The 115,343-nt window shown below is 72.0% G+C and carries 98 protein-coding genes, 2 tRNA genes and 1 pseudogene (2 of these 101 cut by a window edge); 71 read left to right on the top strand and 30 right to left on the bottom strand.

What is annotated here, in order from left to right:
* The 5 genes from J4557_RS10950 to J4557_RS10970 form a co-directional block, all read left to right on the top strand.
* Positions 1 to 534, top strand: partial view of an ABC transporter permease gene (locus tag J4557_RS10950; RefSeq protein ID WP_208266372.1) — the 3' portion only. Its footprint begins 357 nt before the window's first position; only the last 534 of its 891 coding nucleotides appear in the window; its start codon lies beyond the left edge, outside the window; it ends in the stop codon at positions 532 to 534.
* Complete coding sequence (locus tag J4557_RS51625) at positions 528 to 2,012, top strand: ABC transporter ATP-binding protein (protein WP_208266373.1); 1,485 nt, start codon at positions 528 to 530, stop codon at positions 2,010 to 2,012. The genes J4557_RS10950 and J4557_RS51625 overlap by 7 nt, the downstream gene beginning before the upstream one ends.
* Before the next feature lie 116 nt (positions 2,013 to 2,128).
* Entirely contained in the window at positions 2,129 to 4,945 is a 2,817-nt protein-coding gene (locus tag J4557_RS10960) for a glycoside hydrolase family 2 protein (protein WP_208266374.1), read from the top strand.
* A gap of 86 nt (positions 4,946 to 5,031) precedes the next feature.
* On the top strand, positions 5,032 to 5,637 hold the full coding sequence (locus J4557_RS10965) for a TetR/AcrR family transcriptional regulator (protein WP_208266375.1): 606 nt from the start codon (positions 5,032 to 5,034) through the stop codon (positions 5,635 to 5,637).
* A gap of 89 nt (positions 5,638 to 5,726) precedes the next feature.
* The gene (locus tag J4557_RS10970) at positions 5,727 to 6,494 is read left to right on the top strand and encodes an SDR family NAD(P)-dependent oxidoreductase (protein WP_208266376.1); all 768 of its coding nucleotides are present in this window, start codon (positions 5,727 to 5,729) and stop codon (positions 6,492 to 6,494) included.
* Positions 6,495 to 6,503: 9 nt separating this feature from the next.
* Here J4557_RS10970 and J4557_RS10975 read toward each other — a convergent pair whose 3' ends face one another.
* The 3 genes from J4557_RS10975 to J4557_RS10985 all read right to left on the bottom strand — a co-directional run bounded on the left by J4557_RS10975 (position 6,504) and on the right by J4557_RS10985 (position 8,530).
* The gene (locus J4557_RS10975; RefSeq protein ID WP_243775566.1) at positions 6,504 to 7,409 is read right to left on the bottom strand and encodes an aldo/keto reductase; all 906 of its coding nucleotides are present in this window, start codon (positions 7,407 to 7,409) and stop codon (positions 6,504 to 6,506) included.
* Positions 7,410 to 7,475: 66 nt separating this feature from the next.
* Complete coding sequence (gene lepB, locus J4557_RS10980) at positions 7,476 to 7,988, bottom strand: signal peptidase I (protein WP_208266377.1); 513 nt, start codon at positions 7,986 to 7,988, stop codon at positions 7,476 to 7,478.
* 128 nt (positions 7,989 to 8,116) lie between these two features.
* Entirely contained in the window at positions 8,117 to 8,530 is a 414-nt protein-coding gene (locus J4557_RS10985; protein ID WP_208266378.1) for a VOC family protein, read from the bottom strand.
* A gap of 128 nt (positions 8,531 to 8,658) precedes the next feature.
* On the opposite strand from J4557_RS10985, the gene J4557_RS10990 reads away from it, so the two are divergent.
* The 3 genes from J4557_RS10990 (at position 8,659) to J4557_RS11000 (ending at position 11,563) form a co-directional block, all read left to right on the top strand.
* Positions 8,659 to 9,531 (top strand): sigma-70 family RNA polymerase sigma factor, encoded by an 873-nt coding sequence (locus J4557_RS10990; protein ID WP_208266379.1) that lies wholly within the window; start codon positions 8,659 to 8,661, stop codon positions 9,529 to 9,531.
* Positions 9,532 to 9,693: 162 nt separating this feature from the next.
* The gene (locus tag J4557_RS10995; RefSeq protein ID WP_208266380.1) at positions 9,694 to 9,897 is read left to right on the top strand and encodes a DUF7489 domain-containing protein; all 204 of its coding nucleotides are present in this window, start codon (positions 9,694 to 9,696) and stop codon (positions 9,895 to 9,897) included.
* Positions 9,898 to 10,114: 217 nt separating this feature from the next.
* Positions 10,115 to 11,563 (top strand): beta-N-acetylhexosaminidase, encoded by a 1,449-nt coding sequence (locus J4557_RS11000; RefSeq protein ID WP_307799638.1) that lies wholly within the window; start codon positions 10,115 to 10,117, stop codon positions 11,561 to 11,563.
* Between the two features lie 4 nt (positions 11,564 to 11,567).
* On the opposite strand, the gene J4557_RS11005 is transcribed toward J4557_RS11000, so the two are convergent.
* On the bottom strand, positions 11,568 to 12,542 hold the full coding sequence (locus J4557_RS11005) for an MBL fold metallo-hydrolase (RefSeq protein ID WP_208266382.1): 975 nt from the start codon (positions 12,540 to 12,542) through the stop codon (positions 11,568 to 11,570).
* A gap of 68 nt (positions 12,543 to 12,610) precedes the next feature.
* Between J4557_RS11005 and J4557_RS11010 the strand changes: the two genes are divergently transcribed.
* Complete coding sequence (locus tag J4557_RS11010; RefSeq protein WP_208266383.1) at positions 12,611 to 12,871, top strand: hypothetical protein; 261 nt, start codon at positions 12,611 to 12,613, stop codon at positions 12,869 to 12,871.
* A gap of 202 nt (positions 12,872 to 13,073) precedes the next feature.
* On the opposite strand, the gene J4557_RS11015 is transcribed toward J4557_RS11010, so the two are convergent.
* From J4557_RS11015 to J4557_RS11025, 3 genes are all read right to left on the bottom strand, one after another.
* Positions 13,074 to 13,988, bottom strand: a complete 915-nt coding sequence (locus tag J4557_RS11015; RefSeq protein WP_208266384.1) for a hypothetical protein — start codon at positions 13,986 to 13,988, stop codon at positions 13,074 to 13,076.
* Positions 13,989 to 14,613: 625 nt separating this feature from the next.
* On the bottom strand, positions 14,614 to 15,036 hold the full coding sequence (locus J4557_RS11020; RefSeq protein WP_208266385.1) for a nuclear transport factor 2 family protein: 423 nt from the start codon (positions 15,034 to 15,036) through the stop codon (positions 14,614 to 14,616).
* The gene (locus J4557_RS11025; RefSeq protein WP_208266386.1) at positions 15,033 to 15,866 is read right to left on the bottom strand and encodes an alpha/beta fold hydrolase; all 834 of its coding nucleotides are present in this window, start codon (positions 15,864 to 15,866) and stop codon (positions 15,033 to 15,035) included. The genes J4557_RS11020 and J4557_RS11025 overlap by 4 nt, the downstream gene beginning before the upstream one ends.
* A gap of 55 nt (positions 15,867 to 15,921) precedes the next feature.
* Here J4557_RS11025 and J4557_RS11030 point away from each other — a divergent pair, with 55 nt between their 5' ends.
* Together J4557_RS11030 and J4557_RS11035 are read left to right on the top strand one after the other, a co-directional pair.
* The gene (locus J4557_RS11030; protein ID WP_208266387.1) at positions 15,922 to 16,539 is read left to right on the top strand and encodes a TetR/AcrR family transcriptional regulator; all 618 of its coding nucleotides are present in this window, start codon (positions 15,922 to 15,924) and stop codon (positions 16,537 to 16,539) included.
* Positions 16,511 to 16,942: a helix-turn-helix domain-containing protein gene (locus J4557_RS11035; protein ID WP_307799640.1), complete on the top strand. Its 432-nt coding sequence runs from the start codon at positions 16,511 to 16,513 to the stop codon at positions 16,940 to 16,942. The genes J4557_RS11030 and J4557_RS11035 overlap by 29 nt, the downstream gene beginning before the upstream one ends.
* On the opposite strand, the gene J4557_RS11040 is transcribed toward J4557_RS11035, so the two are convergent.
* Positions 16,917 to 17,783, bottom strand: a complete 867-nt coding sequence (locus J4557_RS11040) for a polysaccharide deacetylase family protein (protein ID WP_208266388.1) — start codon at positions 17,781 to 17,783, stop codon at positions 16,917 to 16,919. The two genes, J4557_RS11035 and J4557_RS11040, sit on opposite strands and share 26 nt — an antisense overlap.
* A gap of 117 nt (positions 17,784 to 17,900) precedes the next feature.
* Here J4557_RS11040 and J4557_RS11045 point away from each other — a divergent pair, with 117 nt between their 5' ends.
* Positions 17,901 to 21,062, top strand: a complete 3,162-nt coding sequence (locus J4557_RS11045) for an AfsR/SARP family transcriptional regulator (RefSeq protein ID WP_208266389.1) — start codon at positions 17,901 to 17,903, stop codon at positions 21,060 to 21,062.
* A gap of 88 nt (positions 21,063 to 21,150) precedes the next feature.
* On the opposite strand, the gene J4557_RS11050 is transcribed toward J4557_RS11045, so the two are convergent.
* The gene (locus J4557_RS11050) at positions 21,151 to 21,324 is read right to left on the bottom strand and encodes a hypothetical protein (protein WP_208266390.1); all 174 of its coding nucleotides are present in this window, start codon (positions 21,322 to 21,324) and stop codon (positions 21,151 to 21,153) included.
* Between the two features lie 372 nt (positions 21,325 to 21,696).
* On the bottom strand, positions 21,697 to 23,322 hold the full coding sequence (locus J4557_RS11055; RefSeq protein WP_208266391.1) for an alkaline phosphatase PhoX: 1,626 nt from the start codon (positions 23,320 to 23,322) through the stop codon (positions 21,697 to 21,699).
* Between the two features lie 963 nt (positions 23,323 to 24,285).
* Between J4557_RS11055 and J4557_RS52165 the strand changes: the two are divergent.
* The 3 genes and pseudogenes from J4557_RS52165 to J4557_RS11065 all read left to right on the top strand — a co-directional run.
* Positions 24,286 to 24,639, top strand: a pseudogene (locus J4557_RS52165) (recombinase family protein); the annotation flags it as partial.
* 133 nt (positions 24,640 to 24,772) lie between these two features.
* On the top strand, positions 24,773 to 25,639 hold the full coding sequence (locus tag J4557_RS52170) for a recombinase zinc ribbon domain-containing protein (protein ID WP_372442463.1): 867 nt from the start codon (positions 24,773 to 24,775) through the stop codon (positions 25,637 to 25,639).
* 448 nt (positions 25,640 to 26,087) lie between these two features.
* Positions 26,088 to 27,236, top strand: coding sequence for a lactonase family protein (locus tag J4557_RS11065; protein ID WP_208266393.1), 1,149 nt, complete (start codon positions 26,088 to 26,090; stop codon positions 27,234 to 27,236).
* A 558-nt stretch (positions 27,237 to 27,794) separates the two neighbouring features.
* Here J4557_RS11065 and J4557_RS11070 read toward each other — a convergent pair.
* Positions 27,795 to 27,883: transfer RNA gene (locus tag J4557_RS11070), tRNA-Leu, on the bottom strand.
* A gap of 122 nt (positions 27,884 to 28,005) precedes the next feature.
* On the opposite strand from J4557_RS11070, the gene J4557_RS11075 reads away from it, so the two are divergent.
* From J4557_RS11075 to J4557_RS11085, 3 genes are all read left to right on the top strand, one after another.
* Entirely contained in the window at positions 28,006 to 29,316 is a 1,311-nt protein-coding gene (locus J4557_RS11075) for a M20/M25/M40 family metallo-hydrolase (protein WP_307799642.1), read from the top strand.
* 100 nt (positions 29,317 to 29,416) lie between these two features.
* On the top strand, positions 29,417 to 30,178 hold the full coding sequence (locus J4557_RS11080) for a hypothetical protein (protein WP_208266395.1): 762 nt from the start codon (positions 29,417 to 29,419) through the stop codon (positions 30,176 to 30,178).
* Positions 30,179 to 30,310: 132 nt separating this feature from the next.
* Complete coding sequence (locus J4557_RS11085; protein ID WP_208266396.1) at positions 30,311 to 32,608, top strand: chaplin family protein; 2,298 nt, start codon at positions 30,311 to 30,313, stop codon at positions 32,606 to 32,608.
* Positions 32,609 to 32,988: 380 nt separating this feature from the next.
* On the opposite strand, the gene J4557_RS11090 is transcribed toward J4557_RS11085, so the two are convergent.
* Positions 32,989 to 33,174 (bottom strand): DUF5703 family protein, encoded by a 186-nt coding sequence (locus J4557_RS11090; RefSeq protein WP_151540728.1) that lies wholly within the window; start codon positions 33,172 to 33,174, stop codon positions 32,989 to 32,991.
* 252 nt (positions 33,175 to 33,426) lie between these two features.
* Between J4557_RS11090 and topA the strand changes: the two genes are divergently transcribed.
* From topA to J4557_RS11135, 9 genes are all read left to right on the top strand, one after another.
* The gene (topA, locus tag J4557_RS11095; protein WP_307799644.1) at positions 33,427 to 36,123 is read left to right on the top strand and encodes a type I DNA topoisomerase; all 2,697 of its coding nucleotides are present in this window, start codon (positions 33,427 to 33,429) and stop codon (positions 36,121 to 36,123) included.
* Positions 36,124 to 36,151: 28 nt separating this feature from the next.
* Complete coding sequence (tmk, locus tag J4557_RS11100; protein WP_208266397.1) at positions 36,152 to 38,281, top strand: dTMP kinase; 2,130 nt, start codon at positions 36,152 to 36,154, stop codon at positions 38,279 to 38,281.
* Between the two features lie 83 nt (positions 38,282 to 38,364).
* Positions 38,365 to 39,507 (top strand): DNA polymerase III subunit delta', encoded by a 1,143-nt coding sequence (locus tag J4557_RS11105; RefSeq protein ID WP_208266398.1) that lies wholly within the window; start codon positions 38,365 to 38,367, stop codon positions 39,505 to 39,507.
* Positions 39,508 to 39,725: 218 nt separating this feature from the next.
* Positions 39,726 to 41,429 (top strand): S8 family peptidase, encoded by a 1,704-nt coding sequence (locus J4557_RS11110; RefSeq protein WP_208266399.1) that lies wholly within the window; start codon positions 39,726 to 39,728, stop codon positions 41,427 to 41,429.
* 105 nt (positions 41,430 to 41,534) lie between these two features.
* On the top strand, positions 41,535 to 42,014 hold the full coding sequence (locus J4557_RS11115; protein ID WP_208266400.1) for a low molecular weight protein-tyrosine-phosphatase: 480 nt from the start codon (positions 41,535 to 41,537) through the stop codon (positions 42,012 to 42,014).
* A 1-nt stretch (position 42,015) separates the two neighbouring features.
* Positions 42,016 to 42,876 (top strand): fructosamine kinase family protein, encoded by an 861-nt coding sequence (locus tag J4557_RS11120; RefSeq protein ID WP_208266401.1) that lies wholly within the window; start codon positions 42,016 to 42,018, stop codon positions 42,874 to 42,876.
* Positions 42,877 to 42,986: 110 nt separating this feature from the next.
* On the top strand, positions 42,987 to 44,042 hold the full coding sequence (locus J4557_RS11125) for a TolB-like translocation protein (RefSeq protein WP_243775567.1): 1,056 nt from the start codon (positions 42,987 to 42,989) through the stop codon (positions 44,040 to 44,042).
* Between the two features lie 63 nt (positions 44,043 to 44,105).
* Positions 44,106 to 44,936: a PSP1 domain-containing protein gene (locus tag J4557_RS11130; RefSeq protein WP_208266503.1), complete on the top strand. Its 831-nt coding sequence runs from the start codon at positions 44,106 to 44,108 to the stop codon at positions 44,934 to 44,936.
* 55 nt (positions 44,937 to 44,991) lie between these two features.
* Positions 44,992 to 45,345: a hypothetical protein gene (locus tag J4557_RS11135; RefSeq protein ID WP_208266402.1), complete on the top strand. Its 354-nt coding sequence runs from the start codon at positions 44,992 to 44,994 to the stop codon at positions 45,343 to 45,345.
* A 79-nt stretch (positions 45,346 to 45,424) separates the two neighbouring features.
* Here the strand turns inward: J4557_RS11135 and J4557_RS11140 are convergent, their stop codons facing one another.
* A complete protein-coding gene (locus J4557_RS11140) occupies positions 45,425 to 46,855 on the bottom strand; it encodes an MFS transporter (protein ID WP_208266403.1) in 1,431 nt (476 codons plus the stop codon).
* Between the two features lie 152 nt (positions 46,856 to 47,007).
* Between J4557_RS11140 and J4557_RS11145 the strand changes: the two genes are divergently transcribed.
* Positions 47,008 to 47,829: a GNAT family N-acetyltransferase gene (locus J4557_RS11145; RefSeq protein ID WP_208266404.1), complete on the top strand. Its 822-nt coding sequence runs from the start codon at positions 47,008 to 47,010 to the stop codon at positions 47,827 to 47,829.
* Between the two features lie 17 nt (positions 47,830 to 47,846).
* On the opposite strand, the gene J4557_RS11150 is transcribed toward J4557_RS11145, so the two are convergent.
* From J4557_RS11150 to J4557_RS11160, 3 genes are all read right to left on the bottom strand, one after another.
* Positions 47,847 to 48,965, bottom strand: coding sequence for a fatty acid desaturase family protein (locus J4557_RS11150; protein WP_208266405.1), 1,119 nt, complete (start codon positions 48,963 to 48,965; stop codon positions 47,847 to 47,849).
* A gap of 12 nt (positions 48,966 to 48,977) precedes the next feature.
* Positions 48,978 to 50,117 (bottom strand): ferredoxin reductase, encoded by a 1,140-nt coding sequence (locus J4557_RS11155; RefSeq protein ID WP_208266406.1) that lies wholly within the window; start codon positions 50,115 to 50,117, stop codon positions 48,978 to 48,980.
* A 215-nt stretch (positions 50,118 to 50,332) separates the two neighbouring features.
* Positions 50,333 to 51,085, bottom strand: coding sequence for a DUF427 domain-containing protein (locus J4557_RS11160; protein ID WP_208266407.1), 753 nt, complete (start codon positions 51,083 to 51,085; stop codon positions 50,333 to 50,335).
* Between the two features lie 232 nt (positions 51,086 to 51,317).
* Between J4557_RS11160 and J4557_RS11165 the strand changes: the two genes are divergently transcribed.
* The 5 genes from J4557_RS11165 (at position 51,318) to J4557_RS11185 (ending at position 56,296) form a co-directional block, all read left to right on the top strand.
* Positions 51,318 to 52,520, top strand: a complete 1,203-nt coding sequence (locus tag J4557_RS11165) for an efflux RND transporter periplasmic adaptor subunit (RefSeq protein ID WP_208266408.1) — start codon at positions 51,318 to 51,320, stop codon at positions 52,518 to 52,520.
* Positions 52,517 to 53,323: an ABC transporter ATP-binding protein gene (locus tag J4557_RS11170; protein ID WP_307799645.1), complete on the top strand. Its 807-nt coding sequence runs from the start codon at positions 52,517 to 52,519 to the stop codon at positions 53,321 to 53,323. Before J4557_RS11165 ends, J4557_RS11170 begins: the two co-directional genes overlap by 4 nt.
* Positions 53,320 to 54,636, top strand: a complete 1,317-nt coding sequence (locus tag J4557_RS11175) for an ABC transporter permease (RefSeq protein ID WP_208266409.1) — start codon at positions 53,320 to 53,322, stop codon at positions 54,634 to 54,636. The genes J4557_RS11170 and J4557_RS11175 overlap by 4 nt, the downstream gene beginning before the upstream one ends.
* Positions 54,637 to 55,212: 576 nt before the next feature.
* Positions 55,213 to 55,815 carry a single stranded DNA-binding domain-containing protein gene (locus tag J4557_RS11180; protein WP_208266410.1) on the top strand — a complete coding sequence of 201 codons (603 nt, stop codon included), beginning with the start codon at positions 55,213 to 55,215 and terminating at the stop codon, positions 55,813 to 55,815.
* A 22-nt stretch (positions 55,816 to 55,837) separates the two neighbouring features.
* Positions 55,838 to 56,296 carry a hypothetical protein gene (locus tag J4557_RS11185; RefSeq protein ID WP_208266411.1) on the top strand — a complete coding sequence of 153 codons (459 nt, stop codon included), beginning with the start codon at positions 55,838 to 55,840 and terminating at the stop codon, positions 56,294 to 56,296.
* A 274-nt stretch (positions 56,297 to 56,570) separates the two neighbouring features.
* Here the strand turns inward: J4557_RS11185 and J4557_RS11190 are convergent, their stop codons facing one another.
* Positions 56,571 to 58,052, bottom strand: a complete 1,482-nt coding sequence (locus J4557_RS11190) for an MDR family MFS transporter (protein ID WP_208266412.1) — start codon at positions 58,050 to 58,052, stop codon at positions 56,571 to 56,573.
* A gap of 102 nt (positions 58,053 to 58,154) precedes the next feature.
* Between J4557_RS11190 and J4557_RS11195 the strand changes: the two genes are divergently transcribed.
* The 5 genes from J4557_RS11195 (at position 58,155) to J4557_RS11215 (ending at position 62,266) form a co-directional block, all read left to right on the top strand.
* Complete coding sequence (locus tag J4557_RS11195; RefSeq protein WP_208266413.1) at positions 58,155 to 58,952, top strand: TetR/AcrR family transcriptional regulator C-terminal domain-containing protein; 798 nt, start codon at positions 58,155 to 58,157, stop codon at positions 58,950 to 58,952.
* A gap of 44 nt (positions 58,953 to 58,996) precedes the next feature.
* The gene (locus J4557_RS11200; protein WP_307799647.1) at positions 58,997 to 60,523 is read left to right on the top strand and encodes an alpha/beta hydrolase; all 1,527 of its coding nucleotides are present in this window, start codon (positions 58,997 to 58,999) and stop codon (positions 60,521 to 60,523) included.
* A gap of 82 nt (positions 60,524 to 60,605) precedes the next feature.
* Positions 60,606 to 60,681 (top strand) — tRNA-Thr (locus J4557_RS11205).
* Between the two features lie 147 nt (positions 60,682 to 60,828).
* A complete protein-coding gene (locus J4557_RS11210) occupies positions 60,829 to 61,542 on the top strand; it encodes a hypothetical protein (RefSeq protein ID WP_208266414.1) in 714 nt (237 codons plus the stop codon).
* A 127-nt stretch (positions 61,543 to 61,669) separates the two neighbouring features.
* Positions 61,670 to 62,266 (top strand): GNAT family N-acetyltransferase, encoded by a 597-nt coding sequence (locus tag J4557_RS11215; protein WP_307799649.1) that lies wholly within the window; start codon positions 61,670 to 61,672, stop codon positions 62,264 to 62,266.
* A gap of 97 nt (positions 62,267 to 62,363) precedes the next feature.
* Here the strand turns inward: J4557_RS11215 and J4557_RS11220 are convergent, their stop codons facing one another.
* From J4557_RS11220 to J4557_RS11235, 4 genes are all read right to left on the bottom strand, one after another.
* A complete protein-coding gene (locus J4557_RS11220; protein ID WP_208266415.1) occupies positions 62,364 to 64,640 on the bottom strand; it encodes an ATP-binding protein in 2,277 nt (758 codons plus the stop codon).
* Positions 64,641 to 64,979: 339 nt separating this feature from the next.
* A complete protein-coding gene (locus J4557_RS11225; protein WP_208266416.1) occupies positions 64,980 to 65,867 on the bottom strand; it encodes a terpene synthase family protein in 888 nt (295 codons plus the stop codon).
* Positions 65,868 to 66,003: 136 nt separating this feature from the next.
* Complete coding sequence (locus J4557_RS11230; RefSeq protein ID WP_208266417.1) at positions 66,004 to 67,305, bottom strand: cytochrome P450; 1,302 nt, start codon at positions 67,303 to 67,305, stop codon at positions 66,004 to 66,006.
* A gap of 530 nt (positions 67,306 to 67,835) precedes the next feature.
* A complete protein-coding gene (locus tag J4557_RS11235) occupies positions 67,836 to 69,068 on the bottom strand; it encodes a glycosyltransferase 87 family protein (RefSeq protein WP_208266418.1) in 1,233 nt (410 codons plus the stop codon).
* Between the two features lie 133 nt (positions 69,069 to 69,201).
* On the opposite strand from J4557_RS11235, the gene J4557_RS11240 reads away from it, so the two are divergent.
* Entirely contained in the window at positions 69,202 to 70,329 is a 1,128-nt protein-coding gene (locus J4557_RS11240; RefSeq protein WP_208266419.1) for a sensor histidine kinase, read from the top strand.
* Entirely contained in the window at positions 70,326 to 70,973 is a 648-nt protein-coding gene (locus tag J4557_RS11245; protein ID WP_208266420.1) for a response regulator, read from the top strand. The genes J4557_RS11240 and J4557_RS11245 overlap by 4 nt, the downstream gene beginning before the upstream one ends.
* 67 nt (positions 70,974 to 71,040) lie before the next feature.
* Here J4557_RS11245 and J4557_RS11250 read toward each other — a convergent pair whose 3' ends face one another.
* Complete coding sequence (locus J4557_RS11250; protein ID WP_307799651.1) at positions 71,041 to 71,424, bottom strand: MarR family winged helix-turn-helix transcriptional regulator; 384 nt, start codon at positions 71,422 to 71,424, stop codon at positions 71,041 to 71,043.
* 102 nt (positions 71,425 to 71,526) lie between these two features.
* On the opposite strand from J4557_RS11250, the gene J4557_RS11255 reads away from it, so the two are divergent.
* Positions 71,527 to 72,978, top strand: a complete 1,452-nt coding sequence (locus tag J4557_RS11255) for an MFS transporter (protein ID WP_208266421.1) — start codon at positions 71,527 to 71,529, stop codon at positions 72,976 to 72,978.
* An 81-nt stretch (positions 72,979 to 73,059) separates the two neighbouring features.
* Here J4557_RS11255 and J4557_RS11260 read toward each other — a convergent pair whose 3' ends face one another.
* Together J4557_RS11260 and J4557_RS49485 are read right to left on the bottom strand one after the other, a co-directional pair.
* Positions 73,060 to 75,684, bottom strand: a complete 2,625-nt coding sequence (locus tag J4557_RS11260; RefSeq protein ID WP_208266422.1) for a VIT domain-containing protein — start codon at positions 75,682 to 75,684, stop codon at positions 73,060 to 73,062.
* Positions 75,681 to 76,544: a MerR family transcriptional regulator gene (locus tag J4557_RS49485; RefSeq protein WP_243775569.1), complete on the bottom strand. Its 864-nt coding sequence runs from the start codon at positions 76,542 to 76,544 to the stop codon at positions 75,681 to 75,683. Before J4557_RS49485 ends, J4557_RS11260 begins: the two co-directional genes overlap by 4 nt.
* A 234-nt stretch (positions 76,545 to 76,778) precedes the next feature.
* Between J4557_RS49485 and J4557_RS11270 the strand changes: the two genes are divergently transcribed.
* Both J4557_RS11270 and J4557_RS11275 read left to right on the top strand, forming a co-directional pair.
* Positions 76,779 to 78,575 (top strand): RNA polymerase sigma factor, encoded by a 1,797-nt coding sequence (locus tag J4557_RS11270; RefSeq protein WP_208266423.1) that lies wholly within the window; start codon positions 76,779 to 76,781, stop codon positions 78,573 to 78,575.
* A gap of 159 nt (positions 78,576 to 78,734) precedes the next feature.
* On the top strand, positions 78,735 to 79,925 hold the full coding sequence (locus J4557_RS11275; protein ID WP_243775570.1) for a C40 family peptidase: 1,191 nt from the start codon (positions 78,735 to 78,737) through the stop codon (positions 79,923 to 79,925).
* A gap of 211 nt (positions 79,926 to 80,136) precedes the next feature.
* Here the strand turns inward: J4557_RS11275 and J4557_RS11280 are convergent, their stop codons facing one another.
* A complete protein-coding gene (locus J4557_RS11280) occupies positions 80,137 to 80,628 on the bottom strand; it encodes an inorganic diphosphatase (RefSeq protein ID WP_208266425.1) in 492 nt (163 codons plus the stop codon).
* A gap of 140 nt (positions 80,629 to 80,768) precedes the next feature.
* Here J4557_RS11280 and dacB point away from each other — a divergent pair, with 140 nt between their 5' ends.
* From dacB to J4557_RS11335, 11 genes are all read left to right on the top strand, one after another.
* A complete protein-coding gene (dacB, locus tag J4557_RS11285; RefSeq protein WP_307799653.1) occupies positions 80,769 to 82,157 on the top strand; it encodes a D-alanyl-D-alanine carboxypeptidase/D-alanyl-D-alanine endopeptidase in 1,389 nt (462 codons plus the stop codon).
* A gap of 163 nt (positions 82,158 to 82,320) precedes the next feature.
* Positions 82,321 to 83,433 (top strand): Rv3626c family coenzyme F420 biosynthesis-associated protein, encoded by a 1,113-nt coding sequence (locus J4557_RS11290; RefSeq protein ID WP_208266509.1) that lies wholly within the window; start codon positions 82,321 to 82,323, stop codon positions 83,431 to 83,433.
* A gap of 89 nt (positions 83,434 to 83,522) precedes the next feature.
* On the top strand, positions 83,523 to 84,545 hold the full coding sequence (gene tilS / locus J4557_RS11295; protein ID WP_208266426.1) for a tRNA lysidine(34) synthetase TilS: 1,023 nt from the start codon (positions 83,523 to 83,525) through the stop codon (positions 84,543 to 84,545).
* Positions 84,546 to 84,641: 96 nt separating this feature from the next.
* Positions 84,642 to 85,205 carry a hypoxanthine phosphoribosyltransferase gene (gene hpt, locus J4557_RS11300; protein WP_208266427.1) on the top strand — a complete coding sequence of 188 codons (564 nt, stop codon included), beginning with the start codon at positions 84,642 to 84,644 and terminating at the stop codon, positions 85,203 to 85,205.
* A 322-nt stretch (positions 85,206 to 85,527) separates the two neighbouring features.
* Positions 85,528 to 87,534, top strand: a complete 2,007-nt coding sequence (ftsH, locus tag J4557_RS11305; protein ID WP_208266428.1) for an ATP-dependent zinc metalloprotease FtsH — start codon at positions 85,528 to 85,530, stop codon at positions 87,532 to 87,534.
* A gap of 5 nt (positions 87,535 to 87,539) precedes the next feature.
* Positions 87,540 to 88,154 carry a GTP cyclohydrolase I FolE gene (gene folE / locus J4557_RS11310; RefSeq protein ID WP_208266429.1) on the top strand — a complete coding sequence of 205 codons (615 nt, stop codon included), beginning with the start codon at positions 87,540 to 87,542 and terminating at the stop codon, positions 88,152 to 88,154.
* 264 nt (positions 88,155 to 88,418) lie between these two features.
* A complete protein-coding gene (folP, locus tag J4557_RS11315) occupies positions 88,419 to 89,300 on the top strand; it encodes a dihydropteroate synthase (RefSeq protein ID WP_243775571.1) in 882 nt (293 codons plus the stop codon).
* Positions 89,297 to 89,734, top strand: coding sequence for a nuclear transport factor 2 family protein (locus J4557_RS11320; RefSeq protein WP_208266430.1), 438 nt, complete (start codon positions 89,297 to 89,299; stop codon positions 89,732 to 89,734). The genes folP and J4557_RS11320 overlap by 4 nt, the downstream gene beginning before the upstream one ends.
* An 11-nt stretch (positions 89,735 to 89,745) precedes the next feature.
* Positions 89,746 to 90,111 (top strand): dihydroneopterin aldolase, encoded by a 366-nt coding sequence (folB, locus tag J4557_RS11325; protein ID WP_208266431.1) that lies wholly within the window; start codon positions 89,746 to 89,748, stop codon positions 90,109 to 90,111.
* Complete coding sequence (gene folK, locus J4557_RS11330; RefSeq protein ID WP_208266432.1) at positions 90,108 to 90,695, top strand: 2-amino-4-hydroxy-6-hydroxymethyldihydropteridine diphosphokinase; 588 nt, start codon at positions 90,108 to 90,110, stop codon at positions 90,693 to 90,695. Before folB ends, folK begins: the two co-directional genes overlap by 4 nt.
* Complete coding sequence (locus J4557_RS11335) at positions 90,692 to 91,165, top strand: DUF3180 domain-containing protein (protein WP_208266433.1); 474 nt, start codon at positions 90,692 to 90,694, stop codon at positions 91,163 to 91,165. Before folK ends, J4557_RS11335 begins: the two co-directional genes overlap by 4 nt.
* Before the next feature lie 45 nt (positions 91,166 to 91,210).
* Here J4557_RS11335 and J4557_RS11340 read toward each other — a convergent pair whose 3' ends face one another.
* Positions 91,211 to 92,359 carry an NADH-quinone oxidoreductase subunit D gene (locus J4557_RS11340; protein ID WP_208266434.1) on the bottom strand — a complete coding sequence of 383 codons (1,149 nt, stop codon included), beginning with the start codon at positions 92,357 to 92,359 and terminating at the stop codon, positions 91,211 to 91,213.
* Between the two features lie 79 nt (positions 92,360 to 92,438).
* Here J4557_RS11340 and J4557_RS50845 point away from each other — a divergent pair, with 79 nt between their 5' ends.
* Positions 92,439 to 93,170, top strand: a complete 732-nt coding sequence (locus J4557_RS50845; protein WP_208266435.1) for a PH domain-containing protein — start codon at positions 92,439 to 92,441, stop codon at positions 93,168 to 93,170.
* 263 nt (positions 93,171 to 93,433) lie between these two features.
* On the top strand, positions 93,434 to 94,690 hold the full coding sequence (locus J4557_RS11350) for a PH domain-containing protein (RefSeq protein ID WP_307799655.1): 1,257 nt from the start codon (positions 93,434 to 93,436) through the stop codon (positions 94,688 to 94,690).
* A gap of 129 nt (positions 94,691 to 94,819) precedes the next feature.
* Here the strand turns inward: J4557_RS11350 and J4557_RS11355 are convergent, their stop codons facing one another.
* Positions 94,820 to 95,659, bottom strand: a complete 840-nt coding sequence (locus tag J4557_RS11355) for an alpha/beta fold hydrolase (protein WP_208266437.1) — start codon at positions 95,657 to 95,659, stop codon at positions 94,820 to 94,822.
* A gap of 99 nt (positions 95,660 to 95,758) precedes the next feature.
* Between J4557_RS11355 and J4557_RS11360 the strand changes: the two genes are divergently transcribed.
* Complete coding sequence (locus J4557_RS11360; RefSeq protein WP_208266438.1) at positions 95,759 to 96,205, top strand: MarR family transcriptional regulator; 447 nt, start codon at positions 95,759 to 95,761, stop codon at positions 96,203 to 96,205.
* A gap of 748 nt (positions 96,206 to 96,953) precedes the next feature.
* The gene (locus tag J4557_RS11365) at positions 96,954 to 98,162 is read left to right on the top strand and encodes a cytochrome P450 (RefSeq protein WP_208266439.1); all 1,209 of its coding nucleotides are present in this window, start codon (positions 96,954 to 96,956) and stop codon (positions 98,160 to 98,162) included.
* A gap of 109 nt (positions 98,163 to 98,271) precedes the next feature.
* Here the strand turns inward: J4557_RS11365 and J4557_RS11370 are convergent, their stop codons facing one another.
* The gene (locus J4557_RS11370; RefSeq protein ID WP_307799658.1) at positions 98,272 to 99,297 is read right to left on the bottom strand and encodes an SAM-dependent methyltransferase; all 1,026 of its coding nucleotides are present in this window, start codon (positions 99,295 to 99,297) and stop codon (positions 98,272 to 98,274) included.
* A 119-nt stretch (positions 99,298 to 99,416) separates the two neighbouring features.
* Between J4557_RS11370 and J4557_RS11375 the strand changes: the two genes are divergently transcribed.
* From J4557_RS11375 to J4557_RS11400, 6 genes are all read left to right on the top strand, one after another.
* Positions 99,417 to 100,580 carry a sensor histidine kinase gene (locus J4557_RS11375; RefSeq protein WP_208266440.1) on the top strand — a complete coding sequence of 388 codons (1,164 nt, stop codon included), beginning with the start codon at positions 99,417 to 99,419 and terminating at the stop codon, positions 100,578 to 100,580.
* A gap of 170 nt (positions 100,581 to 100,750) precedes the next feature.
* Positions 100,751 to 101,497, top strand: a complete 747-nt coding sequence (locus tag J4557_RS11380; RefSeq protein WP_208266441.1) for a response regulator — start codon at positions 100,751 to 100,753, stop codon at positions 101,495 to 101,497.
* 154 nt (positions 101,498 to 101,651) lie between these two features.
* Positions 101,652 to 101,954 (top strand): chaplin family protein, encoded by a 303-nt coding sequence (locus J4557_RS11385; protein WP_208266442.1) that lies wholly within the window; start codon positions 101,652 to 101,654, stop codon positions 101,952 to 101,954.
* 431 nt (positions 101,955 to 102,385) lie between these two features.
* Complete coding sequence (locus J4557_RS11390) at positions 102,386 to 102,673, top strand: chaplin family protein (protein WP_208266443.1); 288 nt, start codon at positions 102,386 to 102,388, stop codon at positions 102,671 to 102,673.
* 352 nt (positions 102,674 to 103,025) lie between these two features.
* A complete protein-coding gene (locus tag J4557_RS11395; protein ID WP_208266444.1) occupies positions 103,026 to 103,799 on the top strand; it encodes an ABC transporter ATP-binding protein in 774 nt (257 codons plus the stop codon).
* 4 nt (positions 103,800 to 103,803) lie between these two features.
* Positions 103,804 to 106,335 (top strand): ABC transporter permease, encoded by a 2,532-nt coding sequence (locus tag J4557_RS11400; protein ID WP_208266445.1) that lies wholly within the window; start codon positions 103,804 to 103,806, stop codon positions 106,333 to 106,335.
* A 285-nt stretch (positions 106,336 to 106,620) separates the two neighbouring features.
* On the opposite strand, the gene J4557_RS11405 is transcribed toward J4557_RS11400, so the two are convergent.
* Positions 106,621 to 106,884: a hypothetical protein gene (locus J4557_RS11405; RefSeq protein ID WP_208266446.1), complete on the bottom strand. Its 264-nt coding sequence runs from the start codon at positions 106,882 to 106,884 to the stop codon at positions 106,621 to 106,623.
* A 326-nt stretch (positions 106,885 to 107,210) separates the two neighbouring features.
* Here J4557_RS11405 and J4557_RS11410 point away from each other — a divergent pair, with 326 nt between their 5' ends.
* The 6 genes from J4557_RS11410 to J4557_RS11435 all read left to right on the top strand — a co-directional run bounded on the left by J4557_RS11410 (position 107,211) and on the right by J4557_RS11435 (position 113,118).
* Complete coding sequence (locus J4557_RS11410) at positions 107,211 to 108,149, top strand: Rossmann-like and DUF2520 domain-containing protein (RefSeq protein ID WP_208266447.1); 939 nt, start codon at positions 107,211 to 107,213, stop codon at positions 108,147 to 108,149.
* A gap of 158 nt (positions 108,150 to 108,307) precedes the next feature.
* The gene (panC, locus tag J4557_RS11415) at positions 108,308 to 109,174 is read left to right on the top strand and encodes a pantoate--beta-alanine ligase (RefSeq protein WP_307799660.1); all 867 of its coding nucleotides are present in this window, start codon (positions 108,308 to 108,310) and stop codon (positions 109,172 to 109,174) included.
* Positions 109,174 to 109,590, top strand: a complete 417-nt coding sequence (gene panD / locus J4557_RS11420) for an aspartate 1-decarboxylase (RefSeq protein ID WP_173096882.1) — start codon at positions 109,174 to 109,176, stop codon at positions 109,588 to 109,590. Before panC ends, panD begins: the two co-directional genes overlap by 1 nt.
* Positions 109,591 to 109,748: 158 nt before the next feature.
* Positions 109,749 to 111,467, top strand: coding sequence for an L-aspartate oxidase (locus J4557_RS11425; RefSeq protein ID WP_208266449.1), 1,719 nt, complete (start codon positions 109,749 to 109,751; stop codon positions 111,465 to 111,467).
* Entirely contained in the window at positions 111,464 to 112,321 is an 858-nt protein-coding gene (gene nadC / locus J4557_RS52175) for a carboxylating nicotinate-nucleotide diphosphorylase (protein WP_208266450.1), read from the top strand. Before J4557_RS11425 ends, nadC begins: the two co-directional genes overlap by 4 nt.
* Positions 112,322 to 112,335: 14 nt before the next feature.
* Positions 112,336 to 113,118: a type III pantothenate kinase gene (locus tag J4557_RS11435; RefSeq protein ID WP_208266451.1), complete on the top strand. Its 783-nt coding sequence runs from the start codon at positions 112,336 to 112,338 to the stop codon at positions 113,116 to 113,118.
* Here the strand turns inward: J4557_RS11435 and J4557_RS11440 are convergent.
* The gene (locus J4557_RS11440; protein WP_208266452.1) at positions 113,093 to 114,370 is read right to left on the bottom strand and encodes an MFS transporter; all 1,278 of its coding nucleotides are present in this window, start codon (positions 114,368 to 114,370) and stop codon (positions 113,093 to 113,095) included. The two genes, J4557_RS11435 and J4557_RS11440, sit on opposite strands and share 26 nt — an antisense overlap.
* 84 nt (positions 114,371 to 114,454) lie before the next feature.
* On the opposite strand from J4557_RS11440, the gene J4557_RS11445 reads away from it, so the two are divergent.
* Positions 114,455 to 115,343: the 5' portion of a LysR family transcriptional regulator gene (locus J4557_RS11445; RefSeq protein ID WP_208266453.1), read on the top strand. It continues 77 nt past the right edge of the window; 889 of the gene's 966 nt are visible here — the first part of the coding sequence; its start codon is at positions 114,455 to 114,457; its stop codon lies beyond the right edge, outside the window.

The following is a 115,343-nucleotide window of genomic DNA, read 5'->3' on the forward strand; positions in this document are numbered from 1 at the left end:
ATCGCGCCGCGCCGGCTCGACGGCCTCATCGCCCGCACCGCCGACGTGCTGCTCGCCCTGCCGCTGCCGGTCATCGTGCTCGCGCTCGCCGCCGTGGCGGGCCCGTCCCTCGGCCTCGTGGTCGCGGCGATCGCGCTGACGAGCTGGATGCCGGTCGCGCTGATCGTCCGCGCCGAGCTGCGCGGCCGCCGCGAGCGCCTGTACGTCCGCGCCGCCTACGCGCTCGGCCTGTCCCGGTGGCAGGTGATGTGGCGGCACCTGCTGCCCGGCGCGCTGCCGCCCGTCGCGTCCGTCGCCGCGTTCGAGGTCGGTCACGCCGTGCTGACCGAGTCCACGCTCGGCTTCCTCGGCCTCGGCGTCCCGCCGAACCGGCCGAGCTGGGGCACCCTGCTCACCGAGGCGCAGTCGCACCTGCTCACCGGCGAGTGGTACACCGTCGCGATCCCGGCGGCGGCCGTCGTCGCCACCCTCATCGCGGTCAACGTCGTCGCCGGCGCGGTCGCCGGTCCCTCCGGCGAAGGCAGGACGTGGTGACGACCGGCGGCCTCGCCGGCACCGGGCTCACCGTGTCCGGGCTCACCGTGGACGTCCCCGGACGCCGCGTCGTGCACGGCATCGACCTCGCCGTCCCGGCCGGGCGCGTCCTCGCGCTCGTCGGGCCGAGCGGCAGCGGCAAGACCCTCACCGCCCGCGCCGTCGCGGGCCTGCACCCGCACGGCGGGACCGTCCTGGTCAACGGCCGTCCTCCCGTCCGCGGGCGGGACGTCGGGTACGCCTTCCAGGACGCGCTCGCCTCGCTCAACCCGACCGTCACCGTCCGGCGGCACCTCACCGAGACCGTCAAGGCCCACGGCACGGGAGACCCCGCCGCCGCGCCGGCCCGTTTCGGCCTCGATCCGGCGCTCGCCGCCGCGCACCCCTTCGAGCTGTCCGGCGGGCAGGCGCAGCGGGTCGCGCTCGCCCTCGCCACCGTGCACGAACCGCCCGTCCTCATCGCCGACGAGGTCACCACCGCGCTCGACCCGGTCACCCGGGCGGCCGTGCTCGACCTCGTCCGCGCGCAGGCCCGCGACCGCGCCGTCCTCCTCATCACCCACGACCTGACCGCCGCCGCGCGCTGGGCCGACGACATCGCCGTCATGCGCGACGGCCGCATCGTCGAGCACGGGCCCGCCGCGCGGATCCTCGGCGACCCGCGAAGCGACCTCGCGCGGGACCTGGTCGCCGCCGCCACGGCCGCGCCCCCTCCACCCGGCGTTCCACCGGCGGCGGGCGACGGCGAAGCCGTGTCCGTCCGGGGCCTGCGGCGCGTCCTGCGGTCCCGGCGCCGCACGACCGTCGCGCTGGACGGCGCCGGCCTGGCCGTCCGTCCCGGCGAGTCCGTCGCGATCGTCGGGCGCAGCGGCTCCGGCAAGTCGACGCTCGTCGGCGCCCTCGCCGCGCTCGACCGTCCCGACGCCGGCACCGTCCTGCGCGGCGGCCGCGACGTCTGGGCGCTGCGCGACCGCGAGCGGCGCGCCGTCCGCCGCCGGACCGGCCTGGTCTTCCAGGACCCGCTCGCCTCCTTCGACCCCCGGCACACCGTCCGGCAGGCCATCGCGCAGGCCGGTCCCTACGACGACGAGTTGCTGCGCTACGTCGGCCTCGACCCCGCCATGGCGGCGCGGCGCCCCGCCACCCTGTCGGGCGGCGAGTGCCAGCGCGTCGCGATCGCGCGGGCGCTCGCGCAGCGGCCGGACGTGCTGCTCGCCGACGAGCCCACCAGCGGCCTGGACGTCCTCACCGAGGAGCGCGTCCTGCGGCTGCTGGGCCGCCTGCGCCGCGACCACGGCATCACGATCGCGCTGGTCACCCATGACCTGCGCGTCGCCCGCCGCGTCGCCGACCGGGTCGTCGTCCTGCACGCCGGACGGATCGTCGATGACCTGCCCGCGCACGCCCTCGACGACGCGACCCACCCCGAGACCAGGCGTCTCCTGGACGCCACCGCCCTCACCGCGAAGTGGGCCTAGCACTACCCCCATTGGCGTCCTGGCCCTACGGCCCGGCGGGTGCCCCCGGACCGAGCATGAACGCATCGGCCGCCGGGAAGCGCCCGGCTCCCGCCGCACGAAGGAGTGACGGACACATGAGCGGGTCCAGGACTCGAACCACGGCGCTGTGCGCCGCCCTCGCCCTCGCCGGGACGCTGGCCCCCGCGATGCCGGCGCACGCCTTCACCGGGCACCGGCCCGCCGCGCAGCGGATCCGGGCGTCCGGGACGACGGAGCTGACCTCCGGCTGGGCGATCCGGTCGTCCGCCGACACCCGCGACACCGGTGCCGAGATCTCCAAACCGGACTACCGGGCGAAGGGCTGGCTGCCGCTGTCCCGGCCCGAGACGCTGATGGCGGGCCTGCTGGAGAACGGCCGCTACCCGAACATCTTCGACAACGACACCATGAAGAAGGTCCCGGCCGAGCAGTTCGACGCGAACTGGTGGTACCGCGAGCAGCTCACCGTCCACCCCCGCAAGGGCGGCCGCACGTTCCTGGTGATGAACGGCGTCTCCGGGAAGGCCGACCTTTGGATCAACGGGAAGAAGATCGCCGGAGGCGCGCAGCTCCAGGGCTCGTACGCGCGCCTGGAGTACGACATCACGCCGTACGTCCGGGACGGCGCGAACGCCATCGCGCTCGACGTCTCCCGCAACGACGAGGACATCACCAAGTTCGACACGCCCATGCGGTACCTGACCCAGAACCAGGTCGACTGGAACCCCATGGCGCCCGACCAGAACACCGGTCTGCAGTACGCGCCGCAGATCGTCCAGGAGGGCCCGGTCTCGGTCCGCAACGCGCACGTCCTGCAGGACAACGCCTCCGACCTGTCCACTGCCGACCTGACCGTGAAGGCCGACGTGCGCAACAACACCGGGACGCCGCAGCGGGTGACCGTGTCCGGGACGGTGTCGCACGGCTCCACCCGCATCGCCTGCAAGGCCACCGTGACGGTGCCCGCGCACGCGACCCGCACCGTCGCGATCACCAAGGCGGACTGCCCCGGCCTGCACCTGGAGCACCCGGCGGTGTGGTGGCCGTACCAGATGGGCGACCAGCCGATGTACCACCTCGCGCTGGACGCGTCCGTGGGCGGAACCGTCTCCAGCACCGCCGCCGAGGACTTCGGCATCCGGACGGTGACGTCGCGGCTCACCAAGCCCGTCCCCGGCAAGACCCACGGCAAGGACGGCTACCGGCAGTTCATCGTCAACGGCAAGCCGCTGGTCATCCGGGGCGGCGGATGGTCGCCGGACCTCTTCCTGCGCTACTCCCCGTCCAACGTCTCCGACCAGATCTCCTACATCCGGAACATGGGCCTGAACGCGGTCCGGTTCGAGGGCAACTTCCCGCCCGACGACATGTTCGCCCAGCTCGACCGCGCGGGCGTCCTCGCCATGCCGGGCTGGCAGTGCTGCGCGCTGTGGGAGGGCAAGTCGTCCACCTGGTCGGACGACGTCAAGGCCAACGCGTCCAACCAGGCCGGCACGATGGCGGAGCGGCTCCGCGACCACCCGAGCGTCTTCACCTTCTTCCAGGGCAGCGACGACGCGCCCGACGCGGAGAAGGAGGCCCTCTTCCTGAAGGCGTTCGAGCGGGCCGACTTCCGGCTCCCGCAGGTCGCCGCGGCCGAGTACAAGTCGTCGCCCAAGCTCGGGCCCGCCGGCACCAAGGAGGGCGGCTACAACTACTTCCCGCCGAACGCCCTGTGGAACAACCGGCGCGAGACCGTCAACACCGACGACCCGACGCTCAGCATGACCGGCAGCGCCTGGGGGTTCGACACCGAGGTCAGCACCGGGAACACCATCCCGACGCAGGACTCGCTCAACCGCTTCCTCAGCGCCGCCGAGCAGAAGAAGATCTGGGACCCGGCGACCGCGCAGGGCCAGACCGCCGGCCAGGACATGTACCACACGTTCTTCTACTCCGACTACACGCGCCTGTCCCGGATGGGCGTCTACAACACCCCGCTGTGGCACCGGTACGGCCCCTGGAAGGACGCCGGCTCGTACCAGAAGACCGTCCAGCTCGGTGAGTACGAGGTCACCCGCGCGCAGTTCGAGTCGTACATCGGCAACTCCACCGACAAGGCGAACCCCAGCACCGGGATCATCTACTGGATGCTGAACAAGGCGTGGCCGTCGCTCCAGTGGAGCATGTACGGCTCCGACTTCGACCAGCCGGGCGTCTACTTCGGCGCGAAGAAGGCCAACGAGCCCGTCCACGTCATGTACTCCTACGACGACGGCTCCATCAAGGTCGCCAACCTCACCGGCGCCCGCCAGGACGGCCTGCGCGCCACCGCGCAGATCATCGACCTCGACGGCAGGGTCCGCGCCACCGCGAGCGCCCCCGTCGGAGCGCTGGGCAGCCAGGACGTCCGGACCGTCCTGCGCCCGAAGGTCCCCGCCGGGATCTCCAAGACCTACTTCGAGAAGCTCACCCTCACCCGCGGCTCCGAGGTCGTCAGCCGCAACGTGTACTGGCTGTCCACCAAGGCCGACCAGGTCGACTGGCCGAAGACGCACGCGCCCGGCCAGTACACCCCGTCCAACGGGTTCGCGGTCTTCCAGAAGGACGGCTACGCCGACCTGACCGGGCTGCGCGCCCTCAAGCCCGCCGACGTCAGGGTCCAGGCCACCACCCGCCGCGAGGGCGGCGAGATGGTGACGAGCGTGACCGTCCGCAACGTCGGCCACGGCGGCACCCCGGCCCTGTTCACGCGGGCCGACCTGTTCGCCGGGGGGAAGCAGGTGCTGCCGATCCGCTGGAGCGACAACGACGTCACGCTCTGGCCGGGCGAGCAGCAGACGATCACCGCCCGCTACGCCGCCACGTCCGGTAAGCCCGACGTGCGCGTCAACGGCCTCAACGTCCCCGACCAGACCCGCCACACCGGCTGACCTGGGCACGAAGGCCGGACGGGGCCCGTCCCCGCCCGGCCTTCCGCGTTAGATTGGACTTTCCGGTCCACTCCAGGGAGGCGTGCATGGCGGCGAAGCTGACGGCGAAGGGGCGGGCCACCCGGGACCGGATCGTCGAGGGCGCGGCCCAGGTGGTGCGCGAGAGGGGCGTGGCGTTCGCCACCCTCGAAGACATCATGGCGCGCACCCGCGCCAGCAAGAGCCAGCTGTTCCACTACTTCCCCGCGGGCAAGGACGAGCTGCTGCTCGCGATCGCCCAGCACGAAGCCGACCAGGTCCTCGAAGACCAGCAGCCCTACCTCGGACGGCTGGACTCCTGGGACGCGTGGAGCCGGTGGCGCGACGTCGTCGTCCGCCGCTACGAGGAGCAGGGCGACCAGTGCCCCCTCGGCTCGCTGTTCCTGCAGGTCGGCCGCGCCACCCCCGGAGCACGCGCCATCGTGGTGGAGCTCATGGACCAGTGGCAGGCGAGCCTCGCCGCCGGCATCCGCGCCCTGCAGGCCGCGGGCCACCTGCCCGCCGGCGTCGACGCCGGCCAGCGCGCGGCGGCGCTGCTGGCGGGCATCCAGGGCGGCGTCGCGATCCTGCAGTCCACCGGCCGGTCGTCCCACCTCCGCGCCGCCCTCGACCAGGCGATCGGCGACCTGCGGCGGCTGGCGGACCCCCGCTGACTTTTTGGACTTGCGGGTCCATTTTTTCCCTTGCACAGTGGCTGTGCCGCGGAACGGCCGCGACACCGAACGACCTGTTGAGGGGGCACATGATGAACGGACGTTTGCAGGGCAGGCGAGCACTGGTGACCGGCTCGACGAGCAACATCGGCCGGGCCATCGCCGAGGCGTTCGCCGCCGAGGGCGCGCACGTCGTCGTGTCCGGCCGCAGCGCCGACCGCGGCAAGGACGTCGTGGAGGGCATCCGCGCACGCGGCGGCCGGGCCGACTTCGTCCAGGCGGACCTGGACGGCACCGCCGAGGCGTCGCGCGCCCTGGCCCGCGACGCCGTGGCCGTGCTCGGCGGCGGCATCGACGTCCTGGTCAACAACGCCGGCATCTACCCCGGCGACGCCACGGCGGACACCGACGAGCAGACCTTCGACCGGGTCTACGCGGTCAACGTGAAGGCCCCGTTCTTCCTGACCGCGGTGATCGCCCCCGCCATGGCCGAGGCCGGCGGCGGCGCGATCATCAACCTCGGCTCGTGGATCGCGCGCCTGGGCGTCCCCGTCGGCGCGCTCTACAGCTCCACCAAGGGCGCGATGGAGACCCTCACCCGCGCCTCGGCCGCCGAGTTCGGCCCCCGGGGCGTCCGCGTGAACGCGATCTCCCCGGGCGTCATCCTGGAGCCCTCGCCCGGCGAGCCGAGCCCGGGCGAGGTCATGATGAACGGCACCCCCGCCGGCACCCTGGGCGACCCGCGGGCCATCGCCCACGCCGCCGTCTACCTCGCCGCCGAGGAGTCCGCCTTCGTCCACGGCATCACCCTGGACGTCGACGGCGGCCGGACCACCACCGCCGTCATAGCCGCCTGACGCCGCGACTCAACGGGGGCTCGGGCTGGGCGCCAGGGCGGTGAGGTCGTCGGGGGTCAGGCGGATGGCGCCGGCGGCGATGTTCTGCTCCAGGTGGCCGACGTCGCCGGTGCCGGGGATCGCCAGGACGTGCGGGCCCTGGTGCAGCGTCCAAGCCAGGCGGATCTGCGCGGGGGACGCCCCGTGTGCGCGCGCGACGGCGTTGGTCGCCGGGTCGTCGTCGCCGGACAGACCCGCCAGGCGGCGGGTGCCCGCCAGCGAATAGAACGGGACGAACGCGATGCCCTGCTCGCCGCAGAGGCGCAGCATCTCCTCCTGCTCGGGGAAGGCACCGACGCCGTACGGGTTCTGGACGCAGACGACCGGTGCGATGGCCTGCGCCTCCGCCAGGTGGTGCGGCCGGACGTTCGACAGCCCGAGATGCCGGATCAGCCCGGCCCGGCGCAGCTCGGCGAGCGCGCCGAACCGCTCGGCGAACCTGTCGTGGTCGTCGTTCACGCGCAGGTTGACCAGGTCCAGGTGGTCGCGGCCGAGCTGGCGGAGGTTCTCCTCGACCTGGCCGCGCAGCGCGTCCGCCGTCATCGCGTGCGGCGCCCACCGCCCGGACGCGTCCCGCGCCGGCCCGACCTTGGTGGCGATCACGAGGCCGTCCGGGTAGGGCGACAGCGCGCTGTTGATCAGCTCGTTCGCCGACCGCAGCGCCGAGAAGTAGAAGGCGGCGGTGTCGATGTGGTCCACGCCGAGCTCGACCGCCCGCCGCAGCACCGCGACCGCCTGCCCGCGGTCGCGCGGCACGGCGTCCGGGACGAGCGCCGTACCGGTCTGCGGCAGCCGCATCGCACCGAACCCGAGCCGGTTCACCACCAGGTCGCCGAGCCGCCAGGTGCCCGCCGCATCGATCATGTTCGAGTCCATGCCGGGATGATCACGTCCGGCCGAGGGCGACCGCCATTGATTCACGCCTGCGCGAAACCTCGGGCCCTACTTGAGAACGGCCACGCCGACGACGGCCGCCGCCGGAACGGTGCCGTACCCGCCGTCGCCGAGGTGGTACCGCGAGTCCGCCGAGGACTCCCGGTTGTCGCCCATGAGCCAGAGCCGCCCCGCCGGCACGGAGACCGCCCCGAAAGGCGACTCGCGGGTGCCCGCCGCGAGGTACGGCTCGGCCAGCGCGGCGCCGTTGAGCACGACCCGGCCATCCGGCGAGCAGCACGCGATCCGGTCGCCCGGGATCGCCACGACCCGCTTGACCTGGGCCGTGTCGCGCCCCCCGAGCCAGGACGGCATGGAGAAGACGACGACGTCACCGCGCTTCGGCTTGTAGCCGCCGTGGTCCACCGGACGCGCGTCGAAGGTCTGCCCCGCACGGATGGTCGGCTCCATCGCCACACTGGGGTCGCTGTACCGGTGGTACCCGTGCACCGCCGAACTCGCCGCGCCGCATCCCGCCACCAGCCATGGAACCGCCGCCACCGCGACCACCCGCCTCCACATGGCCGCCCATGCTACTGACCCACCTCACCCCAACACCCCCGAATCCACCCACCGCCGCCGGTGGTCGGCCCTCGACGGCTCCGGCGAGCGCGCGCGCCGTGCGCGCCCGCCGGAGCCCTTGCCGGTCGTTACTCCGCGTACGGCTGGTCCTTGCCCTGGGCGCTGTAGGCGAGGCTCCAGACGTAGCCGTCCGGGTCCGCGAAGGTCCCGCCGTACCCGCCCCACGGCAGGGCGCCGGCGGGCTTGAGGACGGTGGCGCCGGCCTTCTCGGCCTCCGACATGACCTCGTCGACCCGCGCCTCGCTGCGGACGACGTAGGTGAGGACCAGCCCGCTGAAGCCGCTGCCCTCCGGGCTCGTGCCCACCTGCTCGGCCAGGCCCTCCCGGCCGTAGAAGCCGACGGGCGAGGCCCCGTCCGACTCGAAGAACACCGAGATCCCGTAGTCGTTCTTGATCTTCCAGCCGAGTCCCTCGGTGTAGAACCGCTTGGCCCCGTCCATGTCCCGGACGCCGAGGAGGATCGAGCTGACGTGCGCCTTCATGCCTGTTCTCCCTTGTGTTCGCGCTTGCGGCGACCGCCGCGGACCGGCCGGTCGGACGTCCGGACGTCACATCGGCGCGGTCTCGCCGGTCAATCGGTATGACAGGCCCCGACGGAGGAACGTGACGAATGGTCCAGCAGGAGTGGCTGAGCGAGCAGTTCACCGAGCATCAGGACCGGCTGCGCGCGGTGGCGTACCGGATGCTCGGCTCGTCCGGCGAGGCCGAGGACGCCGTTCAGGAGGCGTGGCTGCGGGTCGGCCGCGCCGACACCGGCCAGGTGGAGAACCCGGCCGGGTGGCTCACCACGATCGTCGCCCGCGTCTGCCTGAACATGCTCGAGGCGCGCCGGGCGCGGCGCGAGGAGTCGGCCGGGGCGCTGCCGCCCGAGCCGGCCGCGCCGCAGCCGGGCGTCCGGCCGGCCGTTCACGACCGTCCCGAGGACGAGGCGCTGCTGGCCGACTCGGTCGGCGTCGCCCTGACGGTGGTGCTGGACACGCTGGCGCCCGCCGAGCGGCTCGCGTTCGTCCTGCACGACGTGTTCGCCGTGCCGTTCGGCGAGATCGGCCCCATCATCGACCGCTCCCCGGTGGCGGCCCGGCAGCTCGCCAGCCGGGCCCGGCGGCGGGTGCAGGGGGCGGCCCAGGCGTCCGACGCCGCCCGGTCCGGCAAGAAGGAGATCGTCGAGGCGTTCCTGGCCGCCTCCCGGAGCGGCGATTTCACAGCCCTGCTGGAGTTGCTCGACCCGGACGCCGTGGTCAGCGAGATCCGCGGCGCCCACGAGGTGGCGGCGTTCTTCGCCGGACGGGCGCGAGGGGCCCGGCTCGCCCTCGTCGACGGCGTCCCCGCGGCGGTCTGGACCCGCCGCGGCCGGCCCATGGCCCTCTTCTCGTTCACCGTCGCCGACGGGAAGATCACGCGCATCGTCATCGACGGAGACCCGGACCGGCTCCGCGACCTCGACATCGTCTACCTGCGCACCAGCGGCGAACCGCTCCGTTGACGGCCTGCGACTTCGGTAGGGGCCGCACGGCCTCTCCGCCTAAAGTCGCATCCGCAAGACCCGACACGGGGCTGATGCCCGGGCCTTCGCGCGTCCCTAACCTGGTCACAGGAATCAAGGAACGGCGTCACCGAGGGCGGGCATATGTTCAGGTCACGGCGAATGCGCAAGAACGAGGCGTGGGAAGGCGTCGTCACCGCCAAATCCCGCAACGCGCCGGACGGGTCGAATCTCTACCACTATCTCGAGGTCGCCTTCACCGACGGCAAGACCAAGAAGATCCGCGTCAAGGGCCCGCTCTGGGACTCGCTGCGCGCCGGTGACCGGATCATCAAGCACCCCGGCTCCGATCCCGCGAAGAAATAGCACTGCCGCGATACCCGGAATCGCCGTATCCGCTGAACCGCTGCGCGATCGAGCCGGAGATCTCGGTCCGCTCGGCGACCTGCGCGCAGCCGCCCGGCCGCCCTGGTGAACAGATGACTTCTATGGGGAAACTGGGTGCGTGGCGTCTGAGCTGAACCTGATACCAGCCCCGGACCGGGTCGAACGGACCGGCGGGGCCGGTCCATTCAGCGGGGATGTGCGTACCGATCTCGACCCGTCGCTGGGACCGGAGGCGTACCGGCTCACCGTGTCGGCCGACGGTGCCGAGATCGTGGGCGGTGATGAGGCGGGCGTCTTCTGGGGGCGTCAGACCTTGCGGCAGATGCTGGGGCCGGAGGCCTTCCGCCGCGCACCAAGCGCGCGGGGGCCGGTCAGCGTGCCGTACGTGACCGTCGAGGACCGGCCGCGTTTCGCCTGGCGGGGCTTCATGCTCGACGTCGCGCGGCACTTCCTGCCCAAGGACGATGTGCTGCGCTACGTCGACCTGCTGGCCGCGCACAAGCTGAACGTGCTGCACCTGCATCTCACCGACGACCAGGGATGGCGGGTCGAGATCCGCCGCCACCCCCGGCTGACCGAGACCGGCGCCTGGCGGCGGCGCACCCGCCTTGGCTGGGGGGAGCCGGCGCTCTGGGACGAACGGCCGCACGGCGGCTTCTACACCCAGGACGATCTGCGCGAGATCGTCGCGTACGCGGCGGAGCGGCACGTCACCGTCGTGCCCGAGATCGACCTTCCAGGCCATTCCCAGGCCGCCATCGCCGCCTACCCCGAACTGGGGAACACCGACGTCGCCGGCACCGCCGCGCTGGAGGTGTGGACCGACTGGGGCATCAACCGCAACGTGCTGGCCCCCACCGACGCCGTGGTGCGCTTCTACGAGGACGTCCTGGACGAAGTGCTGGCGATCTTTCCCGGCCGGTTCGTCCACATCGGCGGGGACGAATGCCTCAAGGACCAGTGGCGCGAGTCGCCCACGGCCCAGGCCCGCATCCGGGAACTCGGGCTCGAGAACGAAGAGGATCTCCAATCGTGGATGATCCGCCACTTCGCCCGCTGGCTCGCCACGCGGGGCCGGCGCCTCATCGGCTGGGACGAGATCCTGGAGGGCGGCCTGGCGGACGGCGCCGCCGTCATGTGCTGGCGGTGGTACTCGGGCGGGATCGCCGCAGCGGAGGCCGGCCACAGTGTGGTGATGTGCCCGCAGCAGGAGGTCTACCTCGACCACGCCCAGGCCCACGGCCCGGAAGAGCCCGTGCCGTTCGGATGGGTCCACACGCTCGAGGACGTCTACCGGTTCGAACCCGTACCGCCCCGGCTGGCCGGTACGCCCCACGCGGACAACATCATCGGTGCACAGGCGAACCTGTGGACCGAGGTCGCCGAGGACCGCGGCCGGGTGGACTACCAGGCGTTCCCCCGCCTCGTCGCGTTCGCCGAAGTGGCCTGGTCACGGTTACCGGGCCCGGACCAGCGCGACTTCGAGGACTTCGAGCGCCGGATGAACGGGGCGCATTACGCCCGCCTGGACGCGCTGGGCGTCGGGTACCGCCCGCCCGGCGGCCCGCACCCGTGGCAGCAGCGTCCCGGCATCCCGGGACGGATGCACAACAAACCGCGCAAGACCTGGCGGATGGCGGACTGACCCCTCAGAGCCCGCTGTGCTGGTGCTGCTCCGGCAGGTGGCTTTCCGGGTGCACCCACAGCAGGACGTTGCCCGGCCGCCCGCCTTCCGTCTCCTCGAAGAACGCGAGGATCTCCCGGTCCGAGTAGCGCAGGCTGAAATGCGTCAGGACGAACAGGGTCCGCGGATGAGCCTCGATCACCGGCCTGAGCCGGCTCCACACCGTGTGCCCGACCCGGTTCGCGCGGTCCGACTCGGCGTCGTCCAGGAAGGTGCACTCGGTGATGACGACCGGATAATCGAAGAGCCACGGATTTCGCTCGAACACGTTCACGTGCGTGTCACCGAGGAACGCGAACAGCGGCCGGTCGACCGCACCGTCGACCTCGACGCCGTCCCTGCGCCGCCGGGCCATGATCTGGCCGAATTCCCCGCCCCGCCCCTCTTCCACCAGGGACCGCCGCAGCTCTTCGAACTTCGGCAGCAGCGCCTTGCGCCGCTCCGAGAACGCGTATCCCACACAGGGCACCTTGTGTTCGCACTCCACGACCCGCACGTGGTGCCCGCGGCGCCCGAAGAGGAACTCATCGCCTTGCCGCACGCCGTGCAGGCGGTGGCCCTTCGCCAACGCCGGGTCGAATCCCGGCCCATGGTTCAGTTCGGCGGACGCACGCAGGTAGGACTCCACGTTGGACACCGCCTCAGCGGGCAGGTAGATGTCCGCGCCGGACGCCTTGGACGCCAGGAAATCGAGGTCCTTGGAGTGATCGTGGTGGGTGTGGGTCAGGAAGACCGTGTCCACCTGCCGCCCTTCACAAAGCCCTGCGTCGAGGCTGCACCGCAGCTCGGGGATGTGGAAGAAGGTCTTGTCGTTCGCGCGGGAGTAGCCGGTGAGCGTCAGCTCGGTGCCGGGAATCCGCCATGTCTTCCACTGCCGGAAGGGATGCCCCCGTTCAAGCAGCTCGGGGTGCTCAGGCCGTTGCTCCGGGACCCGCATCATCGAGGGCGCCTTTCCAAGACCGGTCGTGGACGGCGCTTACCCGCCGCGGACAAACGTCCGCAATCGTAATGGCCGACCTGACCCGGAGCGCCATGATTTTCAGGCGGCGGAACGCCCGCGACGCGGCGCACGCCGTTTCCCTCTCCGAGGCGAGCGCCCGCAGCCACGTGATCGCGGTGGACGCCGGCTCCGGCCCGGCAGGGCGCCGAGGTCGTCGACTGACAGAGATGTCGGTTACGGCGGCGCTCTCGCTCATCGCGGCGTACCGCGACGCCTCGGCGAGCGAAGCTCTCCGACGCCTTCGCCGTGGTGCCGTAATGCTGACCTGACCTCCCATTCCCGTGTTCTCAGGATCTGTGTCGCCCTACTTCCGTCTTCACGTGGCCGATCGTCGGTGCTACCGTCCTCCAATAACCGACACCACTGTAGGTTAGGTGTCCGGGAGGGCAGGCGAGGTGATCGTCCGGATTCGATCCTCGAGCATCGCGCGATCGCGCCGCGTCCCGCCGCGACCCGGCCTCCGCGGCGTGATCACGGGCCTGGACTCCGTCGCCGGTTCCCTGGCCCGATGCCCGCTCCCGGAACCTCGATGGCGAGGAGAAGCGCAGCATGGAACTGGGACATTGGGCGACGATCGTCGCGTTCCTGTCGACCGGCGCCTGTTTCGTCGGCATGGCGTTCCTGAAGACCGCCACGAGCCGGATGCCGCCGCTGCACGGCGCGCGGCCCTTCGCGCTCGCCGCCGCGATGCTCTCGAGCCCGACCTGGGCGATCGGCTTCACCGTCATCGGAGTGGGATTCGGGTACAGTGCCGTCGAGACGAGCAGCATTTGCGGGTTGGCCGTCATGATGACGAGGAATCCGACGAATGACCAGGCGGCAGCGCTGAAACGCGATCTGTATCTGCCCTGCGGCCAGCGCGGTCGCAGCGATGAACAGGTAGGGGTCGGGGGAGGCGGCGATGTCGTCGAGTGGGGCCTTGACCGTCGCCATGCCCGTGAGCGCGACCTCGCCCGCGCCGATCAGCATCCCGGCGCTGATCCCGTAGGTGATGCCGCTGAGCGGCCGTTCGTGCGCGCCCTTGCGCCTCAGGTCGCTGACCAGGAACAGGACGGCGGGAAAGGCGAGCGAGGGGAAGATCGCGGCCAACAGCAGCAGCGCTTCCGGCGCCCGGTCGAAGGAGTGCGCGCTACCGGCGGCGCGGGCGTAAAGGACGGTGGCCGCAGCGGCGAGCGCCATGCAGACCGCTTCACGGCGGCCGAGCCGTTCACCCAGGCCGATGCCTGCGATGAGGGGCAGGAGCACCAGTCCGGCGAGCATCGCGGGCTGGACGGCGGACAACGGGAGCGCCATGAGTGCGGTGAACTGCAGCCGGGGACGGATGGGAACCTCGAGCCGCGCCCTGGCAAGCCTGACGGGCGGTCTGCTGTTGAATCTCGCGGCCATCTGGTTCCTCCCCCGTCACGAGCGGACCAGGCCCACTCGGCCGTCCGGGCGCACATCCGGTGACAGGGCCGTGCCCTCCGCGTTGGGCCCGGACCCGGACATGCGATTTCCCAGGAGGCCTTCCGGGCAAGGTGTGGTCGGTTCGGAACGCCTCCCTGTTGCCCCTCCGGAGCATGGCCCGTTCGCCATGAAGCCACCGAGCCTGCGCGACCGCATCGCGCGAGACCGAGTAGGAGACACACCTCGGCACCTCGGAACCGACGCCCATGGCCCGCGCAGGCCGGGCAGACCCTGAGGAGAGGCGGTGCGGGGGAGGGGTATGCGGCCCATCTCACCCCAAATCAAAAGTGGGACAGACCGCAGCCTGTCCCACCTCGTCACGATTTGTCCGCGCGGGGCGAGCACGACCAATGTCACCTACAGGTGCGGGCCAGCTCCACAGGGGTGGTGCGGGCGTGCGCGCAGTGACCTCCGAGCGGCGGCCAGTCATCGTAAAGCCGAGCACCAGGACAGCTGATCGCGTTCGGCGCGCAGCGGATCGAACTCGCGGGCCGCCACCGCGTCGCCGATCGCCTCGATCATGGCGCCCAGCGCGGTGACGTCGATCTCCGGTGCCCTGCGCCCCCTAGGAGGTGCGGCTGCGGATGAGACGAGGCCAGGATGAGGGGCGGCGTAGTGCGGTGAGCAGGAGGGGCAGCGGGTCGGAGAAGGACCTGCGCGTCCGGATGGCGCCGTCGGCGACGGTGAACCGGTCGCAGACGGCGAATGCGGCCGGCTTGTGGCCGAGCGTCACGTTGCAGGTGGACTCGATGTAGACGGTGTCCTCCTGGACGGCGCTGCCGACGACCGTGAGTGCCGCGTCGGGGAACAGGCCGAACAGTCGGCGGAACATGTCCTCGATGGCGGCGATGCCGTGGGCGTCGGGGAACATGGGCTGGACGAAGGTCGCGTCCGGCGCGATGACCGGGCGGAAGTGGTCGAGGAATGCGTCGGGTTTGGGCAGCGCCCAGCCGGCGGCGAACACGGCGGGGAGCTCGCCGGGGGTCATCGGACGCCCTGCCCGGCCAGGAAACCGCCGAGGAGTTCGGCGAGCCGCGCGGGCTGGTCGTGCGGCACGAAGGTCCCCGATCCGCCGATCACTTCGAAGTGCCCGCGGGGAAAGGCCGCGGCCAGCCGTCGGCCGAGCGACAGGGGGAACAGCCGGTCGTGCTCGGCCGAGACGACCAGGACCGGCCGGTCGTAGCGGCCGAAGGTGCGGGCGGCGGCGAGGGTCTGCGCGTTGGACGATCCCGTCATCAGCTTGGTGATGTCGCGGCGGACGCCGGGGTCGGCGGCGAGCGGTGCGGTCCAGTGCGACACGGAACCGCGGCGGTGCTCCATGACGGCGCCGAAGCCGAGCCGCGACCGGGCGATGGCCGGGATGTTCATCGCGGCGGCCATCGCCCGCACCATCCCGGGGACCGCGGCCAGCCGGAACAGCCACCGGTACATCCTGGGCGGGAAGACCTCCAAGGCGTCGCAGGCCACCAGCGCCAGCGCGGCGACGCGGTCGGGGTGCGCGGCCGTGACCAGCTGCGCGATGACGCCGCCGCTGTCGTTGCCGGCGAGCACAGCGCAGCTCTCGCCCAGCAGGTCCAAGACCTCGACGACCAGCTCGGCCAGGCCGGGCGGGGACAGGTCGGCGTCGGCCCGCATGGGCACACGGTGCGCGCCGAACGGCCAGTCGACGGTGATGCACCGGTGCCGTGCGGCGAGGTCGGCGACCACGGGCGACCAGACGTCCGGCCCGGCCAGGAAGCCCTGCAGGAAGAGCACGGCGGGTCCGGTCCCGGTCCCCGTCCGCCAGTAGCGCAACGGGCCCCGTGACGTCTCCAGCACATCCCGACTCGTAGTCAAAAACTGACTCATAGTCGGTGACTATATCCTGGTCGGCATGTCCGTCAAGGGCCGAAGGGCCGAATACAGGGAACTCACCCGGACCGCGGTGCTCGACGCGGCCGCGGCGCTCTTCGCCGAGCAGGGGTTCACCGCGACCACCATCGACGATGTCGCCGGTGCCGCCCGCGTCGGCAAGGGGACGGTCTATTACCACTTCACCGACAAGGCCCATCTGTTCGAGGCCGTGTTCCGCGACCGCCAGCGGCGCCTCGTCGACGCGGTCACCGCCGCGGCCCTGCGGCATGACGAGCCCTGGCCCCGCCTCACCGCAGCCCTGGACGCCTACCTCGACGGGACCGTCACCGACTCCGCGCACCGTGCGCTGCTCCGGCAGGCCCCCGCCGCCCTGGGCGCCGAGCGTTGCCGCGAACTGGACGAGCAACTAGGGCTGCCCGCGGTCCAGGCGCTCATGGACGACCTGGCGGCCGCCGGCGAGTTGACGGTGGAGCCCGGTCCGATGCTGACGCGCCTGCTCTTCAGCGCCCTGTGTGAAGCGGCCATGGCCGCCGGCGCCGCGCCCGACCCGGTCGAGGCCCGCCGCGCCGCAGCCGAAGCCCTCCGCGCGATCATGAACGGCCTGCGCCGTGAGTCGCCCGCCGCTCACCACGAGTGACGTCGAGGGGCGGTCGGGACTGCTCCCGGCTCGGCCGAGGAAGCGCGTTCCCGGGGCGGACCCACCAGGCGCACCTCTACCGCGCCGGCCGGTTCCGGGCGGCCGAGCACCGGACTGGGCGGCCGACCACCCATTTCCGTCGGTCGTCGAGCATCGTGCCTTCGGCCGGGCGGCGCCGGCGTCGACCGTGACCCAACCGGCTCTGACCGAACAGATCCAGGCGCTGGAGGCACAGGTCGGAGGGCGGTCGTTCCACCGGGGCCGGTGCGGCGCCACGCTCACCGGCCTCGGCCTGATCCTTTTGCCCGAAGCAGAGGATCCGGTGCGGCGTGCCGATGCCCCGGCCGTCTGCTTCGTGGACCAGGCGCGCATCCGGCCTACGCGCCGCCGGTCGTGGCCATGAAATGCGCTGCTATGTCGTCGCTGGTGGTGTTCCACACACCGGGGTGGTCGACGACGTACTCCAGCGCCTGGTCGAGGTACTTCGTGCGGAACGCCTGCCCGGTCACGAAGGGATGCAGGGCCAGGGACATCACCCGGCCGCTGTTCGCGGAGTCGGCGTACAGCTGGTCGAGCTGGTCCTTGACGATCTGCACGAAGTCGGGGCCGCTGATGGAGTGGGCGGTGAACAGGCCCAGGTCGTTGAGTTCCAGGGTGTAGGGAACGCTGATCACGCCGGCCTGGTTCAGCGGGTACGGCTGGTCGTCCGCGGTCCAGTCGAGCACGTAGTCGAGGCCGAGCTCGGCAAGCAGAGCAGGGGTCTGGAAGGTCTCGCTCAGGGCCGGTCCCATCCAGCCGCGCGGCCGTCCGCCGGTGGCCTTCTCGATGGTCTCGACGACCTCGGTCAGGTACCGGCGCTCCTCGTTCTCGACCTCCGCCTGCAGGAGCGAGTTGGTCTTGCCGTGCGCCACCCACGCCCAGTCGCGGGCCTTGCCGGCCTCGATGATCTGCGGATACTCCACGGCCACGTCGGAGTTGAGCAGCGCGCTCGGGCGGATCCCGTGGCGGTCGAACACCTCGATCATCCGCCAGATCCCCACCCGCGGTCCGTAGTCGCGCCAGCCGTGGTTGAGCGGGTCGGGCGTGAGACCCGCGGTCCCCTCGTTGATGCTCGTGGACGGCTTACCGAGCCAGAAGTGCTCGACGTTGAGCCCCACGTAGAACGCCACCCGGGCGCCGCCCGGCCAGGTGATCTGCGGGCGTTCGGTGATCGGGCTGTAGTCGTAGAGCTCGTTCTTGCGCATGACGTTCCCTTCCAGCGGGCTCGTTCTGATCCGTTTTCGCCGACGGGGAGAGCATGCGCCGGCCCGCTTCGGGTCCACTGATGGTCCGCTGACGGGCATCGCCTTAGGCTGGGCGACGTGCGTTTCGGGGTGTTGGGCCCGCTCATGGTGTGGGACGAGGGAGGGGAGCCGGTACGGGTCCGCGAGGCCAAGGTGCGGGCGCTGCTCGCGGCTCTGCTCATCCGGGAGGGGCGACCGGTCTCCACCGACCGGCTCATCGACGAGCTCTGGGGCGGATCGCCGCCCGGGAACGCCGCCAACGCGCTGCAGGCCAAGGTGTCCCAGCTGCGCCGCGCCATCGGCCGCGAGCGGGTGGTGTACCAGCCGCCCGGCTACCGGCTGGGCCTTGCCGACGGCGACGAGATCGACGCCGACGTCCACCGCTCCCTCGTGGCGCGTGCCCGGCGGGCCGGTGATCCGCAGGACCGGGCCGCCCTGCTGGCCGAGGCGCGGGGGCTGTGGCGCGGCTCCGCGTACACGGACTTCGCGGACGAGGAGTTCGCGCGGGTCGCAGCCCGGCGCCTGGACGATGAGTACCTGAATCTGCTGGAGGACCTGGCGGAGGCCCGGCTGGAGACCGGTGACCACGCGCGGGTGGCCGAGGAACTGACCGAGCTGGTCGCGCTGCATCCCCTGCGCGAGCGGCTGCGCGGTGTCCAGATGACCGCTCTGTACCGTGCCGGACGGCAGAGTGAGGCGCTCGTCTCGTACACCGAGTTGCGCGAACGCCTTGCGGAGGACTTGGGTGTCGACCCGGGACCGGAGACGGCCGCCCTGCACGAGGCGATCCTGCGGCAGGACCTTTCCCTGACGGCCCGCGCCCCCGCCCCGCCCTCCAGCCCCGCTCCTCCACCCGCTCCCACCGCTCCCGGCGGGAACCTGCCCGCTCCGCTCACCTCGCTGATCGGCCGCGACCGGCTCCTGGACGAGGTGGAACGCCTCGTACGCACCACCCGGTTGGTCACCCTGACCGGGCCCGGCGGGGTCGGGAAGACACGCCTGGCCGTGGCCGCCGCCGACCGGCTCGCCGCGACCCTCCCGGACGGGGTGTGGCTGGTCGAACTGGCGGCGCATCGCGGAGGCGTGACCGACCTGGCGCAGGTGATCGTGACCACGCTCGGCATACGCGACAGCGCGCCGTCCGGCCTGCCGGGCACCGGCCCGCAGCCTCCCGATCAGCGGCTGGCGGGGTTCCTGCGTGACCGGCACCTGCTTCTCGTCCTGGACAACTGCGAGCACGTCGTCGAACCGGCCGCGGACCTCGTCGCGGACCTCCTGCGCGCGGCCCCGGGGGTGCGCGTCCTGGCCACCAGCCGGGAGAACCTGGCCCTTGAGGGCGAGCACCTCCGCCCCGTGGACTGTCTCGATCTGCCCGACGCCATGGAGCTGTTCACGGCTCGTGCCGCCGCAGCGTGCCCAGGCTTCACGCTGGACGGCACCACCCGGGAGCCCGTCGCGGAGATCTGCCGCCGCCTCGACGGCCTCCCGCTCGCACTCGAACTGGCGGCGGCCCGCGTCCACGCGCTCGGGGTGGCGGCGCTGGCCGGGCGGCTGATCGACCGCTTCCGCCTGCTGGCCTCGACGCGCCGGGGCGTGCCCGCCCGCCAGCGGACCCTCCGCGCCGTGATCGACTGGAGCTGGGAGCTGCTCGGCGACCGTGAGCGGGCCGTACTGCGTCGCCTGGCCGTCCATCGGGACGGCTGCTCGCTGGGCGCCGCCGTTGCAGTGTGCGCGGACGGCGGGCTGTCCGAGGACGAGGTCCCGGACCTGGTGGTGCGGCTGGTCGACCGCTCGCTGGTGAACGTGGTGGACGGGCCGGCGGGCAGGCGCTTGCGGCTTCTGGAGTCCGTCGCCGCCTACGCGCTGGAACAGCTGGCCGAGGCGCATGAGTCCGAAGTCCTGCGCACCCGGCACTTGGAGTACTACCTGCGGCTGGCCGAAGAGACCGAGTCCGGTGGAGGGACACGCGGGTACCGGCTCGACCATCTGGACGCGGAATCGACGAACCTGCGGGCGGCGCTGGACGAGGCGATCCGGCTGGAGGCGATGGACGAGGCCGTGCGGCTGGCCACCGTGCTCGCCGGATGGTGGCTGCGGCGAGGCCGGCTGAACGAGGCTCGCCGGGCCCTGTCGGGCATCCGCGCGGCCATCCCGTCCGCCCCCGAACCACGGCTGCTGGACGACGCGTTCACCTTGCTCACCGGTGGTCGCCCCGACGGACCGCCGCCCCGGCCCACCGAGATCGCCGACCCGCGCCGCCGCGGTCGGGCCGTCTGGCTGTATGCGTACGCGCTGTTCCATGGTGGCGATCCCGCGAACGCGAGCGAGTTCGCCGGGCAGGCCCGGGTGCTGTGCACTGCGGCCGGCGATCGATGGGGAGTCGCGGCCGTCGACGCGCTCCAGGCGATGGTCGCCCTGGTGACGGGCGATCTCGAGACGCTTGGCCGGGCTGCCCTTCGCGCCCTGGGCGCCTTCCGCGAGCTGGGCGACCGCTGGGGTGAGCTGCAGGCCCTGACGCCGCTCGCCGCCCTCGCCGAGATCAGGGCCGACTACGCGGCGGCCACTGACCACCGCCAGGCAGGGCTGCGCATCGCCTCGGAACTCGGTCTGGCCGCGGCGATGTGCGATCACCTTTCCGGACTCGGCCGCCTCGCGCTGCTCGCCCGAGACTGGGAACGGGCCGGTGAGTTGCACGAGACGGCCCGCACGAGCGCAAGGGAACACGGATACGTCTACGGTGAGGTGCACGCTCTGATGGGCCTGGCACTCGGCGCTCGCCGTTCCGGAGACCTGGACGCGGCCGAGTCGTGGGTGCTGTACGTCAACGACACCTACGGAGACATCTCCTCGCAGGCAGGTGCCCACCTGCGGTGCTCGGAACTCGGCTTCACCGCCGAACTCCGCGGCGATGCCGCCCTGGCCGGTGCGCGCCATCGCGAAGGTTGGGAGATCGCCAAGGCCATCGGTGATCCCCGCGCCCAAGCCCTCTCCCTGGAAGGTCTGGCGGGTGCGGTGTCCCTGGCGGGCGATGCCGGACGGGCCCGGGACGCCGCCGTCCTGCTCGGCGCGGCCGACACGGCACGCCGCAGCGTGAACACGCCGCTGCCGTCCGAGGAACGCTTCGACGTCGACCGGATCACCGAACGCGCAATGGCCACGCTGAACGATGCCGCATTCGCCGACGCCTTCAGGGAAGGCGCCGCCCTGACCGCCGAACAGGCGGTCGCGCGCCACTCGTGACCGCGTGTGAACCGGTTGCCCGCAAAGTGGACCTTCACCGGCCGGCGCCGTGCGCGGGAGTCGGTGACCGGCGGCCTGCTGGGCTGAGTCACCCTGTAATCACCTGGTCCAGGATCCAGACGGGCCTGCCGTCCCCGCCCTGGCGGGAGCGGATGGCCTGGAACAGCAAGCCGGGACTGGTCACGCACACCACGTCGGTGCCGACGCCGGCCTGCTCCAGCCGGTCGGCGGCGGTGAGCGCCTCGGGGACGAGGACGCCCATCGCCGCCAGGTGACCGCGGGACGAGGTGACCGCCGCAGCGGGTAGGTCCCCGCGACCACCTGCCGGCGGCGGCGTTCCCGAACTCCGCCTCGCGTTCTCGTCATGAGCGGCGTGAACCCCAGGGAGTCGAACCCCCATGCCTCTGATCTGCGCGTCTACCCGGCCGTCCAGCGATGCACATGCCAATGATCAACGATCTCGCACGTGAACGGGGCGGTGCCCGATCTCTCGGATACCGCCCCGCCTGAGCACCGATTCACTTGCGGCGTGTTGTTGTTATGAGCGGTCGCAACACCGCGCCGCAGGTCAACGAGAGGTCGGCACGGGACCGCGCGATGGCGGTCCCGTGCCGGGCCGGGGAATCGGGTGAGGTCAGCCCTCGGTGATCTCCCAGGTGGTGTTGTCGCCGTGCTGCTGCGTCCAGAAGATCCGCCAGCCGCCGCGGAACGGCGTCGGCGGCTTCACGCCGAGCAGGCCGGCCACCGTGGGGTCGCCGTCCGAGGTGTGGATCCCGGTGATCTCGTTGTCGCCGTCGTTCTGGAACCCGTTGCCGGCCGCCGACCACGCGGAGTCGACGGTCGCGGACGGGTCGCGGCCCTCGGCCAGGAAGCGCGCGGGCTGCGCGCCCTTGCCGTAGTCGGTGTTGACGTCGAGCAGGTACGCCGAGTCCAGCAGGCCGCGCTGCGTGTGCAGCGCGTCGCCCGCGTCCTCCGTGACGGCCACGTGGTTCCGGTCGATGAACGAGATGTTGTCCAGACCGGTGTGGGCCTTGTCGCCGTTGAAGAGGATGGTCAGCTTGCCCTTGTCGCCGGAGGGGGCGTCCTGGGTCAGCCTGAACACCCCGCCCCAACCGCCGTACGCGCCGTTGGCCTTGCTGTCGGCGTTGGTGTCGCCGGTCTCGGTGAAGAAGAACTCCCGGAAGCCGGCTCCCGGCCGGAAGACGCCGTTCTCCGGGCGCTTGAACGGCGTGGCCTTCGCCGCCTTGGCCGCCGCGTTCGCGTCGAACGGGGCGGACGAGGCGTCACCCTGGTGGACGGTCACCCAGCGGGTGTCGAAGACCGTCCCGTAGGTGTGCATGTCCTTGGTGTCGTCGGTGAAGACGCCGCCGGTGGGGTGCGCCGCGTCGATCCCGGTGAAGGTGATCGGCTGCCCCGTCCGCCGGGAGACCACCTGAAGGGCCTGCAGCGTGTCGCCCTTGGAGAGGTCGGCCTTGTCCCTCGGCACGAACCGGTAGACGAAGCTGTTCGGCAGCTTGGCGCCGGTCCCCGACGGGGTGGCGCCGCCCGCGTCCTCGACGATCCACAGGTTCCCGGCGGAGTCGGTCTGGATCCCCTCGTACCCGCCCCGGCCGAGGACGTTGGAGATGTCCTGGACCTTGGCGCCGATGTCGGTGCCGCCCTGCCAGACCCCGCCGTCCGCGCCCTCCTCGGAGGTGAACAGCAACTTCTTGGCGAACGGGTCCCAGGTCGAGCCGTCGAAGGCGGGCAGCGGACGCCCGTCCACGGTCTTGGTGGCCAGCAGCGTGACGCGGTGCGCCGCGTCGGCGTCCAGGTTGACGCGGGTGATGTAGCCGGGCGTGCCGTGCTCGTGCCCCTGGAACAGGAAACGGTTGCCGTAGTTGTAGCCCGCGTCGGCGCCGTGGAGGCCGCGCAGCCGCAGGTAGGTGTTCTTGTCCGGCTCGCTCTTGGTCGCCTCCACGTTGTGGCCCGGCGACTGCACGGCTCCCGGCTGCGGCAGCATCGGGCCGTCCGCGTGGTAGCCGTAGTACTGCACGTCGCCGTCCGGGTTCTCGATCCGCATCGAGCCCTGGGCGACGGGGTGCTCGGCGAGCCCGTCGGCGAGCCCGTTCGGCGCCGAGACGCCCGCCGTCTTCGGGACCGCGGGCACCGAACCCCACCGGACGCCCGGTCCCGCGGCGGTCGCGGACACCGCGCCCAGCGCCAGCACGGCGCCGGCCGAGAACCCGGCCGCGACGACCCGCCTCGTAACGTGTTTCATCGTTCCTCCATTCGCCCCCCGAGAAGGGGGCGGCCGGATTCAATCCACCGCCCGCGTCGCCCGCATGGCCGCCGAATGTCTTTTCGATGAAGCCGTCCATAGCTTCTGACCTGCGCGGGGACGGCGCGTGCCGCGGTTTCCCCGCGAAGATCATCAACTCGCCGAGCGTGACGAGCGGCCACGGTGGGTTACGCGGTGGCCCCGGTCGAGCCGCTCGGACGAGGAGCGCTCGTGCGAATACCAGGCGATCTCCCGGAACCGCGTGGCCGTCTCCCCGGACGTCCCGCGTCCACCGCCCCGGCGAGCGCATGGACGTCGCCGGCCCGAGGGGACGGCCGTCGGCGGCCTTCAAGCACGCAGCGGAAACGGTCACCCGTCAGCGCGTCGTACAGGACGAGGACGGAGAAGCTCGGGTCGCCCTGCATGCCCACGGTCGAATTGAGCCGGACCGCCGCGGGCGCCGCCAGGTCGCACTGCCGCAGCCCGACTCGATCCTCGACGTTGAGCACCGTCCCCTGAAGCCAGGCCGTCTGCGCGAGTCCGTCACGCCACCGCCCCAGCGCGTAGACAAGCAGGGCGCCCAAGACGAGCCAGACGAAGACGACCTGCCGCTGCAGGGCGATCGTCCCAAAATGGAGGCCATCACCAGACCCGCTGCGATGACGGCGATGCCGAAGTCGTTGAATCCCCTGCCGAAGCCGGTTCCGTCGCCCCCGGACGGAACCAGGGCGTCATTGACAGCCACCTCGCGCGTCAAGGGCAAGGTCGTCGTGAGCTCGCCGCAGTACTCCCGCGGCGGGCGGACCTTCTCCGCACGCGGCGAGATCGCCGCGGGTGACGGCCTGGCCCACGAGAAGGCCGGGTGGAAAGGTGGCGCGGTCCCACTCGGACTCGAACTCTCGGGAGCCACTTCCGGGTGCCGCGGTGCCGGAGGTCGGCGGTCCGATCCGCGTCCGGTCGGCCATGGCCGCCATCACCGCGACCGAGGGCCGCTACCTGGGCGGGCGCCCGCCTTACGGGTATGAGCTGGTGGATGCCGGTCCGCACCCCAACCCGGCCAAGGCGGCGGAGGGCAAGCGCCTGCGGCGGCTGGTCCCTCATCCGGCGTACTCGCTGGTGGTGAAGTGGATCTTCGCGCAGTTCATCGCCGGGCGCGGGCTGTTCGACATCGCCGAGGAACTCACCCGCGAAGGCGTTCCCAGCCCCTCGGCCGCCGACCCGGACCGCAACTCGCATCGCGTTCAGGTCGCCTGGTCGAAGTCAGCGGTGCGGGTCATCATCACCAACCCGCGCTACACCGGCCGCCAGGTGTGGAACAAGCGCGCAAAGACGAGGTCCTGCTCGACGTCGACGTCGACGACGTCGCCCTCGGCCACACCACCAAGCTGCGCTGGGCCCTGCTACCCACAAGCCGCATCGCACCCGGCGCCCGTACGCATTCCGGGGGCGCCTGTACTGCGGATACTGCGAACGAAGGATGCAGGGCAACTGGAACAACGACCAGGCGTACTACCGGTGCCGGTTCCCGGCCGAGGACGCGCTCGCCAACAAGATCGTCCACCCCAAGGTCGTCTACCTGCGCGAAGCAGAGATCATCGAGGACATCGACGCCTGGCTTGCGACCGCGTTCTCACCCGCCCGGATCCAGGCCACCATCGCGGCGATGACCGAGCAGGCCTCCGCCACGGAGAACCCGGCCGAGACCCGGCTCCGCAAACAGCTCGCCGCCTGTGACCAGCGTCTCACCCAGTACCGGGCGGCGCTGAACGCCGGTGCCGACGCCGTCCACGTCGCCAAGTGGATCAACGAGACCGAACAGGAACGACAGCGGGTGGAAGGCGAGCTCCGTGCCGTGCCCACCGACCAGGTGGATCTCTACAGCAAGCTCGGGCTCACGATGACGTACTACCCCGAGAAAAACTTGTGGAAGCCAGGGTGGCCCCGGCTTCCACATGTGCAGATGATTTGTGTCCGAGGGGCGGTCACGACCAATTTCACATGCCCGCCGCCACCCCCATCGGCGACATCTACCGCGTCACGGTGCGGGCTTAGCGAACCTCATCAGCCCCTCGTGGTGGGTGCTCCTTGTAGGCGGCATGTGCCGCGTACAAGGAGCGACGCGATCAAGCAGCAGTGCGCGAAACCGTGGACGCGACCCGAGGTGAAAGAACCCCGCGCTGATCTCGGTGAACGTCTCGTCCTTGCGCAGATAGGCCAGGACCGGCAGCGCCTGCTGCCCGGGGTTGAGCAGCCGCCACCTCGACCCGATGACTTTGCGCCGGCGGCGGACCAGCCCGGCGACGTCGTTCAGCGTTGAACGCGACAAATCCAGAGCGGCACGATAGATCAGCACGCAGAGACCTCTGGTTCAGGCGACGAGATTGTGTTGATCAACCCGTCTACCAGGGGTCTCTCTGCGTCAGGGCCCCAGCCACCGCATCACCATGATGCTGTGACCGGCGGCCCGCCACCGCAGGATGAAAAAGGGTCAATGTCCCACTCCGACGCCTCGCAGCGAATCGGATTCCCTCGCGCCTGGCACGTGCCCGCTCCGAACGGCGCCACCATCAGGCCGTCGACGCACACAATCCCTTGACCTGCGAAAGTGGATCACGCAATTTAAGTGCCATATATATACATATTTACCTTGTCATAACGTTTTGTCCGATCGGGTCTCCCTTGAGCGGGCGGGAGGATGTTTGGGGTGAGGCTGCCGTGGTACCGCGATCTTGATCGCACCAGATCTGACGGAGTAAAGGAGCTTTATGCGGCAAAAAAGGGTAATTGCGCTGGTCTTCGCGGCTGCCACGATGCTGGCCGCCACTGGACAGGCCACTGCGGACGGGAGAAGCCATCACTGGGACATCGACCACGCGCGCGCGGTCTTCGTCCAGACGAACAAGCCCAAGTCCGCCGGTGGCAACACGATCCGGGTGTTCAAGCGGGCCGACAACGGGAGGCTCAAGGCGGCCGGGGAGTTCAAGACCGGCGGGAACGGCGGTGCCGTTGCCGGCGCGCCTACCGATGCCTTGGCGTCCCAAGGCTCGCTCGTCTACGACGGCAGGCTGCTGTTCGCCGTGAACGCAGGCAGCAACACCATCACCCTCTTCCGCGTCCGCGGGACCGAACTCGAGCGGCTCCAGGTGATCCGATCGGGCGGTCTGCTGCCGGTCGGCATCGCGGTACACCACGGCCTGGTCTACGTGCTCAACGCCGGCGGCGACGGTGCCGTACAGGGATTCCGCCTCGGACACGACCGGCTGCACCGGATCGCAGGAGCCCACCGCTCGCTGGACCTCGGAAATCCCGAGCGGCCGAACTTCCTGCGGTCCCCGGCCCAGGTGGGAGTCGACCCGCACGGCCGGTTCGTGCTGGTCACCACCAAGACCAACGACACCGTCCTGGCCTTCCGGGTCGGCCATGGCGGCCGACTGGCGAGAAGGCCGGTCAGCACTGCGGACTCCAACGGGCCGTTTGCGTTCACCTTCGACACGCGGCGCACGCTGCTCCTCGTCGGGGCCGTGACCAACACCCTGACCCGCCACCGACTTGACCGCGGCGGCTCGCTCCGCCAGATCGGCGCGCCGGTGCCGAACGGGCAGCAGGCCTCGTGCTGGATCCAGCGCGTGGGGAACTTCTATTACGTCGCCAACACCGCCAGCTCCACGGTCAGCTCCTACCGGGTCAAAAACGGAAAGCCCGTCCTGCTCAACGGGACGGCCGCGACCATCCCTGGCGGCGGAACGATCGACATGACCGCGAGCGGTCGATTCCTCTACGTGCAGAACGCGACCGCGGGCAACGTGCAGGGCTACGCCGTGAATGGCGACGGATCCCTGAGGCTGGTCACCACGGCCACCGGCCTGCCGCGATTCGCCAACGGCATCGGAATGGAGGGAATCGCGGCATCCTGACGCCGCCTCGGCCGGTCCCGGCCGCATCGACCGGGACCGGGCCGGGCGGCCTGCGCCGTTGCTCTGCCTGCGGCGCCGACGGCGGGGCCATCTCCCTGCGGCTCGCTCTCCCGGCCCTGGCCGGCGAGGTCGACTCCGCCGCCACCGCCTCCAATGTCGCTCACTCGTGCTGATTCGGATACCGGCGGCTCTGCGCATGCGGTCGACGCTGGACCGAGCGGTGATCGGTGTCTCCGCCGCCACCGTCCGCGCCGCCCAGCAGAGCTTCGCTGACTGACGCGAGGCGGTGCCGAGGCTCTGCTGCTGTGTCTGGCTCGGAAAGGCTCACATCAGGGGGAGGCGCCATGGTCATTGCGCCCGCCATGCCGGCGCGCCTTGTCTCCACCTGCCTGGAGTGGCATTGCGGTGGCGGAGCGGTTCGGTGGCATCGCAATCGAGCGAACCCGGGGACCTGAACCCCCATGGCGCTGACCTGCGCCTTCATCGCTCACCGGATCCAGCCCCATGTCACGAACAAGCAAAAGCGCCAGGTCAGAGACCTGGCGCTTCACCATGTGCTGGTGTCCGAGGGGGGACTTGAACCCCCATGCCCCGTGAAGGGCACTAGCACCTCAAGCTAGCGCGTCTGCCTATTCCGCCACCCGGACCGGTCGCAGGCCGCAGCGTGCTGCGGCGGGCTTCACCATACCAAAGGAGCCGAGTCGCGGCGAAGTCGATCGAGCGGGCACGATGGTGGGGTACGAGGACGGCTAGCGCGAAGGTGATCACTGTGACCCACCAGCCGACCGCTGAGGACGAGGTCGTCGGACTCTGCCAGGAGCTGATCCGGATCGACACCAGCAATCCGGGGGACCATTCGGGGCCCGGCGAGCGGGTCGCGGCGGAGTACGTCGCGGAGAAGCTCGCGGAGGTGGGGCTGGAGGCGAAAATCCTCGAGTCGCACCCGGGCAGGGCGAGTGTCGTCGCGCGGATCGAGGGGGAGGATCCGGAGCGCGACGCCCTCCTGCTGCACGGGCACCTCGACGTGGTGCCGGCGCGGAGGGAGGACTGGACGCGGGACCCGTTCGGCGGGGAGATCGCGGACGGCTGCGTCTGGGGCCGCGGGGCCGTGGACATGAAGGACATGGACGCGATGATCCTCGCGGTCGCGCGGCAGCGGCTCCGGGAGGGGCGCAGGCCGCCGAGGGACGTGGTGCTGGCCTTCCTGGCGGACGAGGAGGCCGGCGGGAAGTGGGGCGCGCAGTGGCTCGTCGAGGAGCACCCGGACCTGTTCGAGGGGTGCACCGAGGCCGTCGGTGAGGTCGGCGGGTTCAGCCTGACCGTGCCGGGCGACAAGCGGATGTACCTGATCGAGACGGCGGAGAAGGGCATCGCGTGGATGAACCTGACCGCCCGGGGGACGGCCGGGCACGGGTCGATGGTGCATCCGGACAACGCCGTGACGGCGCTGGCGGCGGCCGTGGCGCGGCTCGGCGAGCACGAGTTCCCGGTGCGGCTCACGAAGACGGTGCGGGCGTTCCTGGAGCGGGCGTGCATGGCGTACGGGGTCGAGTTCGATCCGGAGCGCCCGGAGGAGGCGCTGGAGAAGATCGGCCCGCTGGCCCGGATGATCGGGGCGACGCTGCGGCACACGCTGAATCCGACCCGGCTGGACGCGGGGTACAAGACGAATGTGATTCCGCAGAGCGCGACGGCTCAGGTGGACGGGCGTTTCCTGCCGGGGTTCGAGGACGATTTCTTCGCGACGGTGGACGAACTTCTCGGGCCGGGCGTCGAGCGCGATTTCGTGCATCACGACCACGCGGTGGAGACCGAGTACGAGGGGGCGCTGGTCGCGGCGATGGAGGCGGCGCTGACCTCGGAGGACCCGGGGGCCCTGCCGGTGCCGTACTGCCTGAGCGGCGGGACGGACGCCAAGTCGTTCGCGCGGCTGGGGATGCGGTGTTTCGGTTTCGCGCCGCTGAAATTGCCCCCAGAGTTGGACTTTTCCGGAATGTTCCATGGCATCGACGAGCGCGTTCCGGTGGACGGCCTGCGCTTCGGCGTCCGGGTTCTCGACCAATTCCTCGACCGGTCTTGAAATTCCCGTTGCCAATGCGATGTGTGGTGCTATCGTCACCGTTCGTAGGGACCCGCCCGTCCCATGAGGGATGGGCGGCGGTCGCAACGGAGGTCTCACGGTGGCAGGTGTCGCGGCGCGGGCAGGGGCGGTCCCCGTCCTGCTGCGCCGCGCCGTCACCGGGCGGATCGTCCGGCGGCTGCTCGTCCTCGCCGGCCTGCTGATCGCGGGCTGGCTCCTCGGCGGCATGGCGCAGCAGGCCACCGCCCGCGCCGCCGAGCTTCCGGCGCCGCCCGCCAGGGCGGTCCCGGGCGCGCCCGTCGCGGCGGTCCCGGACACGCCGGACCAGGCCGTCGCGGACGGCGCTCCCATGCTGGCCGGCGTGCTGAAGGCCCCCCGGACGCCGCTCCCGTCGGTGGCCGGGGCCGTGAAGCACCGGGCGCCCGTGCGCGCCCTGGCGCCGGTCGGCCTCACGACGCCGGCGAAGCCCGGACGGCCGGCGCGAGCGGTGAAGGCCGCGGCGCCGGCGGACCGGCACGCCGGCCCGGAGAAGGCGCACGGCGCATCTCGCCGCCTGGCTGGCGGCGCTGCGGCGGCGCACCGGTCGCCGGACCGGTCACAGGAGATCTCCGGGACGCGCCAGGCGTCCCATGTCCGGCATCACCGTGCCATCGAGCGGCACCCCGCGCCCTTCCAGGCGCCGGGCCAGTCCGGCACGCATTCGGCGACCTGCGGCGGTGTTCCGATCGGTGCCGCCGCCGGCCTGCCGACCATTTTCCCCTGGGCTCCGGTTCCGCCGCGAGCCTGCGTTCCGCGCCGTTTCGGCGCGGTTCCCCCGGCCGTCCGCACCGCTGCGGACGAGCCCTCTTTTGCGCCTGACTAATCCCTGATCAGAACGCTCCCGGCGTGGGCCCGTGCGGCTCGGGCCCGGTCGGAGCGTGCCGTCAGGCGTGTCCTTTCCACGAGACCGAACCGGTGTCTCGGCATTCCATTCACATCCCCCGAACGGAGCATCATGCGAACGTGGGCAAAAAGCACCGCGCGCACGGCGGCGCTCACCGCGAGTTTCGTCGCCCTCGGTGTCAGCGTCGTTCCCGCCAACGCCTTCGCCGACGCCACCAGCGGCGACGGAAGCGTCCTCGGCGGCAACCAGGTCGACCTGCCGATCTCGGCGCCGGTCGAGGTCAGCGGGAACGGCGCCGGGATCGTCGGCAGCGGGCACGGCGCGTCCAAGGGCGGCGCGTCCGTGCTGAACGGCGGCGGCGGAGGCGGCCGGCACACCTCCGGCAAGGGCAGCGTCGGCGGCGGCAACCAGGTGCACGCGCCGGTCTCGCTGCCGGTGAACGCCTGCGGCAACGCGGTCGCGCTGATCGGCAAGGCGGAGGCGGGCTGCAAGGGCGGCTCGTCGGTGGTCAACGGCGGCGGGTCCGGCGGCCAGAAGACGTCCGGCGAGCACAGCGTGCTCGGCGGGAACCAGGTCAACGCGCCGATCTCCGCGCCCGTGGACGTCTGCGGCAACGCCGTGGCGATCATCGGCAAGGCGGAGGCGGGCTGCAAGGGCGGCGCGACCGTGCACAACGGCGGCGGCGCGGGCCACGGCCGCAGCGGCCAGACCACCGACGGCGCGCTCGGCGTCATCGCCGGCAACCAGGTGAACGCGCCGATCAGCGCGCCGGTGAACGTCTGCGGCAACGCGGTCGCGATCGTCGGCCGGTCCATGGCCGGCTGCGAGGGCGGCGCGATCGTCAAGAACGGCGGGCACACCGGCGCGGGCCAGCAGACGAACGGGCTGCACGGTGTGATCGGCGGGAACCAGGCGAACGCCCCGGTCAGCGCCCCGGTGGACGTGTGCGGCAACGCGATCGGCGGTGCCCTGGCCGAATGCGAGGGCGGCGCGTCGGTGCGCAACGGCGGTCACGGGTCCGGCGGGCAGAGGACCGACGGGGTGTCCAGCGTGCTCGGCGGCAACCAGGCGAACGCGCCGATCAGCGTCCCCGCGAGCGTCTGCGGCAACGCCGCGGCGCTGGTCGGCCAGGCGGGCGCGTACTGCGAGGGCGGTGCGCACGTGCGCAGCAGCTCCGGCGGCGGCCAGCAGACCTCCGGAACCGGCAGCGTCGGCGGCGGCAACCAGGGCAACGCGCCGATCAGCGCACCCGCCGACGTCTGCGGCAACGCCGCCGCGGTCGTCGGCGAGGCCGCCGCGCACTGCAACGGGCAGACGCTGGTCGAGGGCCCGCACGGGCCCGGCGGGCGGACGTCGGGGAACGGTAGCGCCGGCGGCGGGAACCAGGCGCACGCTCCGGCGAAGGCCCCCGTGGACGCGTGCGGGAACGTCGGCGCCGTGGTCGGCCGGTCCCTCGCGCACTGCCAGGACAGCCCCGGTTTCGGCGGGTACCACCCCTACGCCCGGTCCGCGGGCCAGAACCCGGCTCCGCTGCCGGTGAACCCGGGCCTGCCCGTCCTGCCGAAGCTGCCCGCCACGGCGAACCACCGCGACGGCGGGCCGACCGGCCTGCCCGTGACCGCCGCCCTGCCCGTGACCGGGCTGCCGGACGCCGGTCAGGCCCTGTCCGGGGCGGTCGCGCAGGTGAACGGCGTCCCCGCGACCAAGAGCGTCCCGGTGTCGGACGTCCTGTCCGCGACGAACCTGCTGCCGGGCGCCGGTGGGCAGCGGACCATTGCCGAGCAGCGGACCGGCGCCCCGTCCCTGGGCCCGGTCGCCGCCTCGCAGCTGCCCGGCATGGGGAGCCTGCCCGTCCAGGGCTCGCTGCCGACGGTGAACGCCCTGCTCGGCGGTGCCATGACGCCGAAGATCACGCCCAAGGTCAACGGGCTGCCGCGGGTTCCCGCGGCCGGGAAGCGGACGGCCGGCACCGGCGGCAACGGCCTGACGGTCGCGACGCTGCCGGTGAACCCGGGCGCGCTGACCGGGAACGCCGGGAAGGCGCTGCCGTCGGCCCCGGTCGTCCCGTTGGCCCCGAACGCCCGCACGTCCCGCTCCGGCGACCCGCTGCCGCACACCGGCCTGCCGGGGACGAACGGGGTCAAGCTGCCGAAGACCGGCGCCGTCGACCTGCCGAAGACCGGCGCCGTCGACCTGCCCGCGGCGGGGAAGGCCGCGCTGCCCGCCGGGACCCTCCAGGCGCCCCGGAGCGTGACCGACCTCGGCCCCGTCCGGACCGTCGCCGAGCGCACGCCGATCGCGCCCGCCGCCGAGGACGGGTCGCTCTGGGTGCTCGGCATGGCGACGATCGCCGCGGCGTTCGCCGGCGCGGTCGCGCTGACCCGCCGCCTGCGCCCCGCGCGCGGCTGACCGATCCGGGTCCGCGGCCGGCCGGCTCCCGCCGGCCGCCGACCGGGCCCGGTCCGCGCCCGCCGATCACGCCCGGCGGGTGAGGGCCGGTCCAGCAGGGCCTGCCGGGTGGTGATCCACTCCCGTCCGGCAGGCCCGTCCACGAACGCTTCGCCCGTCCCGGAGGCGCGGTCCGGGGCGGGCGAAGCCATTCCCGGACGCCGGTCCGAGCACGCGGTCCGGCGACTATGATTACGGGACGTCATAGCATTCGTACGTAGTGCTACGCTCCGTCCGAGACTCGGCGGACCCGCCGCGAACGACCCCTGAGCACCGGGAACGGCGGAAACGGAGCGAACCTCCGCGATCGGCCGGAACGGCCGGAACGCCCGGTGGGGCGGTCAGAACGTGCGGACGGCCCGGATGACCTTGCGGCGCAGTTGAATACGGCGGCGGCCGTCCGGGTAGAGGCGCAACCGATCGATCTCCCAGCCGCCGTGTTCGGCGTGCTCGGTCAGGATCTGCCGGGCGGTGTCACGCGTGGTGCCGGCCGGCAGTGACAGGACGAGGTAGGTGTACTGCACCATTGCGACCATTATTACTTGGTGGACCGGGTGTTGTGCATCGTACGGCGGTGGCCCGGTCCGCACGGGGGGTGGCGGCATGTCATCCTGTCCGGAGGCGAGCGGCGGATGAGAGTTGCGCCCGCCGCGGGCGGAGCGGAGGCGAAGGGGCGGCAGTGGGGCATCCGGGCATGAACCCGCCATCATGCGACGTTGTAGGAAGCCTGTGTAAGAAGAGTGTGAGCTAGAAGACCAGACAGCGAGGTTGGAGCGACTGTGCCAGCCAAGAACGGCACTGCGAAGAGTGGCCAGGCGAACGGCGCCGGCACGCGCCTGGTGATCGTCGAGTCGCCCGCGAAGGCGAAGACGATCGCGGGGTACCTGGGCCGTGGCTACATCGTGGAGTCCAGTATCGGCCACATCCGGGACCTGCCCGGGAGCGCCTCGGAGGTGCCGGCCAAGTACAAGGGCGAGCCGTGGGCGAAGCTCGGTGTGAACGTCGAGCACAACTTCGATCCCCTCTACGTGGTCAACACCGACAAGAAGGCGCAGGTCGCCAAGCTCAAGAAGCTGCTCGCCGAGGCCGACGAGCTCTTCCTCGCCACGGACGAGGACCGGGAGGGCGAGGCGATCGCCTGGCACCTCCAGGACGTCCTGAAGCCGAAGGTGCCGGTGCACCGGATGGTCTTCAACGAGATCACCAAGGACGCGATCCAGCGCGCCGCCGCGAACCCGCGGCAGCTGAACATGCGGCTGGTGGACGCGCAGGAGACGCGCCGCATCCTGGACCGGCTGTACGGGTACGAGGTCAGCCCCGTCCTGTGGAAGAAGGTCATGCCGAAGCTGTCGGCGGGCCGGGTGCAGTCGGTGGCGACGCGGCTGGTGGTGGAGCGCGAGCGCGAGCGCATCGCGTTCGTCCCGGCGCACTACTGGGGCATCCTCGCCGAGTTCGACACCGGCAAGGAGGAGGAGCCCAAGGCGTTCAAGGCCGGGCTCGTCTCCGTTGACGGCAAGCGGGTCGCGCAGGGCCGCGACTTCGCGTCCGACGGCACGCTGAAGACGAAGGACGCGCTGCACCTGGACGAGCCGTCGGCGCGCGGGCTGGCCGACCGGCTGCGCGGCAGGCCGTACGAGGTCAAGTCGGTCGAGTCCAAGCCCTACACGCGCAAGCCGTACCCGCCGTTCCGGACGACCACCCTGCAGCAGGAGGCCAGCCGCAAGCTGGGCTTCTCCGCGAAGTACACGATGTCGGTGGCGCAGAAGCTGTACGAGAACGGCTTCATCACCTACATGCGAACCGACTCGATCACGCTGTCGGAGACGGCGATCACGGCGGCGCGGCGGCAGGCGGCGACCCTGTTCGGCGGCGAGTACGTGCCGGACAAGCCGCGCGTCTACCAGTCGAAGGTGAAGAACGCGCAGGAGGCGCACGAGGCGATCCGCCCCGCGGGCGAGAGCTTCCGGACGCCCGCCGAGACGGGCCTGTCCGGCGACCAGTTCCGGCTCTACGAGCTGATCTGGAAGCGGACGATCGCGTCGCAGATGAAGGACGCGGCGGGCCGCTCGGTCTCGATCCGGGTGACCGGCACGTCCACGCGGAACGAGCTGGCGGAGTTCGGCGCGACCGGTAAGACGATCACCTTCCACGGCTTCCTCAAGGCGTACGTGGAGAGCGCGGACGACCCGTCCACCGACCGCGACGACCAGGAGCGGCGGCTGCCGAACCTGGAGCAGGGCGACCGGCTGGGCGCGAACGCGGTGGACGCCGAGGGCCACTCGACCCGGCCGCCGGCCCGCTACACCGAGGCGAGCCTGGTCAAGGAGCTGGAGGAGCGGGAGATCGGCCGCCCGTCCACCTACGCCTCGATCATCGGGACGATCCTGGACCGCGGCTACGTGTTCAAGAAGGGCACGGCGCTCGTCCCGTCGTTCCTGGCGTTCGCCGTGGTGAACCTGCTGGAGCAGCACTTCGGCAACCTGGTCGACTACGACTTCACCGCGCACATGGAGGACGGTCTCGACGAGATCGCCCGCGGTGAGGCCGAGCGCGTCCGGTGGCTGACCCGGTTCTACTTCGGCGACAACGGCGAAGAGGGGCTGAAGGAGCTCACCGAGGACATCGGGGACATCGACGCCAAGGGGATCAGCTCGTTCCCGGTGAAGGGCTCCGACATCGTGGTCCGGGTCGGCCGGTACGGCTCGTACCTGGACCGGGACGGCGAGCGGGTCAACATCCCCGACGACATCGCGCCGGACGAGCTGACGGCGGAGAAGGCCGAGGAGCTGCTCGCGCAGCCGAGCGGCGACCGGGAGCTGGGCGTCGACCCCGAGACGGGGCACATGATCGTGGCGAAGTCGGGTCGGTTCGGCCCGTACGTCACCGAGATCCTGCCCGAGGCCGCGCCGCCCGCCGAGGGCGATAAGAAGAAGCGGACGAAGAAGGCCGACGCCCCGAAGCCGCGCACGGGCTCGCTGTTCAAGTCGATGTCGCTGGACACGATCACGCTGGACGACGCGCTGAAGCTGCTGTCGCTGCCCCGGACGCTGGGCGAGCTGGACGGCGAGCCGGTGACGGCGCAGAACGGCCGGTTCGGTCCGTACATCAAGAAGGGCACCGACAGCCGCTCGCTCGGGTCGGAGGAGGAGCTCTTCACCGTCACGCTGGAGCAGGCGAAGGAGCTGCTGGCGCAGCCGAAGCAGCGGGGCAGGCGGGCCGCCGCGGCGGCGCCGCTGCGCGAGCTCGGCAAGGACCCGGCGAGCGACAAGCCGGTGGTGGTGAAGGAGGGCCGGTTCGGCCCGTACGTCACCGACGGCGAGACGAACGCCAGCCTGCGCAAGGGCGACGAGGTCGAGTCCATCACGATCCAGCGCGCCGCGGAACTGCTCGCGGAACGGCGTGAGAAGGTGGCCGCCGGCGGCGGAAAGAAGAAGACGACGACCCGCCGCCGCACCTCTGCAAAGTCCGGCTCATAACGACATTCGCGCCGATACCCTGACCGACATGACCAGAACGGACGCCACTCGGCCGCACCCCGCCGCGCCGCAGCCAGGTGCCACGTCGCTCTCCGCCGCGGCGGGGACGTTCCGGCGGCTACGGCTCGCGCTCTCGGCGTCCGGCCTGGGCCAATGGCTCACGGTCCCGGCGCTGTCGGCGATGGCGGTGCTGCCGGAGGACGACACCGGGGCACGGCTGCGGGCGGTCGGCGGCGTGCTGGCGCTGCTGGTGCTCCCGGCGGTGCTGCTCGCGCCGCTCGTGGGGGCGCTCGCCGACCGGATCGACCGGCGCCTGGCGCTGCTGATCGCGGACGGGCTGCGGTTCGTGGTCGTCCTGACGGTGCCGCTGGTGGACGCGCTGCCGTGGACGCTGGCCGCCGCGTTCCTGGTCGGCTGCCTGTCGCTGCTGTGGACGCCGGCGGCGACCGCCGGGCTTCCGGCGCTGGTCTCGGACGCGACCGTGAGCGCCTCCGCGGGCGGGGCCGTGGTGGCGCGCGGCGCCCCCGAGGACGACCTGCGCGCCGGCGCCCGCCGCTCGGCGGCGCGGGCCGCGTTCGGTCCCGCGCCCTTCGCCGCGCTGGCGTTCGCGCTGCTCGCCCTGATCGCGAACGCCGCGCTCGGAGCGTCGCACCGCGCCGACCTCCCGCTGTACGCGACCGCGGTGGTGTTCGCCGTCTCGGCCGCGCTGACGGCCCTGGTCAGGGACGTCCCGGCGACGGAGCCGATCACGGTTCCGGCGCCGCTGAAGCTGCTCTTCCAGGGCGCCGGGCTCGACCGCGCCGGCCGCGGCCTCGGCCTGGCGATCGGCGGCGCGGTGCTCGCCGCGAGCGCGATCGCCGCCGTCGCCCGGGTGCACGCGGGCGAGCTGGGCGGCGGGGACGCGGGCTACGGCGCCGTCCTCGCCGGGCTCGCCGCCGGGCTGGCGTCCGGCCTGTTCCTCGGCCCGCGCGTCCTCGGCCCGTTCAGCCGCCGCCGGCTCCTCGGCCTCGCGGTGATCGCCGCTGCGCTGCTGCTGATCGTGGCCGCGCTCGTGCGGAACCTCGTCGTCGTGGCGTTCGTGACCGCGTTCCTCGGCGTCGCCGCCGGGGCCGCCTGGTCCACCGCGTCCGCGGCCGTCCGCGGGCTCGGCGCGCCGGACGGGGAGGCGCCGGGCGGCGACCGCCCGCGCGCGTTCCGGCGGTCGATCGCGCTCGTCGTCGTGCTGGTCTCGGTCGCGGCCGTCCCCGCGGTCGCGGGCGCGCTCGGCTCGCACCGGATCGACGTCGGCGACGGCTACGATCTCGACGGCTCGATGTCCGCGCTGCTGATCGCCGCCGTCCTCGCCCTGGTCGCCGGGGCCGTCGCCTACCGGAGGCTGGACGACCGGCGCGGCATCCCGCTCGTCGCGGACCTGCGGGCCGCGCTGCGCGGCGAGGTGTACGTCCCGCCGTCGCAGGTCGCCGAGCCGGAGCCGGTCCGCCGCGAGCACGGCGTGTTCATCGCGTTCGAGGGCGGCGAGGGCGCCGGCAAGACCACCCAGGCGCGGCTCGCCGCGATCTGGCTGCGCGACCACGGCTACGACGTGGTCACCACGCACGAGCCGGGCGCCACCAAGATCGGCATGCGGCTGCGCGCGATGCTGCTGGACCGGGACACCACCGGGCTGTCCGACCGGGCCGAGACCCTGCTGTACGCGGCGGACCGCGCCGACCACGTCGCGAACGTGGTCCGGCCCGCGCTGGAGCGCGGCGCGATCGTGGTGAGCGACCGCTACCTGGACTCGTCGCTGGCCTACCAGGGCCACGGACGGCGGCAGCCGGTCGACGACATCGCCCGCGTCAACGCGTGGGCGACCGGCGGCCTGCTGCCCGACCTGACCGTCCTGCTGGAGGTCCCGCCGGCGGACGGGCTGCGCCGGCTGTCGGCCCCCGCCGACCGCATCGAGTCCGAGCCGCAGGAGTTCCACGAGCGCGTCCAGGCCGGGTTCCGCGCGCTCGCCGAGGCCGATCCCGACCGGTACCTCGTGCTGGACGCGAGCCGCCCGCAGGCCGAGTTGAGCCGGGAGATCCAGTACCGCATCCGCGAGATCCTGCCGGACCCGATCCCGGCCGGTACCGAGGACGCGACGAGCACCTTCCCGGCGATCACGGACGTCTAGCGGCGCGTCCGGGCGCGCGGCGCCGCCTCCACCATGGGCGGACGCGTCCCGGCGGAGGGCGCGCAGCCCTTAGCCTTGTTCACATGAGCGTGTGGGATGACCTGGTGGGGCAGGCGCCGGTCGTCGAGCAGCTGTCGTCGGCGGCCGCGGGGACCGGCGGCGGGATGGCGCACGCCTGGCTGTTCACCGGGCCGCCCGGGTCCGGGCGGGTGACCGCCGCGCGGGCGTTCGCGGCGGCGCTGCAGTGCACCGAGACGCCGCGCGGGTGCGGGCACTGCGCGTCCTGCCACCAGGTCCTGCAGGGGACGCACGCGGACGTCGAGGTGGTCCGCCCGCAGGGGCTGTCGTTCGGGATCAAGGACGCTCGCGCGCTGGTGCTGCGGGCGTCGTCGTCGCCGAGCGGCGGCGGCCGGCAGATCGTGCTGTTCGAGGACGCCGACCGGGCCACCGAGGGCGCGGCGAACGCGCTGCTGAAGGCGATCGAGGAGCCGCCGCCGCGGACGGTGTGGCTGCTGTGCACCCCGTCGGCGGAGGACCTGCTCGTGACGATCAGGTCGCGGTGCCGGCAGGTGACGCTGCAGACGCCGCCGATCGCGGCGGTCGCGGACATGCTCGTCCAGCGCGACGGCGTCGACCGGGAGACCGCGGAGATCGTCGCGCGGGCCGCGCAGGGGCACATCAGCCGGGCGCGGCTGCTCGCGACCGACCCGCGGATGCGCCGTGTCCGCGACGGGGTGGTGGCGGTCCCGCGCCGGCTGACCGGGGTGAGCCCGGCCGTCGCGGCGGCGGAGATCCTGGTGAAGGCGGCGGAGGCCGAGCGGGACGCGCAGACGGTCGAGCTGAACGAGACCGAGACGTCGGCGCTGCGCAAGGCGCTGGGGGAGAGCGAGAAGGGGCGGATGCCGCGCGGGACGGCGGGCGCCCTGAAGGAGCTCGAAGGGCGGCAGAAGTCGCGGGCGACGCGGGTGATGCGCGACGCCCTGGACCGGACGCTGCTCGACCTGGCCTCCTACTACCGGGACGTGCTGGCGCTCCAGCTCGGCGCGGGCAGCGACCTGGTCAACATCGAGCTGGGCCCGGAGCTGCGGACGGCTGCGGCCGCGGGCCGCCCGGAGGACACCCTGCGCCGCCTGGACGCGATCATGGAGTGCCGCGAGCGGGTCGCGGCCAACGTCAACCCGCAGCTGGCGTTCGAGGCGCTCACGCTCGCGCTGCGCACCGGCTGAGCGCCCCCGCCGCATCGCCGCGCGTCCCGGTCGCGTTCCCGCGCGGTCCGGCCGTGCGCCGGATGAGCACCGTTATTCGACAACTCGTCTTGGATTAACATAACTCGTCCCCTTTTGTTACAGATCTGTACGCCTCTCTCAACAGACGCACCCGTACCGTCTGCTGGCCATAGCACGCCGAACGAGGGCGAGCTCCCCCCATGGCCAGGAGGTCTGCTTTGCGGCGAGCCTTGATTTCCGCCGCGTGCGCCGTCGTCACCACGGCGGCGCTCGCGATTCCAGCGTCCGCGGCACCGGTCGGGCCGCGGGCGAAAGGCGAGGCGTCGGAGTACGTCGTCCTCTACAAGGACGGCGTCTCCCTCGGCAGGGCCCATGACGCGGTGAAGGCGGCCGGCGGTTCGATCGTCAAGGAGAACACCGATGTGGGCGTCGCCACCGTCCGGTCCGCGAATCCGGGGTTCGTCCAGGCGGTGATGCGGCAGGGCGCCCTCGACGGCGCCGCGCACAACCGGGTCATCGGCGAGGCCCCGAAGGAGAAGAAGGCCGCCGCGAAGGTCGAGAAGACCGTCGGCTCCCAGGGCCCGGTGGCGGTGAAGGGCAAGCCGTCCAAGGACACCGAACCGCTCGCCGACCTGCAGTGGGACATGAAGCAGATCCACGCGACGGCGAACGGGTCGTACAAGGCCGAGCCCGGCTCCAAGAAGGTCCTCGTCGGCATCCTCGACACCGGCGTCGACGGGAACCACCCCGACATCAAGCCGAACTTCGACCGCAGGCTCAGCCGGAACTTCACGCACGACATCCCCACCGACGCCGACGGCAACGTCCTGGACGGCCCGTGCGAGTTCAAGTCCTGCGTCGACCCCGTCGACTGGGACGACAACGACCACGGAACACACGTCGCGTCCGAGATCGCCTCCCCGCGGAACGGCCTCGGAACGGCGGGCGTCGCGCCGAACGTGACGCTGGTGAACCTGCGCGTCGGGCAGGACTCGGGGCAGTTCTACCTGCAGCCGACCGTCGACGGGCTCACCTACGCGGCGAAGCACGGCATCGACGTCGTCAACATGTCCTATTACATCGACCCGTGGCTGTGGAACTGCGCCGACAACCCGGCGGACAAGCCGGAGGACCAGCTCGAGCAGCGCACCATCATCCAGGCGACGCAGCGGGCGCTCGACTTCGCGCACCGGCACGGCGTCACGCTGATCTCCGCGGCGGGCAACGACTTCGTCGACTACACCAAGACCAACATCGACGACACGAGCCCGGACTTCCCGTCCTACCCCGGCGAGAAGCCGTACGAGCGGACGATCCCGGCGAGCTGCCAGTCGATGCCGTCCGAGGGGAAGCACGTCATCGCGATCTCGGCGACCGGGCCGAGCACCCGCAAGTCGTACTACAGCAGCTTCGGCAACGGGTACGTCGCGGTGGCCGCGCCCGGCGGCGACAAGGTCGACAACGCCGCCCAGCGGCCGGACGACCGCGGCGGCATCTGGGCCGCCTACCCCGAGCGCCTCGCCAAGGAGCGCGGCGAGCTGAACGCCGACGGCACGCCGAAGGTGTCGTACGTGATCCGCAGCTGCAAGGGCAAGACGTGCGCCTACTACCAGTCGCTGCAGGGCACGTCGATGGCGTCGCCGCACGCGGTGGGCGTCGCCGCGCTCATCATCAGCAAGTACGGGCACCGCGACCGCCAGGGCGGCCTCACCCTCGACCCGGACTTCGTGGAGTGGAAGCTGCGCGGCAGCGCCACGCCCAAGGCGTGCCCGAGCCCGAGCACCGTCGAGTACGTCTGGTACACGCAGTCCGGCGGAAAGTGGGTCAAGCACACCTCCACGCAGACCTGTGAAGGGTCCAAGGAGCAGAACGGGTTCTTCGGGAACGGCATCGTGGACGCGCTCCACGCCGTCCAGCGGTAGGCCCTCTTCCAACACGCGGCCCCCGGGACCCTCCCGGCCGGGGGCCGCGCCCGTTCCCGCCCGCCGCCGCCGTGAGCGTGCGGTGACCTGGGGCATGATGGGGCCATGCCGTACCGAGTCACTTTCGTCTGCACGGGGAACATCTGCCGCTCGCCGATGGCGGAGGCGATCCTGCGCCACCACGTCGAGGCCGAGGGCCTGGACGTCGAGGTCGACAGCTCCGGCACCGGCGGCTGGCATGTGGGCGACGGCGCCGACGAGCGGACGATCGCGGCGCTGCACCGGGCCGGGTACCGGTCGGCGCACATCGCCCGCCAGTTCGAGGACGGCTGGTTCGACCGCTACGACCTGATCCTCGCGCTGGACGAGGGGCACCGGCGGGCGCTGCGGTCGATGGCGCCGGACGACGAGGCGCGGGCGCGGATCCGGCTGCTGCGCGAGTTCGACCCGGAGGCGGGCGCCGACCTGGACGTCCCCGACCCGTACTACGGCGGCCGCGCGGACTTCGACCTGGTGCTGGAGCAGGTGGAGGCGGCGATCCCGGGCCTGCTCGAGGAGATCCGGGCCGGGCTGAAGGCCGCCTGACATGCCGGGCCCGGCCGATCTGCGGGAGCGCGTCGGGCGGCTGCTGGGCAGCCCGGTCGGGGCGGTCAGCGGCCTCGGCTCCAGCCACGCGTGGACGCTGCACCGTGCGTCCCTGGCCGACGGCCGCGAGGTGTTCGTGAAGGCCGCGCCCGACCAGGCGGGCGTGTTCGCGGCGGAGGCGGCCGGGCTGCGCTGGCTGGGCGAGGCGGGGCCGGACGCGCCCGTCCCGGCCGTCCTCGCGGCGGACGACCGCGTGCTCGTCCTGCCGTGGCTGCCGTCCGCCTCGCCCACCCGGGAGGCCGCCGAACGGTTCGGACGCGAGCTGGCCGCCCTGCACACCGGCGCCCGTCCGGACGCCTACGGCGCGCCCTGGGGCGGGTTCATCGCCGACCTGCCCCTGGACAACACCCTCGACGGCCGCGGCTGGCCCCGCTGGTACGCCGAGCGCCGCCTCGAGCCGTTCCTGCGCCGCGCCGAGCGGCACCTGTCCCCGGACGACGTCCGGCTCGTCGAACGGGTCATGGCCCGCGTCGAGGACCTCGCCGGGCCGCCGGAGCCGCCGAGCCGCGTCCACGGCGACCTGTGGTCGGGGAACGTGCAGTGGACGGACGGCCGGGCGATGCTCATCGACCCGGCGGCCCACGGCGGGCACCGCGAGACGGACCTGGCGATGATGGCGCTGTTCGGGACGCCGCACCTGGACCGGATCCTCGCCGCCTACGACGAGGCGGCGCCGCTCGCGCCCGGCTGGCGCGACCGCGTCCCGCTGCACCAGCTGCACCCGCTGCTCGTCCACGTGGCGCTGTTCGGCGGCTCGTACCGCGCGTCCCTGGTGGAGGCGGCCCGTTCGGCCCTGGGCTGACATTACGGTCCGGCCCGGCGATCCACTAGGGTCGTTGCGCCTCGCGGCACCGGGCTCGGACTCGAAGTGGTAACTCCGCCCGTCCGGGCCGATGCCGCGCGGTATATGAAATGCCGAGCAGCGGAGAGGCGGTGCGGACCGACCCCATGGACGGCGGGAACGACGAGAGCAGGACCGGGATCCGGTTCCGGGAGGTATGGCGGACCGCCCTGCCGGTCAGCGTCGCCGCGGCCGCGGCGCTGTTCGCCGGCGGCAGCGTCGACCTGGTCCACCGGCACCAGCGCGAGGCGAACAAGAAGCACGACGCGGAGGCCGCCGCCGCCGACACCACGCCGGCCGCCCCGCACGCCGTCGTCGGCGTCACCCGCGCGGGCACCGCGCTGACCGTCCGCGACGCCCGCACCGGCGCCGCCCTCGGCCTGCCCGTCGCCGCCCCCGACGGGCGCCGCTTCCACCATGTCGCGGGCGACGGCGACTCCTACGTCGTCGCGTCCTCCGGCGCCGGGAAGGTCACGTTCCACCGGCTCAAGCTCGCCGCCGACGGGCGCCCCGAGTCCCTCACCGACATCCCCGCCGCGACGATCCCCGGCGCCTCCGCGCCATGGTCGGACCTGGCCGTGTCCGCCGACGGCGACCGCATCGCCTACGTCACCTACAAGGGCGCCCGCGCTCGCGTCGACGTCGTCTCCGCCCGCACCGGCGCCCGCAAGACGTGGACGACGGGCTACCCCGCCCGCGTCAGCAGCCTCTCCTGGGCCGGCGACACGCTCGCGTTCGTGTGGAACCCCGTCCGGCGCGCGGGCGGCGGGTACACCGAGGTCCGCCACGAGTTCCGCACGCTCGACACCCGGGGCGCCGCGGGCGACCTCAAGGCCAGCAAGCCCGTCGCCGCCCTGCCCAAGGGCACGACCAGCGCGGTCCTCAGCCGCGACGGGAAGACCGTCGCCGCGGGCGTCGCCCAGCGCTCCGTCGCGTCCGTCCAGGCGTACTCGACGGCCACCGGAAAGCCGAGCCGGGTCGTCTGGAAGCAGCGGCTGGACGGCCTGATCACCGGCCTCGACACCGGCGACAAGGGCAGGCTCCTGATCACCGGCGGCGACGGCCGCCTCTACGCCGAGGGCGCCGGCGCGCTCCCCGGAGCGGATCTCGCCGACGCGGCCTGGTGATCTCCGCCCGGCTCCGCCGTACAGTGGACGCACGAAACCGGGCGAACGGAGCGAACCGTGGGCATGGTGATGGCCGTCAGCTTCACCCGTTACGGACGGCTCTACTACCTCGACCCGGGCCCGCACACCCCGAAGGTCGGCGACAAGGTCCTCGTCCCGACCGACGGGGGCCCTGAGGTCGCCGAGTGCGTGTGGGCGCCGCAGTGGGTGTCCGACGACATCGGCGGCCTGCCCGAATGCGCGGGCCCCGCCACCGACGAGCACCTCGCCCGCGACGAGACGAACCGCCGCCGCCGCGCCGAGGGCCGCTCGATCGCCAAGCGCCTCATCCGCCGCCACGAGCTGCCCATGAAGGTCATCGGCGTCGACTACCTCGACACCGACAACGTCTTCAAGATCTACTTCACGGCCCCGCACCGGGTCGACTTCCGCGCCCTGGTCCGCGACCTCGCCCGCAACATCAAGGCCCGCGTCGAGCTCCGCCAGGTCGGCCCCCGCGACGAGGCCCGCCTCCAGGGCGGCATCGGCCCCTGCGGCCGCGACCTGTGCTGCGCCACCTTCCTCAAGGACTTCGAGCCCGTCTCCGTCCGCATGGCGAAGGAGCAGGACCTCCCCGTCAACCCCCTCCGCATCGCCGGCGCCTGCGGCCGCCTCATGTGCTGCCTGAAGTACGAGCACCCGCTCTACACCGAGTTCAAGGAGAAGGCGCCGCGCCTCGGCGCGAAGGTCTCGACCCCCGAGGGGGACGGCCAGGTCATCGGCTACAACGTGCCCGGTGACCGGATCACGGTGAAGGTCGGCTCCCGCCGCTGCTCCTGCCCGTCCGCCTCCGTCTGCTCCCCCCGCCAGCAACACGACGCCCACTACAACTCAGGCGACGACCCCGTCGACTGACGCCTCCGCACCGATCGAGGCCCCTGCCGGGCCTGACGCACTAGGGGAGCAGGTCGTGGCGCTCTGGGTGATGTTCTCCGAGCTCGGTCTCATAGAACTACTGGCGTTGCGCGAGGGAAAGTGGCTGGGCTACGGGGCCTCCCTCGTGTACGGCCTGATCTGGGTCGCCGTCGCCTTGGGATGGCTGGCCGTGGCCCACGGCAAGATGGGCCTCTCGGGAGAGAAGGCCGCGATGGTCCCGGCGATCACGCTGACCTGGCTGATCGTGTGCACCCTCGGACGGCCCCTGCTCATCTTCGACCTGGCGGACGGCCCGAAGGCGCCTCGCGGACTCGCCGGCCGCATCCTCATCAACCAGGTCCTCTTCATGGCCGGGATCATCGTCATCATCGTCGTCGCCTCACTATGACCCCGTGCCCTCCGGCATGCGGCCGCCCCGGCATGCGGCCGCCCCGGCGGGTGGCGCCGGGGCGGACGGTTCGGGTGGGTCATGGGCGGGGCGGCTTCGGGAGGAGTTGGGCGAGGGCCGCGGTGGCGGTGCAGAAGCCGATGATCGGCAGCAGGCCCGCCTCGAACGCGTCGGCGACGTCCGCCGGGAGCGGGTGGGCGCCGAGGACGTCGTAGAACACGATCCCGACGACCGCGACCCCGACCGCGCCGCCGACCTGCTGGAACGTCGACAGGACACCCGCGGCCGACGCCGCGTGCCGCTCGCCGACACCGGCCAGGACGATCGCCGACATCGGGGCGAGGACGAGGCCCATGCCCGCGCCGGCGAGGGCGAGGCCGGGGATCAGCCACGCGACGCCGCCGTCCTGCGCGATGCCGTCGATCAGCAGCAGGCAGCCGGCCGCCTGGACGGCGGCGCCGAGCGCGAGGACCTGCCGGCCGATCCGGGCCGCGATCGCTCCGGCGCGGGTCGAGGCGGCGAAGTAGCCGGCACCGAGGGCGGTGAACAGCAGGCCCGACTGGAGGGCGCTGAGGCCGCGTCCCTGCTGCAGGTAGAGGGCCAGGTAGAGGAAGAACGACGCCATCGCGAGCTGGTAGGCGAGGGCGATGCCGACGCCGACGGTGAAGGCGCGCTCCCGGAACAGCGTCGGGGCGATCAGCGGGGCGCCGCTGCGCCGCTGCCACAGCGCGAACGCGGCGAGCAGGACGGCCGACCCGGCGAACGAGAACCAGGTCCATTCGGGCCAGCCGAGCCGGCGCCCCTCGATCAGCGGCAGGACGAGCGCGACGAGGCCGAGCGTGACCAGCGCGGTCCCGGCGAGATCGAGCCGGGTGCCGCGGGCGGCGGGGGTGGCCGGGACGGTGCGGCGGACGAGCGCGACGGTGGCGGCGCCGATCGGGACGTTGATCAGGAAGATGCTCCGCCAGCCGCTGCCGAGGACGTCCGCCTGGATCAGCGCGCCGCCGATGAGCTGCCCGAACACGCCACCGAAGCCCATCGTGAGGCCGTAGGCGGTGAACGCGCGGACCCGTGCCGCGCCCTCGAACGCGCCGTTGATGATGCCGAGGACCTGCGGCATCAGCATCGCCGCCGCGACGCCCTGCGCCACCCGGGACGCGATCAGCGCGCCGGGCGTCGGGGCGAGGCCGCAGGCGAGGGACGCGACGGTGAACGCGGTGAGCCCGGCGGCGTACATCCTGCGGCGTCCGACCATGTCGCCGAGCCGCCCGCCGGTGATCAGCCCGCCGCCGAGCGCGAGCCCGAACCCGGCGACGACCCACTGCGTGGCGGCGGTGCCCGCGTGCAGGTCGCCCTGGATGTCGGGGATCGCGACGTTGACGATGAAGAAGTCGAGCGTGGTGATGAAGATGCCGATGAGCAGGACCAGCAGTCCGGCGCCCGGCGCGGCGTGCGCGGGCGCGCCGTCCTGCGGCCGCCTGCCCGCTCGCGGTGTCGCGGTGGTTGACAAGGGATCTCCCCGGTTCGTCCGTCTCGGTGCGTGCACCACGACGATCTCCCGCGGACGGTCATCGGGTCGATGACGTGAGGGGTAATGCGTGGCGTGAGGGGCCGCGCAATCCAGTTGAGACCGGGCCCGGTGACGTCCTAGCGTCGCGTCCCATGGATTCACCCGTGCGGCGGCTCTCGATCGACGACCTTCCCGCGTGCCAGCGGCTCGCCGCGGACCGCGAGTGGGGGAAGGAGGACCGCAAGTGGCGCTTCCTCTTCTCCGTCGGCGACGTCTACGGCATCGACGACGGGAACGGCGGCCTCGCCGCCACGGTGGTGTCGACGCCGTACGGCAAGGACGTCGCGGCCATCAGCATGGTGCTGGTCGCCAAGCGCTACGAGCGGCGCGGCCTCGGCGCCCGGATCATGCGCCACGCGATGGACGAGGCGGGGACGGCGAGCCTCTGCCTGACCGCCACCGCGATGGGCCGCCCCCTGTACGAGCATCTGGGCTTCCGTTCGGTGGGGACCTGCACCACCTACACGGGCGAGGTCGACGGGCCGTCGCGGCAGGGGGTGTCCGTGCCCGCGACGCCCGCGGACATGCCCGCCGTCCGCGCGCTCGACGCCGAGGTGTTCGGCGCGGACCGGACGCAGGTCGTGGACGGGCTGCCGTCGTTCTGCGCGACCTTCAACGTCGTCCGCGACGGGTCCGGCATCGCGGGTTTCGGCGGCGTGTGGTGGAACGACGGGCGGGCCCTCGTCGGTCCCGTCGTGGCCCGCGACGAGGGGACCGCCCTGTCACTCGTGGACGAGATCGTCCCGCCGGGGCCGGTGCGTCTCGACATCGACCACCGGCACCCGGAACTGGTGGCGTGGGCGGAGAGGCGGGGGCTGAGCCCGTTCTTCTCGACCACGGTCATGGAGTACGGCGAACCGATCGCCAACGACCCGTCCCGGCTCTTCCTGCCGGTCGCCCAGGCCCTCGGCTAGGGCGACCGGGTAGGGGTTCAGGCGGCGACGGGTTCGCGGGCGGGGGGCTTCGGAGCGGGCTTCCGCTTCGGGGCCCCGCCCGGGAGGGCGTAGCGGAAGATCTTCTTCCAGGTGCTCGCGACCTGCTTCGTCAGCGAGCCGGTGTGGTACGGCAGGCCGTAGCGCGCGCACAGGTCGCGGACGCGCGGGGCGATCTCGGCGTAGCGGTTGCTCGGAATGTCCGGGAACAGGTGGTGCTCGACCTGATGGCTGAGGTTGCCGGTCATCAGGTGGAACAGCGGACCGCCGGTGATGTTGGCGGAGCCGAGCAGCTGCCGCACGTACCACTCGCCCCTGGTCTCCGCGTCGAGCGGGTAGTCCTCCTCGAACACGTCGACGTCGCCGGGGAAGTGCCCGCAGAAGATGATCATGTGGGCCCAGACGTTGCGGAGCACGTTGGCGGTGAAGTTCGCGGCCAGGGTGGACGCGAACTGCGGGCCGGTGAGCAGCGGGAACGCCAGGTAGTCCTTGCCCCACTGGCGGCGGATCTTGCGCCCGATCGCGCGCAGCTTCTCCTTCGTGAGCTCCTCGTCGTGGGTGCCCGCGCGGATCTTCTCGAGCTCCAGGTCGTGCAGCGCGACGCCGTACTCGAAGAACATCGCCAGCAGCAGGTTGTAGACCGGCTGCGGGATGTTGCCCCAGTGCCACGGCTGCTCGGGCGCGACGCGCAGGATGCCGTAGCCGACGTCGTTGTCCTTGCCGAGGACGTTGGTGAAGGTGTGGTGGACGAAGTTGTGCGAGTGCTTCCACTGCTCGGCGGGGGAGACGTTGTCCCACTCCCAGGTCGTGGAGTGGATCTTCGGGTCGCGCATCCAGTCCCACTGGCCGTGCATGACGTTGTGCCCGATCTCCATGTTCTCGAGGATCTTCGCGACGGCGAGCGTCGCGGTCCCGGCGAGCCAGGCGGGCGGCAGCGCGGACGCCATCAGCAGCGCGCGGCCGCCGATCTCCAGCCCTCGCTGCCAGCGGATCACCCGGCGGATGTAGTCCGCGTCGCGCTCGCCGAGGTCGGCGGTGACCTCGTCGCGGAGGGCGTCGAGCTCGCGGGCGATCGCGGCGTAGTCGGCGGGGGTGAGGTGGTCGGTCGTTGCGGGCATCGGCGGTCCCTTTCAGAGTTCGATGTCGACGGGGCCGGCGGCGGCCGAGACGCAGGTCTGGACGATCTGGCCCTCCTCGCCGTGCACCTCGCCGGTGCGCAGGTCGCGGACCCGCCCGGAGCGGAGGCGGCCGACGCAGCTGTAGCAGATGCCCATCCGGCAGCCGCTCGGCAGCAGCGCGCCGGCGCGCTCGCCGGCGTCGAGGAGAGGGGTGCTCCCGTCGGCGTCGGTCTCGACGCCGCTCTCGGTGAACCGGACGCGCCCGCCCTCGCCGCCGGTGCCGGCGGCCGGCGCGAGCCGGAACCGCTCGACGCGCAGCCGGTCCTCGACCCCGGCGGCGCGCCAGTGCTCCGCGAGGTCGTCGAGCATCCCGGAGGGGCCGCAGGCCCAGGTGTCCCGTTCCGGCCAGTCGGGGCAGAGGCCGGCGATGCCGGACGGGGCGAGGCGGCCGTCGGCGGACGTGTGCCGCTCGTGCAGCCGTATCCCCGGCATCGTCCGCAGCTCGCCGCCGAAGATGACGTCGCCGGCGTGCCGGTCGGAGTGGACGAGGACGACGTCGGGCGCGTTCCCGGCGGCGGCGAGGTGCCGGAGCATCGCCATGACCGGCGTGATCCCGCTGCCCGCAGTGACGAACAGCAGCCGGGGCGGCACCGGCGACGGGAGCGTGAAGTCGCCGTCCGCCTCGCCGAGCCGGACGATCGCGCCCGGACGGATCCGGTGCACGAGGTGCGCGGACACGAAGCCGTCCCGGCCCGCCTTGACCGTGATCGTGATGCGGCCGTCCGGCCGGGGCGGGGACGACAGCGAGAACGTCCGCCAGTGCCGGACGCCGCCGATGTCCACGCCGATCTTCACCCACTGGCCGGGGCGGTGCCCGCGCCAGGCCGTCCCGGGCCTGATCAGCAGGGTGGCGGCGCCGGGCGCCTCGTGCCGCACCGCCTCGACGCGTCCGCGCGGTTCGGCGGTGGACCACAGCGGGTTGAGCAGGCCGAGGTAGTCCTCCGGCAGGAGCGGCGTCGTCAGCAGGCGCGCGGCGGCGGCGAGCCGGCCGCCCGGTGCCGACCGGCGTCCGGCCGCTCCGGGCCGGCGTCCGGCCGCGGTCCGCGACCCGGCCGCGGACCGTTCCGGCCGTGCTGAGAGTGCAGGGGTCAAGGGTGCCTCCCCGTCGGCTTAACTTACGCCTTAGTAACCTACGGTTACGTAGCCGTAGGGTCGCAAGTCCCGCCGAGAGAAAGCGACAGGCATCACACCATCGCATGATGTTCCATCCGATGGTGTAATGCCCGCTGACAACTTCCGCGCCCGGATGTGGCCTGGCCGCTAACCCTTCTCAGCCGGGTGACGAGACCGTCCGGGACCGCCCCCGCTCAGAAACGCGACTTCGGCCGCTCCTGCAGCACCCCGTCCACGTAGATGTCGACCTTCTCGCTGTAGAAGCAGACCAGCCCGGCCACCTTGCGGGACTCCTCCAGCGGCGTGGGGTACGACCAGGCGAGATCCTCGTGGACCTTGCCGTTCGCCCGCACCGACCAGTACTCCGCCGTCCCCTTGTAAGGGCAGTGGGTGGCGGTGTCCGTGTGCTCCAGCAGATCCATCCGGACGTGCGTCTTCGGCAGGTAGTACCGCACCGGAAGACCCGTCTCGAACAGCAACCTGGGGCTGGACGACTCCGCCACCGTCACACCGTCCACCTCCACGCGCACGCGCCGGGAACTCGCCAGCACGTCCACCCGCGTGTACGGGTTGCGAGGATGGACGAACACCTCCTCGTCCTCCTCGAACCAGGCGTCCATGGCGCCCCAGTCCAGCCGGACGAGCCCGCGCAGCTCCTCGACCGGCGACTCCAGGTAGCGGACCGCCGCGCCCGGGGCCTCGGCACCGTCCACCTTCACCGTGTACGCCGTGGCGTCGCCGCGGCTCGGCGAGCGGTCGCCCGAACCGTCCTCGACGAGCTCGGCCCGCACGTCCGCCGCCGGAATGTAGTAGGTGGGGTAGTAGGGGATCTCCCATACGAGAACCGGCGCGATGGTGTCGGCCACCAGGTTGCCGCCGAGGTACGCCCGGATGCGCTTGCCGCCCTGCTCGATGCGGACGCGGGTCCGCTCCTTCGCTGCACTCATGACTGGGCCAACCGCCCCTGCGACGCCCCTATTTCGACCGCATGCGGTCGCCGCCCATCCGGCGCCGCCATTTCGACGGCAGGCGACCGCCGCCCATCCGGCGCCGCGACGCGGGAGGGCGACCCTTGTACCTGCCCGCATGAGCCCGTCCCGTCACACCGGTCCCGGCTCTCTCATCCAATTCTCATATTCACCTCACGAGAGCCCCATCCGCGGCCAAGAGCCTTCTCGCATGAATTGGCCGTTCCAACGCCGGACCACGCTCATCAACGGCGCCCTCGGCGTGCTGCTGGTGGCCGGGGCCGGCACCGCATACCTCACCCTCGGCGACGGAGGTGACGGCGCCGCGGCGGCCACCCGGGTCACGCGGGTGGAGCGCGGCACGGTGTCGGCGTCGGTGTCGGCGTCCGGCTCGGTGGAGAGCGCACGCAGCCGCGACCTGTCGTTCGCCACGTCCGGCACGGTCGCCAAGATCTACGTCAAGGCGGGCCAGAAGGTCGTCGCCGGCGCGGTCCTCGCCCGGCTCGACCAGACCGAGGCGCTCGAGAACATCGACGAGGCCAAGGCCAACCTGGAGGCCGCCGAGGGCGGCGACACCACGTCCGCCAAGGGCTACGCCGGCTACCTGCAGGTGAAGAACGCCTACAACTCCGCGCTGCGCGCTTACCAGGGCACCGTCCTCAAGGCGCCGTTCGCCGGCACCGTCACCGCCGTCAACGGAACCGTCGGCGGCAGCTCCGGCGGGTCCGGGTCGTCCTCGTCGGGATCCGGCTCCTCCGGTTCCGCGTCGTCCGGCGCGGGGACGTCGGGCGGCGGCGGGTCGGGTTCGTCGTCCTCGTCGTCGTCGGGTTCGTCGTCCTCGTCCGGGTCCGGGTTCATCGAACTCGTCGACACCAAGCACCTCCAGCTCGAGGGCGACTTCACCGAGGCCGACACCACCAAGCTCAAGGTCGGCCAGACCGCGTCCATCACCTTCGACGCCCTCACCGGCACGACCGCCACCGGCAAGATCACCTCGATCGGGCTGTCCCCGACCACCACCGACAACGTGGTGAAGTTCCCCGCGACGATCTCGCTCACCAAGGTCCCGTCCGGCGTCCGGCTCGGCCAGACCGCCACTGTCGAGATCACCACCGCCTCCGCCGAGGATGTCCTCTACGTGCCGACCGCCGCCGTCAGGACCGCCGGCGGGCAGAGCACCGTCACCGTCGTCCGCAACGGCAAGCAGAGCACCGTCACCGTCGAGACCGGCGTGAAGGGCGACCAGGGCACCGAGATCACCTCCGGCCTCAACGAGGGCGACCAGGTCGTCGTCACCTCCACCGGCACCGGGACGAGCGGCACCACCCAGCGCGGCGGCTTCCCCGGAGGCGGCGCCGGGCCCGCCGGCGGCCTCGGCGGCGGCGCACCCGGCGGCGGCGGGGGCCGCAGGTGATCCCCGCCGCCCGGCAGGACGCCCCCGAGCCCGTCCTCAGCATCCGCGACGTCAGCAAGGTCTACGGGGAGGGCGACACCGCCGTGCACGCGCTGCGCGGCGTCACCCTCACCGTCGAACCCGGCGACTACGTCGCGATCATGGGCGCGTCGGGGTCCGGCAAGTCCACCCTGATGAACATCATCGGCTGCCTGGACGTCCCGACCGCCGGCCGCTACCTCCTCGACGGCATCGACGTCGGCGCCCTCGACGAGCGCCGCCTCGCCATCCTCCGCAACCGCCGCATCGGCTTCATCTTCCAGTCCTTCAACCTCATCCCCCGGATGACCGCGCAGGCCAACGTGGAACTCCCGCTCGCCTACGGCGGCGTCAAGGGCCCCGAGCGCCGCCGCCGCGCCCTCGCCGCACTCCGCGAGGTCGGCCTCGCCGACCGCACCCGGCACGAGCCCAACGAGCTGTCCGGCGGCCAGCAGCAGCGCGTCGCCGTCGCCCGCGCCCTCGTCACCGCCCCCACCCTCCTGCTCGCCGACGAACCCACCGGCGCCCTCGACAGCGGCTCCACCGCCGACGTCCTCGCCGTCTTCGACCGGCTGAGCCTCGCCCGCCGCACCATCGTCGTCATCACCCACGAGGACGACGTCGCCGCGCACGCCAAACGCGTCGTCCGGCTCGTCGACGGGCGCGTGGTCGACGACGTCCGCCGCGCCCCCGTCACCGGCCCGCCGCCCGCCGCGTCCTGGACCGCGCCCGCCGCGTCCTGGACCGCGGAGGGCGCGTCGTGGAACCCGGAGGGCGCCCGGTGAGCCCCCTCGAGATCCTGCGGTTCGCGCTGCGCGGGCTGTCCGCCAACAAGCTGCGCAGCTCCCTGACCACCCTCGGCATCCTCATCGGCGTCGGCGCCGTGATCCTCCTCGTCGCCGTCGGCAACGGCTCGTCCGAGCAGATCAAGAAGAGCATCCAGCGGCTCGGCGCCGACTCCCTCACCGTCACGAAGTCGACGACCGGTGGCGGCGGCGGACGCGGCGGCTTCGGCGGCGGCCCGGGCGGGAACGCCGGCGGAGGCGGCTTCGGCGGGTTCGGCGGCTCCGGCGCCGGTTCCGGTGAGAGTTCCGGCCCCCGGACCCAGGCCCACGACCTCACCACCCAGGACGCCGCCGCCCTCGTCAACGCGGCCGACGCCCCGTCCGTCAAGAGCGCTTCCCCGGTCGTGACCAGCCAGTCCGTCACCGCCGGCTACGAGGGCACCAGCGCCACCATCAACCAGTTCGTCGGCACCACCCCCACCTACTTCGCCGCCGCGAACAAGACCGTCGCGTCCGGCACCGCGTTCACCACCGCCGACGTCACTGCCGCGAACAAGACCGTCGTCCTCGGCAGCACCACCGCCTCCGACCTGTTCGGACGCGTCAGCCCCCTCGGCAGGAAGATCGACGTCGGCGGCATCCGCTTCACCGTCGTCGGCGTCCTCAAGGCGACCGGTTCGTCCTCGTCCAGCTTCTCCGACCCCGACAGCATCGCGATCGCGCCGCTGCCCGCCGTCCAGGAGACCCTCACCGGCTACGGCGCCCTGAGCCAGATCATCGTCCAGGCCAAGGACAGCGACGCCGTCGACTCCGCGCAGGCCGAGATCACCCAGATCCTCGGGCAGCGGCACGACATCGCCTCGTCCGGCACCGCCGACTTCACCGTCTCCAGCCAGGCCAGCGTCCAGTCCGCGGTCTCCGAGTCGAACAAGACCTTCACCGTCCTGCTCGGCGCCGTCGCCGCGATCAGCCTCCTCGTCGGCGGCATCGGCATCACCAACATCATGCTGGTCACCGTCACCGAACGGACCCGCGAGATCGGCATCCGCAAGGCCATCGGCGCGCCCCGCGGCGCCATCCTCGGCCAGTTCATCGCCGAGGCCACCGTCCTGTCCCTCATCGGCGGCGTCCTCGGCGTCGTCGCGGGCGTCGCCGGCAGCCTCTTCACGATCGTCGGCGTCAAACCCGTCCTGGTGCCGTCGTCGATCGTGCTCGCCCTGGCCGTCTCGGTCGCCATCGGCCTGTTCTTCGGCAGCTACCCGGCCAACCGCGCCGCGAAGCTCCGCCCGATCGAGGCGCTCCGCCATGAGTGACCGACCAAGGAACCGCCCATGACCCGCAGACGCCGCAGACCCGCCCGCCCCGGCCACGCCGCCCCGCCGCCCGACCGCGCCCCGGACGCACCGGGCTCGCGAGCCGAGCCGGGCGACCGCTCGGTGGCGGGACGCGCGGACCCGAGCGGCCTCGCACCGCCCGGAAGCACGCCGCCCGCCCGCGTCCCGGACGCCGGGCGGCGAGGGCAGCCGATGTCATCGGGCTTCGACGGAGAGGAGGCGCGGATGAGCGTTTCAAGGCATGACGAACAAGACCGCGACGCCGAGGGCATCCCCGGCTCGGAGGACCACGTCCGCCCCTGGGCGAGCACGGGCCCCGCACAAGCCCCGGCCCCCTGGCACCCCACACCCCACCCCGAAGCCCCAGCCCAAGCCCAAGCCGCGACACCAAACCAAGCCGCACCCCCAGGCCACGCCGCACCCCCAGCCCAGGCCGGGACGCCGGGCCACGCCGCACCCCCAGACCATGCCGGGGAATTGCCCCCGGGAGACGGCGCGGCGCCGCTGCTGGATCGAGAGGCGGGCCGAGAGCCGGAGCAGGTGCTCGAAAGGCCGATGGGCGACTCCGAACTGCTGGCGAGTTCCCCGTTCGACGGTGACCTCGACGCGGAGCTGGCCGGGAAGCCGGCGAAGCGTTCCCTGCCGGGGCCGACCCTCTACCTGGGCGCCGGGCTGCTCCTCGTCGCCGGTTTCCTCGGCGGTGTCCAAGCGCAGAAATGGACGTCCGACGATTCCGGCTCGCCGGGCGGAGGTCCGGCTGCGGCAGGTGGTTACGGCCGGACGGGCGGGCGTGGCTTCGGCGGCTACGGCGGTGGCTTCCCGGGCCAGGCGGGCGGCGGCGGCACGGGCGCTGAGCAGGGCGGCCGCGACGGGGCCGGCGGCCCCGGCGGCTTCGGCGGTGGTTTCGGCGGCGGCGCCGGAGCGGGCGGCGGCATGACGGTCGGCACCGTCACCAAGGTCGTCGGCGACACCCTCTACCTGCGGACTTCGGACGGCAAGACCGTGAAGGTCAAGACGAGCGGCAGCACCAGGATCAGCGTCACCAAGGACGGCAAGCTCCGCGACCTCGGTTCGGGCGCCACGGTCATCGTGCGCGGCACCACCGGCAAGGACGGCTCGGTGACCGCGACGACCGTCAACCAGGGCACCGGCCGTTGACCACCGATGAGGAGACGATGAGATGAACAAGGCCAGCGCGGGCCGGTTGCTCGGCGGTCTCGCCGTCACCGGAGCCCTGCTGCTCACCGCGGCCTGCGGAGGCGGCGACGGCGGCAAGGCGAACGCGAGTTCCGGCAAGTCCGCCGGCGCGGACCAGATGTCGGCGTTCCGTGCCTGCATGGAGAAGCAGGGCGTCACGATGCCGGACCGCGGCAACCGCCCGAGCGGCGCGCCGTCGGGCCGTCCGAGCGGCGCCCCGTCCGGTGGACCCGGTGGTGCGCCGCCGTCGGGTCGCCCCAGTGGTGCACCGTCGGGTCGTCCGTCGGGCCGTCCCACTGACCGTCCGACGCGCTCGGCGGCGCAGCAGAAGGCCATGCAGGCTTGCGCCTCCCTGGCCCCGCAGGGCGGCCGAGGCGGTTGGGGCGGCCGGCCCGGCAACTCCCCGAACGGAGGCCAGAACTCCGCCGCCCCCGCTTCCTGACCGGCAGCGAACCCCGGCTCGTGCCACCAACGCAGCCCATCCGTCCGTGGAGGGTGGTGCGGGCGGGTCCGTGTAGGAGGGGCTGCCGGTTCAGACGCGCGCACGCGATCCCCCGTAGCGATGCGCGCCGGTGGGGCCCGTCCACCTCCGCGGGCCCCACCGCCCCGTCCGACGTGGGAGCACGTTCCGGCGCCGGCACGGTCGGCGTCGTCCAGCGCGGGCATGGCGCCGCATGCCGCCGCTCGGAAGGGCGCGTGCGGCAGAGCCGAGGGCATCATGACTCCGCTGCCTTCGCCTTTCCAGGGACGGCCAGGATGGGCAGGAGCGCGGCCATGAGGATCGCCGCCGTCCACCAGAAGGTCTCGGTGAAGGCGTTGGTGAGCAGCGTCGGGGTGTCGGCGGTGTGCTGGGACGCGGCCTCGGCGAGGTTGCCGCTGGCGCCGGGGACCTCGTGACGGATGGCGATCTGGAGGACGACGGCCATCACCGCGGTGCCGAACGAGCTGCCGACCCGAATCAGGATGTTGGCGCCCGTGGTCGCCGCGCCCACGGCCTCGCGGGGGAGTCCCTGGTAGCTCGCCGCCATCAGGGACGGGGCGATCATGCCGTGCCCGAGCCCGACGACGAACATCGCGCCCATGATGAAAGCCCGCCCCGTCGTGGGATCGAGCGTGGTCAGGCCGAGCGTGCCGATCAGGACGATCGCAGCGCCGCCCGCGGCGATCCAGTGGCCGCCGAACCGGTCGACCAGCCGTCCGGCCACCGACATGGTGATCATCGCGCCGGCGCCCATCGGGGCGAGCAGCCATCCCGAGTCCAGCGCGGACTCGCCCCGGACGATCCGGGCGAACAGCGGGATGAGGATCATCAGCCCGAACACGGACGCGCTGTAGAGGAAGAACCCGCCGGTGGCGGTGGTGAAGGCACGGGTGCGCAGGAGGCGGAGTTCGATGAGCGCTCCTTCGCGCTTGCGGAGCGCGTGCAGGGCGAAGGCGATCACCAGGGCGGCGCCGGCGATGACGCTGGTGAGGAAGCGGGCGCCGGTGAGGCTGCTGCCGTTCCCGGCCTCGGACAGCCCGTACACGAGGGCGGCGAGCCCGGGCGACAGGAGGAGGATGCCGAGCACGTCGAGCCGCGCGTCCGCGTCGCGCTCGGTGTCGCGCGGCAGCATCCGGACGGCCGCCAGCAGCGCCGCGGCGCAGAGGGGGATGTTGACGTAGAACATCCAGCGCCAGCTCAGGTGGTCGACGATCGCGCCGCCGAGCAGCGGGCCGAGCACCGGGGCGAGCATCGCGGGCACGGAGACGATGCTCATCACCCGTCCCATCCGGCTCGGCCCGGCCTCCCGGACGAGCATCGTCTGGCCGACGGGCATCAGCATGCCGCCGCCCAGGCCCTGCAGGACCCGGAACACGATGAGCGACGGCACCGACCAGGCCAGCCCGCACAGCAGTGAGCCGCCGATGAACAGGCCGAGCGAGACCAGCCACATGGTCCGGGCCCCGAACCGCCGCACCGACCAGCCGGTCATCGGGATCGCCATGGACAGCGCCAGGGTGTAGCCCGTCACGACCCACTGGATGGTCGACAGCGAGGTGTCGAAGTCCTTGCCGAGCGCGGTGATCGCGACGTTGACGATCGTGCTGTCGAGCACCGTCATGACCACGCCGAGCACGACGACGATCGCCAGGTTGCGCAGATGTGGATCGATGCCCGTCTCCGCCTCGGGCGGGGGTGCCTTCTGGGTCGCGATCACGATCGGTCCTCTCGTTTCCGTACGCCGTATCGGTCACACCGTACACCGTCTCGATTGCTCTGTACACCGTATCGATACGCCGTAGCGGTTAGGATCGCTGGCGTGGCAGAGAGCAGTGAGCCGCCCGAGCGCGCAGAACGGGCCGCGAGGGGCGAGCGCGGAGAGCGGGCCGAGCGTCGCGAACGGACCCGTCCCAACGACATCTGGGCACGTCCGCGCGGTGGCCGGCGTCCGAAGCTGACGCGTGAGGCGATCGTCGACAAGGCCGTCGAGATCGCCGACGCCGAGGGGCTGGAGGCGGTCTCCATCCGCCGGGTCGCGAGCGAGCTCGGCGTGCGCGCCATGAGCCTCTACACGCACATCGAGGCGAAGGAGGACCTCCTCGACCTGATGTACGACGTGGTCGCCGTGGAGGTCCTGGTCGAGGACGGGCTGCCGGACGACTGGCGCGAGGCGATGATCGCGATCACGCGGAAGGAGCGCGCCGCCGGCCTCCGGCATCCCTGGATGTTCGAGCTGGCCGGCCGGTCGCCGCGGGTCGGGCCGAACGGGCTGCGGCACGCGGAGCAGTCGATGGCCGCCGCGGCCAGGCTCACCGACGACCCCGAGGAGATGCTGGCCATCGTCACGACCGTCGACCACTACATGCTCGGTTTCGTCCTGCGTGAACAGCGGCTTCGCGAGATGGGGACGACGGCCTTGGGCGAGGCGCGGCAGAGCGTGCTGGAGCAGGCGTACATCGCCGAACTCCTGGAGAGCGGGCAGTTCCCGCACCTCAGGTCGGTCCTCGACACCGGGCTCTACAACCAGGAGGATTTCGACCTAGGGCTCAAATGGCTGCTCGACGGCATCGAACACGATCACCGAGGGAAGTGGCCCTCGACCAGCAGTCCGACGTAGCGTAGGCGCCGGGGTACGTGCCGCTACGACGAGACGGGGTCCAGGTGCGGGCAGCGAGATACATCGGCGTGGCCATGGCGGCGACGCTGGCGGCGGCGACCGGGTGCAGCGGCGGCGACGGCGGCGGGGGCCGCGAGGCGACGGCCGCGACATCGCCGGGCACCGCGCCGTCCGGGCTCGGCGCCTTCTACGGCCAGAAGCTGGACTGGAAGAGCTGCGGCGGCGGGTTCCAGTGCGCCACCGCGCAGGTCCCGCTGGACTACGCGAAGCCGTCCGGCGAGAAGGTCGGCATCTCCATGATCCGGCTCCCCGCCCAGGACAAGTCCGCCCGGATCGGCTCGCTGTTCACCAACCCGGGCGGTCCGGGCGGTTCCGGTGTGGACTTCGTCCGCCAGGCCGCCTCGAGCTTCGGGGCCGACCTGCGCAAGCGCTTCGACATCGTCGGCTTCGACCCGCGCGGCGTGGGCGCCAGCGACCCCGTCCGCTGCAACACCGGGCCGCAGCTCGACGGCTTCTTCGCCGCCGACTCCTCGCCGGACGACAAGCAGGAGACCGACGCCTTCGCGGGGCTGAGCAAGCAGTTCGCGAACAACTGCAAGGGCAAGGCGTCCGCCGAGCTCCCCTACGTGGGCACGAAGGACGCCGCCCACGACATGGACATCCTCCGCGCCGCCGTAGGCGACTCCAAGTTCACCTACTACGGCGCGTCCTACGGCACCTACCTCGGCGCCATCTACGCGGAGGAGTTCCCGAAGAACGTCCGTGCCCTCGTACTGGACGGCGCCGTAGACCCCAAGGAGTCCGCGATCGGCACCCTGGTGGAGCAGTCCAAGGGGTTCGAGACGGCCTTCCGCGCGTTCGCCGAGGACTGCGTGAAGTCGGCCGGCTGCCCCCTGGGGACGTCCACGAGCGAGGCCGAGAAGAACCTCACCGCCTTCATGGCCAAGACCGACAAGACCCCGCTGGCCAACACGCGCGACTCGCGGAAGGTCACCGAGTCCCTCGCCGTCATGGGCATCGCCACCGCCTTGTACCTCAAGGACTACTGGCCCCTCCTGCGCCAGGCCCTGAGCCAGGCCATGCAGCAGGGGAACGGGACGCTCCTCCTGGCGCTCGCCGACCAGATGGTCGAGCGCAAGCCGAACGGCACCTACAGCAACCAGACGGACGCCAACATGGCCGTCAACTGCATCGACAAGCCCAACCCGCCGACGCTCGCCGCGTATGGCCAGGCCGCCGACCAGGCCAAGAAGGCCGCCCCCCACTTCGGCCCCTTCGTCGTCTGGGGCGGGCTTCCCTGCATTTACTGGCCCGTCCAGCCGAAGCAGCAACCCCAGGCCGTGCATGCCAAGGGCGCCCCGCCCATCGTCGTCATCGGCACCCTCCGCGACCCCGCCACCCCGTACAAGTGGGCGCAGAGCCTCGCCAAGCAGCTCGACTCCGGCGTCCTCCTCTCCCTGGACGGCGACGGGCACACCGCCTACCTGCAGGGCAACGCCTGCATCACCAAGGCCACCGACACCTACCTGCTCACCACGGAGCCGCCGAAGAACGGGAAGCTCTGCCGCTGACCGGGGCCGTGCCGCGGATTAACCAGTGCACATCCACCCCCGCGGACCCGGTAGACTGCATCCAGCCGTGTTCGCACGGCGCGCCGCCTTAGCTCAGTCGGCAGAGCGATTCACTCGTAATGAATAGGTCATCGGTTCGATTCCGATAGGCGGCTCCATCTCGAAGGCCCCTTCCGATCACTCGGAAGGGGCCTTTCGCTAACGGGCCTGCTAACAGCAGCGTCCATACCGCTTCGTTCATGACCCGCGGCTAGATGTCGCCCACTGGACGGGCACACTGTGCGAGCTCACGCGTTGCTTGGTCCATGACTGTCTGGGACGGTGGACTGATCGACTCATCCGGCTCCGTACGCGGCATCGTCCGCAAGGTCTGGCGGACGATGCCGGTCCGAAGCCGTCGCCGTACCGATTCGAGGGCCTACGTGTGGCAAGAGCTGGACGCTGCTGTAGCCGCGAAGCTGTCCGTGGTCTCTGTCGAAGAACGCACCGTCTTTGCCGCCGGGGTCGCCGAGCGGCTGTTGCAGGCCCACGAAGCGCTGCCGGCCGAAGACCAGTCTGAGTTCACCCTTGGACTGCGGCCGCAGCTGAACGCGGTGTGGGACGGAGCCCTCGGCGACCAGACCGCTTTCCAGGCGATCAAGCAGGCGCTCGGCACCTACTATCTGAGCGAGTTCTGCCACAACGATGGGCAGAACGGCCCCGGGGACGCAGACGAGCCTGCGGCGGCCGCCGTGCTGTACGCGGCGGAGGCCTACATGCACGGCTGCGTTGACTTCGCGGTCATTGTCAGCGGGCGTGCCGTCGAAGCCGTGGACGAACTCCTCAACGAGGACGACGGCTTCACCGGTGACCCGAACGAAGTCCTCGCCGACGAACTACGCCGCCAGCTCAGGGACCTAGACCTGATCTCCACGTACTCGGGAGAGCTTCGTAGCGCACAACTGGGCCTGACCGTCGACACCACGGCCCGGTTGAACGAGACCCTCCGTCCACTGTTGTCCCGCGCGTACGACCGGTGATGTCCGTCGGAGTTCTGTGGCTTGCCGGGCTTTGAACCGGGCGATCGGTAGACGGTGGTTCGGGGGCCCTCGGCGATGACGGCTTGGCGACGGCGTGCATCCCCCATCTGCCGGTATCGTCCCCTCCGTGGACGATGCGGGGATCGAGGTCTTTGAAGCGAACGAATCGAGCACCTGCCGCCGGGTGACTCTTCGCCACCTCGCCAGCCGTGACCAAGACGAGTTCCTCGCCTTGGTGCACGCCAGCGCGGATCTGCATCACCCATGGGTGTCCCTGCCGTCCACGCCAGAGCAGTACCAGGCTTACCTCGCGCGGTACGCGCAGCCAGACGAAGAGTCCGTGCTGATCTGCGCGCGCGGCAGTGGGGCCATCGCCGGCGTGGTCAACATCAACAGCATCATTCGGGGACGGTTCCAGTCAGGGTCCATCGCCTACGCCGCCTTTGCTCCCACTGCCGGCAAGGGCTACATGACCGAAGGGCTCACGCTGGTGGTGCGCTACGCCTTCGAGCAATTGCGGCTTCACCGGCTCGAAGCGCAGATCCAGCCCGGCAACCACGCCTCTCTCAAGCTGGTCCGACGAGTCGGCTTCCGTCATGAGGGCTGCTCGCCCGAGCTCCTGTACATCGATGGCGCCTGGCGGGACCACGAAAGATGGGCGATCACCAACACCATGATCGACATCACGCCGACACCTCCGCACCCGACGCTGCCGGAGCGCTAGAGCGCCGGGCCGCCGGGCCGCCGGGGCGAACTTCGAAGCTAGGCGTCCGGCCGTCGTCTCCCGTTCGCACCGCTGCCGGCTGTTCGGCTGCGAGCCCTCACTCGTCGGCGCCGCCGTCTGCGGAAGGACGCTTCGCCGCCTCGCTCCGCCCTCTCTCCGTGCCGCGCTGGAACGCCGAGATCACCGTGCGGACCTGCTCAGGACTCCGGCCCTCGAGCGGGTCGGGCTCATCGACCGCGGCCGGTGACTCCTCCTGGAGTTCAGGAGCGAGACTCGTGCCGGGATTGCGGACCGGTAGTCCGCCCGGGGTGGTCACTTCGACGGGCGACTCGGCGACAGGTGCGCGGGCCTCGTCGACGTCGTCGGCGCCCGCGTCGGCCTCGTTCTCCTCGTCGGGCGCAATGCCGTTGTCGGAGCTGTGGACCGCCTTCAGGGCGCGCTCGGGCGGAGCCTCGAGCACTCCGACCGCTGCGCCGGGGGCCGAGCTTCCGCCGGCGGTGGCGACCGCGACCGGGGTGGCCGCCGTGCCGGTCTTGGCGACGGGCCTGGGCGGCGGATCGGTGATCAGGCTGTTCGGCAGCAGCACCACGGCGTCCGCGCCGCGGTACGCATTGCTCTGGACCGTCACCTTGACTCCGTGCGCGCGGGCCCGCTGCGCGACGATGTAGAAGCCGATCCTCACCTTGCCCTCGGGGCTGAGCGCCGAGTCCCACACCTCGGGCGCTTCGGCGAAGAACGCGTTGTGCCGGGCGATCTCTTCTTCGGAGAATCCGTACCCGCGGTCCTGCACGACGACCGCCACACCGTGCGCGACCTGAGTGGTCTCGACCTCCACGACCTTGTCGGAGAACATGAGCGCGTTGTCGATGAGCTCGGCGATGATCGTGACGACGTCCTCGAAGGCGTATCCGACGAGTCCGTAGTCCTGGTAGGTGCCCAACCGCACGCGCTCGTAGGCGTGCGTCTGCCCGATGGCATCGCGCAGCAGCTCATAGAGCGAGACCGGCCTCGTGCCCCCGGAGCGCAGGGCGCGCTTCTCTCCGATGTAGCCGATGTTCCGGGCGTTCTTGAGCGCTCGGACGACGATGGCGTCCAGTCTGAACAGCCGTTGGAGCTCTTCGTCGTTGATGTCGCGGCGCTTCTCCATCTCGGTGATGAGATCGAGAAGCTGGGTCATGAGGGAGTAGGTGCGGTCGCCCAGGTCGCGGATGATGCGGCGGCTGGCGGCTCGCGTGGCGGCCTCCGCCCTGGTGGCCGCCACCAGCTGCCGCACCGTGCGGTTGAAGGTCTGCCCGATCTGGCCGATCTCGTCGGCGCCGAACTCGATGGGGCGCACGTCGGCGTGCTTGCCCTCGCCGATCAGCCGCAGCTGGCCGGGCAGCTCCGCCTCGCCCTCCTGGACCGCCGCGAGCAGGCGCTTGAGTCCTCTGTCCAGCTTCCGCGTCGCGATGAAACCCGTGACGATGGCGGCGATGAGGGCCGCGCCGCCCAGCAGGGCCACGCCCGCCCACTTGGCCAGGACCTGGTAACCGAGCGCGGTGCCCTTGTCGACGACCTCGTTGCCGCCGATGTCGACCGTCCGGTCCATGGCCGTCAGAACCGGTTGCGTGGCCGCCTGCCACTGCACGGGCGTGACGGCCGCCCGCCCCTGGTGCCGAGGCTGCTGCGCCTGCTGCTCGAGTCGCTGGAGGACCGAGTAGGCGGTGCCCTTCTGCAGTTCCTGCAGGCGGCGTCGGTCGGCGTCGGGAAGCTGCGCGGCGGCGTCCTGCTCGGCCTGTGTCCGAAGCGCGACCGTCTGCGCGAACTTGACGTACTCACCTGTCCCGAAGCGACCGTCCGCCAGCACACCCGCCAGGAAGGCGTCCTCGCGCGACAGCATCTCGCGGGCGCGGGTCAGCGCGATGAGGGCCCGACCGTCGGCCGAGATGTCCGGGTCGTCCAGTTCGGCGTTGACGCTGACGATCTGGAAGCCGGCGTCGATCGCGGTGTTGAACCCCTTGGCCGCGGCGTCGCGGGTGATGGTTCCGCTGCTGATCGCCGCGCGCAGGGAGGGCAGGTTGCTGAGCTGGGCGCTGGTCGCCGCGACGGCACGGCGGATCTTGCTGCCGGGCGCATCCTTCGCGGTGCGCCGCCACTCCGCGATGACCTGGTCGGTGTGGGCACGCTGCTGCCGCAGGTCGGCGGCGCTGAGCCCGTGCTTCCGTCCGCCCAGGTAGACGAGGGAGGCGCGCCGCTCGCCCTGCAGGGTCGTGATCAGCGTCTTGGTCGGACGGCCCGCGGTGTTGTCGATCTTGCTGGTCTGGAGCAGGTTGTAGCCCTCGGTCGAGGTGGCCCAGAAGCTGAAGACCCAGAGCGCGACGAGGAGGAACAGCATCAGGGCGATCCGCGATTTCAGCCGGATCTGGCGGTCACGACCCTGCCTTCGGAAAGGCCAAATACGCGGACGCATGAAGTTCCTCATAAGACCGGTGAGCACGGGGTAGGCCGCCCGAGCGGGGGGTGACCCCGTGGCCTCCCGATCGTGGGGAGGCCGGTGCCGTCTCGTCGGGCCGCCGATTACACAGAGGCACCCTAATGACTTCGGAGCACCTAAGCGAGGCGAATCGGCCTCTCGGCTTCTTGCCCCATCGCGCGCAGGGGCGGCCTCTCGAGGCGTCAGCCGGTTGTGCTATATGGCGACCCTGCCGATCGTCTCGGTGGAGATGGCGGAGGCCTATCCGATGTCAGGAAGATCACCCCAGTAGTCGGACTGGGATCCATAGAACTGCTGGCTGAATTTCAGCTGGTGTTCAAGGTAGGCCGCCCCTCGGGGGCAGGTCGCACGGAGCGGCTCCAGCCGGCCGGCGAGGCATCGTACGAGGTCGTCCATGCGGAGCCGGACGGTCGCCTCGTCGGCGCCGAGCCTCAGGGCGTTGAGGTCGTCCCACTCGTTCTCGCGGTCACTGGTGGCGAGGTCGTTCAACAGCCGCAGGATCGATTGGACGGTGCGGCTCGCCTCGCGGAGTTCGGACAGATTCGTCAAGATGACGGGGTCGTCGACGGCGATCCAATGGACCACGTTCACCCAGGCCGAGCCGAAGTTGTCGGCGATGGCCAGGTAGTCGTCCAGAGTCTCCGGCACCGGTCGGGCGGGCGGCCGCCGTTCCCCGCCGCCCTGGTCCGCCCCGGGGGGCCGGTCCGCCCGGCGGAGATGGTCCTTCCATTCCCACTCGAGCGCCATCGCATGAAGCATCCGGCGCAGTTCCTCCCGCCACACCGGCTCCAGTTCGTCGAACGCCGGAGAGGCGGACAGGTCCTCTCGCAGGCATGCGAGCGCCTCACAGAGGGAGTCGCCCTCGGCCGCGGACCCCCCGCCGGCGACTCGCTCGCAGCGCTCGACGATGTCGGCGATCTCGGCTCGCGAGGTCGCCAGATGGTCGACCTGGAAGTCCACGGCGAAGATCCACAGCGAGGTCCGGGCCGCCGCGCGCAGCTGGTCCGCGGTGTAGCCGGGGGCACCGAAAGCGATCGCCTGGGCCAGCCGCGCAGGAACCGGCTCGATCGGCGGGATCCGCAACACCCCCGGGAAGAGCAGCGCGAACCGGCGGAGGTCGTCCTCCACTTCCGCGGCCTCTCGGGCGGTCGCGTCTCCCACCAAGGCTTCCGACACGGCCGCTGATCCCACGGAGGGTTCTTCGCTCACGTACGTCCTTCCGACCGGCGGTACGGGTTGCGGGACGGGATGCCGTTGGGCGTCGTCACCGGCGTGGCGTGAGGATCAGCTCGACCGGTTCGCGGGGCTGGAGGGTCAGCGACAGCTTGGGTCCCACCGGCGCGGCCAGCTCGACACGGTAGTGGCCGAGGATCGCCGCGACGATCAGGGCGGCCTCCTGTCCGAAGAAGGCCTCCCCGAGGCATTGGTGGACGCCGGACCCGAAGGGCACGTAGGCGAGAGGGTGCCGGCTGCGGTTGCGCTCGGGAGTGAACCGGGTGGGGTCGAACCGGTGCGGGTCCGGCCAGACGCTGTCCAGCCGGTGGGTCAGGTAAGGGCTGATCGCCAACGTGGCTCCGGCGGGGACGGCGACGCCGTCGATGACGTCGTCCTCCAAGGCCACACGGGGCACCGCCCAGCCGACCGAGTAGATCCTCAGGACCTCCTTCAGCACCATCTGCGTGTAGTTGAGCTTGCGGATGTGCTCATAGCGCGGACGGTCCCGCCCCACCACGGCGTCGACCTCCCGCACGACCTCCTCGGCCACGTGCGGGTGCTGCGCCAGTGCCACCCACACCCACGACAGGGCGATGGCCGAAGACTCGCTCCCGGCGACGAAAAGGGCGACGATGTCGTCGCAGACCTGCTCGTCGGTCAACGGTGCGCCGTCGGCGCCGACGCCGTTCAGCAGCCGGGTGACCACGTCGTTGCCGTCACCACCGGCGCCGCCGGCGCGCGCCTGGTGGACCACGGGTCGCAGGATCTCGTTCACCGTTCTCGTCGCCGCTTTGAAGGCCCGGTCGCCCGGGACGGGGATCGAGTGCGGCATGAAGGGCATCGCCATCCGCCACAGCAGGCTCCCCATCGCCGTGGCGATCGCGTCTCCCAGCCGGTCCCCCTCCTCGGCCGGAACCAGGCGTCCGAAGAAGAGCGGATCGATGACCCGCTGCACGATGCGCGTCATCTCCCTCCCCGCGTCCACTGGGCGGCCGGTCGCGGCGCGGCGTCCCAGATCCTGGACGGCGCCGAGGATCGAGTCGATCATCTGCTCGCTGGCGGAGCTCAAGTGGCGTGCGGAGAAGGCGGGCTTCAGGATCTCCCGTGAGGCGTGCCACTGGGCGCCCTCGCCGCCGATCCCCTTGCCCGCGAGCCGCCCCAGGGCGTCCCACATCGCCGCCCCGCGCGGGTAGTTGTCGCTCCGGTCGCGCAGGATGTGCTTCAGGTGGTCAGGATGCGACACCAGGAAGGGGCGGAACGGGCCCAGATCCAGCCGGGCGATCGCGCCGTCGGCGTCATGGCCGACCTGTTGCAGCATGTGCAGGGGACCGCCGCGGTGCAGGTCCCTCATCACCTTGCGCAGCGAGACACGGATGGGCTGCCTGGTCTCTGCGGCTCCGTCCCGGGCAGTTGGTCGGGTGACTGTCGACACGTCGCATCCCTCCGAGAAGCAAGGAGATCGGGTCAGGCGTGGCACACGGGGCGGATGGCCGGTGACGGCATCAGGGGCGCGGGACCGAATCGATCGCCGGCGGACGGCTCCGGGTTGTGATCGGTTCGTCCGGACGAGGGTGCACTGGTCGCCTCAACGTCCCCCCAGGCAGAGCGCGAGCGAAATCACCACAAGTAAGTGATCTTGGGAAGAAGTATCACATACCTCTCATTTCACCTCAAGATCACCTATGGTCAGGGTTTCAGCGCCTACCGGTAAGGCGGTGACCTCGGGACACCCTCGGGACCGGCTCCGCAGCGCGGCACTGCAGGAGTCCTGTGTCTCCTGGCGCACGCCGCAGGCGGGTGAGGATGATCGGACGTCCGGCGAGGAGTTCCCCTGTCCGCCATCCGCCAACTCGGCGGGGCGGCGGCTTCGGCCTGGGGGTGTCACAGTCGTTCGCTCTGTTCACCAGCAGTCGGAGGAGTAGTGACAACGCCGCCGTGAAGGGCATGGTCTTCCCTGTGCGTTGAATTGTGGATTATCGGAATATCCGGCGCCTCGTCGACGAGGTTCTGGAGGGTGAGTCCTGAACGTGGATCAGTTCGTAGGCGGACGGTCATGTGGATGAGGAAGTACAGGCCGGCAATGAGGTAGCAGTTGGCTACCGGTGTCAAGAGATGGAGGCCGTATTCGCGCGGGTCTCCGTTATGGGGTGTCCACCACAAGGGGGACAGCACGAAGATGACGCAGCCGGCCAATGCGGTCTTCCGGCGTTCGTCGCGCAATAGGACGGCCAGGACCGGGACGATCCACACCCAGTGATGCGCCCAAGAAATGGGGGAGACGAGCAGGCCGGTCGTGCCCGTGACCGCGGTAGCGCTCAGCCAGTCGCCGCGCCTCGCCCAAAGTGCGGCGATCGCGAGGCCGAAAACGCCGATGGTCAGCGGGATGGCGGTATACCAGCTGCCTATCTCGTCTGTGCCATGGAGTATGCGGGCCAACGTTCCATAGGGGGACTGGTTGCTGATGTACGTGACGCCGACGCGGGACGTGTCGAAGAAGGTGTGCAGCCAGTAGATGCGGGACGCGTCCGGCGCGATCGCGCAGGCGAGCAAGGTGCAGACGGCGAAGGCGGCAAGGGCAGTGACGGCGTCCTTGGTCCTTCTCGCGAGCAGGAGCAGGACGATGAAGACGGCCGGTGTCAGCTTGATCGCGGTGGCGATGCCGATGCCGATCCCGGCCGGACGGCCGAGGGACGCTCGGTGCATGTCGGCGAGGACGAGGGCCAAGAGGAAGAGGTTGACCTGGCCGAGGAAGAAGGAGTGCCAGACGGGTTCCAGAAGAAGGCCGGCGGTCACGACCGCGACGAGGGGCGGGCGGCGGCCGGCCAGTTTCGCGGTCGAGGCGCAGGCCCAGATGAGGGCCCCGAACGCGGCCGATTGCCACAGCATCCGGGCGAGGGTGAGCGGCAATGCGGCGAGAGGTGCGAACGACGCCGCCATGAAGGGGGTGTTGGTGAACCAGAGGCCGGCGATGCGCTCCTGGTAGAGGCGGGAGCCGTCCGTGACGACGTGTCCTCCCAGCCAATAGATGCGGAAATCGAGCGAGTCGTACATCGCCGAGAAGAGCGCGATTCCGAGGGTCTCGAAGGCCAGTATGAACAGCGCCCAGCGTTTCATGGAGACAACGGTGCCGACGGCGCGGCGGCCGGGCATCGGGCCGCCGAACACACTTATCGCGGTTGTCCACAGCCTGGAGGATTACGCCTGCGGGCCAATGTGCGGGGTGGCGGGCGAAGGTTACGATCAGCGCATGTCAGCCCTGCCGTGGCGTCGAGCGCGCCGAGTCGCCGGCGCGCCCCTGGCCTGGAGCGGGGCCGTCCTCTATCCCGGCGTCCTGTACCTGACGGTGTCCCCGCCGGTGTTCCCCGACCAGGCGGACGTGCTTCTGTCGGTCGGTCTCACGGCACTGGTCATGGCCTTGCTGAGGCGCCGCCCGCTGGTGGCCCATGGGCTCCTGCTCCTCGCGTGGATCATCGCCCTCATGCAGACGCGGAACGGGGTGATCGCCGGCCTGGAGTTGGTGCTCACCGATCTCGCGGTGGGGTACATCGCGGCGACACGTGAGCGAAGGCTCTCAGCCCCCGTCGCCGTCGTCACCTGTTTGCTGCAGGTCCTGTCCGTCCTCGCCTGGCTGTCCGCGGACAGGGTGCTTCACATCACCGTCGTCCTGGCGATGGCCGTGACCTGGATGACGGGGAACTCCGTACGGGCGCGGCGCGCGCACACGGGGATGCTTCGCGAGCAGGCCACGGCGCAGGCCGTCGCGGCCGAACGGCTCCGGATCGCCCGCGAGCTGCACGACATGGTCGCGCACAGCATCGGCATCATCGCGATCCAGGCCGGCGTGGGCGGGCGGGTGATCGACACGCAGCCGGCGGAGGCGCGCAACGCGCTCGACGCGATCGAGGTGACCAGCCGCGACACCCTGTCCGGACTGCGCAGGATGCTCACCGCCCTCCGCCGGGACGACCCGGGCGCCGCTCCGCTCGGTCCCGCCCCCGGCCTGGCCGATCTCGACCGCCTGGCCGCTGCGACGATGGACGCGGGCGTCGAGGTCGAGGTCCGGAGGGTGGGAGAGCCGCGGCCGCTCCCGCCGGACGTCGACCTCTCCGCCTACCGGATCGTCCAGGAGGCGGTCACGAACGTCGTCCGCCATGCGGGCACCGACCGCTGCCGGGTGACGATCGACTATCGGGACGAGGAGCTGACCGTCGAGATCGACGACGACGGCAGCGGCGGCGTGGTCGGTGCCGGCTACGGGATCGTCGGGATGCGGGAGCGCGTCGCGCTGCTGCGCGGCGACTTCACCGCCGGGCCGCGTCCCCGTGGCGGGTTCCGGGTGGCGGCGAGCCTCCCCCTGCCGGCGGCGGTGGCATGACGATCCGCATCGTGCTGGCGGACGACCAGCCGTTGATCCGCACCGGCCTGCGCGTCCTCATGGCCGACACCCCCGACATGGAGATCGTCGGCGAGGCCGGGACGGGCGCCGAGGCGGTCGCACTGGTGGAGGAGACCCGCCCCGACATCGTCGTGATGGACATCCGGATGCCCGACATGGACGGCATCGAGGCGACCCGGCGGATCAAGACGGCGCACGTCCTGATGCTGACCACGTTCGACGACGACGAGTACGTCTACGGCTCGCTCAGGGCGGGCGCCAGCGGGTTCCTCGTCAAGGACATGGCGCTGGAGGAGATCCTGGCGGCCATCCGCGTCGTCGCGAACGGGGAGGCCCTGATCGCGCCGAGCGTCACCAAGAAGCTGATCGAGGAGTTCGCGGCGCGTCCGGAACCGGCGCCGAGGCCGCCGCGTTCCGCCGAGGGCGTCACCGAGCGCGAGCGCGAGGTCCTGATCCTGGTCGGGCGCGGCCTGTCCAACCAGGAGATCGCGGCGGAGCTGGTCATCAGCGTGGCGACGGCCAAGGCGCACGTCGCGCGGCTGCTCGCCAAGCTCGGTGCGCGCGACCGCGTCCAGCTCGTCATCATCGCCTACGAGCTGGGTCTGGTCAGGCCGTCCGGGTGAGGCGGGCTCTGGTCAGGCCGTCCGGGTGAGGCGGCCGGGGGCTTTCGGCCTCCGCTCGCCGGACGCGTCAGGACACGGGGGCGGGCAGGTGCCTGGCGAGGACCTCGATGTGGGTCTTGTGAGCCTCGGCGTGCCGCTCGCGGCCGGCCTCGGTCACGGCGACGAACACGCCGCGGCGGTCCGACTCGCACATCACGCGCTCGACCAGGCCGTGCTTCTCCAGCCGGGCGACCGTCCGTGACAGCGCGCTCTGGCTGAGATACATCGCCGCGGCGATCTCCTGCATGCGGCGCTTCTCACAGTCGACCTCGACGAGCCTGTCGAGGGTCTCGAACTCGCTCATGCTCAGGCCGTGCGCCTCCTGCAGCGAGCGATCGAGATCGCAGGCGACCGTGTTGTAGCACGTCGCCAGCGAGCGCCACCGGCCCACCAGGGCCGTCTCCGACTCCATGCCGCGCATCTTAGCATGCGCGTGCATCAGATGCACACGCATTAAGTTCGTACGAAATTTATGCTTGGACATTGAATGCATGTGCATGTATCGTCCTCCGACGTGACTCTCACCGACACCTCACCCGCCTCTGCCGTCCGCGGGCCGGCCGCCGCGAGCGCGCCTGCCGAACAGGCCTGGACTCCCCGGCTGTGGGGGGTCCTCGCGGTGCTGTGCGCCGTGCTGTTCCTCGACGGACTCGACGTCTCGATGGTCGGCGTCGCGCTTCCCTCGATCGGGACCGAGCTCGGCCTGTCCACCACGTCGCTGCAATGGATCGTCAACGGCTACGTGCTCGGCTACGGCAGCCTGCTGCTGCTCGGCGGACGCACGGCCGACCTTCTCGGCCGCCGCCGGGTCTTCCTCATCGCGCTCGCCGTGTTCGCCGCCGCCTCGCTGGTGGGCGGCCTGGTGAGCGACGGGACGCTGCTCATCGTCACCCGCTTCGTCAAGGGCCTGGCCGCCGCGTTCACCGCGCCGACCGCCCTGTCCATCCTGACCACCACCTTCCACGAGGGACCCGCGCGCAACCGGGCGCTGTCGGTGTTCTCGGTCTTCGGCGCGAGCGGCTACTCCTCCGGGTTGATCCTCGGCGGGCTGCTCACCAGCTTCGGCTGGCGCTGGACGTTCCTGACCCCTGTTCCCCTCGCCCTGGTCGCGCTGGCCGCGGGCATCGCCCTGATCCCGCGGGACAAGCCCGCCGCGGACGGCGGTCACGACCTCGTCGGCGCCGTCACGCTGACCGGTGGCATGCTCCTCGCCGTCTACACCGTCGTCTCGGCGCCGGACCGCGGCTGGCTCGACCCGGTCACGCTCGGCTCCGTGGCGCTCGCCGCCGCCCTGCTGATCGGCTTCGTCGTCACCGAGAACAAGGTGCGGCACCCGCTGATCCGGCTCGGCATCCTGCGGATCGGCACCATCGTCCGCGCCAACCTCAGCATCGTCGCGCTCTTCGGCTCGTACCTGAGCTTCCAGTTCATGATGACCCTGTACCTGCAGGACGTCCTGCACTGGTCGCCGCTCAGGATGGCCATGGCGCTGCTGCCCGCCGGGCTCATCGTGGCGTTCGGCTCCCCGTTCGTCGGCCGGCTGATCGACCGCTACGGGACGCCGCGGCTGATCATCAGCTCCATGACGTCGCTGAGCCTCGGGTACGTGTGGTTCCTGGCCACCGCCGGGAACACCCCGCACTACGCGTTCACCATCCTGCCGACGATGCTCCTGCTGGGCGGCGGCTTCGCGTTCGGCTTCAGCTCGATCATGGCGCAGGCGACCGACGGCATCGACGACTCCGAGCAGGGCCTCGCCTCCGGCCTGGTGCAGACGTCCGGCCAGGTCGGCGCGGCCCTGGTCCTCGCCGTGGTGACCGCGCTGGTCGCGGGCGGCACGGCCGGGGGAGGCGGCGGCTTCGCCGAGTTCCACCCGGGCGTCAACCTGGTCAGCGGCGTCGCGGTGGTCGGCCTGGCGCTGAACCTGATCCCGCTGCTCCGCGTCACGCGCGCGAAGCACGCCTGACCTGCGTGTCCCCGGCCGTCCGCCGGGCCCAGGGGCGGCCTCCCTGCCGGGAGGCCGCCCCTCCGTCGTGGGCAGGCGCTATCACTGGCCTCGCTTCCAGAAGGGACGGCGGGTCGGTGGATGGACGGGCTCGCCGGTGAACTCGCCGAGGGCCTGCAGTGTGCGGGTCCAGAGGTCGTCGACCTCGTGCTTCGGGCTGCTCGTGCTGATGCGGAGCAGAGCCTGGCGGAGCGTCTCCAGCATGCGGAGGGGCTCGGCGTCGGGCGCGAAATGCGCGTGCATGCGTTCGACGACCGACGTCAGCGCCGGAAGCACCTCATGCTGCAGGCGGCCGATGCGGTGGCCGGTGTCCGACGGTGCCCCGCGCAGCGACTCCAGCAGGCGCGCCAGTTCCTGCTTGAAGGCATCGAGGTCGGGCGTCGAGGGCTGCTCGGGTGTGCCGTGGCCGGAGGGCGTGCCGGTGCCGCGCGCCGGGGTCGCGGGGGGCGTGGAGTCCCGGAGGAAGTCGGGCACATCGATGTCGTCGTGATCGTCGAAGACGACCGGGCGCTTGGGAGTGGCCGGTGGGGTGGGCGGTCCACCGGGAGCGGGGGCACCGCCGCCGGCGGGGCGCCTGCTCCGGGGGGCGCTGCCGGGCGCGGCCGGAGCGGCCGGCGGAGGCGCGGCGCTCGGACGCGGAGGTCCGCCGGGAGCCGGCGGCGCGAAGGTGGACGGCGGAGGACCACCCGCAGGCTGTGCGGGAGGAGGCGCCATCAGCGGGCTCGGCGATCCGTACGACACCGCGGGGGCGGGTGCGGCGCCCTCGAACGTCGCGTACAGCCCGTCAGGCCCCGGGGCGGCGGGCGCGGCCCAGCCGTCCGGCACCTCGACCGGCTGGACGACCTGGTGCGGCGCGGCCGAATCGGTCACGACCCGGCTGTCGACGGCGACGAAGGCGGTGAAGCGGCACAGGACTCCGAACCGCAGGGAGGTCTCGACGATGCGGTGTTCGAGGTCCGGGGGTCCGCCGACGGTGTAGCGGTCCTCGAGGTCGCGGAGGTGGGCGCGCGCCCAGATCGCCGTGGCGGCGGGGTTCCGGGCGACGGTGCCGGGCGCCCGCTGCCGCCAGGCGGTGCCGTCGGCCGCGGTGCCCTGAACGGTGATCGATCCGGCGGTCGCTCCGCGGAAGCGCCCCGCGATCACGAGCGGCACTCCCGGGAAGAGGGCGCCCAGGCGGGCGGGCGCCACCGAATCGGAGACGATCTCCAGGCCCTCGGCCCGCAGGGAGAGGCCGGTGGCGAGGGGCGCGCCGATGCGGTGGTGGATCTCGTCCATGGCCTCGTCGAGGCGGTCCTCGGACTCGACCAGCTCGCACCGGCCCTGCCCGATCGAGGCCAGCCGGTTCAGGAAGCCCGCGTTCACGGCGCGGTCGATGCCGACGGTGTGGACGCGCACGCCCTCCAGACGCGGCGCCAGGTGCGCGAGGATCTGGTCCTCGTTGCCGACCTGCCCGTCGGTGATGAGGACCAGCACCCGGTCGCGTTCGGAGCCGGCGACCAGAGCGCAGGCCTCGTTGAGCGGGGTGAGCATCTCGGTGCCGCCGCGGGCGTCCAGCGCGGCCAGGTGCTCGACAGCGCGGAACCGGTTGCGGTCCGTGCCGGCGGCCAGGCCGGAGCCGAGGTCGCGCGGGCGCTCGACGACGGTGTCGAAGGACAGGACGGCGAACCGGTCCTCGTCGCGGAGCGTGTCGACGATCCGCGCGGCGGCGCGCCGGGCGGCGACCATCTTCCAGCCGTGCATGCTGCCCGAGCGGTCGAGGACGAGCACCACGTCGCGGGGGCGCGGCCGGGCGTCGCCCGAGGGGAGGACCGTCAGGCTGAAGGTGCCCTCGTCGCCGCTCTCGTCCGGGACCAGCGACAGTGCCGCGCTCTCCCGCGGCGCGAAACCCAGCCGCAGGACGAAGTCGCGGTCGAGGCGCTCGCCGGGACGGAGCCGGACCGTGGTGCGGTCGCCGCCGCTCTCCTCGGTCACCACGTGCAGGGCCGAGCGGATCTCGGTGAGCGGCAGACCGGACGGGTCGATGTCGGCGCTGATCGCGAGCCGGACCGGGTTGGGGAACCCCGGCAGCAGGACGGGCGGGCTGATCCGGGACGCGTCCGGCACCGCCTCGGTGTCCTCGGCCACTCCGCCGCCCGCGGCCTCGTCGTCCAGCGGCGTTCCCGGGATGTAGCGAGGGGCGACGACGAGCGGGAAGCGGAACGTCGCCGTGGAGGACGATTCGTGCGGCAGCGGCTGGGTGAGCGACAGCCGGATCGTCACCCGCTCGCCCGGCAGGATGTTGCCCACCTGCATGGTGAACACGTCCGGGCGGTCCTCCTCGGCGAGGGCGGCGCGCTGCCCTGCCGCTATGGCGGCGCTGTAGTCCTGGCGGGCCTGGCCGCGTTCCTTCAACGTCCCCTCGATGACCCGGTCGTCCGCCTCCATGCGCAGCGCGGTCACGGCGGCGCGGTCGGGCAGGGGGAAGATGTAGGTCGCTTCCAGAGGCACGTCGAACGGGTTGCGGAAGCCCTGGAGGACCTCGACTCCGGCGGCGAGACCGATGATCGCCGCGTGCACGTCGACGGTGTCGAGCGGGAGGTTGCCCCGGTCGGTGGCCAGGGCGCCGAGCCCGCCGCCGGGTTCCGCGGGCGCGTCGGTCTCGGGCAGGGGGAGTATGCGGACGGTCATTGCGGCCTCCGGGGAGGATCGGCGGGCGGGCGAGCGGAGTCTGCGGGGGAGGCGATGAGCCCCCGCGCGGCCAGCTCGTCGAGCAGCGGCCGCGCGGCGGTCTCGATGGCGTGGAGGTCGTCGGCGCTGAGCGAGCCGGCCTCCAGCAGGAGGGTGAGGTCGGGTGCGAGGCGGACGCCTTGCACGACGGGCGGAACCGGACGGGGATAGTCCGACGCCACGGTGGCGCGGCCGAAGGACATGTCGGGACGGGCATCCCAAAAGCGACCCCTGGTCTGCGCTTCGCCATCGGCCGTCTGCGCACCGTCCACCTGCTGCGCACTGGCCGATCGCGGCGCTTCATCGGCCTGCTGCGCGCCGCCGGCGGGCGGTCCGGTTTCCGCGGACGCCGCGCGCGGGGTCGCGGTGTCGTCAAGCGGGGCGGCTTCGGGGTGCGGCCTGGCCGGCCGCCGCACCGAATCAGCCGTTTCCGCGTCGGACACCGAACTCGTCGAAGGCGATCCGGTGGCCGGGGGCAGCACTTCAGCCGCGGATTCCATGGCGCCGGGCGGAAGGGCGGCTATGCGTTCGAGGGCGGCGTCGGTCGCCGCGGCGAGTTCGAGTTGGATCTCGGCGATCGTGCGGCCCGCCGCCTGGCGCCGCTTGACCGCGACCAGCTGGAGGAGGTGCCGCGGGCCGTAGAGCGCGGTGCGGCCGCGTCGGCCCGCGGGCGGGTCGACCAGCCCGATGGTGGTGTACCAGCGGATCAGCCGCTCGTTGGGCAGGTCGCGCACCCGGCCGTTGACCTGCGCGGACTCGCCGGCGGCGAGCACCGCGACAGCGTGCTCCGCCAACTCTCCGATGGTCCAGGTGACGTCCATGGCTCGATGATGACACTGTCATGATGACAGTGTCAAACCCGCAGGCCCGATGGCGGGTGCGACTCCGGTCGGCGGCCGGATGGAAGGCGGGAGAACGGGCGAATCCCCGCTAAAACCGTCAAATGCAACACTCGGGAAAAGCATCCGAAAATGCGGAAGAATTGAGCGGTGCCACTCAGTTCGATCTTGTGAAATTGCCAGTAAAGACCTTCGGGAGGCTTTACCTTTTCTGGCATGAACGACCATCTCCTGGTCGAGGCGCTGCGCGAGCGCGACACCGGCGCCCCGGCCGCCATGTACGCGGCCTACGCCGATCGGCTCTACGCCTACTGCTGGTTCCAGTTGCGGGAGCGGGACGCCGCACAGGTCGCGCTGCGCGACACGTTCGTCGTCGCCGAGGCGCACATCGGCAAGCTGCGCGATCCGGACCGGTTCGGGCCGTGGCTGTACGCCATCGCGCGGCTGGAGTGCGCCCGGCGGTCGCCGGTGCGCAAGCGGGCGCCCGACCTGCCGGTCGCCAGCCACGACCAGGAGGACGTCGACCAGAGGATCACCGCCTGGGAGGCCGTGGCGTCGCTCCGGGCCGTCTCCAGGGAAGTCCTCGAGCTACGGGTCCGGCACCAGATGTCCGTTCCGGATCTGGCGGCCATCCTCGACGTGCCGGTCAAGGAAGCCGAGGCGGCCCTGGAGCGCGCGCACGCCGAACTCGAAGCGGCGCTGACGGCGGAGATCCTCGTGAAGCAGGGCCCGTACGGTTGCGCGGAACGTGCCCGGCTGCTGCGGCAACGGCACGGTGACCTCACCGCGGAACTGGGCGAGCGGCTCCTGGTGCATGCCCAGGAATGCTCCGCCTGCGGCCCGTTCCGGCCGCGCAGCGTATCGGCGGCCAAGGTGTACGGGCTGCTCCCGGACGCGGACCCGCCCGAGGAACTGCGGCTCCGGGTGCTGAGCTGCTTCATGGATTCCGAACTCGTCGGCTACCGGTTGTTCGTGGCCACACGCGTCACCGAGTTCACCTCGGCCGGGTTCCCTGTGCAGCCGGGGCCGTCCGCGGGCCAGGTCCGGGTGCCTCGCCCCAGAAAGCGGCTCTTCCCACGAAGGCGGCCGAAGGGGGAGCGCGGTGTATTACCGCCCGAGGGGCTGGCCGCACAGGCTGCACATGCCCTTGCCGTGCTCGTGATGGTGGCGGTCCTCTTCAGCGGTGGGATCGCCGCCGTGCGCGGGTTGTTCGGCCAGGCGGAGGACACCGGCCGGGCGGGCGGTCTTGGGGGACCCATGCCCAGTGCGGTGACCGGTCTCGCCCACAGTCCGATGCCTGACGGCCGTGCACCGAGGGGAGGCCGCAGTGGCGTCGTCGACGTCGCGCCGGTGTCGGCCACCTTTCCGTTGGGCTCGTTAGGCTCCTCCGCACCGCCCACCGCCCTGTACCCGTCACCTCCTTCACCGGCGCAGGGAGGCGCCCTTCCCTCCCCGACGAACCCGTCGGGCGCCCTTGCGGTGTCCCCGCTGTACCTGGACCTTGCCGCAGGCTCAGGTGGCTCAGTGGAACTGCAGGCGACGGGAGGGCCGGTGGCGTGGAGCGCCAGGACCTGGGGCGCGCTCCGATTGAGTAGATCCTCCGGGCGATTGGGGGCCGGCCAGACCGTCACCGTCTCCGTGTACGTGTCCCGCCGATCGCGCGCGCGGGGAGAGGGCGGCATCTCGTTCCAGCCGGGTGGAATCCAGGTGTGCGTCACCTGGCGTGCCGATACCCCGGGCACGCCAGGTGGCGGCTCGACTCCCACTCCTCCACCGACGGGGCCCGGCACGGGCGCTCCGTCCACTCCGACCGAGACGAACCGGCCGGGTGATCCGCCGACGTCGTCCGAACCGGACCCGCCGTCGTCTGCACCGCCGCGCTCGGACCCGCCTCCGCCGTCCGATCCGGCGCCCTCGGGCGGGGAACCGGATCCGCCGTCGTCGGACCCGCCCGCCTCTTCCTCGGCGTCCGGTCCGCCGTCCCCCTCGAACGGAAGCGCGACGCCCGCGTGACGGACGTTCCGATTGTTGCCCGTCTCAACTACGCTTCGTAGGTGATCATTTGCGCTAAGTAAAACACGCCAGGGGGAGGACGTGTTCATGGGACCGAGCGCAGTAGAGCCTCGCCGTCGCGGAACGGCGACCTCCGCCAGGAACACGACCCTCCGCCTGATGGTGTTCTCCGCCGGGATGGCGGTCGGCATGAGCTGGCTGGTCCCGCCGGTGTCGGCCCGTACCGCGCCCCGTGTCGCGGGCAAGCCCGTTCCGAGCGCGCGCGACGTCGAGAAGAGCCGGCAGCTGGTGAGGGACCGTGCCGCGGCCATCGGCCGGACGAAGGCCGAACTCGCGCAGGCGGACGGTGAGCTGGACGGGCTGAACGCGGCGGCCGAGACGGCGGTGGAACGTTACAACGGGGAGCGGCTCAAACTGGAACGGTCCCAGCAGGCCTACCGCGACACACAGCAGCGGCTGACCGAGGCGGCCCGCAGGGTGGGCGAGGCCCAGGACCAGCTGGCGTCGTTCGCCGCGCGCGTGTACCAGGACAACACCGGCTACGACCGCGTCTCCTCCGCAATCTCCGGGAGGGGCGGCCCGCAGGGCTTCATGGACCGGGCGGGGATGGTGGACGTCCTGGCCGAGCAGCGGACCGCGATGGTCCGCCGGGTCGAGGCGGCCAAGACCGTCGCCGACGTGTTCCGCAGGCAGGCCCAGACCGCGCTTCAAGAGCAGACGGCCGCGACCAGGAGCGCGGAAGACGCGAAGGGGCGGGCTCAGGCGGCGGTCGCGGCACAGCAGGCGTCCATCCGGCGGATCGCCGACCGCAAGCGCGGGCTGGAGAAGCGGCTCGGTGCGGCCCAAGCGCGCGCGGAGCGGCTCGCGCGCGAACGGGAACGGGCGCTCGAAGCACGCGCGGCCCGCAAGGCGCGGGCCGGCCTGGAAACGGCGAACGTCGTCCGACGCGGTGTGACCGTGGCGCGAGCGGCGCTCGAATGGCTCGGCACCCCCTACTCCTGGGGCGGAGGCACGTACGAAGGCCCCAGCCTGGGAGTCGACCAGGGCGCCGGCACTCTCGGCTTCGACTGCTCGGGCCTGGCCATGTACGCGTGGAGCAAGGCGGGCGTCCGGCTCGACCACTGGACGGGCACCCAGTGGACGTCGGGACCGCACGTCCCCGTCGGCAGGCTCCGCCCGGGCGATCTGGTGTTCTTCGCCACCGACACCTCGAACCCCGGCACCATCCACCACGTGGGCGTCTACATCGGCGGCGGGCGAATGGTGGAGGCGCCCTACACGGGCGCGCGCGTGCGCATCTCCAGCATCCACCGGAGCGATCTGATCGGAGCCACGCGTCCTGCGGGCTGAACGTGGCGTCGCATGGCACGGGCAGGTGAGCGCGCATGGCCCGCGCCGTCGCGGACGCTCTCCGTGCGGAAGCGAGAACCCTTCCGTACGGTCTCCCGTACGGAAGGGTTCTACGCGAATCCTGACGCGCGTACGGCGGGGAGCGGATCTACGCCGTGGCGCGCCTTCCGGATCCGGCCCGCGTAGGGGACCGGGAGTGCCCGGGCGCGGGTCAGTGACCGCCCCTGTCGGCCTCGCGCTTGCGGGACCGCTCGATCTCGGCCTCCGCCTCGACGCGCCCCACCCAGCTGGCGCCCTCGACGGACTTGCCGGGCTCCAGGTCCTTGTAGACCTCGAAGAAGTGCTGGATCTCGAGCCGGTCGAACTCGGGGACGTGGTGGATGTCGCGCAGGTGCTCCATGCGCGGGTCCGTCGCGGGGACGCACAGGACCTTGTCGTCACCACCGGCCTCGTCCGTCATCCGGAACATCCCCACCGCGCGGCAGCGGATGAGGCACCCTGGGAACGTCGGCTCCTGGAGCAGCACCAGCGCGTCCAGAGGGTCGCCGTCCTCGCCCAGCGTGTTCTCGATGAACCCGTAGTCGGCGGGGTACTGCGTCGAGGTGAACAGCATGCGGTCGAGCCGGATGCGGCCGGTCTCGTGGTCCACCTCGTACTTGTTCCGCTGGCCCTTCGGGATCTCAATGGTGACGTCGAAATCCAAGATGTCCTCCGCTCCCTGCGCGGTCGCAGTGAATAGTCTTTCGGGGGTCTGTGCGGGCGAGGCCGACCCCCACAGGGGTGAGTTCCCTTATATAAGGATGTCGCACGTTGGTGAGTGCTGAGTGGGAGAGGGGCGGTCACGTGCCTGCACGCGGTCGTGCCCTTGCCGTACTGTCGCTGTCCCTCCTTAACGTTTTCATCGTCGGCGCGGGGCTGGCAGTGGTGAAACTCACACCGGCCCGGCACCTGTCCCCGCAGCCGCCGGGCGTGGCGGCGCGCGATCTGGTGCGGTCGTCGGCCCGGATCCCCGTCGCCGATCCCGCCGGGGGGCGCGCGCCGAACCCCCAAGCCCTGTCGGGCCGGCTGGCGGCGCTCATCGGCGGTCCGAAGGCGAAGATCAACGCCGTGGTCGTGGACGCGGAGACCGGCCGTGCGCTGTTCGCGCAGCGCGCGGACCAGCCCGCCACGCCCGCCTCCACGACCAAGCTGGCGACGACCGTCGCCGCACTGGCCACTGTCGGTCCCTCCCACCGGATCACCACTCAGGTCGTGCGCGGTACCGGTGGCGGGATCGTCCTCGTGGGAGGCGGGGACCCTACCTTGACGGCCCTTCCCGCGCGCGCGGACGAGGGCCACCCGCCGTACGCATCGCTGCTGGATCTCGCGAAGCAGACCGCCACCGCGCTCAAGGCGTCCGGTGTGACGCGGGTGCGCGTGGACTACGACGCCTCGGCGTACCAGGGGCCGCGGACAGCGGCCGGGTGGAAGCCGAACTATCTGCCTGAAGGCGAGTTGGCGCCGGTCACCGCCCTGACCGTGGACGAGGGACGTGTCTCCCCAGCGGATCCGACCAAGCGCGCGCGGGTCTCGGACCCGCCGGCAGCGGCCGCGAGCATCTTCGCGAGCCTCCTGGCCAGAAACGGGGTGGCGGCAAAGGCGGGGCGCAGGACCGTCGCGCAGAAGGGGGCGGCGCGCCTGGGCGCGGTCCAGTCCCCGCCGCTGTCCGCGCTGATCGAGCATCTGCTGACCGAGAGCGACAACGACGTGGCCGAGGCGGTGGCCCGGCAGGTGGCCATGAAGCTCGGGCGTCCGGCCACGTTCGTGGACGGGGCGCAGGCGGTGCGGCAGACGCTTGCGAAGCTCGGTGTCACGCAGGGGGTGTCGGTCAACGACGGCAGCGGCCTGTCGCCGCGGAACCGCATCACGCCGCTCGCGCTCGCCCGCATCATCGCCCTTGCGGCGAACCCCGCGCACCCGCAGCTGCGTTCGGTCATCACCGGCCTGCCCATAGCGGGGTTCTCGGGCACCTTGAGGCCGCCGCGTTACACGATCGCCACCAGCCAGGCCGCTGCGGGCGTCGTGCGCGCGAAGACGGGAACGCTGGCCGGGGTCAGCACCCTGGCCGGGCTCACCTACGACGCCGACGGGCGGCTGCTGACGTTCGCGTTCATGGCGGGGGACGGGAAGGGGCCGGTGGACCCGGGCAAGCTCGACCAGCTCGCGGCCGCCGTCGCCACCTGCGGCTGCTGAGGCACGGCGGCCTGCGGCCGCTGATCGTCCGCACCTGCGGGCGCCCGCCGGAGTGTGGGCGGGGCCGTACGGGAGATAACCAGAACGGTTGTTCGTTGAACGATCGTGCAGGGGCGCCCAGGCGCCGTGTCCGAAAAGTACGGTGGAGCACATGAGCGCCTCAATGATCGACTGGAACGTCGCGGTGCAGGCGGGGACCCGTCTGGTACGTCCAGGACCGCAGGTCAGCCACGAGGAGGCCCGTGCGGTCGTGGCGGAGCTGCGCGAGCTGTCGAGGGACGCGCACGGGCACGTGCGGGACTTCACCGGCATGGCCTCCGAGCTCGATCCGGCGCCGGCGACGGTCGTGGACAGGCCCGGATGGATCCGCGCCAACGTGGACGGCTTCCGGGTGGTGCTGGAACCGCTCATGGAGCAGATGTCCGAGCGCCGCGGCCCCGGCCCGCTGGGCGGCGCCGGCAATGTGGTCGTGCAGGCGGTCGGTTCGCGCGTGACCGGAATGCAGGTGGGCGCGATCCTCGCCTACATGGCCAGCCGTGTGCTGGGCCAGTACGAGCTGTTCTTGCCGCCGGACCCGTCCGGGCAGGCTCCGACCGGACGCCTCACCCTGGTGGCGCCCAACATCGTCCATGTGGAGCAGGAGCTCGGCGTCCACACGCGCGACTTCCGGCTATGGGTGTGCCTGCACGAGGAGACGCACCGCGCCCAATTCACCGGCGTCCCGTGGCTGCGCGAGTACGTGCAGGACCAGATGACCCAGTTCCTGCTGGCGTCCGACCTGGACCCCGGTGTGATGCTGGACCGCATCCGGGACGCCGCGGAGGCCGTCGCCGATGCGATGCGCGGCGGGGACGCGAACCTCATCGACGCGATCCAGACCCCCGAGCAGCGCAAGATCCTGGACCGGCTCACCGCGGTGATGACCCTGGTCGAGGGGCACGGCGACTACGTCATGGACGCGGTCGGTCCCGAGGTCGTGCCCTCGGTGGAGCAGATCCGCTCCCGGTTCCAGGGACGCCGCGACGGCGGATCCAAGCTGGACAAGACGATCCGCCGCCTGCTCGGCATCGACCTCAAGATGAAGCAGTACGCGGAGGGCTCGCGGTTCGTCCGGCGGGTCGTCGCGGAGGCGGGCATGACCGGGTTCAACCAGATCTGGCAGTCCCCGGAGACCCTCCCCTCGCACGACGAGATCAAGGAGCCGGCCCAGTGGATGAGCCGGGTCATCGGCCCGCGCGCCATCGACGTGGCCCCGCCGGAGGCCAGCGAGGCGTGACGCCATTCCAGGACATGCGCGCCTAGCCACCGCGAGGAGAGCGGAGACCGCTTCCGCCATGCCGCACCGTCCGGTGGTAGACGTTTCCCATGGGGCCTGATCCGGCGGTGGCGGCGGTGCGGCTGGCGGTGCGGCGCGTCCTGGCCGATCTGCCCGCCGGAGCGATGACGCTCGTGGCGTGCAGTGGCGGCGCCGATTCCTTGGCGCTCGCGGGAGCCCTTGCCTTCGAGGCGCCCAGGGCGGGGCTCCAAGCGGGCGGCATCACGATCGACCACGGCCTGCAGGACGGATCGGGCGCGCGCGCGGACGCGGTCGTCCGTACGCTCGCCGACCTTGGGTTGGACCCTGCCGGGTCGGTGGCGGTCACCGTGGACGGTGAGGGCGGCATGGAGAACGCTGCCCGCAACGCCCGCTACGCGGCGTTGGACCGCGCCGCTGATCGGCTGGGCGTGGCGGCGGTCCTTCTGGGCCATACCCGCGACGATCAGGCGGAGACCGTGCTGCTGGGGCTGGCGCGTGGTTCGGGAGCGCGCTCCCTGGCGGGGATGCCCCCGGCCCTCAAGCGTCCGACCGCTCGGGGCCATGTTCTTTATCTCCGCCCCCTGCTGGAACTCGACCGGGCGACTATGCGTAGGGCCTGCCTGGCGATGGGGCTGGAGCCCTGGGACGACCCTCACAACGACGACCCTGCCTACACGCGCGTGCGCGTAAGGCACCGGGCTCTGCCGGTGCTGGAGGAGACGATCGGGCCGGGCGTGGCCGAGGCGCTGGCGCGAACGGCCCGGATGCTGCGCGATGATGCCGACGCTCTGGACGGTCTCGCCGCGCGCGCTTACGACGAACTCCTCGACGACGCGTTCGAACACTCCGCAGAAGGCCACACCGTCGCGATCCGTGTGGACGGTCTCGAAGAACTGCACAGAGCCGTCCGAACCCGCGTCTTGCGGATGGCCGCGGTGAAAGCGGGCAGCCCACCGGGTACGCTCGCGGCCGTCCATGTCGATGCAGTGGATCGGCTGGTCACGGCCTGGCACGGCCAGCGGCAGGTCGACCTGCCCGGGGGTCTCCGAGCGTTCCGGCGGTATGGGAGGCTGCTGTTCGGCCCGGTTTGACGCCATGTCGTGTGCGACTCGTCACACGGTGTGCCCGTCGCGCAAGGCGTCCGCTCCGTGCGGCGGGCGAAGAGTCACAACGATGAGGGTGGGGTTGTGGACGAGAAGGACCTGGGCAACGACCTGGCGAAGGTGCTGATCCCCGAGGCCGACCTTCAGGCGAAGGTGCGCGAGCTCGCCGCGCAGATCGACGCCGACTACGAGGGCAGGGACCTGCTCCTCGTCGGCGTCCTGAAGGGCGCCGTCATGATCATGGCGGACCTGGCGCGCGCGCTGCACACGCCGGCCTCGATGGACTGGATGGCCGTCTCGTCCTACGGGTCGGGCACCAAGTCGTCGGGCGTGGTCCGCATCCTCAAGGACCTGGACACCGACATCATCGACCGCCACGTGCTCATCGTGGAGGACATCGTCGACTCGGGCCTGACGCTGTCGTGGCTCGTCAGCAACCTGCGCTCGCGCGGCCCGGCGTCCCTGGAGATCTGCGCGCTGCTGCGCAAGCCCGAGGCGGTGAAGACCGACCTCGACGTCAGGTACATCGGGTTCGACATCCCCAACGAGTTCGTCATCGGGTACGGGCTCGACTACGCGGAGAAGTACCGGAACCTGCCCTTCGTGGGGACTCTGGCGCCCCACGTGTACGGCGGAGGAGGCTCCTGAACCCGTCCGTGCGCCACCTACGGTCGTTCCGTGGGAGCCCCCAGGGAACAAGGGGCCGTGACGGATCGTTGCAAAGGTCGTTGACGGGTATATGAAGAGGATCAGGAGATCGCCGCTGGCTGCGTCTCCTGTGCCCTGCGGTGTACCGTCACTATCCCGGGCCCTCGGGTCAGGGAGCCATGTGAGGGAGACCGCCTCGGTGGGTCCGGAGCCCCGGGCGACGGGCCTTGTTGGTCGCAGTGGCGTCCGCCCCCCGGGACGGGCGAGGATCGCACACAGACGTTGGTCAGGAGGGACGGGCCCCGTAGGGGTAACCGGATAAATGGACGTGAAGCGCTATTTTCGCGGGCCGCTGCTGTGGATCCTGCTGTTCGGCCTTTTGGTCGCCCTGGTGATGTGGGGCGTCAACCCCGGCCGTTCGTTCGAGAAGACCGACACCTCCAGGGTGGTCCAGGAGATCGATGCTGGACAGGTGAAGTCCGCGAAGATCGTGGACAAGGACCAGCGGATCGAGGTCACGCTCAAGAACGGCAAGCAGCAGCAGGCCTCGTGGGTCGACGGCCAGGGCCTGCAGTTGCAGAACCAGTTGCAGAAGCAGGCCGACGCGGGCAAGCTGCCCGGCGGCTACAACGTTGATGTCCCCAAGCAGAGCTTCTTCCTGAACCTGCTGTTCAGCCTGCTGCCCATCGTGGTCATCGTGCTGATCTTCCTGTTCATCATGAACCAGATGCAGGGCGGCGGCTCGCGGGTGATGAACTTCGGCAAGTCCAAGGCGAAGCTCATCACCAAGGACACCCCGAAGACCACCTTCGCCGACGTGGCCGGGGCCGACGAGGCCCTGGAGGAGCTGGAAGAGATCAAGGACTTCCTGCAGAACCCGGCGAAGTTCCAGTCGATCGGCGCGAAGATCCCCAAGGGCGTGCTGCTGTACGGCCCGCCCGGCACCGGTAAGACGCTCCTCGCGCGCGCGGTGGCCGGCGAGGCGGGCGTGCCGTTCTACTCGATCTCCGGTTCCGACTTCGTCGAGATGTTCGTCGGTGTCGGCGCCTCCCGGGTGCGCGACCTGTTCGAGCAGGCCAAGACCAACGCCCCCTCGATCATCTTCATCGACGAGATCGACGCCGTCGGCCGGCACCGCGGCGCGGGCCTCGGCGGCGGCCACGACGAGCGCGAGCAGACGCTGAACCAGCTGCTCGTGGAGATGGACGGCTTCGACGTCAAGGGCGGCGTGATCCTGATCGCGGCGACCAACCGCCCCGACATCCTTGACCCGGCGCTGCTGCGTCCCGGTCGGTTCGACCGGCAGGTCACCGTGGACCGTCCCGACCTGGAGGGCCGCAAGGGCATCCTGCGGGTGCACGGCCGCGGCAAGCCGTTCGCCCCGGACGTCGACCTGGACGTCATCGCGCGCCGCACCCCCGGGTTCACCGGCGCGGACCTCGCGAACGTGATCAACGAGGCGGCGCTGCTGACCGCGCGCTTCGACCGCAAGCTGATCGACATGGACACCCTCGAGGAGTCCATCGACCGCGTCATGGCCGGGCCGGAGCGCAAGACCCGGGTGATGTCGGAGAAGGAAAAGAAGATCATCGCCTACCACGAGGGCGGGCACGCGCTGGTGGCGCACGCGCTGCCGAACTCCGACCCCGTGCACAAGGTGACGATCCTCCCGCGCGGGCGCGCGCTGGGGTACACCATGACCCTGCCGATGGAGGACAAGTTCCTCACCACGCGCTCGGAGATGACCGACCAGCTGGCCATGCTGCTGGGCGGGCGGACCGCGGAGGAACTGGTCTTCCACGAGCCGACCACGGGCGCGGCCAACGACATCGAGAAGGCCAGCTCCATCGCCCGCAACATGGTGACCGAGTACGGCATGAGCGAGCGCCTCGGCGCCCGCAAGTTCGGCACCGGGCAGGGTGAGGTCTTCCTCGGCCGCGACATGGGCCACGAGCGGGACTACTCCGAGGACATCGCGTCGGCGATCGACGACGAGGTGCGCCGCTACATCGAGGCCGCCCACGACACCGCGTGGGAGATCCTCATGGAGTACCGGGACGTCCTGGACGACCTGGTGGTCAACCTCATGGAGAAGGAGACCCTCTCCAAGGAGCAGGTGCTGCGGATCTTCGCTCCGATCCAGAAGCGGCCGCACCAGAACTCCTACACCGGCTACGGCAAGCGCCTCCCGTCGGACCGCCCGCCGGTGCTCACGCCCAAGGAACTGGCTCTGCTGGGCCCGCAGGACGTGACCGACCTGACCAAGAACAACGGCCAGGGCGGCGGCGTCACCTCCGAGTCCGCCGACCCGGCCCCGGGCGAAAGCTGACCGCCTTGGCCATCCCCTACGACGAAGCGCCCGTGCAGGAGGACCCTCCGGGGTTCGACCACGCGCGGATCGAGAAGGCGGTGCGCGAGATCCTGTTTGCGATCGGGGAGGACCCCGAACGCGACGGGCTCCGCGACACCCCGGCGCGGGTCGCCCGTGCGTACGCCGAGCAGTTCGCCGGCCTGCGCCAGCGGCCCGAGGACGCGCTGACGACGGTGTTCGACGCCGACCATGAGGAAATGGTCCTGGTGAAGGACATCGAGGTGTACAGCGTGTGCGAGCACCACCTGGTGCCGTTTCACGGGGTGGCTCACGTCGGGTACACGCCCAACAAGAAGGGGCAGATCACCGGCCTGTCGAAGCTGGCCCGGCTGGTCGACGTGTACGCGCGTCGCCCGCAGGTGCAGGAGCGGCTGACGAGCCAGGTGGCGGACGCGCTGATGCGGGTGCTGGAGCCGCGCGGCGCGATCGTCGTGATCGAGGCCGAGCACCTGTGCATGACCATGCGGGGGGTGCGCAAGCCGGGCGCCAAGACGGTGACCTCGGCGGTGCGCGGGGACTTCCGCGATCATGCGGAGACCCGCAGCGAGGCGATGAGCCTGATCCTGGGCCGCCCCTGACCCTCGCCCGCATCTCGATTCCCCGGAACGTCCGAACGGGCCTCAGCGTCGCGCTGAGGCCCGTTCGGCATGTGATGGGTGGGCGGCGGCGGACGGGCGGGACGTGAGCGCCCCTCCGAGACGCGGCCGCCGGTCGAGCGGCCGACGGACGGCTTCGGCGAGCAGGACGGATCCGCGCCGAGCCGCCTAGAGCAGGTCTACGACGGGGCTAGAGCGGCCCGGGGCACGATCTCAAGGGGTGCGGGCAAGGCATAGGGTTGGTGCATGACCAGTGCCGCCGTTCCGGGGCTGCCCCAGCCGGGCCGATGCCTCGTCATGGGCGTGGTCAACGTCACCCCGGACTCGTTCTCCGACGGGGGGAACTGGTTCGACCCGGAGAAGGCCGTCAAGCACGGCCTGGACCTCGTCGCCGAGGGCGCCGACATCGTCGACGTGGGCGGCGAGTCCACGCGCCCTGGAGCGCAGCGGGTGTCGCTGGACGAGGAACTCCGCCGCGTGGTGCCCGTCATCAGGGCGCTCACGGAGGAGAACGTCCCGGTCAGCGTCGACACCATGCGCGCGGAGGTGGCGGAGGCCGCCGTCGCCGTGGGTGCCCGTCTCGTGAACGACGTGAGCGGCGGCCTGGCCGATCCGGACATGCCCCGTGTGGTGGCCGCGGCCAACGTGCCCTACGTGGTGATGCATTGGCGCGGCCACAGCCACGACATGCAGACCCGGTCCGTCTACGCCGACGTGGTCCGTGAGGTGCGCGAGGAACTGCTGCACCGCGTCGATGCGGTCCTGCGGGAGGGCGTCGACCCGTCGATGGTCGTCCTCGACCCCGGGCTGGGATTCGCCAAGAGCCCGACCGCCGGTCACAACTGGGCCCTGCTGGCCCACCTGGACGAGTTCATCGGCACCGGCTACCCCCTTCTCGTGGGCGCCTCCCGCAAGAGTTTCTTCACGACCCTGCTGGCCGAGCCGGACGGGACGCGCCGCCCGTTCGCGGAGTGCGACGACGCCACCGTCGCCGTCACGGCCCTCGCCGCGACCGCCGGTGCGTGGTGCGTCCGCGTGCACCGGGTACGTCCGAACGTGGACGCCGTACGCGTGGCGGCCGCGATCGAGGCCGCCCGTCCCATGCACCCCGGAGGCGACCAGCGATGAGCCGTGCAGTGAACCGCGCCGACCTGGAAGAGGTCCACGCCGAGTTCTACGCCGCCTTCGAAGCGGGGGACTTCGACCGCATGTCCGACGTGTGGGCGGAGGGCCCCTACGCGGCGGGCGTCTCCTGCGTGCATCCCGGCTGGACCATGCTGCGCGGGCGCGAGGAGGTCCTCCGCTCGTGGGCGCTCATCATGGCCAACACCACCTACATCCAGTTCGTGCTGACCGACGTCGAGACGGACGTCTACGGCGATCACGCGGTGGTCACCTGCAAGGAGAACGTCCTCACCGCGGACGAGGACACCGAGGCCGGCTTCCTCGCGGGAGGAAGCATCGTGGCCACGAAGCTGTTCGTCCGCGTCGACGGGCAGTGGAGGCTCCTGCTGCACCACGGCTCGCCCGTCCTCAACCCCGCGGATGCAGAGGAAGAATGAGCCTGGACCGCATGGAACCGGACCGCATAGAACTGCGCGGCCTGCGGGCCCGAGGGCGGCACGGCGTCCTGCCCGCGGAGCGTGAACTCGGGCAGGAGTTCGTGGTCGACGTGTCGCTCGGCCTCGACACCCGCCCCGCGGCGGAGACCGACGACCTGTCGCGTACCGTCGACTACGGCACGCTGGCCGGCCGGCTGGTCGCGGCCGTCGAGGGCGAACCCGTCGACCTGATCGAAACGCTGGCCGACCGGCTCGCGAAGATATGTCTGGAGGACCCGGCGGTGGTGGAGGCTGAGGTCACCGTCCACAAGCCGAGCGCCCCGGTGCCGCATCCCTTCACGGACGTCGCCGTGAAGATCAGGAGGAGTCGCCCATGACAGCGTCAGACCGCATGCCCGACCGCACCGCGACCGGCGGCCACATGCTGGTCGCGCACCGCGTCGTGTTCTCGCTCGGCAGCAACCTCGGCGATCGCCTGGACAACCTCCAGGAGGCGGTCGACGCGCTGTTCGACGCCCCCGGCCTGGAGTTCGTTGCCTGCTCCCCGGTCTACGAGACGGCCCCGTTCGCTCCGCCCGGGGAGACTTTGCCCGAACAGGGCGACTACCTGAACATCGTCGTGGTGGCCGACACCAGGCTGGCGCCGGAGAACCTTCTCGAACGGGTGCTCAACATCGAGAACTCCCTGCGCCGCGTCCGCGAGGTCCGCTGGGGGCCGCGCACGCTCGACATCGACATCGTGGTGTTCGGTGACATCTCGTCCGACAACCCCGACCTGACCCTCCCGCACCCGCGCGCGCACGAGCGGGCGTTCGTGCTCGTGCCGTGGGCCGACATCGAGCCGGACGTGCTCCTGCCGGGGCACGGCCGCGTCGGCGACCTGGCCGAGGCGAAGCAGGCGGAAGGGGGCCCGTCGGCCGTTCGCCGCCGGGACGACCTGACCCTGCAGCAGCCTGCATGAGACCCTCCCGCCCGCTGTTCCTCGTCGCCCTGGTGATCGTCGTCGGGCTGATCACCTGGGCGGTGCTGCGTTCCGCGTACGTGTCGCTGCCGCCGCTGCCGTGGACGGCGGTGCCGACGCTGCTGCTGCTGGCGCTCGGCGAGGCCTTCACCGGCTACAACCTGCTGCGCCGGATCCGCCGAAAGCCGAACACCAAACCGGTGGAGCCCCTCGTGGTCGCGCGCATGGCGGCCCTGGGCAAGGCCAGCGCGCACACGGCCGCGATCATCGCCGGCGTCTTCGGCGGGTTCGCCGGCAGCCTGGCGGACTCGCTGGACAAGTCGACTCCGCGCCACGACTTCTTCGTCAGCGTGGGCACGTTCCTGGCGGCAGTGGTGCTGGTGGGCGCGGCGTTCTTCCTGGAGTACGCGTGCCGTGTGCCCAAGGGCCCCGACGAGGAGGAACGAGACAGGAACGCCTTCAGGGCGTGAGCCGCCGCAGCCGTCCCCGGCGGGGGCGCCGCTACTTGTCGGCCGCTACTTGTCGATGTCGCCGACGACGAAGAACATCGAGCCGAGGATCGCGATCATGTCGGCGACCAGGTTGCCGGGCAGCAGTTCGGCCAGCACCTGGATGTTGTTGAACGACGCGGACCGCAGCTTCATCCGCCACGGCGTCTTCTCGCCACGCGACACCAGGTAGTAGCCGTTGATGCCCAGCGGGTTCTCGGTCCAGGCGTAGGTGTGCCCCTCGGGGACCTTGAGGACCTTCGGAAGCCGCTGGTTGACGGGCCCCGGCGGCAGTTCGGCGAGCCGGTCCAGGCACGCGTCGGCGAGGTCCAGTGACGCGTACACCTGGTCCAGCAGGCACTCGAAGCGGGCGAGGCAGTCGCCCTCCTGCCGGGTGACCACGGGCACGTCGAGCTCCCCGTAGGCGAGGTACGGCTCGTCCCGGCGCAGGTCGAAATCGAGACCGGACGCCCGCGCGATGGGGCCCGACACGCCGTACTGCAGGATCTGCTCCTGCGTGAGGACCCCGACGCCGCGTGTGCGCGCGCGGAAGATCTCGTTGCCCATGATGAGGTCCGCGATGTCACCCATCCTTGAGCGCACCTCGGAAACGGCGGTCCGCGCGCGCGCCGTCCAACCGGCGGGGAGTTCCTCCTTCAGCCCCCCGACGCGGTTGAACATGTAGTGCATGCGGCCGCCGGACACCTCCTCCATCACCCGCTGCAATGTCTCGCGCTCACGGAAAGCGTAGAAGATCGGTGTGATCGCGCCGACCTCCAGCGGGTACGAGCCCAGGAACATGAGGTGGTTGAGGACGCGGTTGAGCTCGGCCAGCAGCGTCCTCGTCCACACCGCGCGGACCGGTACCTCCATGCCGAGCATCCGCTCGACCGCGAGCACCACGCCGAGCTCGTTGGAGAACGCCGAGAGCCAGTCGTGCCGGTTGGCCAGCACGATGATCTGCCGGAAGTCCCGCACCTCGAACAGCTTCTCGGCGCCCCGGTGCATGTAGCCGATGATGGGCTCGGCCCCCGAGATGCGCTCCCCGTCCAGGGTCAGCCGCAGCCGCAGCACCCCGTGCGTGGACGGGTGCTGGGGGCCGATGTTCAACGTCATGTCCTCGGTGGCGAGCTCCTTGGCGCCCGCACCGATCCCGACGATCCGCTCGGTGGTCATGGTCGCGTCTCCGCCGCTCCGATCACCGCTTCATGGTCCCATGGCGGGCGGCGGCCGTTATCCGGTTGACTAGGGGGCAATGAACCCGAGCCACGGCGAACCGCCGTACGAGCCCGCCGCGCAACCTGGATACCAGGACGCGGCGCACCCTGCCGCGCCGTCCGGGCCGGGACAGGGCGGCAATCCGCAGGACCCCGCGGGCCCGCCGCATGGCCGGCCCGACTTCGTGCCAGGCGCGGGCGGGCAGGTGCCGCCCGGCGGCGGCCCGCAGCAGCCGCAGCACCCGGGCGCGCCCGCCGCGGTGCCTCCGACGTACAGGGCCGACGAGGCGTTCGCCCCTGGCGGGGGCCTCCAGTGGTCGACCATCTCCGCGCGGCACGCACCGCACAGGCTGCTCACCGCCGTGCTGTGGGCGGTCCCCATCGGGGCCGTGGGCGCGGTCCTGGTGTGGCGCAACGGGGGCGCGGTGGCCGCCGTCATGTGGCTTGCCGCAGTAGCGCTGGTCACCGTCGTCACGTGGGTCATGGCGGAGCTCGACCGCCGGTCCTTCGGCTACGTCGAGCGTGCGGACGACCTCGTGGTGACCCACGGCGTGTTCGTCAAGCGGCTCATCGTCGTCCCGTATGGCCGCATGCAGTTCGTGGACGTGACCGCGGGCCTGCTTGAGCGGTGGATGGGGATCGCCACGGTGCGCATGCACACCGCGGCCGCGGCGACGGACGCGGCCATTCCCGGCCTGCCCGCCATGGAAGCCGCACATCTGCGCGATCGTCTCGCCCAGAAGGGCGAGGCACGGAGCATGGGCCTATGAACGGCCCCTATGGCCCGCCTCCCGGCGGTCATGGCCGCCCGTACGGGCCGTCCGGTCCTTATGGGCCGCAGCGGCCGGGTCCTTACGGGCCGCCCCGTCCTCCGTATGGGCCGCCTCCTGGTCCGTACGGTCAGCCCAGGCCGCCTTACGGGCCGCCCCAAGCGTACGGACCCCCGCCCGGATATCGGCCGCCTCCGCCGCCGGTCCGGTTCTCCGAGGGCACGCACCGGCTGCACTGGGCGACGGCACCACTGCGCGCCTTCGTGTTCCTCGTCGTCTACTTCGTCCTGCTCGGCTTCCCGCTGCTGCTGACCCAGACGAGCGGCGGCGTCACGCTGGAACTGACTCCCGCGGTGCTGACCCGCTTCTTCGCCGTGTCCTTCCCCATGATGGTGATCGCTGCCGTTTCCGGCCTGTGGACGTGGCTCGCCCTGCGCTTCCGCATCGACGGTGACGACCTCGTGGTGGAGACGGGCCTGATCCGCAAGGGCAAGCGCCGCATCCCGCTCTCCCGCATCCAGGCCATCGACGTCGTCCGCCCGCTCGTGACGCGCGTGTTCTCCCTGGCGGAGGTCCGGGTGGAGCTCGCGGGCGGCGAGCAGAGCGAGATCGCGCTGCGCTACCTCGGACGCCAGTCCGCCCAGCAGTTGCGCGCCGAACTCCTCGCGCGCGCGGCGGGCCTTCCCGGGACCACGCCGGAGGCGCCGGAACGGCACATGTGGCGCGTCCCCTTCGGGAACCTCCTCGCCTCGCTGATCCTCCGCCTGCCCGTGCTCGGTACGGGAATCCTCTTCTTCGCGACCCTGGTCTTCCTCGTGGTGTACGCCGAGGGCGGCATCCTGGCGGTCACGCTGCCCCTCGTGCTGGGGCTCATCCGCGCCGTCATCGCGCCGCTGGTGATGTACGCCAACTTCACGGTCGCGATGTCACCGGACGGGATACGGCTGCGGTACGGGCTGCTCGAGACGCGGATGCAGACGCTCCCGCCGGGCCGCATCCAAGCCGTCAGCATCGTCGAGCCCGCCATCTGGCGGAAGATCGGGTGGGCCCGCGTCGAGGTGACCGTCGCCGGCTACGCGGGGGAGCGGGAGGCGCTGTCCTCGACGCTGCTGCCGATCGCGCCGAGGCACGTCGCCATGCATCTCGTCACGCAGGTCTTCCCCGGCACGCACGTGGACGCGGTGCCGCTCGTCCCCGCCTCGTCGAAGGCGATCGCGATCGACCGGGCGGACGGGGCCGGGGCCGACGACGTGGTGTTCGTGGCCCGGCACGGCTGGCCGTGCCGCCGTACGGACGTGATCGCGCATGCGCGCGCGCAGAGCGTCCGCCTTACCGTGAACCCGGTACAGCGCGTTTTCGGGCTGGCCACCGTCCACGTGGACGCGCCGCCGGGACCGGTGCAGGTGGCGGCCTCCGACCGGGAGGTCGGCGAGGCCCGGGCGATCGTCGAGTCGGAGGCGCGCCGCGCCCAGGCCGCCCGCAGCACCGCGGGAGACCCGGCCCACTGGGCCGCGCGCTGACCGGTTATCCACAGAATCACGTTCGCCTTTCCTGTCCGTTCGGCGCCGTCGAGCATGGGTGGCGGTCGTCCTCCTTGAAGCAACGGGGACGGGCGACCCTGCGCCTGGAGGGCGGAGCCGGTCGGCGGATCAGGAGGTCAGCGTGAACAGTTCGTGGACGCGTGCGGCGAAGCCGGTGGGGAACGAGGTGTTGCCGTTGTGGCCGCCCGGGAACTCCTCGACCGGGCGCCCGAGCAACGCTGCCAGTTCCACGGCGCACTGGTGGTTCCAGGCGTTCTTGGAGTCCTTACCGGCGGCGGGGATGATCCGGGTGTGCGCGGCGGCGGCGCGGACCTCCGCGGCGCCCAGCCTGTCCACGCGGCACTGCGGAATGTCGTTGGCCAGGTAGTAGCCGAAGTTGGCGGCGCGCTCCTCGGTCATCGGAGCCGTGATGACCCCGGCCTCGGTCTCGATCCGGGCGGGGTCGAGGCCGGTGAGCGCGGCGGCCAGCGGCACGGCGGCGCGCCAGCCGTCCGCCCGGTAGGCGGCCTCGATCTCGCCGAGCCGGCGTTCGATGCCGGCCCGGTCGCTGTCCCGCAGTAGGCCGGGGGTCGCGGGGTCGTGGGCGATGAGGGCGGCGAGCCGGCCGGGGTGAGCGGCGGCCAGGTGCAGGCCGTACAGGGCGCCGAGGCTGCAACCGAGCATGAGGGCGGGCTCGTCGGTCAGCGCGGAGAGCAGATGGTGGACGTCCTCGGCGTGCGTGGCGGGCGTGACCGGGACCGAGGGGTCGTCCACCCGCGTCCGGGAGAGGCCCCGGCGGTCGTAGGTGACCATCGTGTAGTGCTCGGCGAGCCGGTCGACCAGGTCGGCGGTCCGGCGCGCGTCCCCCTCGCCGCTCTGCCCGATGACCATCAGCGGGCCGTCCCCGCGGACTTCGTAGTACACCTCGGCGCCGGGCACCTGCAGCATCGCCCTCTTGGTCGCGTTCATCCGTCGTCCTCCGCATCGGTCGGGTTCACCGGCGGTCGGCGAACACATCTCTATAGATACATCGAAATAGATATATCTGTCCAGATGTAAGTTGGGGGCGTGAACGGAGTCGAGCTGTTCCTGCTGGGGCGGACGCTGATGAAGATCGGCGAGGAGGCCATGCCCGCACCGCGCGGCGGTCCGGCGGGCGGGACCCGGGCGGTCCTGATCGTGCTGAGCGACATCGTCGGCCATCCGGACAGTGCCATCGGGGAGATCGCCGAGCGGACCGGGCTGCCGCAGAGTCAGGTCTCCACGGCGGTCGCGCGGCTCAGGAAGACGGGGTCGGTGGTGACCGCCCCCGACCCGGACGACCGCCGCCGCTCCCTGGTCCGCAAGGCCGACGAGGTGTCCGAGCGCGTGGCCGAGGTGCACGCCACCACCATCGACGCCGCCCTCACCGCGGCCCTCGGAGGCAGCGAGCACCTCGCCGAGGTGACGAACGCCCTCGACGTGCTGGCCCGCCGCCTGACCCCGGAGAGCCTCGCCCACCTGCGCTCGCCCTGACCCACCTGCGCTCGCTAGGTCTGTTTGCGCTCCCCGCGGCCCACGTGCACCCGCCCCGATCCACGTACGCCAGCTGTGGCCCCGCCTGCGTCGCGACCCGCGTGCGCGCGGCGTAGCGCGCCGCGCCGCGCCGCGCGCTTGGGCTCGCAGTGATCCGTTCGCGTTCGCCGTGGCCAACTTTGGGCCGCGTGGGCTTGCTCGCCGTGGTTCGCGTGGGTCTGCCGTGGCCGGCCGTGGCTCGGGGTGGCGCGCCGGGTGGCTTGCTACCCGCTTGGGCTCCCCGAGGCCACGCGTGCGCCGGCTGTGGCCCCGCCTGCGTTCGTCGTGGCCGCATGCGTTCGTCGCGGCGCGCCTGGGCTCGTCGTGGCGCGCCGAGGGTTTGCTGCCCGCTTGGGCTCTTCGTGGCCGTGTGCGCCCGCTGCGGCCCCGCCTGCGTTCATCGCGGTCAGCCTGGGGGTTCAGCTTGGCGCGCCGGGGGCTCGCCAGCGCGCTTGGGCTCTTCGTGGCTGGCGTGCGTTCGCGTGGCCGACCCTGGCTCGTCGTGGTTCGCGCGTGGGCGGGTCGCCCGCGTCCTGGGCTCGCGTGGGCTTTCTGTGGCCTGCGGGGCTTGCCGCCTGCTGGGTTTGTTGTGGCGCGGCTGTGTTCGTCGTGGCCGATCTTGGCTCGCGGTGGGCTTGTCGGCGCTTGGGCTCGTCGTGGTCTGCTTGCGGTCGCTTGGGGGTGGGGGCGCTGGTCGTATTGTCGGTGGATGAGCGATTTGGGGTATGAGCCGTGGGCGTCGGGATTCGTGGCGGATCCGTATCCGGTGTTCGCGCGGCTGCGGGAGGAACGGCCGGTGTTCTTCCACGAGCCGACCGGGCAGTGGGTGATCAGCCGGTACGCGGACGTCGACGCGCTGCTGCGCGACCGGCGGCTCGGTCGCTCCTACCTGCATGTGGCCGGGCACGAGGAGTTCGGGCAGGAGTCGGAGCCGGATTTCCTCAAGCCGTTCTGGGACCTCATCCGGGCCGGGATGCTCGACGTCGAGCCGCCCACCCACACGCGGCTGCGGCGGCTGGTGTCCAAGGCGTTCACCGCGCGGATGGTCGAAGGGCTGCGGCCGACGATCCGGAGGCTGGCCGGGGAACTGGCCGGGACGCTCGCCGTCAAGGGCGGCGGTGACCTGCTCGCCGAGGTCGCGGAGCCGCTGCCGGTCAACGTGATCGCGGAGATGCTCGGCGTGCCCGTGGCGGACCGGCCGCTGCTGCGTCCCTGGTCCGCCGACATCTGCGGCATGTACGAGCTGAACCCGCCGGAGGAGGTGCAGCGGACGGCCGTCCGGGCCGCGGTGGAGTTCTCCGACTACCTGCGGGACCTGGCCCGGTCGCGGCGCCGGGAGCCGCGCGACGACCTGATCAGCGCGCTCGCCCAGGTCGTGGACGAGGGGGACCGGCTGACCGAGGACGAGCTGATCGGCACCTGCGTCCTGCTGCTCAACGCGGGCCACGAGGCCACGGTCAACGCGACCGGCAACGGCTGGTGGGCGCTGTTCCGCAACCCCGGCGAGCTGGAGCGGCTGCGCGGGGACGGGTCGCTCGTCCCCACGGCCGTCGAGGAACTGCTGCGGTACGACACTCCGGCGCCGATGTTCGAGCGGTGGGTGCTGGAGGACATCACCGTGGCGGGCGTGGACATCCCGCGCGGGGCCGAGGTGGCGCTCCAGTTCTCCTCCGCCAACCGGGATCCGGCCGTCTTCGCCGACCCCGACCGGCTCGACCTCGCCCGGGACCCGAACCCGCACATCACGTTCGGCCTCGGCATCCACTACTGCCTGGGCGCGCCACTGGCCCGGATCGAGCTGGCCGAGTCGCTGTCGGCGCTGCTCCGGCTGGCCCCGGGTCTCCGCGCGGTCTCCGAGCCGGAGTGGAAGCCCGGGTTCGTCCTGCGCGGCCTCCAGGCCCTGCACGTCGAGTGCTGAACCGCCCTCGGCCCTGGACGGCCTTCAGGGACTCGTAGGAGTGGATTCGCTCTCGTCCACCGTGCGGGTGGTCGAACATCGGTCGGCCCGGTGGAGGGGAGATCGCAGGTCAGTTGGTCGGCGGCGCGGCCAGGGACGGCGGCAGCGGGATGCCGACGGTCTGCGCGAGCCACCCGAAACCGCCCAGGCCGGACGGGTCGAGGAGTTCCGCGTCCTCGCCGGCGCGGCACAGGGCGGCGACGTACCCGCGCGGGTCGGTGTGGGCCATCGCCAAGGGCGGCCGGGCGCCCGACAACCCGAGGGCGAGGAGGGCGGCGCGCTGGGTGGTGAGGAGCGTGGACGTGGCGCCGGCCCGCTCGCCGGCGGTGGTGCAGGCGTCCAGGGCCACGTGCGCCGTCACGTCGCACGAGCCGTCCGGGACGGCCGGGACCGTGGCGCCGTCGCGGTAGCCGGTGAGGGTGCCGTACGGGGGCCGCGAGTCGCGGGCGTGCGAGTAGTCGACCGCGATCGCGAGGCCCCGGTCGAGGCGTCCGATCACCGAGGCCCACGCGTTGCAGCGGGGATGGCCGATCTCGGCGCGGTCCCCGGGCTCGCGGAGGGGCCACCAGCGGTCCAGCCAGTCGCGGTCCTCGGCGGACGGCTCGCCGCCGGGGCGCTCGCCGCCGCTGGACGGGTCGACCAGCACGGTGCGGACGCCGTCGGGGGTGCGCTCGACCACGTCGAGGGGGATGTTGTCGAGCCACTCGTTGGCCACGGCGAGGCCGGTGATGCGGTCGGGGAGGTCGGCGCGCCAGGTGACGGACGCCGGGATGTCGGAGGGGCGTGGTGCTATCTCCACGGCGGTGGGCGCGAGGCGGGAGGTGATGCCGGACGGGAGACCGGCCAGGATGTTGCCGAGCAGGCGGCCCGAGCCGGCGCCGATGTCGACCAGGTCGAGCCGGTCGGGGTGGCCGAGGGCGGTGTCGACGTCGACCAGGAGGCGGGCGATCGCGGCGGCGAAGCGCGGTGAGGCGTGCACCGAGGTGCGGAAATGCTCGGCGGGGCGCTCGCCCCGACGGTAGAAGCCGCCCTCCCCGTACAGTGCCCGCTCCATCGCGGTGCGCCATGTCAGCCACTCGGTAACCAACGCCGCCACGACCGTGACGTTACCGTGCGGCGGCCGCCGCACGGTCCCGCCCGGACCATCCTTGCGGCGGACGGCGGTCCGACCTGCGGCTGATCCCGGTCCGACCTGGCGCTACATACGCTGTGCGCATGGTCGGGAGGTTCTGGGACTGGCTGCGCGGCAGGAAACCCCTGGTCGACGCCTTTTTCGCGACCCCGGTCGTGCTGCTCTCCCTCCCCGCGTGGCTGGGCGACACGCAGGCCGTGCCGAGGCTCGAGTACCTGGCGTTGACGGTCGGGCTCGTCGCGCCGCTGGTGATGCGGCGGACGTTCCCGCGGACGGTCTTCGCCGTGCTGGCGCTGATCTGCTGCGTCCAATGCGTCGCCGGGATCGTCCCGATCCCGGCGAACATCGCCGTCCTGATGGGCCTGTACACCGTCGCGGCGGACTTCGCGTTCCGCTGGGGGCTGGCGGCGGCGCTGATCGCCGAGCTGGGTGCGGTGATGGCGGCGCTGCGGTACGCGTCCGGGCGCGGCGACCAGCGGTCGACGCTGCTGATGCTGTCGGTGCTGGTGGCGGGCGTGTGGATCCTCGGGCTGCACATCCGGACGCGCCGGGCGTACCTGAGCTCGCTGGAGGAGCGGGCGGCACGGCTCGAGCAGGAGCGTGACGCCGAGGTGAAGATGGCGATGGCGGCGGAACGGGCCCGGATCGCGCGGGAGCTGCACGACGTGGTGGCGCACAACGTCAGCGTGATCGTGGTGCAGGCCGACGGCGCGTCGTTCGCGATCGACACGGACGTGGGCCGGGCCCGGCAGGCGCTGGAGACGATCTCGCAGACGGGCCGCAACGCGCTGGCGGAGATGCGGCGGCTGCTCGGGGTGCTGCGGGAGAGCGACGACGCGGGGGCGTACGCGCCGCAACCGGGCGTCGCGCAGCTGGACGACCTGGTCGAGCAGGTGCGCTCGTCGGGCCTGCCGGTGTCGTACGAGGTCGCCGGTTCGCCGCCGGACATGTCGGAGGGCCGGCAGTTGACGGTGTTCCGGATCGTGCAGGAGGCACTGACCAACACCCTCAAGCACGGCGGTCCGCGCGTCGCCGCGACGGTCCGGCTGCGGTACGCGGGGGACGCGGTCGAGGTGCGGGTGCACGACGACGGGCGCGGCGCGGCGGCGGTCGACGACGGGCGGGGCCACGGGCTCGCGGGGATGCGGGAGCGCGCGGCGGTGTACGGCGGGAGCGTCCACGCCCAGCCGTGTCCCGGCGGCGGCTTCGAGGTGGTCGCGCGGATCCCGACGGGGGAGGCGGCGTGAGTGGTGGCGTGCCCGCGTGAGCCGTGGCGCGGGGCGTGAGCGCTGGACTGGAGCCTGACCGGCACCGTGTGGAGCGATGCGGGGAAGGCGGCGTTCGGGTGGGAGCGTAGGACGTGGAGGGCGGGCGGCAGGCGTGCCGCGGGACCGAGTCCGCTGTGAGGAGCGACGTGATGGAGCTGGACGACGAACTGGACGCCGGGCCGATCCGGGTCGTGCTGGTGGACGACCAGGAGCTGGTGCGGGCCGGGTTCACGATGGTGCTGGACGCCCAGCCCGACATCGTGGTGGTGGGCGAGGCGGGGGACGGGCAGCAGGCCCTGGACCTGCTGCGGACGACGGCGGCCGACGTGGTGCTGATGGACGTCCGGATGCCGCGGATGGATGGCATCGAGGCGACGCGGCGGGTGGTGTCGGGCGAGTGGGCCGGGTCCGGTCGCGGCGGGGACGGCGGTGACGTGGACGGCGCGCCGAAGGTGATCATCCTGACCACGTTCGACCTGGACGAGTACGCGTTCGCGGCGATCAAGGCCGGCGCGGGCGGATTCCTGCTGAAGGACGCCGGCCCGGCGCAGCTGATCGAGGCGATCAAGGCGGTGCACTCGGGGGACGCGGTGGTGGCGCCGAGCACCACCAAGCGGCTGCTCGACCGGTTCGCGCTGCACCTGCCCGACACCGAGGCGAAGGCGAGCGGCGCGCTGGAGAGCCTGACCGAGCGGGAGGGCGAGGTGCTGCGGCTGGTGGCGCGCGGGATGTCGAACGCGGAGATCGCGGGCCGGCTGTTCGTCTCGGAGGCGACGGTGAAGACGCACATGGGCCGGATCCTGATGAAGCTCGGGCTCCGGGACCGGGTGCAGGCGGTGGTCTTCGCCTACGAGACAGGCCTGGTGAAAAGCGGTCAAAGCGGCGACGCTTGGTAAGTCATGATCATCTTGTGGTGATCAATTGCCGTCCTGCTGGGCCGCAGCAGGACCGCACCTGAACGTAGCGGGGTAGCTACCGTACGCGACGCCCCCTGAGGGCGGCTTCGGAATCATTCGCTTCGGGCCGTCGGCCCGGTACGGGAGGACTCTCGTGTTCAAGAAGCTCGTCGCCACCGGCATCCTCGGGTTCGCGGTGGCCGGATCGGCCCTGGGCGCGGCGCCCGCGTACGCCGGCGGCTGGGACCACGACCACGGTCATGGCCACGGCCACGGCCATCACCACGGTGGCCAGTTCAACGGCAACCACACCAATGGGGCCTTCTCCATCCTGGGCGGCAACCAGGTCAACATCCCGATCTCGGTCCCGATCGACGTCTGCGGCAACGCCGTCGGCGCCGTCGTCGGCATCGCGGCCGCCCACTGCAAGGGCGGCGCGTCCGTCGACAACGGCTGATCGGCCGCGCCGGGCGCGCAACGGCCCGGCACCGAAGCGCCGGAGGTCCCACGGGACCTCCGGCGCGTTCCCGGTGACCGGCGCTCCCTGCCGTCGCCGGGGCCGGTCACCGAGTGGTGAAACCGGCATCGCGGGCCGGTTCGGCCCATGGAAGCGTCGGCGAAACCGCGCCTGAGGCACATCTCGGTGACCCGGAGCCGCCGACGGCGCGCGGGTGGCCGTGCTCACTTCCGCGACACGTCCGGCGAATGCGGGCAAAACGGTTACGCTTTGTAACAGCACGATCACTCGTTGGCGACTATTTGCCGTCATGCTGGGCCGCTCTATTGGTTTACCGGAGAGTAGCTGGGTAACTACGGTACGCGACGCCCTCTGAGGGCGGCTTCGGAAATATTCGCTTCGGGCCCTCGGCCCGGTACGGGAGGACTCTCGTGTTCAAGAAGCTCGCCGCCACCGGCATCCTCGGTTTTGCGGTCGCCGGTTCGGTTCTGGCCGCGGCCCCCGCGTACGCCGGGGGCTGGGACCACGGCCATGGCCACGGTCATCACCACGGTGGCCAGTTCAACGGCAACCACACCAGTGGGGCCTTCTCCATCCTGGGTGGCAACCAGATCAACGCTCCGATCTCGATCCCGATCAACGTGTGCGGCAACGCCGTCGCCGTCGTCGGCATCGCGGGCGCGGGCTGCAAGGGCGGCGCGTCCGTCGACAACGGCTGATCGGCCGCGCCGGGCGCGCATCGGCCCGGCATCGAGGCGCCGGAGGTCCCACGGGGGCCTCCGGCGCCTTCGCGTCCGCGGTCGCGCCGTGCTCCGGGGACGCCCCGGTTACCGGATGCGCTGGTCAAAGCGGGCGGGCCGACGGATCGGCGGCGGCGAGGCGGCGGCGAGGGAGCGGCGGGCGCCTGCGGCGGGTCGGCGGAAGGGCGGACGGGTGTGTACGCCTCAGGTCGTACGCCGCGCGCCGGAGCAGCCGGAAGGCTGACACGGAGCGGAGCCGCTCGGCCGATGGCAGCGGCACCGCGGATTCCTAGCGTTGATCACGGTCGTATCCGTCCACGAAGGAGTCGCCGTGACCAGCACGTTCACCAGCCCGTCCGGGGGAGCGCCCCATGCCGCGGCACCGCCGGCGGTCGCCGCCACCGGGGTGTCCAAGGTGTACGGGTCGGGCGACGCCGCCGTGCGGGCGCTGCACGATGTCAGCGTCGGGTTCGCGCGCGGCGCGTTCACCGCGATCATGGGCCCGTCCGGGTCAGGGAAGTCCACGCTGATGCACTGCCTGGCCGGGCTGGACACGGTCACCGCCGGGCGGATCGTGCTGGGCGACGCGGAGATCACCGGGATGGGCGACCGGCAGTTGACGATGCTGCGCCGCGACCGCGTCGGGTTCGTGTTCCAGGCGTTCAACCTGCTGCCGACGCTCACCGCGGAGCAGAACATCCTGCTGCCGCTGGAACTGGCCGGCCGCAAGCCGGACCGGGCCTGGTTCGACCAGGTCGTGGACGTGGTGCGGCTGCGGGACCGGCTCGGGCACCGGCCGAGCGAGCTGTCCGGCGGCCAGCAGCAGCGCGTCGCGTGCGCGCGTGCGCTCGTCGCCCGCCCCGAGGTGATCTTCGCGGACGAGCCGACCGGCAACCTGGACTCGCGCGCGGGCGCCGAGGTGCTCGGCTTCCTGCGCGCCTCGGTCCGCGAGATGGGCCAGACCGTCGTGATGGTCACCCACGACCCGGTGGCGGCGTCCTACGCCGACCGGGTGGTGTTCCTGCGCGACGGCGAGATCACGTCCGAGCTGCTGGGGCCGACGCCGGAAGCGGTGCTGGACCGGCTGAAGAGCCTGGGGGCCTGACCCGATGCTGAGGACGACGCTGGCGGGCCTGCGGGCCCACAAGCTGCGCCTGCTGCTGACGGCGGTGGCCATCACCCTCGGCGTGGGCTTCATCTCCGGCACGTTCGTGCTGACCGACACGATGAACCAGGGCGTCGCGCGGACGTTCGCGAGGTCGGCCGACAAGGTCGACGTCGCGGTGCAGCCCGAGGCGAGGACGGTCACCGGCCCGAAGGACGAGCCCGGCATCCCGCTGGACGTCCTGGACCGGGTCAAGGCGGTGCCCGGCGTGACGCAGGCGCAGGGCACGGTGCGCGGGGACGCGGCGCTGGTCGGCAAGGACGGCAGGACCGTCGGCGACCTGCCGACCGTCGGGATCTCGGTGCCGTCCGGGAAGCTGCTGCGCTACGACGTCACCAAGGGCAGGACGCCGTCGGGCGCGTCCGAGGCGGTGCTGGGCAAGGACCTCGCGGACCGGTCCGGCTACAAGGTCGGCGACGCGGTGACGGTCCTGGACCACGCGAACCGCCCGCACCGCTTCACCGTCGTCGGCCTGGTCGACTTCGGCATCGACGAGGAGGCGTCCGCCCGGGGCGGCGTCGGCTTCGACGCCGCGACCGCGCTCGCGATGACGGGCGTGAAGAAGTACACGGAGATCGACGTCCTGGGCGGGACCAAGCCGGCCGTGAAGGCGGCGGCCGGCGGCAGGTACGAGGTCTACACCGGCAAGGAGCTGGGGAAGCGGCTCGCGGACGCGGCGGGCGCCAAGACCGAGATCATCCAGGCCGGCCTGCTGATCTTCGGGCTGGTCGCGATGCTGGTGTCGGCGCTGGTCATCTACAACACGTTCTCCATCCTGATCGCGCAGCGGATGCGGGAGATGGCGCTGCTGCGCTGCGTCGGCGCGACCCGGCGGCAGGTGTTCGGCGGCGTCGTCACCGAGGCGTTCGCCGTCGGGCTGGTCGGGTCGGTGCTCGGCATCCTGGTCGGGGCCGGGCTCGGCGCCGGAGCGGTCACCCTCATGAGCCGGATGAACGACAGGGTGCGGATGGACGGGCTCGCCCTGTCCGCCCGGACGATCGTGATCGGCCTCGCGGTGGGCGTGGTGGTGACCGTGCTGTCCGCGCTGCTGCCGGCGCGGGCGGCGACGCGGGTCGCGCCCGTCGCGGCGCTGCGCTCGGAGGCGGAACCGGGCGGCGGCCGGTTCCGGCTCGGCCCGATCCGGACGGCGCTGGCCGTGCTGCTCGGCGCGGCCGGGCTCGGGATCGGCGTCATGGGCTCGGTGACCATGGAGAAGGGCCCGACGGCGATGTACACGGTCGCGCTCGCGGGGGCGGTGTTCTTCCTCGCCGTGGTGACCGCGATGCCCGCCCTGGTGCGCCCGCTCGGACGCCTCGCCGGGGCCGTCCCGGCGCGGCTCGGCGGGGTGCCGGGGCGGCTCGCGGTGGCGAACGCGCGCCGGTCCCCGCGCCGCACGGCCACCACGACGATCGCGCTGACCGTCGGCATCGGGCTGATGAGCCTGTTCGCCGTCGTCGCGGCCAGCGGCAAGGCGACGTCGGCGGAGAAGCTGGCCGAGCAGTACCCGGCAGAGTTCCAGGTGCAGGCCCGGACGGGCGACGGCGGCGGCCGGGCGCCGCAGGGCCTCACCGAGGCGCTCCGGAAGCGTCCGGAGTTCGCCCGCGTTTTCGAGCTGCTGGCCAAGGACACCGAGGTCGACGGCAAGAAGACGGCCGTCGCGAGCCTGACCGGGTCGGCGCTCGGGACGGTGCTGAAGCCGAAGCTCGTGCACGGGTCGGCGTCCGCGCTGACCTCGGCCGGGCTGAAGCCCGGGACCGGGATCGTGGAGAAGCAGGTCGCGAAGCGGCACGGGATGAGGGTCGGGCAGACCGTCCGGGTCCGGGCGGCGCACGGCACCGTCCCGGTGCGGATCGTCGCGGTGTTCAGCACGCCGGCGACCACGCTCGGGGCGCTGGTCGTCCCCGAGACGGACTTCTCCCGCTACTTCACCGCGCCCGACGACTCGGCGATCTACATCAAGGACCGGGACGGGGTGCCGGCCGCCGCCGCGCGCAAGGCCGTCGAGGTGGCGGCGCGCCCCTACCCGGCCGCGAAGGTGTACTCGTCCGCCGAGTTCGAGAAGAGCGTGAGCGACTCCATCGACATGATGCTGATGATCTTCGCCGGGCTGCTCGGGCTGGCGATCGTCATCGCGCTGTTCGGGATCGCCAACACGCTGACGCTGTCGGTGGTGGAACGGACCCGCGAGTCGGCGCTGCTGCGCGCCCTCGGCCTCACCCGCCGGCAGCTGCGCCGGATGCTGTCGGTGGAGGCCCTGGTCATGGCCGTGATCGGCGCGGTCACCGGGGTCGTGCTCGGGGTGGCGTTCGGCTGGGCGGCGACCAACGCGATGGAGGACGGGGCGATCTTCTCGCTGCCCTACCTCCAGGTGGCCGGGTTCGTGCTGCTGGCGGGCGCGGCGGGCGTGCTCGCCGCGGTGATGCCGGCGCGCCGCGCGGCCAAGGCGTCGATCGTCGAGTCCCTCGCCCATGACTAGCCGTACCGCTGACCGGCCGTAAGAGGTGACCGGCCGTACGGGGCGACCGGCGTTACGGGGCGACCGGCCGTGCCGGCGGGCGCCGGAAGATCGAGCACGGAATGTGACGAACGCCCGGATTCGGAGAGTCACCGAATCCGGGCGTGTCGCGTGACGGACACTCCCTCCGCCGCGCCGCGGGGACGGCGTTGCGGCGGGGCGAAGGGCCCGCGGGAACCTCCCTAGGGGCGGCCGGGAAGGGTCCGGTCCCGGGCCGCCGGGCGGCCCCGCGGCGGCGTCACCTCGTCACCAGCGGTGCCCGATCCAGCCGGCGGCGCCGCTGTGGTTGTGCCCGTTGTACACGTGGTTGCCGTTGCAGCCCGTGCCGGACTGGCTGCCGACGGAGACCGAACCGCAGGTCACGCCGTAACCGCCGACGATCATGACGTTCGTCGTGTTGCCCACGGCGGTGTTGTGGTTGTAGGTGTCGGCGTTGGCCGGAGCGGCGGCGAAGGCGGTCCCCGCGAGGGTCGCGACGACCGCTCCGGTCTTGAGGGCTGTCCTGATCAACGTCTGCTCCATCTCGTCGGGGGCGGAGCGCCCTGGTCATCGATTGCCATTCACCTTGCGTGACGACGTCGTCACCGTCATGGGTACGCCCCGGTTCCGGACCGCCGCAAGGGTTCACGATCCGTGACCCGCGAAGTGTGACCGGCAGGCCGACGCGGGCGTTACGCCGGGTAGCCGGATCATCACCGATGTGTGATGGTGTTCGTGGCGCCCGTACCGTCAAGGCGTCACCGGAGCACCGGAAGACCCACCGGAACGCGCGCCCGGCGCCCGCGGGTACGCTGGGCGCGCACGTCCGGTACCTAGCTGAGGACTGGAACGAACAGATGGACCCATTCACGCCTGACTCCGCCGCGCCCGGAGACGGGCCGGGGGCCGGGGAGACGCGGCCCGAGGACCGGCCCGCCCGGCTCGCCGTCGGCGTCGTCGGCGCGGGACGCGTCGGCACGGCGCTCGGCGCGGCGCTCGCCCGCGCCGGCCACCGCGTGGTCGCCGCCGCCGCGGTCTCCGACCGGTCCCGCGAAAGGGTGGCGGAGCGGCTGCCCGGCGCCGCCGTCGCCACCCCACAGGACGCCGTGGCCGCCGCCGACCTGGTGCTGCTGACCGTCCCCGACGACGCGCTGCCGGAACTCGCCGCCGGCCTGGTCGCGGCGGGCGTCGACGTCACCGGCAAGCTCGTCATGCACACCAGCGGGCGATACGGGTCCGCCGTCCTCGACCCGCTGACCCGCGCCGGGGCGCTGCCGCTCGCGCTGCACCCGGTCATGACGTTCACCGGGCGGCCCGACGACGTCAACCGGCTCACCGGCATCTCGTTCGGCGTCACCGCGCCCGAACCGCTGCGCCCGGTCGCCGAGGCCCTCGTCGTCGAGATGGGCGGCGAGCCGGTGTGGATCACCGAGGAGCGCCGCCCGCTGTACCACGCGGCGCTCGCCGGCGGTGCGAACCACCTGGTCACGCTGGTCGTCGAGGCGATGGACCTGCTGCGCACCGCGGGTGTCGGCGAGCCCGGGCGGATGCTCGGCCCGCTGCTCGGCGCCGCCCTCGACAACGCGCTGCGGCTCGGCATCGACGGTCTCACCGGCCCCGTCGCGCGCGGCGACGCCGGGACGGTCGCCGACCACGTCGCCGAGCTCGGGAGGGCGTCCGCGGAGAGCCGCCGCGCCTACATCGCGCTGGCCCGCCTGACCGCCGACCGCGCGCTCGCCGCGGGACTCCTCAGACCCGAGGCCGCCGAGCGCCTCCTCGAAGCGCTGGCCGACTGACGGCCGGCCGCCACCGCATGCCGAGCACGCGCCGGACGCCGGGCGCCGGACCGTCGGCGGCAAACGACCGCCGGACCACCGACGAGCACCGACGAGCACTGAGCAGCACCGAGCAGGACCGACCAGGGAGGATCAGTGAGCGAGCCGGAGGACGCGTCGTGACGCCCGTCATCGCCGCGACGCGCGAGGAACTGGCCGCCGCCCGCGCCGGCACGGAGGGCGCGCTGGCGCTCGTCCCCACCATGGGGGCGCTGCACGAGGGGCACCGGTCGCTGATCCGCGAGGCGCGGCGCCGCGCGGACGCGGTGGCGGTCAGCATCTTCGTCAACCCGCTGCAGTTCGGCCCGAACGAGGACTTCGACCGCTATCCCCGGACGTTCGAGGCCGACCTGGAGGCGTGCGCGGCGGAGGGCGCGGACATCGTGTTCGCGCCGTCCCGCGAGGTCATGTACCCGGGCGAGCCCGAGGTCACGGTCAAGTCCGGCCCGATGGGCGAGCGGGTGGAGGGCGCCGCGCGCCCCGGCCACTTCGACGGAATGCTCACGGTCGTCCTGAAGTTGTTGAACCTGGTGCGTCCGGATGTGGCCGTCTTCGGGCAGAAGGACGCGCAGCAGCTCGCGATGATCCGCCGGATGGTCGCGGACCTGAACGTGCCGGTCGAGATCGTCGGCGCCCCGACCGTCCGCGAGCAGGACGGGCTGGCCCTCTCGAGCCGGAACCGGTACCTGTCCGAGGACGACCGGCGCACCGCGCTCGCCCTGTCCAGGGCGCTGTACGCGGGCGTGGACGCGGCGGACGAGGGCCCGGACGCGGTGGTCGCCGCGGCGGCCACGGTGCTGGACAAGGCGGCCGCCGCCGACCCGCCGCTCGAACTCGACTACCTCGTGCTCGTCGACCCGTCCACGTTCCTGCAGGTCACGACCGGTTACACCGGTCCGGCCGTGCTCGCCGTCGCGGGCCGCGTCGGCACCACCCACCTGATCGACAACCTGCCCCTCCAGCTCGTCACCCCGAAGGAGCGCTGATGTTCCGGACGATGTTCAAGTCGAAGATCCACCGCGCCACCGTCACCCAGGCGGACCTGCACTACGTGGGCTCGCTCACCCTCGACCAGGACCTGATGGACGCCGCGGACCTGCTGCCCGGCGAGCAGGTGCACATCGTGGACATCGACAACGGCGCCCGCCTGGAGACCTACCTGATCGCGGGCGAGCGGGGCTCCGGCGTGATCGGGATCAACGGGGCGGCGGCCCGCCTGGTGCAGCCGGGCGACCTGGTGATCATCATCGCGTACGCGCAGATGACCGACGCCGAGGCGCGCGAGTTCGAGCCGCGCGTGGTGCACGTCGACCGCTCGAACACCATCGTCTCCCTGGGCTCGGACCCCGCCGAGCCGGTCCCCGGCGGCGACGGCGTGCGGGGCGACCTCGTGGCGCGCTGAGCACGCGGCAGCAGCGGGTCAGGGCGGCCGCGCATCCCCGGGCGGGGGTGCGCGGCCGCCCTGCCATCTGGGGTTCCACCCCGAAAGCGGGGGGGCGAGCATCCGAGCTCGGCGGGGATAATGTCACAATGACGAGAACCGAACCCCGAGGAGGGCTCATGATCCCTTCCGTTCTCGACGCCCCCGCCCCCGGCTGGACGGTCGACGCCGACGTCGTCGTCATCGGCTCCGGAGTCGCCGGCCTCGTCGCGGCGCTGCGCTGCCGCCCGCACGGGCGCGTCCTGCTCGTCACCAAGGCGCTGCTCGACGCCGGATCCACCCGCTGGGCGCAGGGCGGCATCGCCTCCGCGCTCGCCCCCGACGACGACCCCGAGGACCACCTCGCCGACACCCTCACCGCCGGGGTCGGCCTCTGCGACGAGGCCGCCGTCCGCGTGCTCGTCACCGACGGACCGGACGCCCTCCGCGGGCTCATCGAGCTCGGCGCCGCGTTCGACCGCTCCGCCGACGGCGAGATCGCGCTGACCCGCGAGGGCGGCCACCACCGCAACCGCATCGCGCACGCCGGCGGCGACGCCACCGGCGCGGAGGTCAGCCGCGCGCTGCTCGCCGCGCTGAAGGACTCCGGCGTCGAGGTCATCGAGAACGCCCTGGTCCTCGACCTGCTGAAGGACGCCGCCGGGCGCGCCGCCGGGATCACCCTGCACGTGATGGGCGAGGGCCAGCCGAACGGCGTCGGCGCGGTCCGCGCCCGCGCCGTCGTGCTCGCCACCGGCGGCCTCGGCCAGGTGTTCTCGGCCACCACCAACCCCGAGGTGTCGACCGGCGACGGCGTCGCGCTCGCGCTGCGCGCCGGCGCCGCCGTCACCGACCTGGAGTTCGTCCAGTTCCACCCGACCCCGCTCTGGCTCGGCGAGGGCGCGCGCGGGCAGCAGCCGCTGATCTCCGAGGCCGTCCGCGGGGAGGGCGCCCACCTGATCGACCACTCGGGCGAGCGGTTCATGGTCGGCCGCCACGAGCTGGCCGAACTCGCCCCGCGCGACGTCGTCGCGAAGGGGATCACGAACCGGATGCGGGAGACCGGCGAGCCCTGCATGCTGCTGGACGGCCGGCACTTCGGCGCGGCGATGTGGGAGAAGCGGTTCCCGACCATCCTGGCCGTGTGCCGGCACCACGGCATCGACCCCGTGACCGAGCCGATCCCGATCGCCCCCGCCGCCCACTACTCCAGCGGCGGCGTCCGCACGGACCTGTACGGGCGCACGTCCGTGCCCGGTCTGTACGCGTGCGGCGAGGTCGCCTGCACGGGCGTGCACGGCGCGAACCGGCTGGCGTCCAACTCCCTTCTCGAAGGGCTGGTCTTCGCCGCCCGCATCGCCATCGCCCTCACCGACGACCTGGCCGCCGCCGACTTCGCCGGCCCCGTCGAGCCATCCGCCCCGGCCACCTCGCCCGACACGGTGACCTCGCCCGGCGCGGCGGTGCCGGCCGGGCGCGATGGGGCGGGGGCGCCGGGCGTGGCTCGGGTCGGAGGGCTGGTCGACCCGGCGGCGCGGAACGAGATCCAGCGGATCATGACCTCGCACGCCGGGGTGCTGCGGGGCGCCGAAGGGCTCGACACGGCGGCGCGGGAGCTGGCCGCGCTCCCGCACGGCGCCGCGGAGCCCGGGGTGGAGGCGTGGGAGGCCACGAACCTGCACACCGTGGCGTCCGCCATCGTCGCCGCCGCCCGGCTGCGCAAGGAGACGCGCGGCAGCCACTGGCGGCAGGACTTCCCGGAACGGTCCGACGCGGGCTGGCGCGGGCATCTGGTCACGCGGCTGGCGGGGAACGTCCTGACGACGGCATACGAACCTCTGGAAGGGGACGACCAGTGACACCCGAACTCTCGCAGAAGCTCAAGGACGCCGGGCTCGATCCACAGGCTGTGGAAAACCTCGTCCGGACGGCCCTGGAGGAGGACGGCCCCGTCGATGTGACCAGCGAGCCGATCTTCGCACCGGACGCGACCTCGACCGGGGACTTCCGGGCCCGGGAGGCGGGCGTCGTCGCCGGGATCCCCGTGGCCGCGGTCGTGTTCGAGCTGCTGGACGTCGCGTACGAGGCGAAGGCCGCGGACGGCGACCGGGTCGTCCCCGGACAGGTGCTGATCTCGGTCGAGGGCCCCACCCGGGCCGTGCTGCGCGCGGAGCGGACGGCGCTGAACCTGCTCACGCACCTGTCCGGGATCGCGACCGCCGCGCGCCGCTGGACGGACGCGATGGAGGGCACCAAGGCCAGGGTCCGCGACACCCGCAAGACGCTGCCGGGCCTGCGCGCGCTCCAGAAGTACGCCGTGGCCTGCGGCGGCGGCGTCAACCACCGGATGGGCCTGCACGACTCCGCGCTGATCAAGGACAACCACGTCGCGGCGGCCGGGAGCGTCACCAAGGCCTACGAGGCGATCCGCGCGGTGTACCCGTCGCTGCACGTCCAGGTCGAGTGCGACACCCTCGAGCAGGTCGAAGAGGCGCTCGCGGTGGGCGCGAAGAGCATCCTGCTCGACAACATGACCGACGCGGAGATGGCCGAGGCGGTGCGGATCGTCGCGGGCCGGGCGGAGCTGGAGGCGAGCGGTGGGCTTACCCTGGAGCGGGCCCGAGACGTCGCCGTGACCGGGGTGGACTACCTTGCCGTCGGTGCGCTGACGCACTCGGCGCGCGTGTTCGACATCGGCCTTGACTTCTCCTGACCAGCGGGGACCGGATGCTGCTCACCATCGACGTCGGTAACACCCACACCGTCCTCGGGCTGTTCGAGGGCGAGGAGGTCATCGAGCACTGGAGGATCAACACCGATCCGCGGCGCACCGCCGACGAGATCGCGGTGGTCCTGCAGGGCCTGGTCCAGCAGAGCCCGCTGCTGGCCGAGACCGACATCAGCGGCATCGCGCTGTGCTCCACGGTCCCGTCCGTCCTGCACGAGATGCGGGAGATGTGCCGCCGCTACTACGGCGACGTGCCGGCGGTGATCGTGGAGCCCGGCGTCAAGACCGGCGTCCCCGTCCGGATGGACAACCCCAAGGAGGTCGGGGCCGACCGCATCGTGAACGCGCTGGCCGCCGTGCACACGCACGGCGGCCCCGCGATCGTGGTCGACTTCGGCACCGCGACGACGTTCGACGCCGTCTCGGCGAAGGGCGAGTACGTCGGCGGCGCCATCGCCCCCGGCATCGAGATCTCGATCGACGCGCTGTCGTCGCGCGGCGCGCAGCTGCACAAGATCGAGCTGGTCCGGCCGCGCAGCGTGATCGCGAAGAACACGGTGGAGGCGCTGCAGTCCGGGATCATCTTCGGGTTCGCCGGGCAGGTGGACGGGATCGTCGAGCGGATGTCGGAGGAGCTGGTCGACGAGCCCGACGAGGTGACCGTGATCGCGACCGGCGGCCTCGCGCCGCTGGTGCTGGAGGAGTCCCGCAGCATCGACGTGTTCGAGCCGTGGCTCACGCTGATCGGGCTGCGGCTCATCTACCAGCGGAACACTCCCTGACCTCCGGGACGTCGCGGACCGGGCCCCGCGCGGCGGGCGCCCGGCCGGGGACGCGCGTCTGCCGGGAGACGTAGGCGAGGCACGCGGCCGCCAGCGCCGCCATGGCGGTGAGGAGCGCGCCGAGCGGGACCGCCTTGGCCAGGACGGTCAGCAGCAGCGGCGCGAACATCCCCGCGTACACCAGGGCGTAGGCGACGGCGGTGAGCCCCGCGAGTTCGCGGGGCGAGGCGATCCGGGCGACCTCGCCGAGGCCGTAGGTCAGCACGAACCCGTACCCGGCGCCGAGCGCGACCGCCGCCACCGCGTTGAGCTCGGGCAGGCCGGTGGCGACGGTCAGCGCGGCGAGCAGCAGCCCGCCGATGATCGTGCCGAGGCCGGCGTGGGCGACGAGCCGCGGGTGCCGCCCCTCCAGCCGCCGGGCGACGGGCTGCGCCGCCATGCCGGACGCGAGGGTGAGCGCGGTGATGGCGCCCGCGTAGGCGATCGGCAGGTGGTGGACGGGGACGATCGCGGGCAGCAGCGCGAAGGCGCTGACCGGCGCGGCGAACGTCCAGATGGCGACCGGCGCGATCGTCCGGCGGAAGGCGGGATTGCGAACGCCCGACAACCCGGACCGTTCCCGTCCGGACGTGGCGGGCCCGCCGTCAGGGCTCTCCTCTGAGGTGACCATGTGTGCGCGCGGGACGTGGGTCTCCGGCACGCGGAACGCGGGCGGCACCGTCAGCAGCATGATCAGCAGGTGCGGAAGGTACGCGGTGACCAGCGGATGCGGCGCCCACTGGGCGACCAGCGCGGACACCAGCGGACCCGCGCCGAAGCCCGCCGAGACGGCGAGCGCCGTCATCCGGGTCCCGGAGACGGGCGTCAGCTCCTTCACCCACGCCGTGCCCGCGGCGAGGACGGCCCCGGTCACGACCCCCGCGAGCAGGCGGCCCGCGTACAGCAGCGGCGGCGCCGCGACCCCCGCCATCAGCACCAGCGTGACCAGGGCGGACAGGCACGCGAACGGCAGCGCGATCCGGCGCCTGCCGTACCGGTCGGACGCCGGCCCGCCGAGGACGAGGCCCGGCACGAGACCGAGCGCGTACACGCCGAACATGGCCTGCGCGCCGCCGTCGCCGAGATGCAGCCGGTCGGTGTAGAGCCCGAGCAGCGACGCGAACTGGTTGGCGCCCCAGCCGACCCCGAACATGATCGAAGCGACCGGGAGCCAGCGGGCGGTACCGGACGGAAGGGACGGATCGCTGGTCATGATCCCTGTCTAGAACGTCCCGGGCCGTCCGCCTCCGCCGCTTCGCGATTCGTGAACGGCCCGCCGCCGGTTACCGTGACGAGCATGGAACTGCGTGAGCTGGCCTCCTTCCTCGCGGTCGTCGAGGAAGGGCAGTTCGCGCGGGCCGCGGCCCGGCTGTTCCTGTCGCCGCCCGCGGTCACCGCGCACGTCCAGCGGCTCGAACGGGACCTCGGCGTCCGGCTGCTGGAACGCTCCCCGCTGCGGCTCACCGAGGCGGGGCGGCGGTTCGTCCCGCACGCCCGGGCCGCCCTCGCGGCCGTGGACGCCGCCGCCGGCGCGGTCGCCGACCTGCGCGGCGAGGACGGCGGGGCCTTCCGCGTCGGCGTGATGGGGCACGGCTCCGCCGAGCTCACGCCCGCGATCGTCCGCGCGTTCCGGCAGGCCCGGCCGGGCATCCGGCTGACGATCATGCCGCTGGACTTCACCGAGCACGTCTCCGCGCTGGTCGAGCGGAAGGTGGACGTCGCGTTCGTGCGCCCGGCGCCCGACGACGACCGGATCGTCAGCGACGTGCTGACCACCGAGCCGCGGATCGTCGGGGTCCCCGCCGAAGGCCCCGCCGCGGAGGCCGGCGCGCTGCACCTCGCCGACGTCCTCGACCTGCCGATCGTCGCCGTGCCCGACATCACGCCGAGCGTGTTCACCGACTACCTGTACTTCACCCCGGCGGTGAACGGCGAGCGCGGACGGCGGGGCCCGGACGTCGCCCGCCACCCGCAGGACGTGATGCTCAGCATCGCCGCAGGACGCACCGTCGGGTCGGCCCTGCGGTCGTTCGCCCGCTACTACGCATGGCCGGGCGTCCGGTACGTCCCGATCCTGGACGCGCCGTGGGACAGCAGTGTCCTCGCGACCCGCCGCGACGACCCGGACCCGCGCGTCGCCGCGTTCCGCGCGATCGCCGCCGCCCTGGCCCGCGACCTCGGTCCCC

Source organism: Actinomadura nitritigenes, assembly GCF_017573545.1.
GTDB classification, from domain to species: Bacteria; Actinomycetota; Actinomycetes; order Streptosporangiales; family Streptosporangiaceae; genus Spirillospora; species Spirillospora nitritigenes.

Coding starts and splice junctions, on each gene's coding strand:
- J4557_RS10960 (WP_208266374.1), top strand. CDS start 2,129: ATGAGCGGGTCCAGGACTCGAACCACGGCGCTGTGCGCCGCCCTCGCC.
- J4557_RS10965 (WP_208266375.1), top strand. CDS start 5,032: ATGGCGGCGAAGCTGACGGCGAAGGGGCGGGCCACCCGGGACCGGATC.
- J4557_RS10970 (WP_208266376.1), top strand. CDS start 5,727: ATGATGAACGGACGTTTGCAGGGCAGGCGAGCACTGGTGACCGGCTCG.
- J4557_RS10975 (WP_243775566.1), bottom strand. CDS start 7,409: ATGGACTCGAACATGATCGATGCGGCGGGCACCTGGCGGCTCGGCGAC.
- lepB (WP_208266377.1), bottom strand. CDS start 7,988: ATGTGGAGGCGGGTGGTCGCGGTGGCGGCGGTTCCATGGCTGGTGGCG.
- J4557_RS10985 (WP_208266378.1), bottom strand. CDS start 8,530: ATGAAGGCGCACGTCAGCTCGATCCTCCTCGGCGTCCGGGACATGGAC.
- J4557_RS10990 (WP_208266379.1), top strand. CDS start 8,659: ATGGTCCAGCAGGAGTGGCTGAGCGAGCAGTTCACCGAGCATCAGGAC.
- J4557_RS10995 (WP_208266380.1), top strand. CDS start 9,694: ATGCGCAAGAACGAGGCGTGGGAAGGCGTCGTCACCGCCAAATCCCGC.
- J4557_RS11005 (WP_208266382.1), bottom strand. CDS start 12,542: ATGATGCGGGTCCCGGAGCAACGGCCTGAGCACCCCGAGCTGCTTGAA.
- J4557_RS11010 (WP_208266383.1), top strand. CDS start 12,611: ATGGCCGACCTGACCCGGAGCGCCATGATTTTCAGGCGGCGGAACGCC.
- J4557_RS11015 (WP_208266384.1), bottom strand. CDS start 13,988: ATGGCCGCGAGATTCAACAGCAGACCGCCCGTCAGGCTTGCCAGGGCG.
- J4557_RS11020 (WP_208266385.1), bottom strand. CDS start 15,036: ATGACCCCCGGCGAGCTCCCCGCCGTGTTCGCCGCCGGCTGGGCGCTG.
- J4557_RS11030 (WP_208266387.1), top strand. CDS start 15,922: ATGTCCGTCAAGGGCCGAAGGGCCGAATACAGGGAACTCACCCGGACC.
- J4557_RS11040 (WP_208266388.1), bottom strand. CDS start 17,783: ATGCGCAAGAACGAGCTCTACGACTACAGCCCGATCACCGAACGCCCG.
- J4557_RS11050 (WP_208266390.1), bottom strand. CDS start 21,324: ATGGGCGTCCTCGTCCCCGAGGCGCTCACCGCCGCCGACCGGCTGGAG.
- J4557_RS11055 (WP_208266391.1), bottom strand. CDS start 23,322: ATGAAACACGTTACGAGGCGGGTCGTCGCGGCCGGGTTCTCGGCCGGC.
- J4557_RS11065 (WP_208266393.1), top strand. CDS start 26,088: ATGCGGCAAAAAAGGGTAATTGCGCTGGTCTTCGCGGCTGCCACGATG.
- J4557_RS11085 (WP_208266396.1), top strand. CDS start 30,311: ATGCGAACGTGGGCAAAAAGCACCGCGCGCACGGCGGCGCTCACCGCG.
- J4557_RS11090 (WP_151540728.1), bottom strand. CDS start 33,174: ATGGTGCAGTACACCTACCTCGTCCTGTCACTGCCGGCCGGCACCACG.
- tmk (WP_208266397.1), top strand. CDS start 36,152: ATGACCAGAACGGACGCCACTCGGCCGCACCCCGCCGCGCCGCAGCCA.
- J4557_RS11105 (WP_208266398.1), top strand. CDS start 38,365: ATGAGCGTGTGGGATGACCTGGTGGGGCAGGCGCCGGTCGTCGAGCAG.
- J4557_RS11115 (WP_208266400.1), top strand. CDS start 41,535: ATGCCGTACCGAGTCACTTTCGTCTGCACGGGGAACATCTGCCGCTCG.
- J4557_RS11120 (WP_208266401.1), top strand. CDS start 42,016: ATGCCGGGCCCGGCCGATCTGCGGGAGCGCGTCGGGCGGCTGCTGGGC.
- J4557_RS11125 (WP_243775567.1), top strand. CDS start 42,987: ATGCCGAGCAGCGGAGAGGCGGTGCGGACCGACCCCATGGACGGCGGG.
- J4557_RS11130 (WP_208266503.1), top strand. CDS start 44,106: ATGGTGATGGCCGTCAGCTTCACCCGTTACGGACGGCTCTACTACCTC.
- J4557_RS11145 (WP_208266404.1), top strand. CDS start 47,008: ATGGATTCACCCGTGCGGCGGCTCTCGATCGACGACCTTCCCGCGTGC.
- J4557_RS11150 (WP_208266405.1), bottom strand. CDS start 48,965: ATGCCCGCAACGACCGACCACCTCACCCCCGCCGACTACGCCGCGATC.
- J4557_RS11160 (WP_208266407.1), bottom strand. CDS start 51,085: ATGAGTGCAGCGAAGGAGCGGACCCGCGTCCGCATCGAGCAGGGCGGC.
- J4557_RS11165 (WP_208266408.1), top strand. CDS start 51,318: ATGAATTGGCCGTTCCAACGCCGGACCACGCTCATCAACGGCGCCCTC.
- J4557_RS11180 (WP_208266410.1), top strand. CDS start 55,213: ATGGGCGACTCCGAACTGCTGGCGAGTTCCCCGTTCGACGGTGACCTC.
- J4557_RS11185 (WP_208266411.1), top strand. CDS start 55,838: ATGAACAAGGCCAGCGCGGGCCGGTTGCTCGGCGGTCTCGCCGTCACC.
- J4557_RS11210 (WP_208266414.1), top strand. CDS start 60,829: ATGACTGTCTGGGACGGTGGACTGATCGACTCATCCGGCTCCGTACGC.
- J4557_RS11220 (WP_208266415.1), bottom strand. CDS start 64,640: ATGCTGTTCCTCCTCGTCGCGCTCTGGGTCTTCAGCTTCTGGGCCACC.
- J4557_RS11230 (WP_208266417.1), bottom strand. CDS start 67,305: ATGAGGGACCTGCACCGCGGCGGTCCCCTGCACATGCTGCAACAGGTC.
- J4557_RS11235 (WP_208266418.1), bottom strand. CDS start 69,068: ATGAAACGCTGGGCGCTGTTCATACTGGCCTTCGAGACCCTCGGAATC.
- J4557_RS11240 (WP_208266419.1), top strand. CDS start 69,202: ATGTCAGCCCTGCCGTGGCGTCGAGCGCGCCGAGTCGCCGGCGCGCCC.
- J4557_RS11245 (WP_208266420.1), top strand. CDS start 70,326: ATGACGATCCGCATCGTGCTGGCGGACGACCAGCCGTTGATCCGCACC.
- J4557_RS11250 (WP_307799651.1), bottom strand. CDS start 71,424: ATGGAGTCGGAGACGGCCCTGGTGGGCCGGTGGCGCTCGCTGGCGACG.
- J4557_RS11260 (WP_208266422.1), bottom strand. CDS start 75,684: ATGACCGTCCGCATACTCCCCCTGCCCGAGACCGACGCGCCCGCGGAA.
- J4557_RS49485 (WP_243775569.1), bottom strand. CDS start 76,544: ATGGACGTCACCTGGACCATCGGAGAGTTGGCGGAGCACGCTGTCGCG.
- J4557_RS11270 (WP_208266423.1), top strand. CDS start 76,779: ATGAACGACCATCTCCTGGTCGAGGCGCTGCGCGAGCGCGACACCGGC.
- J4557_RS11275 (WP_243775570.1), top strand. CDS start 78,735: ATGGTGTTCTCCGCCGGGATGGCGGTCGGCATGAGCTGGCTGGTCCCG.
- J4557_RS11290 (WP_208266509.1), top strand. CDS start 82,321: ATGATCGACTGGAACGTCGCGGTGCAGGCGGGGACCCGTCTGGTACGT.
- tilS (WP_208266426.1), top strand. CDS start 83,523: ATGGGGCCTGATCCGGCGGTGGCGGCGGTGCGGCTGGCGGTGCGGCGC.
- ftsH (WP_208266428.1), top strand. CDS start 85,528: ATGGACGTGAAGCGCTATTTTCGCGGGCCGCTGCTGTGGATCCTGCTG.
- folP (WP_243775571.1), top strand. CDS start 88,419: ATGACCAGTGCCGCCGTTCCGGGGCTGCCCCAGCCGGGCCGATGCCTC.
- J4557_RS11320 (WP_208266430.1), top strand. CDS start 89,297: ATGAGCCGTGCAGTGAACCGCGCCGACCTGGAAGAGGTCCACGCCGAG.
- folB (WP_208266431.1), top strand. CDS start 89,746: ATGGAACCGGACCGCATAGAACTGCGCGGCCTGCGGGCCCGAGGGCGG.
- folK (WP_208266432.1), top strand. CDS start 90,108: ATGACAGCGTCAGACCGCATGCCCGACCGCACCGCGACCGGCGGCCAC.
- J4557_RS11335 (WP_208266433.1), top strand. CDS start 90,692: ATGAGACCCTCCCGCCCGCTGTTCCTCGTCGCCCTGGTGATCGTCGTC.
- J4557_RS11340 (WP_208266434.1), bottom strand. CDS start 92,359: ATGACCACCGAGCGGATCGTCGGGATCGGTGCGGGCGCCAAGGAGCTC.
- J4557_RS50845 (WP_208266435.1), top strand. CDS start 92,439: ATGAACCCGAGCCACGGCGAACCGCCGTACGAGCCCGCCGCGCAACCT.
- J4557_RS11355 (WP_208266437.1), bottom strand. CDS start 95,659: ATGAACGCGACCAAGAGGGCGATGCTGCAGGTGCCCGGCGCCGAGGTG.
- J4557_RS11365 (WP_208266439.1), top strand. CDS start 96,954: ATGAGCGATTTGGGGTATGAGCCGTGGGCGTCGGGATTCGTGGCGGAT.
- J4557_RS11375 (WP_208266440.1), top strand. CDS start 99,417: ATGGTCGGGAGGTTCTGGGACTGGCTGCGCGGCAGGAAACCCCTGGTC.
- J4557_RS11380 (WP_208266441.1), top strand. CDS start 100,751: ATGGAGCTGGACGACGAACTGGACGCCGGGCCGATCCGGGTCGTGCTG.
- J4557_RS11400 (WP_208266445.1), top strand. CDS start 103,804: ATGCTGAGGACGACGCTGGCGGGCCTGCGGGCCCACAAGCTGCGCCTG.
- J4557_RS11410 (WP_208266447.1), top strand. CDS start 107,211: ATGGACCCATTCACGCCTGACTCCGCCGCGCCCGGAGACGGGCCGGGG.
- panD (WP_173096882.1), top strand. CDS start 109,174: ATGTTCCGGACGATGTTCAAGTCGAAGATCCACCGCGCCACCGTCACC.
- J4557_RS11425 (WP_208266449.1), top strand. CDS start 109,749: ATGATCCCTTCCGTTCTCGACGCCCCCGCCCCCGGCTGGACGGTCGAC.
- J4557_RS11435 (WP_208266451.1), top strand. CDS start 112,336: ATGCTGCTCACCATCGACGTCGGTAACACCCACACCGTCCTCGGGCTG.
- J4557_RS11440 (WP_208266452.1), bottom strand. CDS start 114,370: ATGACCAGCGATCCGTCCCTTCCGTCCGGTACCGCCCGCTGGCTCCCG.